The organism is Roseateles sp. P2_H4, from assembly GCF_056403315.1.
Map to the genome: position 1 here is coordinate 1 of NZ_JBFUFR010000030.1, position 85522 is coordinate 85522.

The window sequence follows — 85522 nt, forward strand, 5'->3', positions numbered from 1 at the left end:
GGTTCCTACCCAGCGAGGATCTGCAACACAGCATGCGGCCTTTCTGGCCACAACCCTTCGGGCAGGCCCATTGCCGTAGCGTTAACAGGCCCTACGGAAACACCGCCTTCAGCACGAAGGCCAGCCGGGCGCCGGCCTGCGTGAGCTGCTGGCGCTTGATCGCATCGGCCTTGGCTGCGTAGCCCTCGGGCAGGCTGACGTTCCAGTTCTCGCCCTGCCTGGGCGAGACGCCGAGGCCATCGAAGGCGACCTTCGTCAGTTCCATCGACTGGCTGCCCCAGCGTGCCGGCCAGCCCAGCGGATCGCCCGGGTCCCGCGGCACCCGGCGCGCCTCGGCCAGCCAGGCGGCATCGACGTGCTGGGGCCTGAACGCCTCGGGCACGCTGTCCCACAGGGCATGGAGATTCTTCGGCGCGAAGGGGCCTGTCGGCGCCAGCGCAAAGCTGTTGCCGCCGACGGTGAAGCTGGCGCGATCGAGGCCCCGTTGGTCGGGGTCGACACGCCGGCCCTGAGCGTCCAGGTAGAGGCTGCCGACGTGCAGGGGCTGATGGATGTCGCCCACCAGATGCACGAGCACCAGCAGGGCCTCGCGCCGGCTCTTGAAGTTGGGCTGGCCGCGCGAGGGCTCGCCCTGCAGCACGCGGATGGCCGCACGCAGGGCGCCGACCACGTCATCGGGGCGAGCCCCCGTCACGTCCGGCAGATAGTGGCCGCGTTGCACGGCGACGTCGGCGTAATGGGTCTGCTTGTGGCAGCTGTCCTCGTCGAGGCCGATCTTGCACTGGCGGTCATTGCGCTTCACATAGTCGGCCATCTCGGCGATGCGCACCGGCGTCTCGAGCTGGGCGCAGGCAGGGAACTTGCCGGGCGAGGGGTAGGTGTAGCCCTGGCTGGGCGAGATGCCCTTCACGCAGTCGGCCCAGATCGAGGCCTGGGCCAACGACATGTCGCCCAGCAGCTTGAGGACGCGGGCCTCGGCCGGGCTGCCCTTGATGAGGCCGGCGGCGAGGGTGGCGACGGTCTGGTGGCCCTCGGAGCCCCAGGCGTGGGCAGCCAGGGGCAGGGCGAGCAGGGCGGTGGCGAGCAGGCGGCGCATGCGGGATTCTTCTGTCGATCAAACCCGCAATCTTGCCCTGTTGGCGATGGGCACAGCCGCGCCGCCGGGTAGCATCAACCCGCCCACCTCCGTCGAGTCAGGAGATCCGCCATGAGACTTCAGCTTGCCCGCCTCTTCGGCCTGTTCCTCTTGTGCCTGAACTTCGCCTGGGCCCAGCCGGCCGACGTGGCGCGCAGCAAGGACCACCCGCTGCTGACGCGCTACCCGAATTCCCACATCGTCGAATACGCCAGGAACTTCAACGGCGCGGACTTCGCCGTGGCCCGCGGCGCCGATGGCAACCCGACACGCAAGCGCGTCGAGGGCGACATGACGGACATCCTCTACTTCCACAACGACGGCGACCGCCAGCCCAGCGCCTTGCAGCTGATCCGCAACTACCAGAACGCGATCAAGGGCATAGGCGGCGAAGTGGTCTATGAGCGCCTGCCCAAGGACGGCGATGGCGGCGAGACGACCTTGCGTGTGAACGCCGGTGGCAAGGAGGTGTGGGTGCTGGTGGAGCCCGGCATCTTCAGCGCGCCGACGCAGAGCTACAAGCTCACCGTCGTCGAGGTGGCGGCGATGCAGCAGGTGGTCACGGCCAACAAGATGCTCGACGAGATCAACAAGAACGGCTTCATCGCGCTGTACATCAACTTCGACACCGGCAAGGCAGAGCTCAAGCCCGACGGCCAGGCCACGGTGCGCGAGATCGTCGCCATGCTGAAGGCGGCGCCGGCGCTGAAGATCGCCGTCGAAGGCCACACCGACAACGTCGGCTCGGCCGCGGCCAACAAGAGCCTGTCGGAGCAGCGCGCCAGGAGCGTGATGAATGCCGTGGCGGCGGGCGGCATTGCGGCCGCCCGTCTCAGCGCCGCGGGCCTGGGCGCGGAGCGGCCGATTGCCGACAACCGCAGCGAGGAAGGCCGCGCCAAGAACCGGCGCGTGGAGCTCGTCAAGAAGCCTTAAGCGATCAGGCCTGCCAGCCTGCCCGGCTGGAAGTGCAGGTCGACGAAATCCGCCAGGCCGTCGAAGACGGCATCCAGCGACCGGCCCGGCTGACCGAACAGGGCCTTGAGCACGGCGGGCTGCTCGAAGAGGCCGTGGGCATAGACGCCCAGCACCTGGCCGGCCTGCCAGCCGACGGCCTCGCCGGCCGCGTTGCGCAGGGCCACGCGGGGCGGCGGCAGGCCGGCATGGGGCTGGGTGCGGCCGTGGCGGATCTCATAGCCGCCGGCCTGTACGCCGGACAGGGCCTGCCAGCCGCCATCCAGCGAAGTGGAGAAGCTGAACTCGGCACTGCGCAGCAGCTTTTCGGGCTCGAAGACGGTCACCAATGGCAGCAGGCCCAGGCCCGGTGCATTGCCGTCCAGGCCGTGTGGGTCGATCAGCGCCTCGCCCAGCATCTGCAGGCCGCCGCAGATGCCGAGCACCCGGCCGCGGTGGCTGTTGATGGCGGCGTCGAGCTTTTGCGCACGCAGCCAGGCCAGGTCGGCCGCAGTGGACTTGGAGCCGGGCAGGATGATCCAGTCCACGCCTTGCAGATCCTTGGGTTCGCGCGCCCAGCTCAGGCGCACGCCGGGCAGCTGGCGCAACGGCTGGAATTCGTCGAGGTTGGAGATGCGCGGGTAGGCGACGACGGCGATGCGCAGGCCGCTGCCGGTCGTCGAGTCGTCGAACACGCCGTCTTCTTCCGGCAGGCCGTGGCCGCGCCACATCGGCAGCGTGGCGATGGTGGGCACGCCGGTCAGGGCTTCGAGCTGCTCGGGCCCGGGCGACAGCAGGCCGGCGTCGCCGCGGAAACGGTTCAGCACGAAGCCGCGCACCAGCCTGCGCACGTCCTCGGGCATCAGCTGGTGGGTGCCGTAGAGATGGGCGAAGGCGCCGCCGCGGTCGATGTCGGTGACGAGCAGGCACGCGGCGTTGGCGTCGCGTGCGGTGCCGAGATTGACGTAGTCGCTGGGCGCCAGGTTGATCTCGGCCGGCGAGCCCGCGCCCTCGATGACGACCACATCGTTCTCGCGCATCAACTCGTGCAGGGCGGCGCGGGCGCGCGGCTTGAGCAAGGCGCTGCGTTCGCGCCAGGGGATGTTGGCCATGGCCGGGTCCACCTCGCCGAGCACGACGACCTGGCTCTGCGTGTCGGCCTCGGGCTTGAGCAGCACCGGGTTCATGCGCACCTCGGGCACGCGATTCGCGGCCAGGGCCTGGAAGTACTGGGCGCTGCCGATCTCGCCCATCAACCCATTCACGCCGGGCACGACACGCGCGTTGTTGCTCATGTTCTGCGCCTTGAAGGGCGCGACCTTGAGCCCCTGGCGGGCATACCAGCGGCACAGCGCCGTGGCCAGCCAGCTCTTGCCCGCGCCGCTCGTCGTGCCGAGCACCATCACCGCTTTGCTGCTCATGAGTCTTCGCTTTCGATTTCAAGCACGGCCTGCTGCAGGGCCTGCTGGGCGGCCGGAGGCTGGGCCGACACGCGCACCCAGCCGGGCAGGCCGAAGGAGGCCGCATCGCGCACGCGGATGCCGCGTTCGCGCAGGCGCAGCGCGTAGTCCGGCCGTGGTGGGCGGGCCAGCCAGAAGTGGGTGCAACTGGGCTTCTGGAGCCAGTCCAGGTCGGCCAGCATCGCGCGCTGCTGTGCCGTCCATTCACGCAGCTGATTGCGAGCTTGGGCCAGCCAGGCCTGCGTGTCGTCGCTGTGCCAGTGCATCAGCATGGCCACGCCTTCGGCGGACAGCACCCAGCTCGGCGCGAGCGACAGCGCATGGGCCCAGACGTCGTCGGCCATGGGCGCAACGAGATAGCCGGCCCGCACGCCGGTCAGGCCCAGGGCCTTGTTGGGGCAGATGAGCTGCCAGGCGCCGGGCGGCAGCGTGCTGGCTTCGCCGTGCAGGCGCAGCGGCTCGTAGGCACGGTCGACCACGACCAGGGCGTCGAGCGCGGGCCATGACGCGACGGTGGCGCCGGTCGGGTTGCAGGGTTCGCAGATCCAGACCAGGGCCGGCGCCGTGGGTTGGATGTCAGCGGGCGCGGCATAGGCCTTCACAGCCAGGCCCAGCGCTTGAGCGGCGAGGGCGTAGTCGCCAAAGCCGGGTCGCGGCACCCAGACCTCGCGGCGACCGGAGAGCATCGCCGCCAGCGTCAGCCGGCGTATGCCCTCGGCGCCACCGGCCGTGGGCAGGATCAACTCGGCATCACCGAGGTGGCGGCGCAGCGCGCGATAGTTCGGATCGGGGTAGGCCTGGCGGTTGGCGGCCTGCACGGCACTCATCAACGTCGGCGGTGGGCCCATGGGGCTGGCGTTGGTCGAGAAGTCATGTTCGGCCGGCGGGCCGTCGTCCGGCCCGCCATGCTCGGGCAGCAACAGGGAGTTCATGCCCGCAGAGCCCAGGCGAGCGCGGCGATCAGCACGGCGCCGACGATGACGGCCTGCTGAACCACGACGCGGGCGGCATGCAGGTCACCGGCCTGCACCGGCGCGCCTTCGGCATTCAGCGCATAGACATCGGGCTTGGACAGCCGCCGGCCCAGCCGCAGCGCCATCGCGGCCATCGGCCAGCCGCTGTTGGGCGAGGGCGTGCGCCGGGCTTCGCGCGGCAGCCGGCCAAACGACGGCGGCATCAGCACCAGCGCCGTCAGCCGCGCCGGCAGCCAGGACAGCAGATCGTCCGCCCGCGCCGCCCATTTGCCGCACCACTCGCGCTCGTCGCGGTAGCCCCACATCGCGTCCACCGTGTTCGCAAAGCGGTAGATCGCCGCGCCCGGCAGGCCGGCGATGGCGAACCAGAACAGCGGCGCGATGACCGAATCGTTGAGGTTCTCGGCCAGGGTCTCGACGGCGGCCTCGCGCACCTCGGTCTCGCTCAGCGCCGAGGTGTCGCGGCTGACGAGGTGCGACAGACGTGTGCGGCCGGCGTGTAGCGATTCGTTCAATGCGGTCTCCACGGCAATGGCCTCGTCGGCCAGCATGCGCCAGGCCAGCAGCGGTTTCAACAACAGGCCGATCAGCACCGCAGCGCCGACGAGGCGCAGCGGCGAGTTCCAGGGCTGCAGCAGGAGCAGCACCCAGCCCTCCAGCCACAGCGCGATGAAGGCGACCAGCGCAACGCCGACAAGCCAGGCCAATGCGCCAGCGATGAAGCCCAGGACCGGTGGCAGCCTGGTCAGCCTGAACAGGCCGAGGTAGCGCCCCATGCCGACGACAGGATGAGCCCAGGCCGGGGGCTCGCCCAGCCGGTCTACCAGCAGGGCGATACCCATGGCCAGCGGCAGCAGCAGGTTCATGAACCACCTAGCGGCGGCAGGCGAGCCACCAGGCCGCCCTTGAGCCGCTCGGGCCGGCGGTCCCAGGCCAGCAGGCCGTTGCCGGGCTCGGCATGTTGGGCCGCCACGGCCAGCAGCGCGTCAACGCTGGCCGCGTCGGGCGCGAGCTGCCCGAACAGATAGCTGTGCTTGCCGGCGCCCTGCAGGGCCGCCGTGCAGCTCTGCTTGCAGGCCGCCATGCAGGCCTGGCCGTGGATGGGCAGCGGCCAGTCGCGCGCCAGCGCCGCGTTCTCGACGGCCTCCAGCAGGGCCTGGCCCTGCCCGTCGGCGCAGGTGGTGCAGATGACGAGGGCGCTGCTCATCAGTCTTCGATGCCTCGCTGGGCCGGCACGCCGGCCTTGTAGTGGTGCTTGATCATCGTCATCTCGGTGACGGTGTCGGCCAGCTCGATGAGCTCGGCCGGCGCGCCGCGCCCCGTCAGCACGACGTGCACATGCGGCGGGCGCTCGCGCAGGCAGGCCAGCACCGCCTCCAGCGCCAGCCAGCCATAGCGCAGCGGGTACATGATCTCGTCCAGCACGACGAGGAAATGGTCGCCCGCTCGGATGACCGATTCGGCCCGGCCCCAGCCTTCGCGGGCCAGCTCGGCGGAATGCTCCAGGTCCTTGCTCTTCCACGAGAAACCGTCGCCCAGGCCCTCGATGGGCACGCCCAGCTGCTCGAAGACGCGGTGCTCGCCGAAGCGGGCGCTGGGCACCTTCATGAATTGGTAGATGCGCACCGGCTTGCAGCGGCCATGCGACCGCAGCGCGAGGCCGAAGGCGGCGGTGCTCTTGCCCTTGCCGTCGCCGGTGTGGACGATGACGAGGCCGCGGCGTTCGCCGCTGGGGATGACGCGCTCGCGATTCACCGGCGGTTGTTCGATTTCCATGTCAGCTATCCATGATGTTGTCGCGCGGGACCTTGCGGGCCGAGCGCCGGGCCGCTCCCTAGCCGGCCCGCGTAGGCGATGTGCTTGCCGGTCGAGCCGGCAAGCATCGCCGTCCCTTCGGGGGACCGGCCAAGGCAATCCTTGGACGAGGGGCCGAGGAAGAACGCGGCCACAGCTTCCGGGTTGGAGGGGAAGTAGTGGTGCACATAGCTCGCGCGCAGCGAGCCCTGCTGGTAGAGGGCCTCGGCGGTCTTGCCGCCGTTGGGGTTGCTCGCCTGCGCGATCGGCGCCAGCGGCGTCTGCAGCGTCGAGTAGTGATAGCTGTGGCCGCGCAGCGGGCCCTCGGGCCAGTCAATGGCCTGCAGACCGAGGGCCGCCAGGCGATGCTGCACATGGGCGCGGCCTGGCATCAGGCCGGCCATGCCATGGGCATCACCGGCCGCGTCGGTCAGTGAATCCAGCAGGGCCAGCATGCCACCGCATTCGGCAAGCAGCGGTTTGGCCGATGCGACATGGCCGTGCAGGTCGTCGAAGAGCGCCGCGTTGTTGCGCAGCGCCCTGGCATGCAGCTCGGGGTAGCCGCCAGGCAGCCAGAGTGCATCGCAGGCGGGCAGGCGTTCGCCCGCCAGCGGCGAGAAGAAGACGAGCTCGGCGCCGAGGGCCCGCAGCAGGTCGACGTTGGCCGGGTAGATGAAGCCGAAGGCGGCGTCGCGGGCGATGGCGATGCGCCGGCCCAGCAGCGGCTTCGGCGGCGGCGGTTCGGCCGTGTCCTCGAAGCTCAAGGGCTTGAAGGCCAGGCCTGGCCGCAGGCCGGCCTCCCAGGCATCGGCCCAGGCGTCGAGCTGGGCGTCCAGCTCGGGCTGTTCCAGCGCCTGCACGAGACCGAGATGGCGTTCGGGCAGGATGAGCCTGGGCTCGCGCGGCAGCGCGGCGATCAGCGGCAGGTCGTCGGGCAGGCCTTCGCTGAGCATGCGGCCATGCGCCGCGCTGCCGATGCGGTTGGCGATGACGCCACAGTGGTGCAGCTCGGGCCGGAAACGCGCCAGCCCCGTGGCCAGGGCCGCGAAGGTCTGGGCCATGGCCGAGGCGTCGATGACGCAGACGACCGGCAGGCCGAAGGCGGCGGCCAGGTCGGCGCTGCTGGGGCTGCCGTCGAACAGGCCCATGACGCCTTCGACGAGGATGAGGTCGGCCTCGCGCGCCGCCTCGGCCAGCAGGGCCTGGCAATGCTGGAAGCCGCCCATGAAGAGGTCGAGTTGGTAGACGGGCTGGCCGCTGGCGCGCTCGAGGATGCTGGGGTCGAGGAAGTCGGGCCCGGTCTTGAACACGCGCACGCGCTTGCCGCGACGGGCATGGCTGCGGGCGATGGCCGCCGTGATGCAGGTCTTGCCCGAGCCTGAGGACGGGGCACTGATGAAGAGAGCGGCGCAGGAGGTCATAGGGGCAGGGCGACCCAGCGCCCTTCGATCTGAGCGATGTGCAGGCGGGGGCCGAAGACCTGGCGCAGGGCTTCGTGTGTGGTGGCGTCACCGGGCGCACCGGTGTGCACGATGCGACCGTCGGCCATCAGCACGAGGTGGTCGGCCTGCAGCGCGAGATGCAGTTCGTGCAGCACGCTGACGACGCTGTGACCGGCCGCGACGCGGGCGCGCACCAGGGCCATCCACTCCGCCTGGTGGGGTGGGTCCAGATGGGCGAGGGGTTCGTCCATCAGCGTCAGCGGCGCGTCGACGGCCAGCGCACGGGCCAGCAGCACGCGCTGGCGCTCGCCGCCCGAGAGTGACCCCAGGCGGCGCTCGCGCCAGGCCCAGCTCTGTGTGGCCTCCATCGCCGCCTGCACGGCGGCATGGTCGGCCGCGGTCGGTGGCGCCAGCCACGGGCGATGCGGCAGGCGGCCGAGCATGACGACGTCATGTGCCATCAGGTCGTCGGCGCCGGTCTCCTGCTGGCCCATCCAGGCCAACTGGCGGGCGCGTTCGCGGGAGGGCCAATCGTGGAGCGGTTTGCCGGCGAGTTGAATCGCGCCGTCACAGCGCTGCAGGCCGGCGATGGCGCGCAGCAGCGTCGACTTGCCGGCACCGTTGGGGCCGACGATGGCCGTCCAGCGGCCAGCGACGATAGCCAGCTCGATGTCATGGATGAGGTCGCGGCCGTCGATGCGGACGCGGTTGATGCGGGCCTGCATCGCGTTCATCGCTTGGGCGCTCCGCGGCGGTGCATCAGCACCAAGAGATAGACGCCGCCGAGCAAGGCGGTAACCAGCCCGACCGGCAGCTCCTGTGGTCGCATCAGCCCGCGTGCCAGCACATCGGCCATCAGCAGCAGCGCGCCGCCGGCCGCGGCCGACATCAGGATGAGCTTGCCGTGCAGCATGGGGCAGAGCGTGCGCACGAGATGGGGCGCCACCAGTCCGACGAAGGCGACGATGCCGGTCTGCGCGACGGCGGCCCCGGTGGCCAGCGCAAACGCGAAGATCAGCAGCAGCCGCATCAGGCCCATGCGCATGCCCAGCGACGCGGCCGTGGCTTCGCCCAGGGTCAGCGCGTCCAGGGCCGGGCTGGCCAGCAGGCCGATGACGACGGCCGCGACGCCGCAGGCCGTCATCACCGTGACGCTGCTCCAGCCCAGCAGGCCGGTGTTGCCCAGCAGGAAGGCCTGCATGGCGCGCAGGATGTCGGGCGCCCACAGCGTGGCCAGGCCCGTCAGCGCATTCAGCACGACGCCGACGACGACGCCGGCGAGCAGCAGCCGCAGCGTCTGCTCGACGCCGCGCGCCAGGATCAGCGTCAGCCCCACGCCCACCAGCGTGCCGACGAAGGCGATGCCGGTCAGGCCGACATGGGCCAGCAGCGACGAGGTCTGCGGCGAGATGCCAGTCAGTGCCAGCGCGATGGCCACGGCCAGGCCGGCGCCCGAGGCGCTGCCCAGCAGATAGGGGTCGGCCAGCGGGTTGCGGAACAGGCCTTGCGACATCGCACCGGCCATGCCGAGCAGCGCACCGGCCAACCAGGCGCCCAGCGAACGCGGCAGGCGGATCTCCCACAGGATGATGCCCATGCTGTCGTTGCCCAGGTCGGCCCAGCCGGTGCTGCCGACAGCCACGCCGGCCAGCACGCCGAGACCGCCGATGACCAGCAGCAGCGTCAGCAGCAGCCCGGGGCGCATGCTCATCACGAGGAGGCCTTTTCTCGCAGGCACCTGGCCATGATCTGCGCCGCCTCGGCCATGCGCGGGCCCGGGCGGGAGAGGATGTCGCCGTCCTCAGGCTTGAAGACGCAGATGCGGCCGCGCTTGATGGCGTCGATGCGGTCCCAGCCGGGGCGCTGGGTCAGGCCCTCGGAGCCGCGCAGGCCGATCATGATCAGCGCGGGGTTGGCCTTGACGACGAACTCGGGGTTGATCTTGGGGAAGGGACCCAGGCTCGCCGGGATGATGTTGCCGGCGCCGAGCTTGGTCAGCGTCTCGCCCATGAAGGACGATTCGCCTGCCGCCCAGATGCCGCTGGCCACCTCGTAGTAGACGCGCACGCCACGCGCCGAGGCCGGCACGCTGCTGGCGGCTGCGGCCACGCCGGCTTCGATGTGGCGCCAGACGCGCTGGGCGTCGGTCACCCCCAGCACCTGGCCCATGATGCTCAGCACGCGCTGCACGTCCTTGTAGGAACGCGGCTCCAGCGCGATGACCTTCATGCCGAGGGCTTTCAGCCGTTCGGCGACGCGCGAGGACACGGCCACCAGCACGACGTCGGGTTTCAGCGACGCGATCAACTCGACATTGGTGTCTTCCATGCCACCGAGCTTGGGCAGGGTGTTCACGCTCGCGGGGAAGTTGGAATAGCGGTCGACGCCGACCAGCCTGGCGCAGGCGCCGAGCTCGCAGACGGTCTCGGTCAGCGAAGGCAGCAGGCTGACGATGCGCTGCGGCGGCGTGGTGATCTGCGTGACCTGGCCGAGGTCGTCCTTGATCTCGACGGCGGCGGCCGGCAGCGCCATGGCCAACAGCAGCAGCGCAAGCAATCTATGCATGGTTTGAATCCTCGACGGGGCGGGTCCAGGCCTGGCCCGCCACCATCAGTGTCAGCCGGCCGCACAGGCGCGCGACGTCCTGGTTGAGCCGGCCGAGTTCGTCGATGTAGTCGCGCACCTCGCGACCCAGTGGGCTAACGCCCCAGCCGACCTCGTTGGAGACGAAGACGACGCGGGACGTCAGCCGGGGCAGCAGGTCCAGCAGCGCGGTGCGCTCGGCCTGCCAGCCGGCCGTGTCGGGCAGGCCGCTCATCGGCATCAACCAATTCACCAGCCACAGCGTCAGGCAGTCGACGACAACCAGGGTGTTGGTGTCGTCGGCTTGTTGAAGGGCAGCGTTCAAGGCCAGCGGGGCTTCGACGGTCTCGAAACCCGCCGGCCGTGAGGCGCGGTGGTGGGAAATGCGCTCGCGCATCTCGTCGTCGGCCGCCAGCGCGGTGGCGACGACCACCACGCGGCCCGGCCAGGCCAGGGCCAGCTTCTCGGCCCGGCGCGACTTGCCGCTGCGTTGGCCGCCGACGATGAGTTCGTGTGCGCTCATGGCGCCATTAAAGCGTGGGGGTGAAGCGCAGAGAGATCAGCGCCGTGCGCGGTGCCGAGGCGTAGCCATAGGCCGTGGACGTCTCGCGGTCGAAGGCGTTGTCCAGGTTCAGCTGCAGCTTGAGATCCTTGCGGAGCTTGTACTGGGCGCTGAAGTTGACGAGGCCATAGCCGCCCAGCTTGCGCGTGTTGGCGGCGTTGTCCCAGCGCGCGCCCGAGGCCTGGACGCTGCTGCCCAGCAGCCAGTCGCCCAGCTCGGTGTCGGCACCCAGCGTGCCCAGGCGCTTGGCGCGGCGTGCCAGCAGCAGGCCGGTGTTCGCGTCGGTGGGCTTCTGGAAGTCCATGGTGGCGCGCAGGTTGACGAGGCCGGCCTTGGTGGCACCGGCCAGGGTCACGCCGCGCAGGCGGGCCGCCGACACGTTCTGGTAGCAGCCGAAGGCGCTCTGGCAGCTGCCCGCCGCGCCGAAGATGATGAGGTTGCTGACGCGGTTGCGATAGGCCGTGGCGGTGAATTCGGTGTCGCCGCTGCCGTACTTCAGACCCAGCTCGACATTGCGGCCGCGCTCGGCTTCCAGCGGCTTGACGCCGGGCTTGCTGAGGTCGGGGCCGTAGACGGTGCCTTGCTGGTACAGCGTCGGCGCGCGGAAGGCGTTGCCGATGGAGCCGACGACGCGCAGGCCGCTCACGACCTCAAAGCCGGCCAGCAGGGTGCCGGTGTCGACGCTGCCGAACTGGCTGTCGTCGTCGTGGCGGGCATGGGCCTGCAGGCTGAAGGCGCCGGCATTGAGCAGATAGCCCACGCCGACGGCATTGCGGTGGCGCTTGCCGACGCCGGCGGTGACGAGGCCGCTGTTCTGCAGCTCGTCCTCGATGCGCTCACCCTGGAAATTGACCTGCTGGCCCTTGCCGATGATGTAGGAGCCGGTCAGGGCCAGGTTCTTGACCTTGGTGACGGTCAGATAGGGCGAGGGGCTGGTCTCGTAGTGGTCGCGCGACTCGCCATAGCTGAGCTGGGTCTGCAGGGCGGGCGCCCATTGCGCCGTCCAGGCCAGGCGGGTGGCGTCGGTGTCCTGCAGGCTGCGGTCATCTGCCAGGGGCCTGGACTTGGAGGCGTCGTACTGGCCGTTGATGTGGCTGCGGATGGCGATGATCTCGGCGCGATGGCCTTCGGCCAGCTGGGCGCCGACGCGGGCCGTGCCCTGGTATTTGCGCCAGCCGTCGCGGTCGGGGACGTAGCTGAAGGAGCCGGGATAGTCGACGGTCGAGTTGAAGCCGTCGCTCTCCTCGATGGCGCCGGTGAAGGCGAAGTCGATGATGCCTTGGCTGCCGAACAGGCCGCCGTCGAACTTGTGCGTGGCCTGGGTGCCCAGTCCGATGCCGAGGTCGGCGCTGACCTTGCCGCCGCCCTTGCGGGTGAAGATCTGCACGACGCCGCCGACGGCGTCCGAGCCGTAGATGGCGCTGGCCGGGCCCTTCAGCACTTCGACGCGCTCGACCTGGGAGACCGGGATGCCCTGCCAGCTGGCGCCGCCGGTGGACTGCGAATCCATGCGCACGCCGTCGACGAGGACCAGGGTGTGGCGCGTATCGGCGCCACGCAGGAAGAGGGAGGTCGTCGAGGCTGCACCGCCGTTGCGGACCATCTCGGCACAGCCGTTGTTGCGCAGCAGGTCGGCCACGCTGGCGGCGGCCTGGCGTTCGATGTCGGCGCGGGTGATGACGGTCAGGTCGGCCAGCACCTCGGACAGGCGCTGGGGCGTGCGCGCGGCGGTGGTGACGACGGTGTCGAGCTTGTTCTGGGCGTGRGCGGACGAGGCCAGGGCCAGCACGGCCAGGGCGAGCAGCGACCGACGGGCCGCGAGGAGGGAGTGAGGCATGAAAGGAGACGCGAACGAACACCCAGCCGTGCTGACCCCCGCAGCAAGGCTGAAAAACGGCCGCCGCGCAATTGCGCGAGGCGGCCCCGTCGTTGGCCGGTATCCGGGCTGATGGCACTGCATTCGAGACCTTCCCAGCCCTGAGGCCAGTGGTCATGGATCGAACGCTGAGGCTTGTGTGAGCCTCGTCCACTTACCGTTGCGGGGACAGCTCAGGTTAGGCGTGCCGCGTGGCGGTCTGCCCTCCTGATTCCCGTTGAACTGCATCCGCCGTGAAGGCGGGCGCGAGCACCAACGGGGGGGATTCTATCGATGGCCGCTGGCCGGGGCCGAGGGCTTGTGGGGCTTGGCCGTCTTGGGCGGCTTGAGGACAACGACCTGCGGGCTGCTGGCGGCCTGGACCGGTGCCGGTGGTGCCTGCAGGCCGACAGCTTTGGCGCGCAGCTGGCGGGCCTCGGCCTCGCTGGCGCGGCGCGACTGGGCCAGGGCGGCCGCCTGCTTGGCGTCGGCCAGGTGGCGGTCCCGCGCGGCCTTGCTGTCGGCAGCGCTGGGTTGGTCGAAGCTGACGCTGCTGGGGCCTTCGCCCGCGGGGCAGGGGGAGTCGCGCAGGTCGCGGCCCTCGGGGCCGCAGCGGAAAACCTGGGCGCTGCGGGTCTGGGTCTGCGCCAGGGCGGGCAGGGATGCGAGGGCCAGAACCAGCAGCAGCGGCTTCATGGAGCCGGAGTTTCTACCGGCGGCTCGGGTTTGGGGGGCTTGGGGCGCGGCGGTTTGGCGTGAATTTTGGCCAAGGCCTTGTCCATCTGGCCGCTCAGCATCAGCTCGACGGCGCCGTAGCTCTTGTCTATGCAGTCCTCCACCGCCTGGCGCTCGGCCAGCGGCGGCTTGCGCAGCACATAGTTGGCGACCTCGGCCTTGTGGCCGGGGTGGCCGATGCCCAGCCGCAGCCGCCAGAAGTCGCCGCTGCCGAGCTGGGCCCGCATGTCCCTCAGCCCGTTGTGGCCGCCGTCGCCGCCGCCCTTCTTGAACTTCATCTCGCCGGGAGGCAGGTCCAACTCGTCGTGGATGGCCAGGATCTCTTCCGGCGCGATCTTGAAGAAGCGCGCCAGCGCCGCGACCGACTTGCCCGAGAGGTTCATATAGGTCATGGGCTCCAGCAGCCAGACGGGGCCGCTGGCACCCGGCGCATGGTTCACGCGGGCCACCAGCCCGTGATAGGCCTTGTCGGGTGCCAGGCTCACCTTGAGGCCACGGGCCAGGCCGTCTATCCACCAGAAACCGGYGTTGTGGCGTGTGTCTTCGTACTCGGCACCCGGATTGCCCAGGCCCACCATCAGCTTGATCATGAACGTGATCGTAGCTTTTGCCCTCAGCAATGCTCCAGCTACATTCGGCCGGGAAACTTGGCTGCAACCAGGAGTGGACCGAATGCAGAACAAGAAATCCAAGGGCGCAAACAAGACCTGGATCTGGGTGGCGGTGGCCGTCGTCGTCGTCGCAGCTGCGGCGTGGTGGTGGAAGGGCCGGGGTGGCGAAGGCGCCGCCGACGGCCCGGCCGGCGCGGCATCGGCGGCATCCGGCGCCGGCGCAGGGCGTCCGGCCGGTGGGCGCTTCGGCCGCAGCGGGCCGCAGCCGGTCACCGTCGCCGCCGTGCAAAAGCGCGACATGCCCGTCGTCGTCGACGCCATCGGCAGCATCGCCGCAGCCAATACCGCCGTCGTGCGCGCCAAGGTCAGCGGCGAGCTCAAGGCCATCTACTTCCATGAAGGCCAGCCGGTGAAGGCCGGCCAGCTGTTGGCGCTGATCGACCCCAGGCCCTATGAGATCGCCCGCGACCAGGCCCTGGCCACGCTGGCCCGCGACCAGGCCCAGCTGGAGAACGCCCGCGCCGACCTGGCCCGCTACAAGGACCTGGTGGCCAAGGACGCCGCGCCGCGCCAGCAGCTCGACACCCAGCAGGCCCTGGTGCGCCAGCTGGAAGCTACGCTGCTGTCCGACAAGGCCGCCGTGGACAACGCCAAGCTGCAGCTCTCCTACACCCGTGTCACGGCGCCCATCGCCGGCCAGGCCGGCTTGAAGCAGGCCGACCTGGGCAACAACATCACGCCGGGCGATACGAATGGCCTGCTGACCATCGCCCAGACCCAGCCGGCGGCCGTCGTCTTTGCCGTGCCCGACGCGCGCCTGCCGCGCATCCGCCAGCAGCTTGGCGACAAGCAGGCCTTGCCCGTGCAGGCCTGGGACCGCGAACGCCGCAGCAAGCTGGCCGAAGGGCGCGTGGCCAGCACCGACAACGCCATCGACGCCACCACCGGCACCATCAAGGTCAAGGCCTTGTTCGAGAACAAGGACGGCGGCCTCTTTCCCAACCAGTTCGTCAATGTGCGCCTGCAGCTGGACACGCTGAAGGATGTCCTGGTCGTGCCGACCGCGGCCGTGCAGCGCGGCTCGCAGGGCATCTTTGTCTACGTGGTGGCCGACGGCCAGGTGGCCCTTCGCAAGGTGCAGACCCTCGCGACCGACGGCGATGCCACCGCCGTGCAGGGTGAGCTGAAGGAGGGTGACCAGGTCGTGACCGACGGCGCCGACCGTCTGCGGGACGGCGGCAAGGCCGAGGTCATCAAGGTTCCGGCCGGCGGTGCCTCCGGTGCGGGTGGACGTGGCGGCCGTGGGCGTGGCGCTGGCGCTGCCAGTGCGCCGGGCGCGAGTGCCAGCGGCGCGAGCGCAGCGGCTGCCGCCGACGGCGAGCGCCCGCGCTGGGCGGACCGCGTGCCGCCCGAGATGGTCGAGAAGCTCAAGGCCATGAGTCCCGAGGACCGCCGCACCTGGATCCAGCAGCACCGCGCCTCGGCTCCCGCCCAATGAGGAAGCTGTGAACGCACCCCGCGCACCCGCTCATCCCGCCGCAACGCCGCCACTCGGCGTTGCAAATGCTCGCCGTAGTCCCTGCTACGGCTGTGCTTTGCGCCTTGATTGGCGACGCCGCGACGGTCTGCTCGGCCGCGCAGAGTCCATTCGCAGCTTCCCATGAACCCGTCACGTCTCTTCATCGCGCGGCCGGTCGCGACCTCGCTGCTGATGCTGGCCATCGTGCTGGCCGGCGCCCTGGCCTACCGGCTGCTGCCGGTGTCGGCCCTGCCCGAGGTCGACTACCCGACCATCCAGGTCACGACGCTGTACCCCGGTGCCAGCCCCGACGTGATGACCTCGTCCGTCACCGCGCCGCTGGAGCGCCAGTTCGGCCAGATGCCGGGCCTGGCGCAGATGTCGTCCACCAGTTCGGGCGGCGCTTCCGTCATCACGCTGCGTTTCGAGCTGAGCCTGGCCCTGGACGTGGCCGAGCAGGAGGTGCAGGCCGCCATCAATGCCGGCAGCAATCTGCTGCCCAGCGACCTGCCCATGCCGCCGGTCTACAGCAAGGTCAACCCGGCCGACGCGCCGGTGCTGACCATCGCCATCAGCTCGACGACGCTGCCCATCACGCGCGTGCATGACCTCGTCGAGAGCCGCCTGGCGCAGAAGATCTCGCAGGTGCCGGGCGTGGGCCTGGTGGGCATCGCTGGCGGCCGGCGGCCGGCCGTGCGCATCCAGGCCAACCCGGGTTCGCTGGCCACGCTCGGCCTGTCCATCGATGATGTGCGCACGGCCATCTCGGGCGCCAACGTCAACCAGTCCAAGGGCAGCTTCGACGGCCCGCTGCGCGCCTCGACGCTGGACGCCAACGACCAGCTGCGCAGCGCATCTGAATACGCCAATCTGGTGATTGCCTACAAAAACGGCAACGCGGTGCGCCTCAAGGACGTGGCCCAGCTGGTGGACGACGCCGAGAACCTGCGCCTGGCCGCCTGGGCCGGCCAGGCCAGCAAGTCCAGCGTGTCGGCCGTCATCCTGAACGTGCAGCGCCAGCCGGGCGCCAATGTCATCGAGACCGTGGACCGTGTGCGCGCCGTGCTGCCCCAGCTGCAGGCCAGCCTGCCGGCCTCGCTGGACGTGCAGCTGCTCAGCGACCGCACCACCACCATCCGCGCCTCGGTGACCGACGTGCAGCACGAGCTGCTGTTCGCCATCGTGCTGGTCATCGGCGTCATCTTCGTCTTCCTGCGCAGCCTGCCGGCCACCATCATTCCCGCGGTGGCCGTGCCCGTGTCGCTGGTGGGCACCTTCGGCGTCATGTACATGGCAGGGTTCTCGATCAACAACCTGACGCTGATGGCCCTGGTCATCTCCACCGGCTTCGTGGTGGATGACGCCATCGTCATGATCGAGAACATCGCCCGCCACATGGAGGAGGGCGGTGAGGCCGTCAGCGCCTATGACGCGGCGCTGACCGGCTCCAAGCAGATCGGCTTCACCATCATCTCGCTGACGGTGTCGCTGATCGCCGTGCTGATCCCGCTGCTCTTCATGGGCGACGTCGTCGGCCGTCTCTTCCACGAGTTCGCGATCACGCTGGCCGTGTCCATCCTGATCTCGGCCTTCGTGTCGCTGACGCTGACACCCATGATGTGCGCGCGCCTGCTCAAGCATGAGCACGACGAGGACCATGGCTGGCTGTGGCGTCGCGTGGGCAAGGCCTTCGACGACACCATCGCCGGCTATGGCCGCATGCTGAACTGGGTGCTGGACCGTTCGGCCGCGACGTTGATCGTCTTCATCGCGACGCTGGGCCTCACCGGTGTGCTGTATCTGCTGGTGCCCAAGGGCTTTTTCCCGGTGCAGGACACCGGCCAGCTGCAGGGCATCACCGAGGCGGCGCAGTCCACCTCCTTCAGCGCCATGGCCGAGCACCAGCAACGCCTGGCCGAACGCGTGCTGAAGGATCTGGCCGTGGAGACGGTCTCGTCCTTCATCGGCGTGGACGGCGGCAACACGACGCTGAACCAGGGCCGCCTGCAGATCTCGCTCAAGCCCAAGGAGGGGCGTGGCGCCAGCGCGGCCGAGGTGGCGCGGCGCATCGCCGACGCGGCCGCCGACGAGCCCGGCATCGCGCTGTACCTGCAGCCCGTGCAGGACCTGACCATCGAAGACCGCATCGCCAAGACGCAGTACCAGTTCACGCTGTCTTCGCCGGACTCCGCCGAGCTGAGCCGTTCGACGACGGCCGTGCTGGAGCGGCTGCGCGGCCTGAAGCAGATCGTCGACGTGGCCAGCGACCAGCAGGAGAAGGGCCTGCAGGCCTACGTCGACATCGACCGCGATGCGGCCGGGCGGCTGGGCGTCAGCGTGGCGGCCATCGACAGCGCGCTGTACAGCGCCTTCGGCCAGCGGTTGATCTCGACCATCTTCACGCAGAGCAACCAGTACCGCGTCGTCCTGGAAGTGGCACCCGAGTACCGCCAGGGCCTGGACGGCCTGAAGCGCCTCTATGTGCCCGGTGCGGGTGGCGTGCAGGTGCCGCTCAGCTCGGTGGCGCGCTTCAGCGAGAGGCTGGCGCCGCTGGCCGTCAACCACGTGGCGCAGTTCCCGTCGTCGACCCTGTCCTTCAACCTCGCGCCCGGCGCCTCGCTCGGCGAGGCGGTCAAGGCCGTCCGCACCGAGGTCGATGCGCTGCAGCTGCCACTCAGCGTCGAGACGCGATTCGAGGGTGCGGCCCTGGCCTTCCAGGCGTCGCTGACGAGCACGCTGCTGCTCATCCTCGCGGCCATCGTGACGATGTACATCGTGCTGGGCGTGCTCTACGAGAGCACCATCCACCCGCTGACCATCCTGTCCACGCTGCCCTCGGCCGGCCTCGGCGCGCTGCTGGCCCTGCTGGCCTTCCGCCTCGACCTGGACATCATCGCCATCATCGGCATCGTGCTGCTGATCGGCATCGTCAAGAAGAACGCGATCATGATGATCGACTTCGCCTTGGAGGCTGAACGCGACCACGGCAAGGCTCCGCGCGACGCCATCTTTGAGGCCTGCCTGCTGCGCTTCCGGCCCATCCTGATGACGACGATGGCAGCGCTGTTGGGCGCGCTGCCGCTGATGCTGGGCTCGGGCGTGGGCAGTGAGCTGCGCCATCCACTGGGTGTCGTCATGGTTGGCGGCCTCATCGTCAGCCAGTTGCTCACACTCTTCACGACGCCGGTCATCTATCTCGGCTTCGCGGCGCTGGCTGCGCGTTTGAAGCGCGGCCGTAAACCCGCAGAGGCCGCGGCGTGAACCCGTCACGCGTCTTCATCGAGCGGCCGATCGGTACGGCGCTGATCACTTGCGGCCTGGCCCTGGCGGGCGCCATCGCCTATCTGCTGCTGCCGATTGCGCCGCTGCCCCAGGTCGAGTTCCCGACCATCTCGGTCAGCGCCTCCCTGCCCGGTGCCAGCCCCGACACCATGGCCGCCACCGTGGCCACGCCGCTGGAGCGCACGCTCGGCAGCATCGCCGGCGTCACCGAGATCACCTCGTCCTCGTCGCTCGGCAGCAGCCGCGTCACGCTGCAGTTCGACCTCAGCCGCGACATCGACAGCGCCGCCCGCGACGTGCAGGCCGGCATCAACGCCTCGCGCGCGCTGCTGCCCACCGGCATGCCGAGCAACCCGAGCTACCGCAAGGTCAACCCGGCGGACGCGCCCATCATGATCGTCGCGCTGACGTCGGACACGCTGACGCGCGGCCAGATGTACGACGCCGCCTCCACCGTACTGGCGCAGCGGCTGTCGCAGGTCGACGGCGTCGGCCAGGTCAGCGTGGGCGGCGGCGCGCTGCCGGCGGTGCGCATCGAGCTGGACCCGAACAAGCTGTCGGCCCAGGGCATCTCGCTGGACCAGGTCAGGGCAGCCATCGTCGCGACCAATGCCAACCGGCCCAAAGGGCAGCTGGAGAGCGGCGACCGCACCTGGCAGATCATCGCCAACGACCAGGCCCGCCTGGCCAGCGATTACGCACCCCTGGTGCTGAGCTACAGGAACGGCGCCGCCGTGCAGCTGCGCGACGTGGCCTCCATCGAGGACAGCGTGCAGGACCTGCGCAACGACGGCCTGGCCAATGGCCGCTCGGCCGTGCTGCTGATCCTCAACAAGGCACCCAGCGCCAACATCATCAAGACCGTCGACACCGTGCGGGCCCTGCTGCCGCAGCTGCGCGCCTCCATCTCGCCGGCCATCAATGTCGACGTCGTCATGGACCGCACGTCCACCATCCGCGGCAGCATCAAGGAAGTGCAGCGCACGCTGGCCATCTCCTTCGGCCTGGTCATCGTCGTCGTCTTCATCTTCCTGCGGCGCTTCCGTGCGGCCCTGCTGCCGGCGGTGGCCGTGCCGGTGTCGCTGGCCGGCACCTGCGGCTTCATGTACCTGCTGGGCTACAGCATCGACAACCTGTCGCTGATGGCGATGACGGTGGCCACGGGCTTCGTCGTCGACGACGCCATCGTCGTGCTCGAGAACATCTCGCGCCACATCGAGCGCGGCGTGCCGCCGCGGGAGGCGGCGCTCAAGGGGGCCAAGGAGATCGGCTTCACGGTCGTCTCCATCTCGCTGAGCCTGATCGCCGTCTTCATCCCCATCCTGGCCATGGGTGGCATCGTCGGGCGGCTGTTCCGCGAGTTCGCCGTCGTGCTGTCGGTGGCCATCCTGGTGTCCATGGTGGTGTCGCTGACCACCACGCCCATGATGGCCGCGACGCTGCTCAAGCCGCATGCCCAGGCGAAGAAGCCGGGCCGCTTCGGCCGTTGGCTGGCCCGCCTGCAGCGAGGCTTGATGCGCGGTTACCGCCGCAGCCTGCGCTGGACCCTGCGCCATCAGCCCATCGCGCTGCTGGTACTGGCCGGCGTCGTCGCGCTGAACGTGCACCTCTACATGACCATCCCCAAGGGCTTCTTCCCGCAGCAGGACACGGGGCTGATGATCGGCGGCGTGCAGGCCGACCAGGCCTCCTCCTTCCAGTCCATGCAGCTCAAGCTGCGCACCTTCCACGACATCGTGCGCGCCGACCCGGCGGTGGCCAACGTCACCGGCTTTACCGGTGGCGGCCAGCGCAACAGCGCCAATATGTTCATCAGCCTGAAGCCGCAGGCCGAGCGCGAGGAGAGCATCGATGCCGTCATCAACCGGCTGCGCGGCAAGCTGGCCAAGGTGCCGGGCGCCAACCTCTTCATGGCGCCGGTGCAGGACATCCGCATCGGCGGCCGCCAGTCCAACGCCTCGCTGCAGTACACGCTGCAGGCCGACGACCTGAATGACCTGCGCACCTGGGAGCCGCGCATCCGCCGCGCGCTGACCGAGGTGCCGGAGATCACCGACGTCAACACCGACCAGCAGGACAAGGGCACTCAGACATCTCTCGTCGTCGACCGCGATGCGCTGGCGCGACTGGGCATCACGATGAGCGCCTTCGACGGCACGCTGAACAACGCCTTCGGCCAGCGCCAGGTGGGCGTCATCTACAACCCGCTGAACCAGTACCGCGTCGTCATGGAGCTGGCGCCCGTCTGGCTGCAGAGCCCGCAGACGCTGGACCGGATGATGCTGACGAGCAGCGCCGGCCAGCAGGTGCCGATGTCGGCGGTGGCACGCGTCGAGGTGACGAACACGCCGCTGTCGGTCAACCACCAGAGCGGCACGCCGGCCAGCACCATCAGCTTCAACCTCTCGGAAGGTGTGTCGCTGTCGGACGCCGTCGCCGCCATCAACGACGCCGTGGCCGGCAGCGGCGCACCGGTGTCGGTGCGCGGCAGCTTCCAGGGCACGGCTCAGGCCTTCCAGGCCTCGCTGAAGTCCCAGCCCCTGCTCATCCTCGCGGCCATCGTGACCATCTACCTGGTGCTGGGCATGCTCTACGAGAGCCTCATCCACCCGATCACGATTCTGTCGACGCTGCCGTCGGCCGGCGTCGGCGCGCTGCTGGCGCTGATGGCCTTCAAGACCGACTTCACCATCATTGCGCTGATCGGCGTCATCCTCTTGATCGGCATCGTGAAGAAGAACGCCATCATGATGCTGGACTTCGCCATCTCGGCCCAGCGCGCGGCCGAGGAGCGTGGCAGCCGGCTGAGGCCTGGTGCCGCCATCTACCGCGCGGCCCTGCTGCGGCTGCGGCCCATCCTGATGACGACGGTGGCTGCCGTCTTCGGAGCCGTGCCACTGGCCCTGGGCCATGGCGAAGGCGCCGAACTGCGCGTGCCGCTGGGCATCTCCATCGTCGGCGGCCTGCTGCTGAGCCAGCTGCTGACCCTCTACACCACGCCCGTCGTGTTCTGCTGCATGGACAGGCTGAGCCGCAAGAAGCGCCAGCCAGCCCCGGCCCCTGCCAATGTCCTCCAGACCGCGACCTGAAGCCATGCTGAAGACTGCTCTTCTTCCTCTCGTCCTGGCCCTCGCCGGATGCGCCATCACGGCCCCGCATCCGCCCGCCGAACCCGCACCGCCGGCCACCTTCACGGGCTCCACCGAATGGCGCCGCGTCGCGCCCGAGGTGACCGTCCCCGAGGCCTGGTGGACGATGTTCAAGGACCCGGTGCTGGACAGCCTGCAGGCCGACCTCGTCGTCGGCAACCAGAACCTCGCCGCCGCGCTGGCCCAGGTCACGTCGGCCCGCGCGGTGCTCGGCGCCAGCCGCTCGGCCATCTTCCCGACGCTGTCGGTCAACGGCAGCAGCACCCGCTCGGCGACGGCCGAGAACGGCAACGGCCAGCGTACGGTATCGACCAACAACGCGCTGACGGCCAACGCGGCCTGGGAGATCGACTTGTGGGGGCGCCTGGCCGAAGGCGTCAAGGCGGCTGGCGCGAACTACCGGGCCAGCGAGGCCGACCTCGCCGCGCTGCGCCTGTCGGCGCAGGCGACGCTGACGCAGAGCTATTTCGCGCTGCGCACGGCCGAGGCCCAGCAGGCCCTGCTGGAGCGCACGGTTGCTTCCAATCAGCGCGCGCTGGAGCTGACCGAGGTGCGCTACGCCAGCGGCGTCGTCGCGCAGACCGATGTGCTGCAGGCCCGCACCCAGTTGCGCAGCGCGCAATCCCAGCTCAGCGACATGCGCGCCGAGCGTGCCCAGCTGGAACATTCCATCGCCACCCAGGTCGGCAAGCTGGCGGGCCAGTTCCAGCTGTTGCCCAACGCGCGCCTGCCCGAGCTGCCGCCGGTACCCGACCTGGTACCGTCGGCGCTGCTGGCCCAGCGCCCCGACATCGCCGCCGCGCGCGCCCGCCAGGCAGCGGCCTATGCGCAGATCGGCATCGCCGACGCGGCCTTCTTCCCCTCCATCGACCTGTCGGCCAGCGCCGGCTACCGCGGCTCGTCCTGGTCCAACCTCGTGTCGGCACCGAATCTGCTGTGGAGCATTGGCGCGGCGGTGGCGCAGCCCATCTTCGACGGCGGCCAACGCAAGCTGGCCTCGGCCCAGGCCCGCGCCTCGGCGGACGTGGCGACGGCCAACTACCGCCAGGCGGTGCTGACGGCCTTCCAGGAGGTCGAGGACAACCTCGTGCAGTTCGCCGAATCCGGCGCCGCGCTGGCGCTGCAGCGCGATGCCTTCGAGGCGGCGGGTCGCAATCTCGAGATCGTGCTGGCCCAGTACCGCGCCGGCACGGTCAGCTTCCTCAACGTCAGTGCCGCCCAGGCCTCGGCGCTGTCGGCCGAGGGCAATCTGCTGTCTTCCCGCAACCGCCAGCTCGTGGCGGCCAATCTGCTGTTGAAGAACCTGGGCGGCCGGCTGCCGCCGCAATGAAAAAGGGCTCCTTGCGGAGCCCCTCGTCGTTGGCATGAAGCCGGGAAGAAATTACTTCTTCTTCTTCTTCTTGCCGTCGTCGGCGACCGGAGCGGCGACGACGATGACTTCTTCAGCAGCCGGAGCGATCGGCGTGGCGATGACCGGGTTCGGCTTGCCGTGCGTCACGACCTTGATGCCTTCCGGCAGCTTGATGTCGTTGACGTGCAGCGAGTGACCCTGGGTCAGGCCAGACAGATCCACCTCGATGAACTCGGGCAGTTGCTTGGCCAGGCAGGTGATCAGCAGCTCGGTCACGACGTGGTTGACCGTGCAGTGGTCGGTCTTGACGGCCACGGACGTTTCTTCGCCGATGAAGTGCAAAGGCACCTTCTTCGTGATCTTGGTCGTGCCGTCCACGCGCTGGAAGTCGCAGTGCAGGACTTGCGGCTTGTACGGGTGCATCTGGAAATCGCGCAGCAGCACTTGCGTGGTGGCGCCAGCCAGTTCCATGTCCAGCAGCGAGCTGTGGAAGGCTTCCTTCTTGAGGGCGTGGAACAGCGCGTTGTGATCGAGTTCGATCATGACGGGCTCACCGGCGCCAAAAACAATGCCCGGCACCTTGCCGGCCACTCGCAGGCGGCGGCTCGCTCCGGTCCCCTGCAACTTGCGCTCAAAAGCGACAAACTTCATGGTTTTCTCCAAAAGAGAACGGCACCCGCGACCAGGCGCCGTTTGAAAAAGCCGTCTTGCGACAGCCATGTATTCCGATCAGAAGTTGTTCTGCTCGGAGAAAAGGGAGGGCCCCGCTTGCGGGAGGGACCCTACTCGGACTGACTAGAAATTGTTGTTTTGTTCCGAGAAAAGGGAGGTGACCGACTCGCCATCAGAGATGCGGCGGATGGTCTCGGCAAACAGGAAGGCCACCGACAGCTGGCGGATCTTCTTGCAGGCCTTGGCCGCGTCGGTCAGCGGAATGGTGTTGGTGATGACGACTTCGTCCAGCTGCGAACCGGCGATGCGCTCGATGGCCGGGCCCGACAGGATCGGGTGGGTGCAATAGGCGAAGACGCTCTTGGCGCCGCGGGCCTTCAGCACCTCGGCCGCCTTCACCAGGGTGCCGGCGGTGTCGATCATGTCGTCCATGATCACGCAGTTGCGGCCGTCGATCTCGCCGATGACGTGCATCACTTCGGACACGTTGGCGGCCGGACGGCGCTTGTCGATGATGGCCAGGTCGCAGCCGAGCTGCTTGGCCAGCGCACGGGCGCGCACCACGCCGCCGACGTCGGGCGAAACGACGACGAGGTCTTGGTAGTTGCGGCTCTTCAGGTCCGACAGCAGCACCGGCGATGCGTAGATGTTGTCGACCGGGATGTCGAAGAAGCCCTGGATCTGGTCGGCGTGCAGGTCCATGGTCAGCACGCGCTCGACGCCGACGGTTTCCAGCAGGTTGGCGACGACCTTGGCCGAGATGGGCACGCGGGTGGAACGCGGGCGGCGGTCCTGGCGGGCATAGCCGAAGTAGGGGATGACGGCGGTGATGCGGCGGGCACTGGAGCGCTTCAAGGCATCAGCCATGATCAGCAGCTCCATCAGGTTCTCGTTCGTCGGCGCGCAGGTGGGCTGGATGACGAAGACGTCACGGGCGCGCACGTTCTGCTGGATCTCGACGGCGACTTCGCCATCGGAGAAACGCCCGACGACAGCCTTGCCCAGCTCGAGACCGAGATGGGTCGCCATTTCCTGGGAGAGGACCGGGTTCGCGTTGCCGGTGAAGAGAACCGTGTTGAGCAGCACTTGGAGCCTCTGGTGTCAGTGGCTCGCTGAAGCGCAAGCCGGTTCAGCGAATTACAGAAAAACTTTGGCAGGGGAGGAAGGACTCGAACCCTCGCATGTCGGAATCAAAATCCGATGCCTTGACCAACTTGGCGACTCCCCTACACAGGACACAGCAGAGCTGCTGCACCCCATAAACGTTTTCAGTCAGCCCAGCCCGCAAGCGGGTGTTGAGCCAAGCTGCGGCAGATTCGACCGGTCCATGCTGCGGGCTGGGCCTGCAGCAGTGTCGCCAGGGACTGGTCGTCATTGCCATTTTTTCCATCTCCGGCGAGCACTGAAAACACAGCGGCCCCGGAGCCCGTCATCCGGGCGTTGCCGAATCGCTTCGACATCAGAACCAACGCATCTCGCACTTCACTGCTGATACTTTCGGCTGCGGGCTGAAGATCGTTTCGACCAAAGCCTGTAACCAGGTTTTCTGCAGTTCCAGCCAGGGCGGGAAAGCCCGCGACTATAGCCAGGTTTTCGCTCCTTGCCAAGAGTTGGCTTGAAAAGATGTCCTTGGTGGCCAGTCCGGCCGGGCCTTTGATGACGGCGAAGCGCTGCTCGGGCAAGGCCAGCGGGTGCAGCATTTCGCCTATGCCTTCGACGAAGGCCGGCCCACCGCCGAGGAAGAAGGGCACGTCGGCGCCGAGCTTGAGCCCGAGAGCGAGCAAGCGCTTCAGCGGCAGGCGCAGATCCCACAGGCGGTTCAGCGCCAGCAGTGTCGTCGCGGCGTCGGACGAGCCGCCGCCCATGCCGGCACCGGCGGGCAGGCGCTTCTCGAGGTGGATGTCGGCGCCGAGCGTGCAGCCGGTTTCGGTTTGCAGCAGGCGCGCGGCGCGCAGGCAGAGATCGTCGGCCGGCAGGTCACCACCGAGCACGTCGTGACGCCGCAGCCGCGCGTCGGAGCGGGCCTCGACATGCAGCGTGTCCGCCCAGTCGACCAGCACGAAGAGCGACTGCAGCAGGTGATAGCCATCGGGCCGCTTGCCGACGACGTGCAAAAAGAGATTGAGCTTGGCGGGCGCGGCCAGGTCGTGCAGCGCCTTCATTCGCCGCTGTCCAGCCTGGCGCGCAGCGTGACGGTGGGCGCGGCCAGGCGCGTGGCGACGAGGGCGGGCAGCTTGGGCTCAATGCGCCAGCCGAGTTGCTCGAAGCCGCCCGGCGTCTTCTGATGCGGCGCGGCCGGCCAGGGGCGGGCCTGCAGCCAGTCGAACAGGGCGGCGATCGGCACGGGCTCGCCGAGCAATTCGCGGGTCAGCGCATCGAGGTCATCGAAGCGGCGCTCTTCGCTGGGTGTCTGCAGCGTGGCGCGGCCCGGCTGCCAGTTCGCGCGGGCCACCAGCGCACCCAGCGGCGAGGTCAGCTCCAGCCGGCCGGCCTGCGGGCCGCCAAAGAGCTCGAAGCTGGCCGCACCGCCGGTGCCGCGGTTGTGCACGTCGCCGGCCACGGTCACGCTGATGCGGCCACCGAGCCGGGCTTCGGCCGATGCGGCCGGCGGCGTCTGCGGCAGCTGGGCGCAGCCGGCCAAGGCGAGGGCGAGCAGGAGAGTGGCGACGCGTCTCATCGCGGCTTGACCTTCAGCCGGTCCAGCGTTTCGCGCAGGGCCTCGTTGCGCGGTTCGCGCTGGGCGGCGTCCTGCCAGACGCGGCGGGCCTCTTCTTCCGCGCCGCTGGCCCACAGCACCTCGCCGAAGTGGGCGGCGATCTCGGCGTCGGGCCGGCTGCCATGGGCCTGGCGCAGCAGCTTGGTGGCCTCGCCCAGGTTGCCCAGGCGGTACTCCACCCAGCCCAGGCTGTCGACGATGAAGGGCTCGCCAGGCGCCAGCTTGAGTGCCTGCTCGATGAGCTGCTTGGCCTCGGGCAGGCGCAGATTGCGCTCGGCCAGCGAATAGCCGAGGGCGTTGTAGGCATGGTGATAGTCGGGCTTGATCTCGATGACCTTGCGCAGCAGCGTCTCCATCTCGTCGAACTTGCCGACCTTCTCGGTCATCATGGCCTGCTCGTAGACCAGATCGGGGTCGGCGGGAAAGCGGGTCGTCGCCGCCTTGAGGACGGTGAGGGAGGCGGCGTAGTCGCGCTGCTCACGCATCAACTGGGCCTCGGCCAGCAGCGTGGCGCGGGCGTCGGCGTCGCTGGCGTCGGCGGCCGGCTGCAGCAGCTTGCGCGCATCGCCGAGCTTGCCCTGGCGGGCCAGCAGGCTGGCGCGGCGGTAGCGCAGCTCCAGGCTGTTGCCGTCGACCTTCTGCAGCGCCGCCTCGGCGGCCTTGAAGTCACCGCGCTGCTCGGCGGTCTGGGACAGCATCAGCCAGGCCTGCTGGCGGCCTTCGCCGCGGGCGCGGATCTCGGCGTCGGTGCCCGAGGCCGGCGTGTCCAGGCGCTTCAGCGCCTCGCGCAGGGCCGTCTCGGCGGCGGCGAAGTGCTTGAGCTCCAGTTCGATGGCGCCCAGGGCCAGCCAGGGCGCGGGGTTGTCGGGCGTGGCCTCCGTCAGCAGGCGGAACTCGCGAGCGGCTTCGGTCGGGCGCTGGGTCAGGATCAGCGAGCGGGCATAGGCTTGGCGCAGCCCGTGTTGCGCGGGGTTCTGCTGCAGCCGCGCGGTGATCAGTGCCTCGGCCTGCGGCTCGGTGGGCATGAGGTCAACGGCCAACTGCATCGCGTCGTCGTTCTCGGGCACGAGCTGGTTGAGCTCGCGGGTCAGCGCCAGCGCGCGGGTGCTCTGGCCCGCATTGATGGCCAGGCGCGCCTCCGTATAGAGGGCGGCGGGCTTGAGCGGGCCGGTCTGGGTCTGCAGCACCGGCGCCAGCGCCGTCAGCACGGACTTGGGGTCGGGCGAGCGCTGGAACAGGCGCGGCAGCGCGAGGATCAGGCTGGGGCGCTGCGGCGCGGGCGCGACGCGCAGCAGGCTGGCCAGCGGCGTCGGCACCTCGGCGGGCTTGTTCATGACGGCCAGCAGCTGCACACAGTTCTGCAGGGCCTCCGACGAGGTCGGCACGGTCTCGGCCCAGGCGCGGGCGGCCATCAGGGCCTGGTCGCCGGCGCGGGCCTGCACGGCGATGTTGACGACGCGCTTGAACAGCTCCTCGTCCCCGGTGCGGCGGGCGGCATCCAGCAGCACCTGGAAGGCGACGCCGGCTTGGCCGTTCTGCAATTCGAGCTCGCCGATCAGCAGCTGGTAGAACAGCGGCGCGTCCATGGCCGAGTTGGCAGTCGGTTCGGCAGGCGCGCTGGGGGCGACATCCTGGGCGTGGGCTTGCAGCACGGCCAGCAGGGCGGCGGCGGCGATCACGCGACGGTAAGGCAGGGGCATTCGAACTCCAGGGGGCAGGGGCTGATTATGATTTCCAGCCCATGCCCGAGTTACCTGAAGTCGAAGTCACGCGCCGCAGCTTTGCGGATGCCATCCAAGGCGCCCGGGTGACCGGTCTGCGCCTGGGGAAACCGCTGCGCTGGCCCCTCGGCGTGGACCCGGAAACCCTGCTCGGCGCTCGCGTCGGCAGCACGCAAAGGCGGGGTAAATATTTGTGGCTGCCGCTCGATGAGCGCGGCGGCCTGCTGATGCACCTGGGCATGTCGGGGTCGCTGGCCTTCCTGGACACGACACCGGCAGCGGGCGCGCATGACCATTTCGACCTGCATACCGACCACGGCCTGCTGCGCCTGACCGACCCGCGCCGCTTCGGTGCCGTCGTCTGGGGCGCGGCCCTGGATGCCGAGCCCGTCGCCACGCTGCTGGGCAGCCTGGGCCTGGAACCCTTCGACGAGCGCTTCGACGGCCTGCACCTGCATGCGGCCCTGAGCGGCCGGCGCGTCGCCATCAAGCAGGCGCTGCTGGCGGGCGACATCGTCGTCGGCGCCGGCAACATCTACGCCTGCGAGGCGTTGTTCATGGCCGGCATCGACCCCCGCCTGCCTGCCGGCAAGCTCAGCCGCCCGCGCGCCGACAAGCTCGCCGCCGCCGTGCGCACGGTGCTCGGCCAGGCGCTGGAAGCCGGCGGCACGACGCTGCGCGACTTCCGCGATGCCCACGGCGTGGCCGGCAGCTTCCAGATGCAGGCCCAGGTCTATGGCCGCGAGGGCGAGCCTTGCCGGCGCTGCGGCACCCTCATCAAGCGCATCGTGCAGGGCCAGCGTTCCACCTTTTTCTGCCCCCAATGCCAGAAGCGCTGATCAAGGACTTCGGCCGGACCGTCGTCGCCTGGCAGCGCCGCCATGGCCGCAACACCTTGCCCTGGCAGAACACGCGCGACCCCTACCGCGTCTGGCTGTCGGAAGTCATGCTGCAGCAGACCCAGGTGGCCACCGTGCTCGGCTACTACGAGCGCTTCCTGGCGCGCTGGCCCAAGGTCACCGACCTGGCCGCGGCGACGCTGGACGAGGTGCTGGCGCAGTGGGCGGGCTTGGGCTATTACAGCCGGGCGCGCAATCTGCATGCCTGCGCCCAGGCCGTGGCGACCTTGCACGGCGGCGCGTTCCCGGGCACGGCGGCCGGCTTGCAGACGCTGCCGGGCATCGGCCGCTCCACCGCCGCGGCGATCGCGGCCTTCTGCTTCGGCGAGCGCGTCGCCATCCTGGACGGCAATGTGAAGCGCGTGCTGTCACGCGTGCTGGCCTTCGACGGCGACCTCAGCAGCGGCGCGGCCGAGAAGAAGCTGTGGAGCTGCGCCACCGAGCTGCTGCCCGACCAGGACGTGGACCGTTACACCCAGGGCCTGATGGACCTGGGCGCCACCATCTGCAGCACGCGCGCGCCGGACTGTCTGCTCTGCCCGGTGCAGCCCATGTGTCGCGCCCAGCATGCCGGTGACCCGACCCGCTATCCGGTCAAGACCAGGAAGCTCAAGCGCGGCCGCCGCGAGAACTGGTGGCTGTGGGTGGCCGGCGCCGAGGGCCAGGTCTTGCTGCAGCAGCGGCCCGCGACGGGCGTCTGGGCGGGTCTGTGGACGCTGCCCATGTTCGACGACGAGGCCAGCGCCCGCGCCGCCCTGCCCGATGTCGCCTTGGAGACCTTGCCGCGCATCGAGCATGCGCTGACCCATTTCGACTGGGTGCTGCACACGATGCGGGTCGAGGCGCTTGGGGGAAACCTGCCCGAATTTGGCTCGGGCACCTGGGTCGCCCGGGAGAAACTCGCGAGTTACGCGCTGCCCGCGCCGCTGAAGAAACTGATCGAGGAAAGCTGAATGAAACCCGCAATCAAGAGCGGCATCGAGTACGCGGTGATCACCCTGCTCGTCGCCGGCCTGTGCCTGTGGCAGCTCATCAGCAGCACGCAGGACGATGAGCCACCGGCGTCCAAGCTCGCGCTTCTGGGGCTGGGGCTGATGATTGCCAGCAGCATGCACTGCGTCTTCATGATGCAGCTGGTGCGGCGCACCGGCCGGCGCTTTTGGCCCTGGTTCATTGCCATCGTCATCTTCGCGCCCATAGGCACGGCCGTGTTGCTGGCCCAACTGCTCGGCGAGTCGGACGCGGCGGAAAGCTGACACTGCGCACTCTTCACGCTCCAGCGCATTGCCTGCCCGCGCTGAAAGGAGCAAAGTCCCCCGAACAACAATGAGAGGGGACAGCCTTGGATGCCTTGAAGAACCTGCGCGTCGGTGCGCGCCTTGGCCTTGCATTCGCCATCCTGCTGGTGTTGATGCTCGCGATGGCCGGCGTGGGAACGCTGCTCGCGAAGTCGATCAACTACTACGCCGAGTACTACCCCGAGAACATCCTGCCGTCGCTGCGCATCATTCACCTGATCGACGGCACGGTCTCAGACTTGCGGCGGCTTGAGCAGCAGCACATCCTGACCGATGACGACAAGGAGAAGAAGGCGCTCGGCGCACAGATTGCCAAGGCCCGCGACGACATCAGGCAGCGCCTCAAGGACTATGAGCTGCTGGCGGCGGACGACGAGGATCGTGGGCTGCTGAAGACGGTGCGCGAGGGCGCCGAGGCCTATTTCACGGGGCAGGAAAAAGTCCTCAAGGCCTCCGAAGAAAGCGCTGCCGACCCGACCCAGGGCACCGCCGCCCGCGAGATGAGCGCCACCGCCGTCCGCAGCACGTTTCTGCCGCTGCGCCAGAACGTCAACAAGTGGTGGGACTACAACGAGAAGCTGGCCGCGCAGACGACGGCGTCCGCAGAGAGTGCCTACCGGCGCGTGTTGCTGATCTTCGGTATCGCATCCGTCGTTGCCCTGGTCATCGGCGTGTTCGCGGCCTTGTGGATCACCCGCTCCATCACCGGCCCGGTGCAACGCGCCTCCGAGGCCGTCAAGGCCGTGGCGGCCGGTGACCTGACGATGCGCCTGCAGAGCAGTTCGCGCGACGAGCTCGGCCAGCTGGTGAACATGCTGGACGAGATGACGCAGAACCTGGCGCGCATGGTGTCGGGCGTGCGCCAGGGCTGCGACCAGCTCAATGTCGCCGCGGCCGAGATCGCCCAGGGCAATGCCGACCTGTCGGCGCGCACCGAAAGCCAGGCTTCCAGCCTGGAAGAGACGGCTGCGTCGGTCGAGCAGATGGCCGCGCAGATCAAGGCCAATGCCGACAACGCCCGCCAGGCCGACCAGCTCGCCAACCATGCCTCCGAAGTGGCTGGCGCCGGCGGCACTGCGGTGGGTGAGGTCGTCACGACGATGGATGCCATCTCGACCTCCAGCCGCAAGATCTCCGACATCATCGGCACCATCGACGGCATCGCCTTCCAGACCAATATCCTCGCGCTGAACGCGGCCGTCGAGGCGGCGCGGGCGGGCGAGCAGGGGCGCGGCTTCGCCGTCGTGGCCGGCGAGGTGCGCCTGCTGGCACAGCGCAGCGCCGAGGCAGCCAAGGAGATCAAGAGCCTGATCGGCGACAGCGTCGGCAAGGTCGAGAGCGGCAGTGCCCAGGTGCTGGCCGCGCGCGAGACCATTGGCCAGATGGTCAACGAGGTGCGCAAGGTGACCGATCTCGTCGGCGAGATCACGGTGTCCAGCCGCGAGCAGAGCGAGGGTGTGGGCCAGATCAATGCCGCCGTCAGCCAGCTCGACCAGGCCACCCAGCAGAACGCGGCCCTGGTGGAGCAGACGGCGGCCGCGGCGGAGAGCATGCGCATGCAGACGGCCAAATTGTCCGAAGCGGTGGCGGCCTTCCGCGTGGAAGCGCACATGGCGGGCCACGCCAGCGCCGCGCCGCGCAGTTCGCCCAAGCCGGCGTCCAGGCCTGCCGCCGCGCCCAAGGCGGCAGCCAGGCCGGCCGCCAGGCCCGCGGCGCCCAGGCCCGCGCCTGCGACGGCTGCCGTCGTGGCGCCGACACCCAGGCCCGCGCCTGCACCGACACCCAGCACCAGCGAAGGCGACTGGGAAACCTTCTGAGCGCCGCGCGTCTCAGTCGGGCGCTTCGGTCAAGGCCTGCAGGATGGACCACGCCGCCTCGATGCGTGCCGGAATCGGGTAGTTCCGATTCKCCAGCAGCACGAGGCCCACGCGCCGCGAGGGGATGAAGGCGACATAGGCGCCGAAACCTCCCGTCGAACCCGTCTTGTTGAAGAGTCGAGGTTCGCCCGGCGTTGTGCGAGGCAGGCGCTCTGCAGGCCGTGCGTCGAAGATCATTTCCGCCGAGTTGCCGCCCAGCAGCCATTCGCGCGAGACGGGGAAGGGGTATTGCTCCCATCCCAGCCCCTGGACGAGCGGCCCCGAGCGGAAGTGCCCGACCTGCGTGGCCTCGACGGCGCGGCGCATCGCGGGCGCCAATGAGCTCGGATCGATGTTCGCCTGCACGAAGCGCAGCAGGTCCGAGGCGGTCGTCCTGATGCCGTAGGTGGGTTCGGCGAGCGGCCCGGGCTGCATCCTGACCTGCCTGTCTTCGCGATGGCCCCAGGCGTAGTCCTTCATGGCGTGCTCGGGCATGCGGACGTGGCTGTGGGCCATGCCGAACGCAGGGAACAGCCGCGTCTCGAGCGCCGTCGCGAAGTCTTCGCCGAGCGCCTTCGCCGTGACGAGACCCAGCAGGCCCAGGCTGGGGTTGGAGTAGCCGCGCACACTGCCCGGCCGCGCCGTCGGCTTCCAGTCGCGGAAGTAGCGCAAGGTCGCGGCGTCACCCACCACCGCATCCGGGAACTGCAACGGAAGGCCGCCGGCGGTATAGGTGGCCAGATGCAGCACCGTGGCCTTGTCGATGGCCGTGCCCGTCAGTTCATGAAGGTATTTGCCGGGATGGTCGTCCAGCGACAGCTTGCCGGTGCTCTGTGCGTAGGCCGCCAGGGTGGCCGTGAAGGTCTTGCTCACCGAGCCGATCTCGAACAGCGTGGCATCCGTGACGGGCGCCTGGGCCTGCTTCGAGGTGACGCCGAAGTTGAAGACGTAGGCGCGGCCGTCCACGGTCAAGGCTGCGGCCATGCCGGGGATGTCGTGGCGCGACATCATCGGCAGGAGGGCGGCTTCCACGGCGGCGCGGATGCGGCCTTCATCTACGGCGTGGGCCGCGGCAGGCCCCAGCAATGCGCAGAGGATGAGAGGCGTCCTCATGAAGCGGTGCATAGCTCCCACCCCGGCTAGAACAGCGCGGCCAGACGCCGCACGGCGTCTTCGGACTGGGCCCGGTCGGGCGTGAGGTCGGCGTTGCCGAAGTCGTGCTCGCCCATGGCGGCGACGAGCAGCCCGTCGCGGCGCGGCAGCACGACGAGGTTCTGGCCGCGGTAGATCAGTGCGTAGTCCACCTCGGGCTGTGGAATCAGCCGGGCCGTCTGGCCGCGTACCGGCGTCATGCCCGTGTCGCCGAGCAGCTTGCGCGCGCCGTCGCCGGTGCAGTTGACGATGACACGCTCGGGCAGGCGTGCGAAGTCGCGCGGCTGCTGGAACTCGCGCTGCACCAACTCGCCGCCGTCGCGGGCGAAGTCGTCCAGCAGCAGGCGTTGATAGGCCGGGATGTTGAAGATGAGCTGGGTGAAGCGGCGTGCGTGGGGCGTGCGAAAAGGATGCTCCGCGGGCGAGAGCGCCTTGCCCTGCGGGCGCAGATCGGCGATGCGCGACGCGAGCTCTGGGTAGTCGGGCTCGCCGATATGGCCGGGCAGGGGTTGGTTGAAATCCTCGTCGGCGACGACATAGCCGTCATGCCATTCAACGGGGCCCGATGGCAGGCCGAGATAGCCCTGGTGCACCTTGAACGAGGCGCGCGCCATCGCCTCCCAGTCGGCCGTCCAGGTCTCGCTGGCGTGCTCTTCGGTGACGATGCGCGAGTCTGGCGTCCACAGCCCGGTGGCGGCCGAGGAATGCACGCGGGGCGGGCGATCCTTGGCGTAGAGCCTGACCTTGTAGCCTGCCTGCTGGGCGGTGCGTGCCGTCGTCAGGCCGATGGCGCCGCAGCCGATGACGGCGATGCGCTCGCCCGGGCGCATGCCGCTGGCCTGGATCAGCGCCAGCGCGCGCTGCGCCGAGCCCCAGGACAGCGACCAGCCGCTGCCGCCATGGCCGTAGTGGTGGACCAGGGTCTTGCCAAAGCGCTTCTCGGCCTCGATGCGCGGCCCCTGGGCGCGGAAGGGGCGGATGCCGACGGCGATGTCGATGATGCGGTCGACGCTGGCGCGCATGGCGGCCGGCGCGCGCGGTGCGGCGAAGTCCAGACCCCAGGCTGGCAGGGTCAGCGTGGCGCTGCCCGCTGCGAGCAAATGGCGGCGGTGCACGCTTGCGGGCCGAGCGACGAGCCGCTCCCGAGCCGGCCCGCTCTGGTGATGTGCTTGCCGGTCGAGCCGGCAAGCATCGCCGTCCCCGCGGGGGGCCGGCCAAGGTACTCCTTGGACGAGGGGCTTCATGAAGCTTGTTTGGCCAGCGATTTTCGGATCAGCGCCGCATCGCGCAGGCGGTTGGCCGAGCCATCGGCGTCCAGCAGCACGACGGTGACCGGGCGCTTGCCGTTCAGGATGCGCATCGCCAGGCAGCGGCCGGCTTCCTCGGTGTAACCTGTCTTGGAGACGCGGATGTTCCAGCCCTTGGCGCCGACGAGACGGTTGGTGTTGCGCACTTCGCGCTGGCGGCCGTCCACGGGCACCTTGGTCTTCTTGACGCTGGTGATGCGCTCGATCTCGCCGTAGCGCGCCGCCGCGGCCGTGATGGCCGCCATCTCAGTGGCCGTCGAGGTGTTGGCCGGCGACAGGCCGGTCGGGTCGGTGATGGCGGTGTGCTTCAGGCCCAGAGCGCGGATCTTGGCCAGCATGGCCTTCTCGAAGCCTGCGTCACCACCCGGATAGGTGCGTGCCAGCGCCGCGGCCGCACGGTTCTCGGATTCCATCAGCGCCAGCTCCAGCGCTGCCTGGCGGCTCATCTGCGTGCCCACGCGCACCCGCGAGCGGCTGTGCTTGAGGGTGTCGACGTCGTCGCTCGTGATGCGCAGCTTCTCGTTCGGGTCCAGCTTGGCGTCCAGCACGACCATGGCCGTCAGCAGCTTGGTCAGCGAGGCGATGGGCACGACGGCATCGGCGTCGCGGGCCATCAGCACCTTGCCCGTGGCGTCGTCGATGACGACGACATGCTTGGCGTTGACGGGCAGGCGCAGTTGCTGGACCGGTGCGGCCTCGGCTTCGACGGCGGCCACCGGACCCGGCGGCGGCTCGACCGGGTCGCGGCCCTTGGCTTGCACGACGAAGCTGGTCGCGGCGATCAGCAGCGCCGGCAGGGCCAGCTTCCAGCCGGTGGCCTGGGGACGGGGTGCGAGCAGGCGTTCGATGCGCGCGAGCAGATCGCCGCCGCGAGCGGCGATTGCGGGAGAGGGGGTCATGTCGGAAGAGTCCAGTTCAGAAAGGGCGTGCAGGGCCAGGGCCAGGCGGCGTGAGTCGCCGACCAGTTCGGCCGAGATCTCGTCAGCCACCAGCTCGCGCTCGTGGCGCATGCGAGCCGAGAGCCACCAGACGACGGGGTGGAAGAAGAGCAGGGCCTCGACGGCGCTCTGCAGCAGGTTGGCGAGATAGTCCCAGCGCCGCACGTGGGCGAGCTCGTGGGCGAGCAGGGCTTCGAGCAGATCCACGGGCAGGCGGGCGAGCAGCGCAGCTGGCAGCAGCACGCAGGGCTTCAGCATGCCGATGGCGATGGGGCCGGCGAGCTCGGGCAGCAAGCGCAGCGGCACGGCACGCTTCAGCCCAAGGCGGCGGGCGAGGGCGTCCAGCCGCGCCTGCCATTCGGCCGGCGCCGGCGTGCTGCGCCGCCGCGCGCGGCCCACCCAGGCCAGGCCGAGGGCCAGGCGGGCCAGCATCAGCGCCGTGCCCAGGGCCCAGGCGCTGACCAGGGCCGGCATCTGCTCGGCCAGCGGCGGCAGTTCGCCGATGAACTCGGCTTCAGCCGGCCCGAGGTCCAGGCACTGGGCCAGCGGCAGGCCGAGGCACAGGCCCAGGCCGGCCGCGCAGACGGCATAGCGCCAGCGCGCCGAAGCGCCGCGCATCAGTGCCAGCAGCAAGGCCACCACGCCGCCGACGAGGACACCCTGCCAGACGAAGTTGACGAGGGCCCAGCCCCAGGCATTCATGACGATGTCCAGGCTCATTAGTGCACCCTTCGGCCTGCGGCCTGTCCCGCCGAGCGGGAGCGAGCTTGCTTGGGGCGGCCCGGCGCGGCGCTCATGCTTCATCTCTCTTGTTGGCCAGCAGCTGGCGGATTTCCGCTCGCTCCTTGGCGCTGACATGGCTCTTCAGGGCCGCCAGCACCAGGGCCTTGCCCGAGCCGGCAAAGGCCTTGCTGATGAAGTCCTTCATGAGGGACTGTTGCAGCTTGTCCTGTGCCTGCACGGGGGCATAGAGCTGCGGGCGCTGGCTCTCGTCGCGGCTCAGCAAGCCCTTGCCATGCATGACCTGCAACTGGCGCAGCACGGTGGCGTAGGTGGCGTCCGGGCGCTCGGGCAGCAAGGCCTCGTGCACGGCCTTGGCGTCGCCGGAGCCGAGGCGCCACAGCACCTGCAGCAGGTCCAGCTCGGCCGGCGTCGGCTTGGCGGGGGGTGTTTGACTCATGCGTTCAGAATAATCGTTCTAGAACTAGTTGTCTAGAACAAGAATTCTGAAACTACCGAGCATCCAGTTCGCGGTGGCGTTTGAGCACGTGACCGTGGTGGCCGAACTGCCGCGCCAGCATCTCGACGAGATAGACCGAACGGTGCTGGCCGCCGGTGCAGCCGATGGCGACGGTCAGGTAGCTGCGCTGGTCGGCCGCGAAGTTGGGCAGCCAGCGCGACAGGAAGCCGGCGATCTGGCCCATCATCAGGCCGACCTCCGGCTGAGCCGCCAGATAGGCGGCCACCGGCGCATCGCGGCCGTTCAGTGGGCGCAGTTCGCGGTCGTAGTAAGGGTTGGGCAGCACGCGCACGTCAAAGACGAAGTCCGCGTCGCTGGGCACACCGTGCTTGAACGCGAACGATTCGAACACCAGCGTCAGCTTGGTGCCGGCGTTGGGGCCGACGAGGTCGCCCAGCCAGGCGCGCAGCTGGGCCGGGCGCAGCTGGCTGGTGTCGATGACGGTGGACTCGGCCTTGAGGCCGCCCAGCAGCTCGCGCTCCAGCTTGATGGCATCCAGCAGCAGGCGGTGGCTCTCATCGGCAGCGCTTTCCAGGCCGCCGAAGCCGGTGTCGCGGTCCTCGCGCAGGGGGTGGGGGCGGCGCGTCTCGGAGAAGCGGCGCATCAGCGCGTCGTTGCTCGCATCCAGGAAGATGGAACGCACCGGCACACCGGTGGCGCGCAGGTCCTTCAGCAGCGGCAGCAGCATCGGCAGCGAGCTGGCCGAGCGCACGTCCACCGCGATGGCAACCCGCCGCTCACCGCGTTGCTGCTCCAGGCGCAGGAAGTCCAGCAGCAGTTCGGCGGGCAGGTTGTCGACGCAGAAATAGCCGGCGTCTTCCAGTGCGTGCATGGCCACCGACTTGCCACCGCCGGACATGCCGGTCAGCAGCACCACGTCGCCGTGCAGATCCGGGTCTGTGCTCATGACTTCGCCTTGCGCGGCTTCATGGCCGTGGACGCGTCCAGCATCTCCTGCGCATGCGCAAGGCTGGTGGAGGACAGGCGTTCGCCGCCCAGCATGCGGGCCACCTCGGCCACGCGGGCCTCGCCAACCACCGGGCTGACCGAGCTGACGGTGGTTGTGCCCTGCAAGGCCTTGGCGACGACGAGGTGACGATCAGCGCAGGCCGCGACCTGGGGCAGATGGGTGACGGCCAGCACCTGGCGCTGGCCGGTGGCCGAATGGCCCAGTTGCTTCATCAGCCGGCCCACGGTTTCGGCAACGGCGCCCCCGATGCCGACATCGATTTCGTCAAAGATCAGCGTGCCTGGGGCGTTGCCGGTGGCGGCCTGGCTGGCGGTCACGGCGATGGCCAGCGCGATGCGCGACAGCTCGCCGCCCGAGGCCACCTTGGCCAGCGGCCGCGGCGTGCTGCCGGCGTGGCCGGCGACGAGGAATTCGGCGGCTTCGACGCCAAAGCTCTGCGGGCCGTCCGTCGCATTCAGGGCGATATCGAACTGGCCACCCGCCATGCCCAGCTGCTGCATTGCGGCCGTGACGGCGCTCGCCAATTGAGGTGCGGCCTTCTTGCGGGCGCGGCTGGCCGCCTGCGCCTCGGCGTCGAAAGCCTGGCGCGTGGCGGCCAGCGCCGCTTCGAGCTGGGCCGGGTCGCTGGCGGCATCAAGTGCGGCGAGTTCCGTGCGCCATTGCGCGAGCAGCGTCGGCAACTCCTGAGGCTGGCGGCGGTAGCGGCGGGCCAGCGTCATCCAGGCCGACACGCGCTCGTCCAGCTCCGCGAGGCGGTTCGGGTCGAGGTCGGCCTTGTGCAGATAGGCGGACAGCGTGTGGCAGGCATCCTGCAACTGCGCCTGCACGTCGCGCAGGGCCTGCACGGCGGGCAGCAGGCGGGCGTCATGGTCGAGTACGCGTTCSAGCTGGTCCAGCGCGCCGCCGGCCAGCGACTGGGCGCTGGGTTCGGCCTCGTCCAGGGCGTCGAGCGCCGACTTGGCCGCGTCGATGAGGGACTGGCCGTGCGACAGGCGACCATGCTCGGCGTTCAGCTCCTCCCACTCGCCCTCGGCGGGCGCGAGGCCGTCCAGTTCGCCGATCTGCCAGGCCAGGCGCTCGCGTTCGCGCAGCGCGTCGGCCTGCTGGCCCTGGGCCTTTTGCAGCGCCTCGGCGGCCTGCTTCCAGGCGGCGTGGGCGCGGGCCAGCGGTGCGGTGTCCAGGCCGGCGAAACCGTCCAGCAGCTCGCGCACGGCGGCCGGGCGGGTCAGGCCTTGCCAGGCGTGCTGGCCGTGGATGTCGAGCAGGTGGTCGGCCAGCTCGCGCAACTGGGTCAGCGTGGCGGCACCGCCATTGATCCAGGCGCGGCTTTTTCCCGCGGCGTCGATGACGCGGCGCAGCAGCAGCGTGTCGTCGCAGTCGAAGCCGGCTTCGTCCAGCCAGGTGCGCAGATGCGGCGGCGTGTCGAACTCGGCGCAGATCTCGGCCTTGGCCGCACCCTCGCGCACGACACCGGCGTCACCGCGGCCGCCCAGGGCCAGCTGCAGCGCATCGATGAGGATGGACTTGCCCGCACCGGTCTCGCCGGTCAACACGGCGAAGCCGGGCTCGAAGTCGAGCTCCAGCGCGGGGACGATGACGAAATCCTTCAGGCTCAGGTGCCGCAGCATGGGTCAGGCTCTAAACATACCAACGCAGTTTGCGTCGCAGGGTCGCGTAATAGCTCCAGCCCTTGGGGTGCAGGAAGCGGACTTGGTGCTGGCTGCGCCGCACGGTGATGGTGTCGCCGTGCAGCAGGCTGGCCAGGCTTTGCATGTCGAAGTTCACCGAGGCATCGCGTCCGGCGACGATCTCCATGCGCACCTCGCCCAGATCGGGCAGCACGATGGGCCGGTTCGACAGGGTGTGAGGCGCGATCGGCACGATCAGCCAGCCCGCGATGCTGGGGTGCAGGATGGGCCCGCCGGCCGACAGCGCATAGGCCGTGGAACCGGTGGGCGATGCCACGATCAGGCCGTCGGCACGCATATTGGCGACGAACTGCTCGCCGACGTTGACCTTCAGCTCCACCATGCCGGACGTGCCGCCGCGGCTGACGACCACGTCGTTGAGCGCCAGTCCGGAGAAGATGGATTCGCCGTCGCGCCAGACCGCGCCTTCCAGCATGGACCGTGGCTCGACTTCGTAGTCACCCGCCAGCACCGGCGCCAATGACTCGCGCCAGCGCTCGATGGGGATGTCGGTGATGAAACCGAGGCGCCCCTGGTTGATGCCCACCAGCGGAATGCCGTGGCGGGCCATGTCGCGCGCGAAGCCCAGCATGGTGCCGTCGCCGCCGATGACCACCGCCAGGTCGCATTGCCGGCCGAGTTCGTCGTTGGACAGCGCGTCGTAGTCCGTCAGGCCGGTGTTCAGCGCCGTGTCCGCTTCCAGCGAGACGTCCAGGCCCTGACTGCACAAAAATTGGGCAATCTCCTCCAGCACCGGCCTGATGCCAGGCGCTTGATGCTTGCCCACGATGGCGACATGTCTGAAGCGCTCGGCCATGCGGCAAATTACACCACAGGGGGTTTGCACATCCCGGGCAGAACAGCGCTGTCCATAGAATGCGGCCATGCTGGACGAGCGATCCAAATCCCTGCTGAAAACCCTGGTCGAACGGTATATCGCCGACGGCCAGCCGGTGGGCTCGCGCACGCTCTCCAAAGCCTCGGGCCTGGAACTCAGCCCGGCGACCATCCGCAACGTGATGGCCGACCTCGAAGAGCTCGGCCTCATCGCCAGCCCGCACACCAGCGCCGGCCGCATCCCGACCGCCCGCGGCTACCGCCTSTTCGTCGACACSATGCTGACGGCCCAGCCCGGCCTCATCGGCGTGGAGACGGCGCAGCTGCAGCCCGACCAGCCGCAGCGCGTCATCGCCAGCGCGGCGCAGATGCTGTCCAACCTGTCGAGCTTCGTCGGCGTCGTCACGGCGCCCAAGAAGCCCAGCGTCTTCCACCACATCGAATTCCTGCGCCTGGGCGAGCGCCGCGTCCTCGTCATCCTCGTCGCACCCGACGGCGACGTGCAGAACCGCGTCGTCTTCACGGCCCAGGACCTGAGCCAGGGCGAGTTGCAGGAGGCCAGCAACCGCCTCAACGCCGGCTACGCGGGCCTGACGCTGGAGGCGGTGCGTGAACGCCTTCGCCACGAGGTCGACGCACTGCGCGGCGAGATCGCCGGCCTGATGAGCGCGGCCGTGCAGGTGGGCAGCGAGGCCATGCAGCAGCAGGAAGAACGCGTCGTCGTCTCCGGCGAGCGCAACCTGCTGACCGTGCAGGACTTCAGCCACGACATGGGCAGCCTGCGCCGCCTCTTCGACCTCTTCGAGGAGAAGACTCAGCTGATGCGCCTGCTCGACACCTCAAGCCGCGCCGAGGGCGTGCGCATCTACATCGGCGGCGAAAGCCAGGTGGTGCCCTACGAGGAACTGTCCATCGTCAGCGCGCCCTACGAGGTCGACGGTCAGGTCGTAGGCACGCTGGGCGTCATCGGCCCGACGCGCATGGCCTACGACCGCATGATCCAGATCGTCGACATCACGTCGCGGATGGTTGGCCAGGCGCTGAGCCAACGCTGACTAGAATCCGCGCCTCCTCCCCGGGGGCCGTTAGCTCAGTTGGTCAGAGCAGAGGACTCATAATCCTTTGGTCATTGGTTCAAGTCCAATACGGCCTACCACGTATTCATGCGGGTTTGCGGGCGATTTCACGAATCGCCGACCGTGCCGAAGATGGGCTTCGGTACAGTATCGGTACAGTGCTCAGCTTCAGAGAGGTAGAGCACCGACATGCCGACCATCGTCAAGACCGATTCCGGCACCTGGAAGGCGGTTATCCGCAAGACCGGTTTTCCCACCAACATCAAGACCTTTCGCCTCAAGCGTGACGCCGAGGACTGGGCCCGGCGCACCGAGGACGAAATGGTGCGTGGCCTGTACGTCCAGCGAGGGCCGGCAGAGCGGCTCACGTTTGAGAAGGCGATACAGCGTTACCTGACGGAGGTGACGCCGACAAAACGACCGTTCACACAGCAGAGCGAGAAGTACCGGGCTGTCGCGCTGACGGGGTTCTTCGGCAAGTACGCCATGGCTGGCATTACGCCGGAACTAATCGGCAACTATCGCGATAGGCGGTTGGCTGGCGAGGATCGTTTGAAAGACGGCAAGCCGCAGCCCCGTGCGGCCAACACTGTTCGCTTGGAGTTGGCACTGTTGGGGCACCTATTCACCATCGCGATCAAGGAGTGGGGGCTGGGGCTGCCGTCCAATCCCGTGTTGAACATCCGCAGGCCGGCGCCCGGAGCCGGTCGGAATCGCCGCATCTCCAAATCCGAAGAGGTGCGCCTGATGGCGCTGGTAGATGCGCATTCAAATCCAATGCTCCGATGGATCGTCCGTACGGCTATTGAAACGGGCATGCGGTCGTCCGAAATCGCAACGCTGCGCCTTTCACAGGTGGATCTCGTCAAGCGCGTTGTTCGCCTTGTAGAAACCAAGAACACGATGCCGCGCACGGTGCCGCTTAGCAAGGTGGCGACAGAGTTGCTCACAGCTGCCATTGCCAATCCCTTGCGGCCAAAACATTGCGATCTCGTCTTCTTCGGAGAGGCGGGCCGGGAAGGGAAGCGCAAGCCCTACGACTTCAACAAGATCTGGCTGGCGATCAAGGCGGAGGCCGGGCTCAAGGACTTGCACTTTCACGACTTAAGGCACGAGGCAGTCAGCCGCTTGGTCGAGGCCGGCCTCAGTGATCAAGAGGTGTCGGCAATCAGCGGGCACAAGTCGATGCAAATGCTGAAGCGATATACGCACTTGCGAGCCGAGGATCTGGTTGCCAAGCTTGACGCGATTTCCTAGCGCTCGGGAGGTCTCGATGCGGCGCCTGACGGATGCGCGCGTAATGCCTCAGCTACGGTGAGTTCTTGCCGGCGAGTCTTGCAAGTGTGGCCTCCTCCTCGGCGACCCACTTCGCGATGGAGGCCTTGTCCGTAGGATCGACCTGCAGCGGGTGCGGTACGAGACCAAACAGTACCCACTCAACAAACTGCGGTCGTTCCCGGCACGCAGCTGAGATCATCGCTGCCGTGGGCTCCGCGTTTTGCAGGTACAGATTGGCCCAATCTGCGGCTGAGGTTCCGTTCTTGTACCGTCGTTCCAAGTAGGTAAACAGGTCGGAGCCAATGGGGCCTGCCCATTGGCGTATCACCCACTTCAGACGGCTGCCAACGGTGAGCCTGTCCTCTGGTGAGGGAGGTGTGAATGATCCCAGCCGTCCACCAACCTGCGGCACTCTGATGCCGGTCGTCACATAGGTGTAAGCGTCGGAATCCGTTGCCTGCACGAATGCCAGCATTTCTGGGGTGGCGCCCTGCCGACCATAGTAGACATTCTTCCAACGCTGAGCGGGAATCGAACTCTGAGACTCCAGAGTCGCAAATCGACCTCGATCACCGTAGCTGTCTTCGAGCCACTCTACGAATCGGGCGGTGACCTGTTCATCCTGCTTCGGTCTAGCCATCTGCAGACCTCTCCAATGCACTATTCATTGCACTAAGTTTAAAATAGTGCATAATTGAGTGTAGTTAATTGTGCTGCCTTACGGCAAACACTTGAGGGTTGATTACACCATTGCTGCCCCCTCGCCGGGTAGCGACTCACATGCCGCGACCGGTGCGGCAGCCCCTTGGAGATAGATGATGACTACCGAAGAAGTCTTGCTTAAGCGATATGGCAGCCCTTTGCTGACCATCCAGCAGGTCGCCGAAGTTCTCGACCGTAGTCCCGAGGGACTGCGGATCAGCCTGGCAGGTGAGGGCGACGTCGCGCGCCGACTGAGGCCCAGCAAGGTGAAGATCGGCCGGCGGGTCTATTGGCGGACCAATGGGGTCGCACAGATGATCGACGAGGCCTGACGGTGAGCGTTCGGGCCTCGAATTGGGCCTGGCGAGTTGCGCTTCAACCGACTCAGAAAGTCGTGCTTCTAGCGCTGGCGGACATCTCGGACGATACCGGCTTGTGCTGGCCCTCATTGAAGACGCTTGCAGTGAAGTGCCACGTGTCTCCTCGGACGATCCAAAGGACGGTTAAGGAGTTCGAGGACTGCGGGTTACTTGAAGTCACCACGCGGTTCGCAGCGAATGGCAGGCAGACCTCGAACGGCTACGTGCTCAGGCTGGACGGCGAGACGTGGTCACCGTTTGCTCCTGCCAAAGGCAGGGAGGGTGACAGGCTGTCACCCTCCATTTCGGCAGGGCGGGGGGAGGGTGACAGCTTGTCACCCTCCCCCCAAGCGAGACGTAGGGAGGGTGACATCAGCGTCACCCCGGGGGTGACACCTGGTTGTCGTGGAGGGGGTGACACAGTTATGACGCCCCTTGAATCACCACAAGAACGTCAATGTGAATCACCACTACAACCACTCCCGTCGTTGCGCTGGCCGGGGTCGCTGGCTCACTCGCAACGCTTGCTGATCGCACCGATGCTTGCGGAACAGGCTCACGAGACAGCGCAGCAGCTGCTTGATGAGCTGGGAAGTGCGCTCGCCCTGCCAGGACGGATCCGAACGACTCCAGCACGTTGGATTGCTGGGTTACTACGACGACACGGACGGGGCGAATTCGTGCCGACGGTGGAAGCAGTACCTACCCACACGGTCAGTGTGAAGCGCGCACAGCACACCGAGATCAGTGTGCCTCCTGAAGGTGCCGCATCTGATCATGACCGTGAGCAAGTCAACCGTGCCCGGGAGAAGCTGAGAGCTGTCGCCGAGCGCCTCCGCGTACGGCCGTGAGCCGGAGAAGACCGATGCGAACGTTTGATATTCGGACTGTGGGCCGGCGGTGGACTGATGAAGAAGCGGCGGTGCTTCACGACGAGCTTCCTGGGCGCCTGGAGATGGTTAACGGCATGCTGTGTCTCGATGAAGAGCAGCGATTGCTGCTACTTGGCGCTCTGCTGGAACACGTTGGCACTGAACGGGCCGTGCGCTTAGGGCCCTTTCGATCCTGGAAACAGGCCATCGGCCAGCGTGAAGAGGACCTAGCTTGGGACAATATGCCGGCCGTCGGCGCCGAACAGTTCTGGCTGCCAGCCTATCAACGCATACCGTTCAAGAAGCGCTTGGCGCTCAAGCCGCTGGTCAAGAAGCGAAGGCGCTAGGCCGGATATTTCTCAAGCGCCCATGTCGGCGATATCCGCGCTGCGCCCGTTTTTCGCAAGACGGCGGCACGAGGTGTGGGACGCGTCTACCTAGGCACCCAGTCGGGTAAGTCCATCACGAGGAGAGAACAATGACAGACAGCAAACAGTCGCAGTGCAGCCCGTCGGTGAGCATGGCGGCCGCGTTCGCCCATGCGAACGCCTCCCTGGCTCTGGAAGGCCTGGTTGTGGACGCGGCGCAGGCTGCACGGCAGCAACAGGTCATCGATGGCGAGATCTCTATCGAAGCGGCGATCGCCGCTGCAGTTGATGCTGGCCTTGAATGAAGCACGTCGTTGCCTCGCCGCGGCCGCGTGGACTCGCTTGAGCGCGGCCGACGTGTCGGGCCGGGTGGGAAAATGGGGCATGGATGCCAAACCTGCGCCCTCCAAGGTCACCGCCAAGCCGGCCCGCAGGCCTGCGCTTGTGACGGCCGCGCAGTCGGCCAGCACGAGCTACAGGACCAACCTCCCGCCTGAGGTGCTGCGCGAAGCGCTGCGCACCGGCATCATGCCGGCCGACTTCAAGGCGCACATCGACACGCTGCTCGATGAGGTGCCTATGTCGATGTTGGCCAGGGTCGTCGAGCAGATCCACGCTGACGACGGTATGCCGCAGGATCAGGTGTGGTCCAACATGCGCAGCATGGCCAAGGCGTTGATGCTCACGCGCGAGCTGGGGCCGCCGAGTACCTGACGGTCAAGGAAAGAAAAAGCGCCGACTGTCGCAGCGAGCGATGAAGGGACCGGGCAGAAGATTTCAGGGAGGTTTGGCCCTGGCCAGCCATGCGGGCCGGCGAGTCGTTTTGCTACCGATGCATCGACCCATAACCCAGCCCTCCCACGCCCAGGCGCACCAAGCGCCATTGACGCGGCCCAGCGCTGCGGATGGCGTGTACGGTTTCACGCTGCTAGGCTGCTGCACCGCAGGTAATTGTGTAGCCGAGATGCTTGAAGAAATACGCCCAGGAGAAATCCTCCAAGAGGACTTCATGAAGCCCCTTGGCATCTCGGCAGCCCATCTGGCTTCCGGCATCGGGTTGTCCGCCGCGAGCATCCGCAGATTGATGCGGGGCAATCGAAGGCTCACCGCGGCGACTGCACTTCGTCTCGGGGTGTTCTTCAACATGGAGCCACGCTTCTGGATAAATCTGCAGGTCGACTACGACCTGCGGACTGGCGCCCGAGAATCGCTTAAGAACCTTCGATTACGGGTCAAGCCCCTTGCCCGAAAGCCACAGCCGGAACGTACCTGAGTTGGTCGGACGGTTACTCGGGATCGGCACGGCGGCAAGAAGGTCGCCGCGGGTCACGGACTTTTTCCGTTGGTCTTTTCCGGCTCGTTGTGTAGGCGCAGGTCCGACGCCGACCAGCGCCGCTTGCTGGCCTTGATGGGCTCCACGGGACCGAGGATGCGGAAGGCATGCAGACCCAGCTCGTCCAGCTTGTAGAGCACGAGCATGCGCGACCACGGGCAGTACAGCGACAGGGTGCGCAGGCCGCGCTCTTTGCGCGGTGGCGGCGGAGGGAAAAGGTCGAATTGGTGGCTCATCAGGTTGTTTCGCCAGTGCCGATTGCAGCCTATGCACGCCTCATGGCATTCGAGTCCGCAACCTTCAGGATGGCCGCACGGGCCTCCAGAATGACTGGCAGCAGCGCCTCATTCGGCGGGGCCAAGCCGCGCTCGACCATGGCCGCATGTAGGGCTCGAATCTCACGGGTGATCGAACTCAGGGCCAAGACTGCGTCCGTTATGTGATCGACGTCCGCCCTCCGACCAAGCATCGCCCTTCGAGCAAATTCGGCTACATCCATCTTGCGAGCATCTGCTGCCGCCTTGACCTTCGCCTCTTCGTCTGCAGTCACGCGCAGCACGATGCGTTTGGACCGTCGCTCGCTGTCCTGTTTCGCTACAAACAACGTCTTCATGCAGCCCTTCCGATTCAGGTATCCAACTTAGATCGCAAAGTCTTCGAGCTTGGCGCCGGCCGAAATTGCGGCCTTGAGCCATTTGGGCTGCAGGCCTCGACCGCTCCAGCTCTCGCCCGTGGCCTGGTTGCGGTATTTGGCCGCGACCGGGCCAGCAGCTCGGCGCCGGCCAACGGCCAGATCTGCGACGGTTAAGCCGTAGTCGGCCATGAGTTGCCGGACCTCGGCGATGGCCTGTGCCACCTCCTGCTCGCGCTTCGCCGCAATCTGCCGCTCCAGCTCGGCGCGCTGGGAGAGCAGGTCATTCAAAGTTGCCATGTGGTCGTTGTCCTTTCTCAGTCGTGGTGATGCGGATTGATGGAGACGCCGACGGTGGTCTGCTCCTTCTCCATGTGTCGGTTCGCTTCGCCCAGGCGATCACGCAGGCCTGGCTTTTTCGGCGCGCTGCCCTGTGCGACTTGCCCCGCCAGCTTGTCGATTGCCTTGCTCAGATCGGCCATGGCGGTCCCACCGGCGCCAGAGATGCTGGCGGTTTGGCCGGAGCCCTGCCCCTGACCGCCCCCCTCCCCGCTCAGGTCGGGTCCGATGCGGCCGGAGGCCACCTTTTCAGCCTGCTGCGGGGCCGCGGCTTCACGGCCGGCACTGGAACCGGCGTCAGGCGTCGCTTGACCAGCCTGCGACAGATGAGCCTCGCCGCCAGGCGATGCAGAGGCGCTGGAACTCGACCTGGCTTGCCCAGACGGCCCATCAGCGCCGCCAGCACTGCTACCGCTCTGGCCTCCCATGGAGAACGATGCCGACCCAGGCGACGGTAGCGGTAGCGGCTCCGCGCTACCCATGGCAGAGGCGTTGCTCACTGAGCCCCCACCGCTCATCATCGATCCAAGAAAGTCGCGCATGCTCTGCGGCGCCGATGACGATGCGCCAGCAACGGCCGCACCGCCCGAGGCCACTGCTGCACCCATGGCGGCGCCGGCGGCTGCGGCCGATGCCACGTCACCGGTCCCCATCGAGGTATTTCCGGCTGCCAAACTCGCGGCGATGGCATCAGATTTGAACGCCGCATAGACCAAGATCAAGTAGACGCAGGCAGCAGCCAAGACAGCTCCGACCACCTTGCCGAAGCCATCGACGAATGACACGGGGTCTACGTTGTCAATGGCCTGCTTCAACACGTTGCTGACTTCACCGAAGGCGGCGTAAATCACCGACAGCAGGATGACTCGATAAGCCAGTGACAAAAGGGCTTTGAACGGTGCAATGCCCTGATCGCGCAAGGTGTTAAGGCCTAGGAAAGAAAAGCTCAACGGCGACAGCATTGCGATCAATCCAAGCTCCAGTTGGAGCATGAAGATCTTGAATGCGAAATACATCCCGACGGCGGCCACGCCTAGGCAGGCATACAGCAGGAATTGACCAAGGACCCCACCAGCTAGAGGTATCGAACCAGCCACGACGGCGGCTGCGGCCAGCTTTGTTGCAGCGCCAAGCGTGAAACCGATGATCGACCCAGGGCTTGGAAGATCGAAGCCCAGCATGTTGAAGAAACTATCGCCTACAGCGCTGATGAACTGGGGGCCGTTGTTGATGATGTAGAGCACGATGCCAACCCAAGCGACAGCACCGAAGAACTTGGCGAAAACCGTCTGCAGGTCGGCGTCCGAGGTCAGCAGCTTGTAGTTCGTGATGAAGAACTGCAGCGTTGCAAAGACGCCGAGCCAAGTGATCGCGTTGGCGGTGAGCTTGTTGACGGCTGGCGCCATCGTGGCCTTCATCATGTCAAGGACGCTCGAAACGTCCATTGCCTGCGCAATCGAGACTTGCTGTTGAGCCGACGCGCTGGACATCGCAAAAATTGCGAGCGCGGCTACTGCGAGGTATTTGCACTTTGAATCCATAAAGCCTCGCGGGTTTTAATCGACCTTGACGTATCGAGCCGCGCGAGTCGCGCAATACATCGACCCGGGATCCTTGATCTCGCAGGATTGAGGAAGACCGCCTTGGAATTGGAATTTGACGATGGAGCCTTCGACCGTGAAGGACGTTTCAATGCTCTCGCCGAGAAGGATGGTTTTCACCTTGCCGTTGCTGAAGGTGAGGGTATTGGGACCATTCTCAGCTCGATAGTTGCCGGAGACAGAGGAGCTGGTGATAGTCGCACCCTCTTTACCGCAAGCGGTCAGCACGAGGGCGGCGGCGACGATAGCGAGATATTTCATGTTAGTTCCCTGGGATGACTAATTGGAGGCTTCTTAGCGGCGCTTCTTCCAGAAGAGGAAGCCTTGCGACAGCGCGAGCGTGAGCAGAGCGAGCCAGGGGCTGCTCTTGAAGACTGCCAAGTAGAAGGCAGGGCCGGCCACCACGATGGTGATGGCGCCAGCAAGGGCCATTTGGGCATGAGAGAGGGGCTTTTTCTGCATGATCTGGTTTTGCTGCAAAAGACTTGGTGTGTCGCCGATCGTTAACTTCAGAGCGTTTCACCAAACGCTGTGCCGTTGGCGAGGATAAAGGCTTGTCGCTCGCGCTCGATCTGCTCGCGGACCTTAGCAGCGGGAGACTCAGAAAGAATCTTTCTGCGAGCGCTTTTATCGAGTTGATATATCGCCTTGGCTTTCTGGTATTTGGGCGCATTCTTTGTAATCATGAACTGCTCGTTAAATGGTTTGAGATTTATCGGATGTGAATTCAATCGTTCCGAAGCGAGTGCTGTCTAGTGCTTCACGGTGATGCTGCACATTCCAGATTCGAAGAGCACACTTACTTGAGATCCGACGTTCGCTAATCCAGTCATGCTTTGAATGATTGCCTTGGGGATGATGTGGGCCACATTTGATTTGAAGCTAACCAAGAATGCCGTTTCGTTCTTGGCAAGCACTGCCCCAAAGTATCTGCCTCGATCGGTGTTTAGTTCCTCGATGGTCAGATCACGCCCGCTTGCGTTGGCGAGCAGATCTTGAATATTCTGTAGCTGCGCCGCAACAATTCCACTGTCAATTCGATTGATGAGCCCTTGAAACGAAATCTCCGCGTCTAGGCGGGCAAGGCTTTGAATGGCGGCAAACTTTTGAACTTCGAGTCGAATCTCATAAAGTTCGCGAACCAAATCATCCGCTGACATCATCACCCCCGGTTTTTTCGATTCTTGACAGTAGCCACAGAGTTACGCCAACGACAAGGCCACCAAATACGACCGAGATAAGCCCCACCGTGGCATACCGCGGGTCCACTTGCCGCATGAAGAGCAGAGGCCCAGTGACGAGGCCGGCTGCCCACGCCGCACTACCAACTCCAGTTGCAACCATCCAACGGGATATCGTTGGACTTTTCTTGCCATAGTCCTCTCGGGCGCTGGCGATGGTTTCGCTCGCAAGCTTGCGGTAATAGCGGCCGTAGGCGTCCGCCAGTTCAAAAATGGGATCCTGGGCATGAATGCGAATCCCATGCTCCGAGAGGAGCTGAATGACTACCTGGCGTTGCTCCAGTGCCGTCGGGGTCCGATCGCCCTGTCGTATCGCTTCAAGCAAGATCCACATAGGGTCCTTGCCATGGCCGCCTGCCTGTGGCGAGACGGTCGACACAGCGATGCCCCTGCTCATTGCCAAGCGACTTCGTTGAGTTCGCTGAAAACGCCTCCGACAACTTTGCGGAGTCGGTTCTTCACGACGAAATTGAAGTCTTCCGAGGCTTGGACCTCATCCAGCGTTAGGTGCGCTTGAGTCATTTGCTGGACGGCCTCTTCATAGGCGTCGTTATGACTCCAATCTACGATCTTGACGCACCCGGCGATCTTTCCTGACTTTTGGGCGTCACGGAAAACGGCGGTTCGCTGCACGGGGTGGCCTTCATAGTCGATCGGACCCCAGAATTCGTTTTCCCAGACGACAATTTTGGCGCCACCCCCGATGCGCGACACGAGTTCGCGGAAGCCATTGAACGTATCGGTTTTCGCTTGGCCGCTGGTCAAGATCGAATGCACAAAAATCCGTTTCCCTGCATCTGTGAAGATTTGGAAAATATCATTCTCTGCTAGGTATTTGGTCAGAGGCAGGAAAGTCGACGCGCCGTTGTCCATCACGACATCGCAATCTGATTCCATGATCACTTGCATGATCTGGTCGAATTTGCTTTGAACGACGGTACCGTTGCGAGCAATATCGATGTGTGCAACTTCGAGGCTCCTATATTGTGTGAAGGTTGCATTCACTGGATCCGTGTCGGCGCAAATCAAGCCTCGACCCAAGCTTTTCAGATACTGCGCAAGAAGGGCCGCAGCAAGCGATTTACCGCAGCCGCCTTTGCCTTGAAGAATGAAGTGAACGTTGCTCATTTAGTCCTTGGATATTTCTATTCTGTCCGGAATTGGGTTGTAGGCTTTTGCATCCTTGGATCCTTCCACTTTGGAAAGGAAAGGATTGCCGGGGTTGTCTGTGGCACGTTGTCGGCCAGTTGATTGAGAAGCTCCTCTTGGCTTCCGTCCTCCTTTTGCACCGAGGTCTCTTTCATTCTCAACAATCAAGAATTTCGAGAGCGCCTGAATCGTGACATGAACGTCATTTGCACTCAGCCAGTCGCAAATTTGCTGCAGGGTGTAGTTCTGGCTTCGTAGGGTCCGAATTTCGGGTAGGTATTCCAGCAATGGAGATACCCTGCCATTGGGTCTGTTCTTTCTCACGAATTCATCTATTGGCAACTTTCTTTCGCTTGGCATAAACCGAATTCAATCGAGTTCGCTGAGTTCTGTAAAGCTTTGCGCTCTTTGGCTGATTCTCAAATTAACGATAATCGAGCGTAATTGGACGAAATATGATTTGTGCGGGCGCTGCTAAGTGGTTGATTGGCATAGGATATTTATTTGTGTAATATTTTGTAACGTTTAATGTGAGCTGCCCCCGCTCGACCTTGCAAAGGGATTGGCTGGCGGGCTATCTCTCCCGCGGCACTGGCACGTCGCGGATGACTGCCATTCGCTACGTCGCTGGCTGGTCGGATTGCGGGGAGCGGGCGACGCTCGATCAGCGTCACTTCGGTGCGCTTATGGCGGGACGTGCTCGCAAGCCGCGGGACCGCGCGGCATCTGGGAAGCAGCGGAGTTCCTGAGCTTCCAGCCGATGGAGCCAGGCCGCTGAGGCTTCCCTTCTTGCCTAGCAAAACGCGCCAATTTGGCGAGACAAGACCAAAGGACTGGGTAGGCCGCTGGTCGCCTCAGTTCGCCCACATTCGGCCCTTCTCGCCATGGATTCGGCGCACTGAGCCCAGCTTCCGCTTAGGTCAACAGCGTTCTGCTCATTCGTAGGAACTCAACCGAATTTGCAGGCAGTGGGTGCAGCAATCGACAAGGGCAGGATGCCAGGTGTGTGCCTCACGGCGCACACCCATCCTGGTCCGCTAGATCGCTTCGCGCCCGTCGCAGACGCTCAGGGCTTCGCCCCGAGACCCGTGTCGAAAACCATTCAGCTCTGAACGCTCTGGATTGGGCGCTGTGAGGCGCGGTTGCCCCAATAGCTATGAGCGCACTCGCCAGCCGGCGAAGGGCATGGACTGCGGCGGCAGAATGCGTCGGCCTGGGTCTGGCCGGGAGGTCATTGGTAAGCCGGTCCAAGTGCAGAACACAAGGATTTGCCGCCGCTATGAGCGCCCCTTCTCCGTCACCGCAATCGCAGCCAGTAGTTCCGCTCGAACCACTTCCCAGAACGCCCCAACGCGAGGCGCTCGGCGCCATGGGAGGCTATGACTACCAGATTTGGCGTTCCATCGAGAGCTGGGTGATGCTCGGTAGCGATGAGGTGCTGTTTCTCGAAGGCGCGGAGGACATTGACCGCGTGAACTCGATCGAGACCACGACGGTGCAGGTCAAGCGGACCGAGGAGGGCGTTTCCCTCAACTCGCAGAATGCCCGCGACGCCATCCGAAATTTCTGGGCGACTGCGCAGCGCTCACCGAGCAGGCAGATCAAGTTCGTCTATTTGACGACATCGAACATCGCGAAGGAACGCGACGCTCGTTTTGGCGGACTGTCCGGCATCGAAGCGTGGGGGAAAGCCGCGTTTGACCCTCTGATGGCGGAGGCCGTCAGGCAGCAGTTGATCGACAGCCTTGAAGCCGGCCAGCCGATCCAAGCTTTCCTGACTTCAGCGTCCCTACAGGACATCCAGACGAAATTGCTTCAGAGGTTTACGTGGCTGACCGGGCAGCCGGACGTGGAGGTGGTCGAGCAAGCGGTTCTGGAGCGAATCGGTGACGTGCTGGTCAATGCGAAGCAGCCCAGGAGTGCTGCTCGTACGGTCAAGAACGCGCTGCTGGCGCACTGCTGGAAGCAGGTGCTGCAGCCGCTGCCGGAAGACCGCACGTTGGATAGGACCTCTCTCTGGCTTCAAATCGAGAAGGCCACGACCGTCACGCTGGAGATGCCATTGAACAGCGCAGGCGGCCTGCTGTTGGCGGCCGCGCAGCTCACGTCGCTTCAGGCGAATTTTGCGAATCTGGCCATTCTGCAGGGCGCGCCGCCGAGCCCTCCGCGAGCGCTGCTTCGCCGCCAGTCTTTGGTGGCTGAGGTCAGTCAGCGCGTGGTGCGGCGTGATGCGGTGCTTCTCGCTGGCTCGGTGTTCAAGGGCAAAACCACGATTGCGCAGATCGTCGCGCGCGACGCCGGCCTCGATGCGACATGGACTGAGCTTTCGGGGAGAACGCCGGCTGCCACGGCAGAAGCCCTGCGGCTGCTCGCACTCACCATCGACCGGCCGGGTGGCCCGTCGTTGTTGATTCTGGACGACCTGGATACGTCAGCGAACGCCAGACGTGCGTATGCCGCAAGCCTGCGACAACTGGTGCACCGCGCGCGCGTCGCAGGTATCGCGCTGCTTTTCACGGCGCAAGGACATACGGAGGCGCTTGAACAGGAGGTGGCTACCTCGTGGGGTGTGGATGTCGTCGTGGTTCCCGCGATGCCGCAGGCTGAAGTCGCGGAGCACTGCGTCGACTTCGGTTGCAGCAACCAAAACCTTGCAAACGCGTGGAGCCACCTTATTGCGGCTCAGTCAGGTGGCCACCCTGCGCTTGTGCACGTTCGGCTGGTCGAGCTCCGTGACCAGGGTTGGCCTCAGTTCGATCTGTCAACGTTCGTCACCCCTTCACCCGGTACGCAGTCGGCCAAGCAGATGGCGCGCGAGCTTTTGGACGCATCGGTCAGCGCTGCGGCCAGTCAGTTTGCACTTGAGGCTGGTGAGTTCATCGTGGCGCCGACTAGGGAGATGCTCCTCAATCTCGCGGGGCTGCCGCCCCAGCTTGTCGGCGCGCAAGCGGTGCTGAGCGCCCTGACCGGGCGCTGGCTTGAGGAACTCGGCAACGGGCGGTATCGCGTCACCCAGATTCTTCGCGGTGAAGTCAATGTCACGTGGACGGCGGAGCAACATCGCGCCCTGCATGCCAAGATTTTTGATTCGATCGCCGGCTGCGAGTTCATTTCACACGACTACGCCGGAGCATTGGTTTTCCATGCGTTTATCGCGCGCAATGCGACGCGCTTGATGGTCGGCGTCCAAAGCGTTGTGACGGCAGACGAGGATGTCCAGCGGCAAATCTTTGGGCACTGCGGCTGGCTGTTGCACATTGGCTTTGACAGCGGCCCGGTGCAGGCGGAGATGAAGCCCGCGATGCCTTCATTGCGGCAGCTTCAGTTCCTCGTCGCGGAAGTTGAAGACCCAACGCGGGTAGAGCATTTCGCGCTCGCCTGGCGAAACGAGATCGGTCCGCGTGTTTCCGGTGTACTTTGGACGCTCAATCGCGTCATGTACGACATGACGGTACTGAGCAAGCGTGTCAAGCTACCCATGGCAGTGCTGCTCGACGCCGTCTCCAGTGCGGTCCAAACAAAGGAACCCGCAGCGGCTGTACTGGCTCAGGGCATTTCCAGCTTGAAGGCGATTCCGGCCTTGCCGGGTTTTGCTCCTCCTCAGAGCGCCACGACGCTCCAGTTCTTCCTGTCCCTGCGCGCCAACGGCGTGGGGACGCTTCGCGACCTCAGCGACCTTCTTGCTTGGCTATCGGACCCAGCCAACCATGAGCTCGTCGCGCAGTTCGACGAAATGCTCGACTGGCCGCATGTCCGTGACATAGGTGCGTTTGTTCATTCCGGGTGGGTTGCGGAGGCAAATAAGGACAGTCCGGACTGGGCGCCTTGGCTCGCGGCGTTCGACCGTGCGCTTGATGTCTGCGCATCATGCAAGCTGCCGCTGTATGGAGCTCAAGTCGCACGGGCCAAGTCCATTGTGCTGAGCGAGTATGTCGGCGATGTGCCCGGCGGATTCGCTGTCCTCGACCATGCCACGGTCCTGTTCGGTTCGAGCGCTGTCATCGAGGAGCAGCGCATCAACTTGATGGGTCGGTCCAACAACCATGCATTGGCGTTGTCCGCATGGGACGCGGCCATTGCGCGCTTTGGCTCGCACGCGGTCACCGACCCCTTTGCGTACCGTCGAGCCGCCATGTCCGCTGCCGAGCTGGGCGACTTTAGTCGCGCCTCGCTGCTATTCGAGCAGGGTGCCAGGCAGAAGATGGATGGGTTCGAGTTGACACGGGTCGGCCTCCTCATTGATGCCTCGTACTGTGCGCTGCGAGCTGGGCAACGTCGGCGCTGTAGTGCATACCTGACCGAGGCGGTACTGCTGCTTCCGGTTGAGGCGCGGGCGGAGGGCGATAAGCGCTGGGAGGCGATCATCCAGGTCGCAAACGCGACGGGACAGCTATTCGAGAAGCCTGACCAGTTGCGCCCGGACGGCGCTCCTGTTGTGATCGCGTTCGGCCGCGCCAGCCAGCCCGCTCTGGCGGTCGACGAAATCACGCCCGGTCAGGCGCTGCGGGTTGGACTGTTGGAAACGCAGGTTGCGTTCCTGGAGGCGCATTGGACCAATCCATCAATTGCGACGTTTGATCGGGTTTCAGTGTTGATGGGAGGCGACGACCTACTCACACGGCTCAATGGGTCAAAGGCGCTGATGCTTCGCGAGCTGGTGCGCGGTTCGTCACCCAGCTTCTTCGGCTATGTCATGGCCATGTCCGGGATCTCTGGCGAGCTCAATGCGCGACGAGATGCGAAGGGCGCCGAGACCGTCACGGCCGAGGAATTGCTGGCTGGCATGCTGGCAGTCGGCATCCTGCTGGCTTCGACCGAGGCGAACACACTCCTTAGTCGCTGGATCGAGGACGCCCGAGATGCGAACTTGGCCGAGGTGCTGCCGATCTTGGAGCGTCTTCAAGCCGGACTCACCATGCCGACGAACGACGCGTCAGCTGAGGTCCTCCACTTCATCAGCCGTGACCAGGTTGTCAACTTCGGGGCAGCCGTGTGCGTGTGCCGATCTGACGAGGTGCAGGCCAGAACCCTTGCCGTAGCTTCGATGAGGATGGCTGGCGCTGTCCGATGGGGCATGACGCTCTTCTTCGGGCGCAGCATCGACGGCCCCGTCGCGCGCTTCCTCGCTGAGCGGCTCAATCGGCAGACTTTGCTGCGTGCACAGTTCTCGATGCCCTCCATAGCGGTCGCGGCTATTTCGGAAGTGGTCCGCCAAGTCCGAGTTGGAGACGCTGGCTTTAAGGAGCTGGTGTCAGCGGGGTGTAGGGTCACGGGCATCGATCCGGGTGACGCTCTCAAGTTGCTCTGATGCCCGCGCGGCCGCAAGGCCGGGCTCAATCAGAAGCGCAGCCGTTCGCCGTTCAAGGTGAGTTGGCCGGACGGATGCCAGGCGAGTTGTCCGCGGCCAGCCGGGCGCCCAGCGCCCGGCCTCTTCACTTGCAGGTCGACCTACACCGAGACACGCAACCGCTTGGCTCGTTCTCGGAACGCACGCCTACCCCCTTCAAGGATGGCGCATACGGACTCGCGGATGGAAGGCTCTTCTAGGCCTCCGGCCTCGTAGCTCATCTGAGGTAGCCGGCCAGGCTCGTGGCTGCCGCAACGCGCCACGATGACTTGGTCTGCGTCTGTGTTGACGACCAAGTTGGCGTTGTGGGTCACGATGATGACCTGACGCCGCTTCTTCGCGCGCTGGAATTCAACAACCAGCTCGTCATATATCGATTGCGGGTCCAGGTTCTCTTCAGGCTGATCAACGATTAGGGGGCGATCATCTTGTGAATCCACTGCCAAATAGAGCAGCAACAGCACGATGCCGCGAGTACCTGGCGACAGGCGCTCAATTGGAACGCCGTCGAACTCCAGGCCGTAGCCAACGGAGATGTGATCCGTGCTGAACAACCACGCTGAGATTCTTCGCGCCCATTCCCTGCGGTCCATGTGTGATGGGCGCTGCGCACGCAGATCTTCGGAATGTGCGCCGACGAACTGCAGCAGAGCCTCTCCAGCTTTGGCAGCATCACCCGTTTGCCACGCATCCAGCAGAGAGAGCTCCGCAACCAACTTCAGGCTGCCTTTTCCCTTGAAGGCGCTTCCTGCTCGCAAGTCCAGGAGTGACTCTCCAGCTTCACACCATGCCGCAATATCGACGTTTCGGCGCACGGAAAACGCAAGCTTTCCGAGGGAGCCCGAGGCTTCAGTAATTCGCGCCTTCAAAGGCTGGTAGAGCTCCGTCAGCGCGGCTTCCTCGTCTAACACGGCTTGGAATACACCGGTATACGCGACACGCCGCTGCAGTCGCAGTTCGCCGATGCGTTCGTCGGCTCCCTTGCTCTTCACAATCTCAGTATCTGTCTTCTCCAACGCAAGCTTGGCTTTGGAGACCTTGTCCGACGTGGCTTTGAAGCGGCGCGTGTTTTGGGCGTCCATGCCCACCAGCTTGCGAAGCCTCTCGAGTTCGCGCTCAAGCAAATTCAACGTGTGCTTGGACAGGTCATCGTTGACTCCGATCAGTGGCACGTTGGGGTCAGCGCGCGCAACAGCCGCTGGGTCTGGCGGCACGCCTTCAAGGCTGCGCAGCGCACGCTTTGCATCTTCAATTTTGGTTGTGAGGATGGTGTCGACGTCTCCTGCAAACTCTAGGTCGAATTGCGCCCATTCAGCGAGTGAAAGGCCTGCTTCACGCCGCTCCTCACGCATCCCTTGAATTAGCTCGCGCATCTCGTACTGGCGGAGGGATTCGACATCCTCGACCAGGTGCTGCAGGGCCTCCAATCTCACCTTGGCCTTCACCACGACCCCGCGCTTCGCGTCGACAGCACTGGAAATCTCATCGTGCCTCTTGGCGCGGGCGTCATCGCCCTTGGGCATAAGCCCTTTCAGATCGGCCTCATCCTTGAGGATGGCTTTGTGCTTCTCTTCGCGTTCCTTGGTCAACGCGGCAAGCCCGTCCTTCCTGGCCTGCTCCGAAGAGATCGATTCGGAAATCTTGGTAATCGAGGCTACGTGTCTCGACCTGCTCGTTCGCGCGCCTTCCAGCTTGATGTCCAGCAGCTCTTCGAACGTCGTCGCATCGAGGCGGTCTGCGTCCGGATGCGCGTCGAAGACCACGCGCTCGATCTCACGAACGAGCGGATCTTCCAAGCCTTCGGCTGAGCACAGTTGATCGACAAACTGCTGCGACAAATACTGCACGTGCGGAGCGTCGATCAGGTCTTCATCTTCGACGTCGGCAAATGCGTTGGAGGTTGTGTCGTCGGATTCCCACGTTAGTTTGGCTTCAGAGCCCTTGAGGTGTTCTGCCGCCCGCCTGARGAACGACTTTTCGCTCAGATGCTTGGAGGCGGCGCATCCGCCCATTGCAATGAAATCCGCGAGCGCCGTTTTGCCTGAGCCGCGGGCGCCGATGATCGCGATCAAACCGGGATTGAGTTCTATGGAGGCAGGCGACATCCATGACGCATGGCTTACCGAAACCGAGCGGATGACGTTGCTAGGCAGCGCTCCTCTTGGCGGCTCCTTGCCGATGAAGGCCCGTCCCTCGGGGTTCATGCACGCTTGGCGCAGTGTCTCGAAGGTCAGCGCGCCCTTCAACCAACAAAGCCGATCCAGAGCTGGCTTGCCGACAGTGGAATGGGTGTGCGCGTCCGAGCCGTGCAGACACGGTTTGACGCCACCCCACTTGGCGTTGAGATCGTCAACCGAAGCAGGACCTTGACCGAGATAGAAGGAGATCTGCTTGGGGCTAGCGCTAAAGATAATGTGCGCGAAGGCTTCGATGTTGGTCCGTATTGCAGCGAAGGATCCTGCATCGTCTCGCAGCCCTGAGGTGCCGTCGCGCTCGCCTACGGCGACAGCTACTAGGCAGTTGGCCCTGAACCAATCGTTCGTCTCCCACTTTTCGCGAAGATCCTCGAAATCGATCTTGAACTGATTGACCCCCGCAGTCAGCGCTTTATGGTCGTCGATGATGGATGGATCATGGGTTTTGCCCAGCCTGATCAGCTCGGACCGTTCGCATCGAAACTCGTCCTTGCTGTAGCGAAACTTGAAGCTCGCCATCAAGCGGCGAATCCGGTCTAGATGATCGCTGTCTTCAGGGGAAAACAAGAGGTGCGCGTTGATCGCCGAGCTACTCGATGTGCCTATCGAAAGCCGAATCTCGACGTTGGGAAAGAGCAGCTCTACGCCAGGCATGCGGCCCTGTGCCTTCGCTAAGCACGCCTCTTCGTAGGTGTCGACTAGGAAGTAGTCGGTGATACCAAGCGCCCGGATCGGTGGATCTTGCTGATCGACTTTTTCGAAGAATTCGGGCCATGGATCGCTTCCCGAAAACTGGTCGTTCATCGCCGTTCCGGGCGCATGAATGTGCGGGTCCCACCTGTGCCACAGTGACCCACGAGACATATCGGCGCCTGGCTTGACCATCTTTTCGCCTCCCTGCATCAAGTCTACAAGCGGGGCCAGCTCTAGTTGCTAGTGACCGGCCGTGGTTCGCCCGTGCGTTCAATTCCTGAATCCGTCTCCGGTTCGACGCTGAGGTAGGCGTACTGGCTCGGAAGCTAAATCGAGCCACCGAAGGTTGCGACGCGCAGCGGTCGGTGCCGGTCAGCGAAGTCTTTCAGTTGGGCTTTCGCCTCATCGAGTGCCATTGCGCTCTCTTTTCCGGCAAGAACCGCCAGCAGCTCGTCGTAGAGCAAGCAGACGGCCAGCTCCTCAAGCGCGTAGACCTCGGAGACTGGAAACCGCTTGGCTTTCATGGCTGCCTCGCACAAGATGACCGTGGACTCGGTCAACCTCAGATAGCTTAGAGCGCGATACGTCCCTGATGCGTCACGGCCGATGACGTATGAGGGAACCATGTCCTTGACCTTGTCGGCAAGGTACAGCTCTTGGATCTGATTGCGCGCCCCCGCTGAAACGTACAGCGGAAACTGCCGACTACTGCCTGGCATGCTGAGGACGCTGGTTGGGCCGAACAGGTCGTCATACGGTATTTCACCGCTGGCCTGCGCTTCGTCGAACCAACGCTTTGCAAACCAAGCCTGAACGAACCAGCAGAGCAAGGTTAACCCGCGGTATTCGCGGTCGAGGTACCTTCCATTGATTCGCAGCAACGCCAAGCCAAAGCGGTCGGCTAGGCCGTCCTTCTTGGCATCCCGCTCTTGTTGGGCCCGGTGTGCATGACCGGGGCCATCGAACTCGACGGCGAACAACGGCATGTGATCCGACCCAGCCACGACGAAGTCGAAGTGCGCCTGGAGAGCGAACCGGAACAGAACGTCGTCAAGGCCGCTGGCCTCGATCCTGAGCACATCCGCCATGCGCACCTTTGAAAACACCATCGCTCCATGCTGCTCGCAAGCGCGGGCAAGCTGGAGGTGGGTGATCTCCTCCGGGCGATTCAGCAGCGGTTTAAACATGCGCTCTGCACCTGCGGCTTGCCTTGGTTCGAGGGCTCCACGGCCGCGAGCCGGATTCAAGCATCCGGAGCGTCTGCTCAGCCAAGCCTTGCGCTACGGAGGCACCCGAGCCAGGTGATCGAGTTCTTGGTTCAGCTGAACAGCGATCCGGCATAGCTAACCTCCCCGCACTCGGCAAGCTTTCCATCCGTCACGACGATGTCCAGCACGCGTCGGCGTGCCGACAGCATCTCGGTGTCGAAGAACATCTTCATGCCCAAGAGGTAGCGGTCGCGGAACTCTTCGAACGTGTATCGCAGCAGGTGGATGTTCTCGACGTACGTGCCCTCGTGGATATTGAAGGACCCCACAAGAATTTCAACGCTGTCCGCGCTCATGCCGCAATAGAACTTCGCGTGGAAGTCCGTTTTGAAGAACGCCTTCTTCTCATCGAGCGCTGCCAACGTTGGGTTCAAGAGGCCCCAGCTTTTCAGGAACTCGATGTCATCCTCGCTGTCCTTCGCGACCTCCTTCATCAGCTTGAAGGTGGCCTTGCGGGTAATGAGGGAGGTTTTGCCTGGGTCGGTGTACTTCAGCACCCAGTTCCACAGCTCAGGAATCTTCTTGCGGGCCCCCGGGTAGTTGAAGCCGATGAAGGGGGCCGCGAGCAAGACCGCGCTGTGCATGGCTCGCCAGCGCAGCAGCAGCTTCTCAAGGATCGTGATGCAGTCGTCTCGCGAGTAAATGCCATCGACATCCAGTGTTGGGACTCGGCCTTCCACATCAACCAGCCAGAACTCGGAAGCAGCCTGTGCGAGATCCTCCGAGAACGGCCTGTAGAACCGTGCACGGTGTTCTGCCCCGCAGGCGCAAACTGCATCCAGCCGGACGCTGATGCCCTCCGGTGCGCCGCCCCGGGTGGCGAGAAACCAGTTCAGAGGCCCTGTGTGGCCCCGGTTTACCTCGGTCAGGTGTGTGGCGAGCGATGAGTACGCAACGTCTTCCAGGCTGCTCTTGCATGCGCCGCAACGATAGAGTGCCCGTGATCCAAGGTCGTAGAAATCGTCCGGCTCACCGTGTTGCATTAGGAGCAGCCGTTCGGGTTGCGCTGCTGCCTCCTTGATGCCATGCGCGGCCAACACCTCTGCCTGGTCTCCGATCTCGTTGTCCCAGCTGGCGAGGATCGTCGCCCCTGAGGCCACTCTTGAGGCATCGTCAGGATTCTTCACGTTGACGGGAAAGACATGACTGCAGCCGGTGCACTTGAGCACCCAGCCACCGGAATCGTTGGTACCGCCAGGCCACCGGCCGACCGAGATGTGGATGGGCTTTTCACAGCTCGGGCACTTGACGATTTCATCCCGATGGACGACGTCCATGATTGCTCCCTCATGGCCTTGGTGGCCACGTTCGTTCACTCGAATGATAGGTTTCATCGCTTGTTGAACACTGATTTTCAGTGAAAATCCATACGAATTTCACTGGATGTGGTATGTTCAACGTATGCTGAAGTCCCCAGATCCGGTGAAAGTCGAGCAACAGGCAGTCGAGACGCTGCGGCACGTCCTCGCAGAGGTGCCAGAAGTCGAGCTTGTTGACATCCTGACGGAGCCAGATCAACAGGACCGTTCAATCGACTTCATCGTTCGCCTGACCTTCAATGGTCAGCGAAGGATCATCGTGGCGGAGGTCAAGTCCAGCGGTCAGCCTCGACACGTCCAATCCGCTTTGTTCCAGCTGCAGCGGTATGTCGAGGGGCACCAGGAATCCGTCGTTCCCATCGTCGTCGCACCCTACCTGTCGGAAAGCGCTCGCGCCCTGTGCACCGAGAGCAACGTCGGCTTCCTGGACTTTGAAGGCAACGCGCGCATCCAGTTTCCCGGGTTCTTCTTGTCGCGCGAGGTGGCCGGGAAGCCGCCGGCGGAACGGCGCGAACTCCGCTCCCTTTTCAAGCCTAAGTCGGTCCAGGTGATGCGCACGATGCTTAGAGATCCGGCGCGGCAATGGCGTGTCGCCGATTTGGCCAAGGAATCGTTCGTCAGCATGGGCCACGTCAGCAATGTGCGCAACAGCCTGCTCGACCGGAAATGGGCTGAGGTGTCCGACGGGGGCCTGTTCTTGTCCGATCCGGACGGGCTCCTGGACACTTGGCGAGAAGAGTACGTGCCGCCGGTTGGCGTACGCCGTACGTTCTACACCACGCTGCATGGCAGCGCCTTTGAAGCAGCGCTTCGTCAGTATGGAACTGCACTAGCGCTAGATGGGCTGGCAATCCTTTCCTCGTTCTCGGCGGCAAACTGGCTAGCACCCTACGCACGCACGGGAACCCACCACTTCTACGCGGACCAAGAGGGCGTTGATCGGATGCGCACGTTTCTGCATCTGTCGACGGCAGCGCGTGGCGAGAACGTCGTCGTCATCGAACTCGACGACATCGGGCTCTTTCAAGATTCGGTGGAACCGACGGACGGCATCCATTGCACGAGCCCAGTGCAGACATATCTGGATCTATATGCATCCGGAGAACGAGGACGTGAGGCGGCCGAACACCTTCGGCAAGAGAAATTGCAGTGGCGGAAATGATCCCTAAGGAGCCCCAGAGCGCTAACGACTACGACGAGCGCACTACCGCTGCTGTCAAAGCTGTGCTGATCGAGATCGGGCAGATCCTTGGCAGCTACAAGGGCAAGTTCGCGGTCGTGGGCGGCGCAGTTCCTTGGTTGCTGCTCGAGAACGAAGAGATGCACCATGTAGGTACGCTGGACATCGATCTTGGGCTCGATGCGGAGGCACTGGACGATGGCGAGTACGCTGATCTCGTCGAGTCATTAATGGGCCACGGGTATCAGCAGCGGGAGAAGCTCCGGCGCTTCCAACTTGTGCGACAGATCGAGGGATCTGACGGCGGGCCGCCTATCGACGTCATCGTCGACTTTCTGATGCCGAAGGATGCGGTGATCGTCAAGAACAAGCCGCCGCTGATTGAGAAGTTCGCGGTCCAACGAGCCAGTGGTGCTGAGTTGGCGTTGCAGTTCAATGAGTTGGTCGCGATCTCGGGGACGATGCCCGGTGGTGGAACCAACACGGTCGAGATTGCCGTCTGCTCTATCCCTGCGCTTCTGGCGATGAAGGGGCATGCCATCGAGGGCCGCCTTAAGCAGAAGGATGCTTACGACATCTACTACTGCGTCCGCAACTACCCCGACGGAATAGCGGTCCTCGCCGAGGCCTGCCGACCGCTGCTCGACCACAAGGCCGGCCTTGCCGGATATCAGTACATCGCTGGCAAGTTCGACTCGCAGGATGGGTTCGGTCCTACCTGTGTCCGCAAGTTCGTCGAAGAGAGCCAGGTGCTCGATGATCGGTCGCCGGAGCAGTGGCAGCAGGATGCCTTTGGCCAAGTCGATGCTTGGTTGCGCGCACTGGGGTTGCGCGGTTAGCGACCAGCGCAAGATGAAATGATGAGCACTGGAAAAGCCTCAAAGCGAATTACTGGTGGCAGCGCCGCGGAGCGCGGATTGGATTTCCAGGCACGCGTAAGCGCAGTCGTGATGGCCCACCTGCTAGCAGAACGGCCACTAGGCTGGCTCGAAGGGGTGTTGGACGACACGCCGGTGGAGTTGCATGCTGAAACGGGCGGCCCAGGCGATGACGTCCGCTTCTCGGTCAAGGGCGGAAAGCACGTGGAGCTTCAGGCCAAGCGCGGGCTGCAACGGGGAGATGACCTCTGGGACGCCCTGATGGGCCTGTCCAAGGGCGTTTCCGACGGCACGATCGACGCGGGGGTCTTGGCTGTGTGTCCGAACAGCAGCGGCACGATCCGCGAAGCCTTGGCCGAGGACATCGTCCGGCTGGGCGCGGGACGAACCGACGGACTGCGCGAGATTGGTCAAGCGTGGGCGGCGAAGCTATTGGCATCGTCCTTAGACGCCACCCTGGTATGCAGGCACTTGCGCATCGTCGTGGTCAGCGCGGTTGACGGGAACCGGGAGGCTGAGGCTACGGCCGCTGAGCGGCTTGGCCGCATCGTCCAGAACCAGGAGGCAGCCTGGCCGGTGCTTGTGGAGTATGGRCGGCGCTTGATACGCAGGAGGGAACGGGCGACACCAGAAGACATCTACCGAATCTTGTCCCTCGCTAAGGTCGCACTAAAGACTACCGAGATCGACACGCGCGTTCAGTTGTCCGCAGCCACCCGCGAATGGCTGCATCGCACCCACGCCAGCATGATCGTTCTTGGCGTGCATAGCAAAGTCCCCTTCGAGGCGTGTTGGCTCGAACTGGATGCACAGGCGATGGACGATGCGTCGACTGAACAGGAGGACCTCGACAAGGCTCTTCGCCGCTACCATGAGTACGGCCATCGCCGCAGGAACGGCGGCCCGTCGTTCGATTCCCAGACCATCGCACGTTTCGTTAGGAAGTGCGTGGTCGTGGGCGGCCCTGGCATGGGCAAGTCAACATTGCTCAAGAAGCTGGCATTGGACTACTCGGCCGACGGGTTCCTGACCCTCCTCGTGCGCCTGCCGCAGGTGGTTGCCCTTCTCGCCCGCGAAGGTCGTCGCTTCGAGGAAAGCTTGATGGAGGTGGCGCTCAGCGGCTCGGGTCTTCGAACGCCACTTGTCTCTCTTGAAGGGGCAGTCATCCTGTGCGACGCGTTGGACGAGTGCGGAAGCCAGCAGCCACTGGTGACTGCGAGCCTGCACGCCTTCTCCGTGGCACATCCAACCACCCGTGTCGTGGTAACCAGCCGCCCCATCGGCTACCGCCCGGGCGAATTGGCAGGATGGCGGCACTACGAGCTGCAACCGCTGGATGACACCGCGGCCGAGAAGGCGGTCACCAAGGTGCTTGAGGCAATCCCATTTGCCGATACGGCGCTGCGTTCACGCGCGGTGGAGCAAGCCATTGCCCAATTGAGCGCCAAGACTATCAAGGGTGCCGCCGCGCGGAGTCCCCTAATGATCACGCTGGTGGCAGCCCTTTCGGTCAAGGGCATTGATCCTGGGCTTAGCAAGGGAGCCCTGTACCGCAAGCTTTTCCAGTTGCTGCAAGACCATCCGCCCGCCCGGCTTACTGAACGCCCCCCAAGCGAGCCGGAAAGGAACCGGTTCCTGGAGATGCTCGGGTGGTGTCTTTTGTCCCATGGCAACGAACCGGCCGAACAAACTCTTGCACGATGCGCCCGTTGGTGGAGCGATGAGACGAGGGAATCCTTCCTCGTCAGTGAGACGAAGATCAGTGAGTGCCTCGGCTACTGGGAGTGCCTGGGCGTCGTCGAACGGGTACGCACGCACACTCAGGAGGCGATTACCTTCGTCCACAAGACCTTCGGAGAGTTTGCGGCTGCGCGGTACATGTCTAGGTGCGCTCCTGAAGCGCAACGAGACATCATCGTGCGCGCGATTGGTACGCCAGACTGGAAAGAGGCCTTGTCGTTCGCCAGCCACCTCGGCCTCACATCACTAATTCTTCAAGTCTGGGCTGAACTGGCGGAGCGTGGCGACACCAAGGCTGGCAATAGGCTTGACGACGCGGTCGAGCTGGTGGTTCAGGCGGGAGTGCCGCTAGCGAGCGACGCCCTTGCGAGCTTTGCGGAATGTTGTTGGCGCGCTGTGGAGAACACCGCCTCGCGGGCGCGCTATGCCGCCGGAGAAGCTCTCTGCCTGGTGTCCCAAGAACATTGGAGTTTGATCAAGGAAGGGGTTCTGGTACGGGTGGAGTCGCCCGATGGATGGAACCGGCTTGTCGCTTGGGCCTGCCTATGCGTCAGTACCGACCAGGGGCTGGCGATTCCGACGCTCATTGAAGCGCTACCTAGGCTGGCCGATTCTCGGCCGACCGATTCCTACCTTGGGGGGTTCTCCCTCCGGCCGAATGGGAACGCCGTATGGCAGCACCTAGTGCTCGGCGCGGCGCGGCGCATTCTCGCCACTCCGCCAGAGCCAGAGGCGCTGCGGGTACTCCATGAGCTGATTGGCGGCGCCAAGGGGCTGAATGTAGGCACCATCGGCGAGTTGGGGGTGGTATTCAGGCAGGCCGGACTGGAGCTAAGCGGGCTGCTGGACGAAGCATGGTCAAAGAACATGGCTCGGCTGATGCCGGATCGCGAACGGTGGAACCGCGAGGCAGCCTACTTGCTCGCACTCATCGATGACCCGTTGGTGGCGAGTGACGAAGCCGACAGCGACGATTCAGGTCACAGCTTCGAACTTGGCGCGTGCCTCACGGCAATCTCCTATTGGGAGATGCCTGCCGGGAACACCCCCAGCGAAACAGCGTCAGCTTCGGTGGATAGTGCAAGGCGCCTCGTCATTCACGCGCTCGTCCGGGGCGCTGGCGTAGACCACTCCCAACTAGTGCGACAGGCACGTGCGATGAAGAGGAAAATCCTTCACGACGTGAAGAACGAAGCATTCGGTTTCCTCGACCTGCCGAAGGTCGACGCGAAGGCGGAGTTCGATCATCCGCTTGTCGGCAAGCAATTCATGCCTGTGCTCGAAGACCTGATTGTTGGCCCGTGCCACCTCTTTGCGTCGAACGCGGCTTATGTGCTCTATTCAATGAACGAGGACCCAGACTACTCTGGCGCCGTGAAGCGGGTTCTTACCCGGGGCCGCGGCGAATCCCTTCGTTTGTCCGCTGCGCTGGCCAACCAACTGCCTGATGAGACAGGGCAACAGCTCATGCTGGACCGCCTGTGCCAAGGAGAAAGCACTCCGGGGTGCCGATACCTGTATTTGAGTCTGACCGCTCCCTATGGCGCCCGTCACCTCGAAGCTGTTCGAAAAGGTTTGGGTGGAAGCTCGGCCGGCGCCGCCAAGGCATCTGCGGAATTGGTTAAAGAGTTCCCGTTGGATGGCGCGTTGGCCGGAGAGCTGCGCGCCTTCTTTGACGAATGGCGGACCAAGGAAGAGCCGTATCCGAAGGGGGACGGGGTTGTTCCGGAAAGTCCTCGCGGCGAGTTGGCTAAGGCCCTGGCGACGGCGTTCACGCAGGACCACGATTTCCTTCTGACACTACTTGCGGACGAGCGACCCGAGGTGCAAAGCGCTGCGCGTGACCATTTCCTAGCTGAAGCTGCCGGCTCAGTACCGTTGCGCTCAAAGCTCTTGGAAGGAGTCCTAACAGGCGGGCTGCAACCTGATCTCCTCCGAGCCGCTGTGTCCAAAGGGCTGTATTCGGATGATGAGGCAATCGCCGTGGCCCGCTTGCTTCACAGCGAAGACGCTCGACTGCGCTATGCCGCGTTGCCCATTCTCGACGTGAAGCACCTCCAGCCGGACCAAGTGCGCGATGAGAGCAACCGGCTGTTGTCGGACAAGGAGTTGGACATCAGGGAGGGCGCCAGCCGCGCTCTGCATGGTCTAGAGGCGTTGAGCTCCGAACAGCAAACGCCGCAGCCTGCTGAGTAGCTCGTTGCTTCAGTCTTTGAGCGGTACAGCAGCGGTACATCCGTCAGTTCGGAAGCGCTTCGCCAAACTTCGCTAAGTTCCTGTCGCTCAAATACTTTTGGCTTCCCTAGCCTACGCTCGGCTTCGGTACACTTCCTCAGGTACGCACTGTTCCGCGCAAACTCATAATCCTTTGGTCATTGGTTCAAGTCCAATACGGCCTACCAATATCCATCGGGGTTTTGGCGCGTTGCGCGATATTGCGGCTCGCTCGCACACGGTGAAGGTCACCTTTGAGTAGCGTTTGCCATTGGCATTCGGTGGATTGCCTGCAAGGAGCGCCGCCTAGACTGCTGAACAATGAGTCTGCACGCAACTTTTCTCAGCGCTGAGGACGCCGGCGCTTGACGCGACGCCAAACCGTTCACGTTGGGGAATCCTCCGCAGTCGCCGGAACGTGCAATTGGGAACGTTGGAATCAGCTTCGGCGTAGAGACACGTCGGAGCTCGGAGTCGATGGCGTCATCGTTCAGCGAATTCAAGACGGCGAGATCGCCGGTGACGCGGAGTGGGACCCTCCGGGCGGTTGGAAGCCCTTTCGCTTGCGCCTGGATTCAGGGGAATTGGCTACGAGCTGGGCATCGGGTAGATGACAGATGCGCGTCGTTTCATCAACCGTAGTAGCCCGTTCGGCGGAGGCGCTCTTTGCACTTTCCCAGGACTACACGCGCCGGCTCGAATGGGATACCTATCTCTCCCAGGCCTATTTGCTTGGCGATGCTCATTCGGCGTCGGTAGGCGTGGAGTCCTATTGCAAGAGCCGGTCAGGCCCGGCGATGGTCTCGAAATACATCTCGTACTCACCGCCCACGCATGCCGCGGTTGAAATGGTCAGGGGGCCGCTGATTCTTGGCCAGTTCGGCGGCACCTGGCGCTTCCGTCAATTGCAGCCCCAGGCGACGGAAGTCCAGTTCATCTACAACTTCAAGGCTCGGCCGCGCTTCCTCGCCTGGCTCATCGAGCCAGTGCTGGCCGCCTTCTATCGCCACGACATGGAGCGGCGCCTGCAGGCCTTCAAGCTTTGGGCCGAATGGGATTCGGGCGCTGAGGCCGCCGGCGCTGCCACCCCTCCACCACCGTGACCACCTTCTCCCACGCATTCCGGTCATACGTCACCGCCGCAAACAAGTTGTCCTTGCTCGGCTGCTGCCTGACGGCAGTGCTGGCCAGCCGCTCCAGCGGCTCGCGCGCCGCGGCGACGCAGCCGTTCAGGTCGGTAAATGTGGTTCCTAAGCGATGGAACAGCACGCCGCGATGGAGTTCGGTGGCTTTCAGGGAGGCAGCCTCCAAGGCGCGCAGAAAGACGCGGGCTTGGCCGTCGCCAAGCAATTCGACGCAGAACTCGCGTCGCCAGCCGGTCAGGGTTTGCTCAGTGGTCAGCGTGGTCTGGGCGTCATCAATGTGCAGTGTCATCGGGGCAGTCTGCATCACGCCTTGTGACACACAGCCGACGGATGTATCGCGATGCTTCGAATCCGCCCCGCACGAGCTCGCCCGCTAACGCCAGCCTGCTGGAAGTTGCGCGCTGTTTCCTGCGCTCAGCGAACGAAGCTGATCCTCAGCTTGCCGTTGACCACCTTCACATCCCGCACTGCCATCTTGGCCATCGCCCCCTTGGCCGTGCTGGTGTCGATGGTGTAGACGGGATGGGACTGCAGCTGTGACTTGATCACCTGGGGCCCGCGCCACTTGACGATCTCGGCGTATTCAGCGGGCAGGCCATCGAACTCCAGCGTCGTGATCTTCAGGTCATCGAGGAAAAGCTGGCCTTCGGCCGGCACATAGCGCGGCTGGCCGGAGAAGCCGACGCGGCCGGTGCGCTGTTGGGTGCCGGCCTTCACCTGGGCGTCCACGGTGAGACCGATGCGGTCCTCGCCCTCGGTCAGCACGACGACGGGGTTGGACAGGTCCAGGCAGGCAATGACGATCCTGCAGTGATGCGTCGGGAAGCGCGGTGCGATGCGCGCCTGCAGTTCGGCCTGCTCGATGTCGAGATGGCCGTCGGAGATGCGGCTGACGATGGCGCAGGTGGCCAGGGCGACGGCGGCGAGCAGGGCGGCGGTGATGGCGACGAGGCGGCGGGTCATGGCGCCAAGTTTGCCTGCGACCATCGGGGATGCCGCAGGTCACCGCCGAGAGGCTTTACCTCAGCGCCAGCCCGTCGAAGGTGGTGGAGGTGACCCAGTCCAGGATCTGCTCGTGGGTGTACTGCCCGGAGTCCTTCAGCAAGGCCACCACCGGGTCGCAGGCGCGTGCGAACAGCGTGTAGAGCACGACCTCCGGCGGCAGATCGGCACTCAGCTGGCCGCCGGTCTGGGCTTCGGTGATCCAGATGCTGAGCCGGTTGCTCAGCGCGAGCAGGCGGTCCATGTAGGCGTCGTTGGACTGCAGCGACGCGCTCAGGTTGGAGTTGTGCGCCGGCAGGGAGGGCATCTCGCCCTCCAGCTGGGTCTGCATGGCCCAGCGTGCGACGGCCTTGAGTTGGGCGATGGCCGACACCGGTTGGCCGGCTTCGGCACCGCGCTCGGCGAGGCCGCGCCGTTCGTCCACGAAGGCCAACGCCCGGTCCAGGGCGCCCACCATGGCAGCACCGGCCAGTTCCTCCTTGGAGGTGAAGAACTTGTACAGGCTGGCCTTGGCCAGCCCCGCCTCGGCGGCCACTTCGTCCACCGTCATGCCGTCGTAGCCCTTGGTGGCGAGCAGTCGATTGACGGCGCCCACGATGGCGTCCTGGCGCACGCGCTGCAGCTGATCTCGGATCGAAGGACGTGCACCCATGTCCCGGATTCTAGACCGCGCCGACCGTCGAAAAAACTAATTGGTGCAATTTCCGTACTGATGAGTTATTGTTTGAACTGTCCAGTTCAATGTTTGCTCTGGTCAGTTCAAGCAAAGGACATCATGCAGCGCATCGCCGTCATCGGATCGGGCATTTCAGGGCTGGCGGCGGCCTGGCGTCTCACGGCCGCGCCGGGTGAACGCCGCGTCAGCCTGTTCGAGGCGGGCAGCCATTTCGGTGGCCACGCCAACACGGTGGACCTGAGCCTGGACGGCATCACGCATGGCGTGGATACCGGCTTCCTGGTCTTCAACCGCCGCACCTATCCGCTGCTGATCCAGCTGTTCGCCGACCTCGGCGTCGCCACGGCGGAGTCGGAGATGTCCTTCTCCGTCCAGGTGCCCAAGGCCGATGGCCGCGCTGGCCTGGAGTGGAGCGGCAGCTCGCTGTCCACCGTGTTCGCCCAGCGCCGCAACCTGCTGCGCCCGCGCTTCTGGCATCTGCTGAAGGAGATCCTGCGCTTCAACCGCCTGGCCACGCGGCTGGCCGAGAGCCATGCCGATCTGACGCTGCAGGGCTCGGTCGAGGAGTTCCTGGACCAGCATCGCTTCGGTGCAGGCTTTCGCGAGCACTACCTGCTGCCGATGATCGGCTGCATCTGGTCCTGCCCCGTCGACCAGATGCTGAAGTTCCCCATCGGCACCCTGCTGCGCTTCTGCCACAACCATGGCCTCATCCAGGTCACCGACCGGCCGCAGTGGATGACGGTGCGCGGCGGCTCGCGCAACTATGTGCAACGCATCGTGTCGCAACTGCAGGACGCCCGGCTCAACGCGCCGGTGCTCGGCCTGCAGCGCTCGGGCCGGCAGGTGCGGCTGCAGACCGCCCAGGGCTGGGAGACCTTCGACGCCGTCGTGATGGCCTGCCACAGCGACCAGGCCCTGGCCCTGCTGGCCGGCGGCGCGAGCGCGGATGAGCGCGCGGTGCTCGGCGCCATCCGCTACCAGCCCAATGTGGCGGTGCTGCACAGTGACGCGAGCGTGCTGCCCCAACGCAAGCTGGCCTGGGCCGCATGGAACTACGAGCGGGCCGGCAGCACGGCCACGGAGCAGTCCCAGGTCTGCCTGCACTACCTGCTCAACCGGCTGCAGCCCTTGCCTTGGCAGCAGCCGGTCATCGTGTCGCTGAACCCGGCGCGGCCCATCCAGGACGAGCTCGTGCACCAGCGCTTCGAGTACAGCCACCCGGTCTTCGACCTGGCCGCCCTGCAGGCCCAGCGTCGCGTGGGCGAATTGCAGGGGCGGCAGCAGACGTGGTTCTGCGGCGCCTGGTGCGGCTATGGCTTCCACGAGGACGGACTGCGCGCCGGCTTCGCAGCGGCCGACGGTGTGCTGCAGGCCCTGGGCACCGCGGTGCCCGAGCCCGAGAGGAGCGCGGCATGAATGGCCCGTGGATGGGCTTCGGCACCATCTGGCACCGCCGCCTGCGGCCGGTGGCGCACGAGTTCAGCTACCGCAGCTATTTCCTGCTGCTGCCGCTGCGCAGCCTGCGCGAGCAGCCAAGCGCGGCGCTGAAGCGCAACCGCCGCGGCTGGTTGAGCTTCCATGACCGCGACCATGGCGCCGGCGACAGTGACGCGCTGGCCTGGTTTGAGCAGTTGCTGGCGAGCGAGGGCATTGCCGATGCCGACGGCGAGGTCTGGCTGCAGACCTTCCCGCGCGTGCTCGGCTATGTCTTCAAGCCCGTCAGCTTCTGGTACGCCCACCGTGCCGATGGCTCGCTGGCGGCCGTGGTCGCCGAGGTCAACAACACCTTCGGCGAGCGCCACGCCTATCTGCTGGCCGGGCCCGAGCTGGCCTGGGGGGCGGAGAGCGTGGCGCGCAAGGTCTTCCACGTCTCGCCCTTCTGCGGCGTAGAGGGGGAGTACCGCTTCCGCTTCGAGCGCCTGAATACACCGGCAGGCCTGCCCGCCCACGCGCTGGCGCGGGTGGACCTGCATGACGGCGAAGGGCCGCTGCTGCAGACCAGCCTCGGCGGCGCCCTCGTCAGCTTGACCGCCGCCAGCGTGCGGCGCGCCCTCTTCGGCATGCCCTTCATGACGCTGGGCGTCGTGCTGCGCATCCACTGGCAGGCCCTGCGGCTATGGATCAAGCGTGTGCCTTTCTTTGCCAAACCCCAGGCGCCTCAGCGCTTCGTGAGCCGATGAGCATGAACCCCCATCCCGTCTTCGCCAACCCGGCCCTTGCGGCGCAGCCGCCGGCCGCCGCGCGCCGCCTGCTGCGCCTGCTGGAGCGCCTGCCCGTCGGGCAGCTGGAGCTGCGCCTGCCCGATGGCAGGTCGCTGCGCTTTCCCGAGCGCGCGCCGATCGCCGGTGAGTCGCGCGGCGTGCTGCAACTGCATGACTGGGCGATGTTCGAGCGCACGTTGAAGTCAGGCGACATCGGCTTCGCCGAAAGCTTCATCGCCGGCGACTGGGACAGCCCCGACCTGAGCCAGCTGCTGCGCCTGTGCCTGGCCAACCGCGAGCACATCGAAGGCCTGATCTACGGCAGCTGGTGGGGTCGGCTGGGCTACCGGCTGCGCCACTTGCTGAGGCGCAATTCCAGGGCCGGCAGCGCCAAGAACATCCATGCCCATTACGACCTGGGCAATGACTTCTACCGGCTCTGGCTGGACCCGGGCATGAGCTACAGCGCCGCCTGGTTCGAGGGCCGCGACGCGCGCGGCGCCGACCTGCAGCTGGCGCAGGACGCCAAGTTCCGCCGTGCACTGCGCGAGGCGCGCGTCGAGCCTGGCGCGCGCGTGCTGGAGATCGGCTGCGGCTGGGGCGGCCTGGCCGAGCTGGCCGCGCGCGAGTTCGGCGCGCGGGTGACGGGCGTCACGCTGTCCGCCGAACAACTGACCTGGGCCGAGCAGCGCATGCAGGCCGCTGGCCTCGACCAGCAGGTGAGCCTGCTCTACCAGGACTACCGCGACCTGCCGGCCCAGCATGCCGCCGAGCCCTTCGACGCCGTCGTCTCCATCGAGATGTTCGAGGCCGTCGGCCATGAATACTGGTCGGGCTATTTCCGCACGTTGAACGCCTGCCTCAAGCCCGGCGGCCACGCCTGCATCCAGACCATCACCATCCGCGATGACCTGTTCGAGCGCTATCTGCGCTCGACGGACTTCATCCAGCAATACATCTTCCCCGGCGGCCTGCTGCCCAGCCCGTCGGCCTTCGAGGCGGAGGCCCAGCGCGCCGGCTTCGTCGTCGAGAACCGGCTCGCCTTCGGCCGCGACTACGCCGAGACGCTGAGGCGCTGGCGCGATGCCTTCGTGGCGGGGCTGGATGCCGTGCAGCGCCAGGGTTTCGATCGGCGTTTCCAGCGCATCTGGAGCTTCTATCTGGCCTACTGCGAAGCTGCCTTCGACACCGGCAACACCGACGTCATGCAGTTCACGCTCCGCAAGCCCGCGCCATGAGCCCGCGGCAGCCGACACGACGCCTGGCGCTGGCCCAGCTCGCGGCCGCGGCCGCCTCCAACCCCATCGCCATGTCACAAGCCATCGCCGACACCCCGCCCTCCGCCGAGTTGCTCTCTCTGCTGCCGCAGGCCCGCCTGCAGGGCAGCGGCGTGCTGCGCTTCTTCGGCCTGCGCGTCTACGAAGCCAGGTTGTGGACCCAGCCGGGCTTCGAGGGCGACGACTACGCCCGCCAGCCCTTCGTGCTCGAGCTGGCCTACGACCGCCGCCTGGAAGGGCAGGCGATTGCCGAACGCTCCGTGGCCGAGATGCGGCGTGGCGGCAGCTTCGACGAGGCCAAGGCCAAACGCTGGCTGGCCTTGATGACCAAGGCCTTTCCCGATGTCGCCAGCGGTGACCGCCTGCTCGGCTTCAACGACGGCAAGGGCGAGGTGCGCTTCTTCCACAACGGCCGCTTGACGGCCGAAACGCTGGACGCCGAATACGCCCGCCTGTTCTTCGGCATCTGGCTGGCCAAGCAGACCTCGGCGCCCGCGCTGCGCGAGTCCCTGCTCGGCCTGGCGCGCTGACCGCTCGCCCGCCATGTCGGTATCCGCCATCGCCGCTGCCCCGCCCGCCCTCGGCTGGCGCCGCGGCATGGCCTATGCAACCTTGAGCGTGCCTCTGGCCTTCGTCTCCCTGCCGCTCTACGTCAACCTGCCCTACCACTACGCGTCGGCCTTTGGCATGCCGCTCGCCACGCTGGGCCTGGTCATGCTGGGCGTGCGCATGCTCGACGCCTTTGTCGACCCGGCGCTGGGGCGTGTGGCCGACGCGCTGTTCCGGCGCGGCAACGCGTGGGCTGCGGCGGCGCTGGGCAGCGTGGTGCTGGCCGCAGCCTTTGCGGCGCTGTGGTTGCCGCCGTCGATGGCGCCGACCCTGCTGCTGGCCTGGCTGGTGCCGGCGCTGCTGCTGTGTACGCTGGCCTACAGCGGCGTCAGCATCGTGCACCAGTGCTGGGGCACGCGCTGGGGCGGCGGGCCGGAGCTGCGCGCGCGGGTGACGGGCTGGCGCGAGGCCGGCACGCTGACCGGGGTGCTGCTCGCCAGTGCGCTGCCGGCCTTGCTGGGCTGGACGATGACGAGCCTCGCACTGGCCCTGCTGCTGGCCGCGGGCCTGCTGGGTTTGAGCCGGCTTGGCATGGCGGCCGCGCCGCGCCCCGAGCCGGGGGCGGCTGCGCCCGCGGCCTCGCCATGGCGGCACGCCGCCTTCCGCCAACTGCTGACCGTCTTCATGCTGAACGGCATTGCCGGCGCCGTGCCTGCCACGCTGCTGCCCTTCTTCATCGCCGACCGGCTGCAACTGCCGCACTGGCAGGCGCCGCTGCTGCTGACCTACTTCGGGGCCGCGGTGCTCGGCCTGCCGCTGTGGGTGCGCGCCGCCGGCCGCTGGGGGCTGTCGCCGGTGTGGCGAGCCGGCATGCTGGCCAATGTGCTGGCCTTCGCCGCCGCGCCGCTGCTGGGCGCCGGCGACGGTGCGGCCTTCGCCGTCATCTGCCTGTGCAGCGGCCTGGCCCTGGGCGCCGACCTGGCGCTGCCGGGCGCATTGCTGACGGGCGTCATCCACCGCGGCGGCGCCGGCCAGCGCGAGGAGGGGGTCTACATCGGCTGGTGGACCTGTGCCACCAAGCTCAACCTGGCGCTGGCCGCCGGCCTGGCCCTGCCGCTGCTCGCGGCGCTGGGCTACCGCAGCGGGGGTGCCGACCCGGCGGGCCTGCAGGCCCTGGCCTGGGCCTATGGCGGCCTGCCCTGCCTGCTGAAGCTCGCCGCCGCTGCAGCGCTGTGGCGCGCCGAGCGCCTCAACCCGACCTGGAAGGAACGCGGATGAATGCCATCCCACGCCGCAGCCTGTTGGCTGCAACCCTTGCCGTGAGCCTGGCCGGCTGCGCGGGCCCGCAGGTGCAGGACTACGCCAGCGAACGGCCTGCCATCGAGCTGCGCGAATTCCTCAACGGCGAGCTGACCGCCAAGGGCATCTTCACCGACCGCGCCGGCCGTGTCGTCAAGCGCTTCACGGTGACGATGAGCGGGCGCTGGGAGGGCGACAGCGGCGTCCTCGACGAGCGCTTCCAGTACAGCGACGGCAGCACGCAGCGGCGCGTCTGGCGGCTCAAGGCCCTCGGCCAGGGGCGCTACAGCGGCAGCGCGGACGACGTCGTCGGCGAGGCCGCCGGCGAGAGTGCCGGCAATGCCTTCCGCTGGGCCTACACGCTGGCCCTGCCGGTGGATGGCCGCGTCTGGAACGTGACGCTGGACGACTGGATGTTCCTCATCGACGCGCGCACGGTGCTCAACCGCTCGGCCATGAGCAAGTTCGGCCTGCACCTGGGCGACGTGACCCTGGTCATCACCAAGACGTGAACGCCATGCCGCTGTTCGGGTCACTCAACCCACCGCTTTCCGACTGGCAAGGTCGCTGGGTCTGGGTCATCGGCGCGTCGTCGGGCATAGGCCGGGCCACGGCGGCGGCGCTGTCACGGCAAGGCGCGCGCGTCGTCGTCTCGGCCCGTCAGCGTGACGCGCTCGACGCCTTCGTGCGCGAGCATGCGGGCAGCATCGCGCTGCCGCTGGACGTCACGCGACCGGACGAGATGCGCGCCGCAGCCGAGCGTGTGCAACTCCTGGCCCAGGGCGCGCCGGCGCTGGTGATGTACTGCGCCGGCCATTACCAGCCGATGCGTGCCACCGCCCTTGATCGCGCCGAGATGCAGCGGCATCTCGAGGTCAACTACCTCGGCGTCCTGAGCCTGCTCGACGCCCTGCTGCCACCGCTCATCACCGCAGGCCGCGGCCATCTCTGCCTGGTGGGCAGCGTGGCCGCCTACCGCGGCTTGCCGATGTCGCTGGCCTATGGGCCGACCAAGGCGGCTCTCAACAACCTGGCCGAGACCCTCTATCTGGACCTGCATCCTCTCGGCCTGGGCGTGTCCATCGTCAACCCGGGCTTTGTCGACACGCCACTGACGGCCGGCAACGAGTTTGCGATGCCCGGCCTGATCTCGCCCGAGGAGGCCGCAGGCCACATCCTGCGCGGCTGGGCCAAGGGGCGCTTCGAGATGAATTTCCCGCGCCGCTTCACGGCCTGGATGCGGCTGCTGCGCTGCCTGCCCGATGCCTGGTACTTCGCCGCCGTGCGGCGCATGACCGGCGTCTGAACTGAGAAGCTAGGGGGGGCGCCCCCCGCGCTGAGCGCATATCCATCTGCGCAAAGCGGCGTTCCCTCTTTGGGAGGCGCTGCCTAGAGTGCCGGGCAATGACACGCCTGCTCACCTTCCCCGACTCCCAGCACCAGGTGCTGTCGATCCGCGCCAAGGCGCTGGTCTTCGACGACCCGGCCTCGCGCGCGCTGCTGGCCCAGGCCGAGCGCGTGGCGGCGAGCGACGCCACCGTCCTCATCATTGGCGAGACCGGCACCGGCAAGGAGTTGATCGCCCGCCATATCCACAACAGCAGCGGCCGCCGCGGCCCCTTCCTGGCCGTGAACTGCGGTGCCTTCACCGAGCAACTGGTCGAGGCCGAGCTGTTCGGCCACGAGGCCGGGGCCTACACCGGCGCCACCAGCGCGCGCGCCGGCTGGTTCGAGGCCGCGGCCGATGGCACGCTGTTCCTGGACGAAGTGGGTGACCTGCCGCTGTCCGTGCAGGTCAAGCTGCTGCGCGTGCTGCAGGAGCGCCAGGTCGTGCGCATCGGGTCGCGCAAGCCCATCGACGTGCGCGTGCGCCTCGTGGCCGCCACCAATGTGCGGCTGGAGCAGGCCGTGGCCGCGGGCCACTTCCGCGCCGACCTCTATTACCGACTCAGCGTCGCGACGTTGCAGCTCAGCCCGCTGGCGCAGCGCCCGGGCGACATCCTGGCCCTGGCCGAGCATTTCATCGGCGTCTACAGCCGCCGCCTCGGCTTGAACGATGTGCGCCTGGCCCCCGAGGCGCGCGACGCGCTGCTGGCCTATGCCTGGCCCGGCAACATCCGCGAGCTGGAAAACGTCATCCACTACGCCCTCATCATCTGCCGCGACGAGCGCATTGCTCGCGAGGACCTGCAGCTGCACGCCATCGGGCGCGCGCATCCCGCGCCGGTGGCCTTGCCTGCCGCGGCGGGCGATGACGAAGAGGTGCTGGAGCGTGTCTTCGAGCGGCTGTTCGACGAGGCGCCCCAGGCCCTGCATGTCCGCGTCGAGTCCGCGTTGATCCGCGCCGCCTATCGCCATTGCCACCACAACCAGGTGCATACCGCGGCCCTGCTCGGCATCACGCGCAATGTGCTGCGCACCCATCTGAAACGGCTGGACCTGCTGCCGCCCGCACGCCCGGCCGCCGTGCAGCAGATCGCGCACGAACCCGAGCGCCAGGACGCGCGCCTTCACGCCGCTGCATGAGCACCGCACGGCCGCCCGAAGGTGCTCATTCCCGCCCGGCGGGATCGCGCGTAAGCGCGCAGGGTGCCCTAAATAAGCTAACGCGAAAAGCTTAGTTCGCGCGCCGCCGCGCGCTGCGCACACTGACCCGGCCCCTCTGATCCCTAGCCCCCCCACACGCCGATGAACGCCTCCACCTTTGCCCGTCGCGCCCTGGCGCCGCTCGCCCTGCTCCTCGCCGCCGGTGCCGCCCAGGCCCAGGGCGACAACCCCTATGGCCTCGCCTCCGTCTGGACGAACAGCGACGCCGTCACCAAGGCCGTGCTCTTCACCCTCGTGGCGATGAGCGCGGGCAGCTGGTACGTCATCATCACCAAGCTGTTGCAGCAGGCCCGCCTGGGCGCACAGGCGCGCGCCGCGCAGAAGGACTTCTGGAGCGCCGGCACCGTCAAGGCGGGCGCCGAGAAGCTGTCCGAGAAGAGCCCCTACCGCTACATCGCCGAAGCCAGCCTGGAAGCCACGCAGCGCCACCACGGCCTGCGCGCCAAGGTCGACTTTGCCGACTGGGTGGACCTGTCTCTGCACCGCGCCACCGAGCGGGTGCAGCGCCAGCTCTCCACGGGCCTGAGCCTGCTGGCCACCGTCGGCTCCACCTCGCCCTTCGTCGGCCTGCTGGGCACGGTCTGGGGCATCTATCACGCGCTGACGGCCATCGGCGTGGCCGGCCAGGCTTCCATCGACAAGGTGGCCGGCCCGGTGGGCGAGGCTCTCATCATGACGGCCATCGGCCTGTTCGTCGCCGTGCCCGCCGTGCTGGGCTACAACGCGCTGCTGCGCCGCAATGCGCTGGTGCTGGACGATGTGCGCGACTTCTCCGGCGAGCTGCATTCGGTGCTGCTGGGCTCGGGCCATGAAGAGCCCGCCGCCGCCAGCGCGCCGCAAGCCGCTGGCCTGACGCCGGCCCTGGCCTAAGCAGCGCGTCATGGCCATCCAGATCGCGCAGGGCGCCGACGAGGCTGTCTCGTCCATCAACACGACGCCCCTCGTCGACGTCATGCTGGTGCTGCTCATCATCTTCCTCATCACCATCCCGGTCGTGAACTTCTCGGTGCCGGTGGAGCTGCCCAAGCAGCGCAACGAGGTGCGCGAGAGCGAGCCCAAGGACGTCGTCATCACGGTCTCGCGCGACGGCAAGCTCTACTGGTTCGACGCGCCGGTGGCCAGCAAGGACGCCCTCTTCGAGCGGCTCAAGGGCATCGCCCAGCAGCAGCCCCAGCCCGAGGTGCATGTGCGTGGTGACGCCGGCAGCGACTACGCCCCCGTGGGCCGCGTGCTGCTGGCCGCCCAGCGCGCCGGCATCGCCAAGGTGGGCTTCATCACCGAACCGCCGGCGAGGTCGCTGTGAGCGCGGGACCCCTGCGCAAGGCGGCCCGCGCGCGCCGCCAGCTCACGTCGGCCCTGCCCGTGCCCGACATCAACACCACGCCGCTGATCGACGTGATGCTGGTGCTGCTGGTGATGCTCATCATCACCATCCCGGTGCAGCTGCACAGCGTCAAGCTCAACCTGCCCATCGCGCCGCCTTCGGCGCCGCCGCCTGTGCCGCCCGAAGTCGTGCGGCTGGACATCACGCCCGACGCCGTGCTGTGGAACGGCGAGGCCATCGCCGACCAGGTCGTGCTGCGCGAGCGCCTCGACGCTGCCGGCAAGCAGGCCACCCAGCCCGAGGTGCATGTGCGCCCGCAGCCGGGCGCCAAGTACGACGAATTCGCGGCCGTCATGACGGCAGCCCACCAGGCCGGGCTGACCAAGCTCGGCGTGACGGGCAGCGAACAGTTTCTGGACGACTCGAAGTAGGAGATTGAATCCATGAGCGCAGTTCTCTTGCCCGGCGGTTTGACGCTGGACGACACCCGCCCCGCGCCACGCCGTCTCGTTGCACCGGCGCCTCTCGCCGCGGCCGCGCCCTTGCGCTCGCAGCTCAAGCCGCCGGCCAATGCCAACCGCGGCACCGGCATCGCCCTCGTCGTCGGCCTGCACATCGTGCTGGGCTGGGGCCTGACCACGGGCCTCGCGTCCAAGGCCATCGAGGCGATCAGGAAGCCCATCGACATGGCCTTGCTGCCCGAGGTGCTGCCGCCGCCTCCACCACCGCCGCCGCCCAAGGTCGTCAAGATCGAGCCGGTGCAGAAGGTGGTGCCGCCGCCGGCCTATGTGCCGCCGCCCGAGGTGGTGCCCGTCGTCACGCCGCCGCCTGCGCCCATCCAGGTCGTGCAGGCCGCACCGCCCAAGGAGCCGGTCGTCATCGCCGCGGCGCCGGCGCCCGTCGTCGCGCCACCCGCACCGCCGCCGGCGCCCGCCATCGTCAAGCGCGAGATCAGCCTGGCCTGCCCCGGCTACGAAGCCGTGCTGGCCGGCGCGCTGGAGGAAGCCATCGACCGCGTCGGCCTCAAGGGCACGGTGCAGACGCTGATCAAGATCCGGGGCAACCAGGTGGTCGACGTGCTGCCGCAGTCGGGCCCGAAGGAATATCACAAATACGTCCAGGCGGCGGTCAAGCGCATGCGCTGCACGGCCGGCGGCGCCGACGAAATCCAGGTCTCTCTCCCCGTCATCTTTTCCTGACGTCAAGTGGCCCCTCGCTCGGTCTTGCTGCGCTGGACGCGCGCAAGCCCGATCGGTCCCCCGAGGGGACGGCGATGCGTGCCGGATCGACCGGCACGCACATCGCCAGACGGGCCGGCTACGGAGCGGCCTGGCGCTCGGCCCGAAGAACAGCGCCGCAAACAACTGAATATGAAATCTCATTCCCGACGCGGCCTGCTGCAGGGCCTGGGTGCACTCGCCCTGCTGCCGGGCGCAGCCCGTGCGGCTGACGCACCGCCCAACATCCTCTTCATCCTGGCCGACGACATGGGCTACGCCGACCTCGGCATCTACGGCCAGCGCGACTACGCCACGCCCCACCTCGACAAGCTCGCGGCCCAGGGCATCCGCTTCACCCATGGCTATGCCAACTCGGCAGTCTGCTCGGCCACGCGCTTCGGCCTCATCACCGGCCGCTACCAGTACCGGCTGCGCGGCGGCCTGGAGGAACCCGTTGGCGGCGACCAGCTCGGCCTGCCGCCCGACCACCCCACGCTGCCGTCGTTGCTGAAGGCGCGCGGCTACCGCACCGCGCTGTTCGGCAAATGGCATCTCGGCGCCTTGCCCAAGTACGGCCCGCTGAAGAGCGGCTATGACGAGTTCTTCGGCAACACCGGTGGCGCGGTGGACTACTTCACCCACAAGGCCGGCGTCGGCGCCAACCTGCCGCCCGATCTCTTCGAAGGCGAGGTGCGCGTCGACAAGGCCGGCTACTACACCGACCTGATCGCCGAGCACGGCCAGGCCTTCCTGCGCAAGCAGACGGCGAAGGAGCCCTTTCTGCTGTCATTGCACTTCACCGCACCACACTGGCCTTGGGAGGGGCCAGGCGACGAGCCCGTGTCGCGCCAGCTGAAGAACCTCAACCACACGGACGGCGGCAGCCTGAAGAAGTACGGTGAGATCGTCGGCGCGCTGGACGCGGCGGTGGGCCGCGTGCTGGCCACGCTGGAGGCGCAAGGGCTGGCGCAGAACACTCTCGTTGTCTTCACCAGCGACAACGGCGGCGAGCGCTTCTCCAACACCTGGCCCTTCAGCGGCCAGAAGTCCGAACTGCTGGAAGGCGGCATCCGCGTGCCCACGCTGCTGCGCTGGCCGGCGCGTGTGAAGGCCGGGCAGGTGAGTGACCAGGTCGTCATCAGCATGGACTGGCTGCCCACCTTGCTTGCCGCGGCCGGCACGGCGCCGCGGGCGGACTATCCGAGCGACGGCACCAACGTGCTGCCGCAGGTTCTCGGCCAGGCCGCCACGGTCGAGCGCAAGCTGTTCTGGCGCTACAAGTCCAACGCCCAGCGCGCGCTGCGCGACGGCGACTGGAAGTATCTGCAGATCAATGGCAACGAGTTCTTGTTCAACCTCGCCCAGGACCCGCGCGAACGCGCCAACCTGGCGGAGCGGGAGCCGGAGCGGCTGAAGCAGTTGCGGGCCGACTGGGTGGCCTGGGACGCAACCATGCTGCCGATCACGGAGGACGTGAGGAGCTACAAGATCAGCCCGAAGGTGCAGGCGGACAGGCCGGGAGGCTGAGCGGGGGCGCCGCGCTGGGCATCGTTCGCATCGGCCAAGCGGGGTAGAGTTGGCGCGGTGGCGGGTTCGCGTAACTTGACAGTTACACAGGCGCCCACCGATGTCCGGTGCTCCGGGAAGCGAACACTCAGCCCATGCAATATCTGTCTTCCAGCTATGCCCCGTGGGTGGTTGCCGCATCGCTGCTGATTGCCAGCTTTGCGTCCTATGTCGCGCTTGACCTGGCCAAGCGCGTCCGCACCCGCGACCGCGGTGTCGCCGTCAGCTGGTGGGCTGGCGGCTCGTTGGCGATGGGCACCGGCATCTGGTGCATGCACTTCGTCGGCATGCTGGCCTTCTCCCTGCCGATTGCGCTGGGCTATACCGTGGTGCTCACGGTGGCATCGTGGGTCGCCGGGGTCGCCGTGTCGGCCATCGCGCTGTATGTTGCGAGTCATGGCGAGCTCACCTGGCCCCGCCTGACCGGTGGCGCCATCGCGATGGGGCTGGGCATCTGTGCGATGCACTACACCGGCATGGCCGCGCTCGACATGTCGCCCGGCATCGTCTGGAATCCGCTGCTGGTCGCGGCATCGGCGCTGATCGCGGTCGCCGCGTCAGCGGCGGCGTTGTTGATCTTCTTCTGGCTGCGCAAGATGGGCGACCGGCGCGGCATGATCTTCCAGCCGTTGGCCGCGCTGGTGATGGGCATCGCCATCTGCGGCATGCACTACACGGGCATGGCGGCGGCGAGTTTCCCGGTCGGCACGGTCTGCCTGAGCGCGGACGCGCTGGCCGGCCCGCAACTCGGCATGGTGGTGTCGGTGTCGTCCGTTGCGCTGCTGGCGATGACCTTGTTCACGTCGACCCTGGATGCCCGCATGCGCAGCTCGCTGAAGGTTGCGAACGTGAAGCTGGAAACGGCCAATGAGGAGTTGCGGCGGCGGGCGTTCCAGGATCCGCTCACCGGCCTGCCCAACCGCATGCTGTTCGAGGACCGCCTGGCCCATGCGCTGCAGCGCCACGCGCGCACCGGGGAGCAGATCTCGGAGCGCAATGCCGGCAAGGTGGCCGTGCTGTTTGTCGACCTCGATGGCTTCAAGCCGATCAATGATTCGCTCGGCCATGCCGCAGGTGATACGGTGCTGAAGGAGGTCGCAGCGCGCCTGAGCACCGTGGCGCGCGATGCCGACACGGTGGCTCGCATCGGCGGCGACGAATTCGTGCTGCTGATGGAGGATGTCAGCAGTCTGGTGGACTGCGTCAGCCTCGCCCGCCGCCTGATCGCGGCCTTGTCAGCACCGCTTGAGATCGGTGGGCGGCGGGTCGCTTTGTCGGGATCGGTCGGCATCGCCGCCTACCCCGATCACGGCGACGGCGACAAACTGGTCATGCACGCGGACGCCGCGATGTACACGGCCAAACGCGCCGGCGGCAGCACCTATGCGCTGTACGAGACGCATATGGACGAAGGCGCGCAGGAGCAGCTCAATCTGTTGAACGACCTGCGTCATGCCATCGAACACGGGCAACTGCAGCTCCACTACCAACCCAAGATCGACGGCCAGCATGGGCAGATCCGTGGCGTCGAAGCCCTGCTGCGCTGGAATCATCCAGAGCGCGGCCTGCTGAACCCGGGTCTGTTCATTCCGATCGCGGAGCGCTTCGGCCTCATCAACAGCCTGGGCAACTGGGTCATCGACGAGGCCTGCCGGCAGATGCACGCCTGGGCGGAGATCGGCCTGAACATGCGCGTGGCGATCAACCTGTCGGTGCATCAGCTGCGTGAGGATGACCTGGCGGCACGGATCGAAGCGGCACTTTCCAGGAGCCTGGTCGAGCCCTCGCAACTGCTCTGTGAGATCACCGAGTCCGTCGCGATGGAGGACATCAAGAGCACCCAACGCGCCTTCGAGCAGTTGGCCCGCATCGGCGTGTTCCTCTCCATCGACGATTTCGGGACCGGCTACTCAAGCCTCAGCTATTTGCGCCAGCTGCCCGCTCGCCAGCTCAAGATCGATCGCAGTTTCGTCTCCGACGTCGAGACCAGCGCCGACGCCAGGGCCATCGTCAGCGCCGTCATCCAACTGGCCCACGAGCTCGGCCTGCGAGTCGTCGCCGAAGGCGTGGAGACCAAGGGCCAGCGCGACATCCTGCTGGCGCTGCACTGCGACGAACTGCAGGGTTATTTCCTGGCGCGACCGATGGCAGCCGAGACGCTGCAGGCCTGGAC

80 protein-coding genes, 2 tRNA genes and 1 riboswitch are annotated in these 85522 nt (G+C 66.3%); of the genes, 37 read left to right on the plus strand and 45 right to left on the minus strand.

Annotation, left to right across the window (positions count from 1 at the left end; translation table 11 throughout):
• Positions 1-91: 91 nt before the first annotated feature.
• Entirely contained in the window at positions 92-1096 is a 1005-nt protein-coding gene (locus AC1DW3_RS21070) for a S1/P1 nuclease (protein WP_477934521.1), read from the minus strand.
• Positions 1097-1207: 111 nt separating this feature from the next.
• On the opposite strand from AC1DW3_RS21070, the gene AC1DW3_RS21075 reads away from it, so the two are divergent.
• Positions 1208-2068: an OmpA family protein gene (locus AC1DW3_RS21075; RefSeq protein WP_477934523.1), complete on the plus strand. Its 861-nt coding sequence runs from the start codon at positions 1208-1210 to the stop codon at positions 2066-2068.
• Here the strand turns inward: AC1DW3_RS21075 and AC1DW3_RS21080 are convergent.
• The 13 genes from AC1DW3_RS21080 to pth all read right to left on the minus strand — a co-directional run bounded on the left by AC1DW3_RS21080 (position 2065) and on the right by pth (position 14081).
• Positions 2065-3507, minus strand: coding sequence for a cobyric acid synthase (locus AC1DW3_RS21080; protein ID WP_477934525.1), 1443 nt, complete (start codon positions 3505-3507; stop codon positions 2065-2067). The two genes, AC1DW3_RS21075 and AC1DW3_RS21080, sit on opposite strands and share 4 nt — an antisense overlap.
• Positions 3504-4478, minus strand: coding sequence for an aminotransferase class I/II-fold pyridoxal phosphate-dependent enzyme (locus tag AC1DW3_RS21085; protein WP_477934527.1), 975 nt, complete (start codon positions 4476-4478; stop codon positions 3504-3506). The genes AC1DW3_RS21080 and AC1DW3_RS21085 overlap by 4 nt, the downstream gene beginning before the upstream one ends.
• The gene (cbiB, locus tag AC1DW3_RS21090) at positions 4475-5386 is read right to left on the minus strand and encodes an adenosylcobinamide-phosphate synthase CbiB (protein ID WP_477934529.1); all 912 of its coding nucleotides are present in this window, start codon (positions 5384-5386) and stop codon (positions 4475-4477) included. The genes AC1DW3_RS21085 and cbiB overlap by 4 nt, the downstream gene beginning before the upstream one ends.
• The gene (locus AC1DW3_RS21095; protein ID WP_477934531.1) at positions 5383-5727 is read right to left on the minus strand and encodes a DUF1636 family protein; all 345 of its coding nucleotides are present in this window, start codon (positions 5725-5727) and stop codon (positions 5383-5385) included. The genes cbiB and AC1DW3_RS21095 overlap by 4 nt, the downstream gene beginning before the upstream one ends.
• Positions 5727-6296 carry a cob(I)yrinic acid a,c-diamide adenosyltransferase gene (cobO, locus tag AC1DW3_RS21100; protein ID WP_477934533.1) on the minus strand — a complete coding sequence of 190 codons (570 nt, stop codon included), beginning with the start codon at positions 6294-6296 and terminating at the stop codon, positions 5727-5729. Before cobO ends, AC1DW3_RS21095 begins: the two co-directional genes overlap by 1 nt.
• Positions 6297-6301: 5 nt before the next feature.
• Positions 6302-7735, minus strand: coding sequence for a cobyrinate a,c-diamide synthase (locus tag AC1DW3_RS21105; RefSeq protein WP_477934535.1), 1434 nt, complete (start codon positions 7733-7735; stop codon positions 6302-6304).
• Positions 7732-8490, minus strand: coding sequence for an ABC transporter ATP-binding protein (locus AC1DW3_RS21110; protein WP_477934537.1), 759 nt, complete (start codon positions 8488-8490; stop codon positions 7732-7734). Before AC1DW3_RS21110 ends, AC1DW3_RS21105 begins: the two co-directional genes overlap by 4 nt.
• Positions 8487-9467 (minus strand): FecCD family ABC transporter permease, encoded by a 981-nt coding sequence (locus AC1DW3_RS21115; RefSeq protein ID WP_477934539.1) that lies wholly within the window; start codon positions 9465-9467, stop codon positions 8487-8489. Before AC1DW3_RS21115 ends, AC1DW3_RS21110 begins: the two co-directional genes overlap by 4 nt.
• Entirely contained in the window at positions 9467-10321 is an 855-nt protein-coding gene (locus AC1DW3_RS21120) for an ABC transporter substrate-binding protein (protein WP_477934541.1), read from the minus strand. Before AC1DW3_RS21120 ends, AC1DW3_RS21115 begins: the two co-directional genes overlap by 1 nt.
• Complete coding sequence (gene cobU, locus AC1DW3_RS21125; protein ID WP_477934543.1) at positions 10314-10862, minus strand: bifunctional adenosylcobinamide kinase/adenosylcobinamide-phosphate guanylyltransferase; 549 nt, start codon at positions 10860-10862, stop codon at positions 10314-10316. The genes AC1DW3_RS21120 and cobU overlap by 8 nt, the downstream gene beginning before the upstream one ends.
• Positions 10863-10869: 7 nt before the next feature.
• The gene (locus AC1DW3_RS21130; RefSeq protein ID WP_477934545.1) at positions 10870-12738 is read right to left on the minus strand and encodes a TonB-dependent receptor domain-containing protein; all 1869 of its coding nucleotides are present in this window, start codon (positions 12736-12738) and stop codon (positions 10870-10872) included.
• Between the two features lie 77 nt (positions 12739-12815).
• A riboswitch (cobalamin riboswitch) is annotated at positions 12816-13049 on the minus strand.
• Positions 13045-13452, minus strand: coding sequence for a hypothetical protein (locus AC1DW3_RS21135; protein WP_477934547.1), 408 nt, complete (start codon positions 13450-13452; stop codon positions 13045-13047). It overlaps the preceding riboswitch by 5 nt.
• The gene (pth, locus tag AC1DW3_RS21140) at positions 13449-14081 is read right to left on the minus strand and encodes an aminoacyl-tRNA hydrolase (protein ID WP_477934549.1); all 633 of its coding nucleotides are present in this window, start codon (positions 14079-14081) and stop codon (positions 13449-13451) included. Before pth ends, AC1DW3_RS21135 begins: the two co-directional genes overlap by 4 nt.
• Before the next feature lie 82 nt (positions 14082-14163).
• Between pth and AC1DW3_RS21145 the strand changes: the two genes are divergently transcribed.
• The 4 genes from AC1DW3_RS21145 (at position 14164) to AC1DW3_RS21160 (ending at position 23382) form a co-directional block, all read left to right on the plus strand.
• Complete coding sequence (locus AC1DW3_RS21145; RefSeq protein ID WP_477934551.1) at positions 14164-15600, plus strand: MdtA/MuxA family multidrug efflux RND transporter periplasmic adaptor subunit; 1437 nt, start codon at positions 14164-14166, stop codon at positions 15598-15600.
• A 162-nt stretch (positions 15601-15762) separates the two neighbouring features.
• Positions 15763-18882 carry a multidrug efflux RND transporter permease subunit gene (locus AC1DW3_RS21150; RefSeq protein WP_477934553.1) on the plus strand — a complete coding sequence of 1040 codons (3120 nt, stop codon included), beginning with the start codon at positions 15763-15765 and terminating at the stop codon, positions 18880-18882.
• A complete protein-coding gene (locus tag AC1DW3_RS21155; protein ID WP_477934555.1) occupies positions 18879-21992 on the plus strand; it encodes a multidrug efflux RND transporter permease subunit in 3114 nt (1037 codons plus the stop codon). Before AC1DW3_RS21150 ends, AC1DW3_RS21155 begins: the two co-directional genes overlap by 4 nt.
• A 4-nt stretch (positions 21993-21996) precedes the next feature.
• On the plus strand, positions 21997-23382 hold the full coding sequence (locus tag AC1DW3_RS21160) for an efflux transporter outer membrane subunit (protein WP_477934557.1): 1386 nt from the start codon (positions 21997-21999) through the stop codon (positions 23380-23382).
• Positions 23383-23433: 51 nt separating this feature from the next.
• Here AC1DW3_RS21160 and AC1DW3_RS21165 read toward each other — a convergent pair whose 3' ends face one another.
• From AC1DW3_RS21165 to AC1DW3_RS21190, 6 genes are all read right to left on the minus strand, one after another.
• Positions 23434-24054 (minus strand): 50S ribosomal protein L25/general stress protein Ctc, encoded by a 621-nt coding sequence (locus tag AC1DW3_RS21165; protein WP_477934559.1) that lies wholly within the window; start codon positions 24052-24054, stop codon positions 23434-23436.
• Between the two features lie 144 nt (positions 24055-24198).
• The gene (locus AC1DW3_RS21170; RefSeq protein WP_477934561.1) at positions 24199-25161 is read right to left on the minus strand and encodes a ribose-phosphate pyrophosphokinase; all 963 of its coding nucleotides are present in this window, start codon (positions 25159-25161) and stop codon (positions 24199-24201) included.
• 65 nt (positions 25162-25226) lie between these two features.
• Positions 25227-25303, minus strand: a tRNA-Gln gene (locus tag AC1DW3_RS21175).
• Positions 25304-25343: 40 nt separating this feature from the next.
• The gene (locus AC1DW3_RS21180) at positions 25344-26237 is read right to left on the minus strand and encodes a 4-(cytidine 5'-diphospho)-2-C-methyl-D-erythritol kinase (RefSeq protein WP_477934563.1); all 894 of its coding nucleotides are present in this window, start codon (positions 26235-26237) and stop codon (positions 25344-25346) included.
• Complete coding sequence (locus AC1DW3_RS21185; RefSeq protein ID WP_477934565.1) at positions 26234-26752, minus strand: outer membrane lipoprotein LolB; 519 nt, start codon at positions 26750-26752, stop codon at positions 26234-26236. Before AC1DW3_RS21185 ends, AC1DW3_RS21180 begins: the two co-directional genes overlap by 4 nt.
• Positions 26749-28491, minus strand: a complete 1743-nt coding sequence (locus AC1DW3_RS21190) for a tetratricopeptide repeat protein (RefSeq protein ID WP_477934567.1) — start codon at positions 28489-28491, stop codon at positions 26749-26751. The genes AC1DW3_RS21185 and AC1DW3_RS21190 overlap by 4 nt, the downstream gene beginning before the upstream one ends.
• Positions 28492-28532: 41 nt before the next feature.
• On the opposite strand from AC1DW3_RS21190, the gene mutM reads away from it, so the two are divergent.
• The 4 genes from mutM to AC1DW3_RS21210 all read left to right on the plus strand — a co-directional run bounded on the left by mutM (position 28533) and on the right by AC1DW3_RS21210 (position 32526).
• On the plus strand, positions 28533-29351 hold the full coding sequence (mutM, locus tag AC1DW3_RS21195; protein ID WP_477934568.1) for a bifunctional DNA-formamidopyrimidine glycosylase/DNA-(apurinic or apyrimidinic site) lyase: 819 nt from the start codon (positions 28533-28535) through the stop codon (positions 29349-29351).
• Complete coding sequence (gene mutY, locus AC1DW3_RS21200; RefSeq protein ID WP_477934570.1) at positions 29336-30364, plus strand: A/G-specific adenine glycosylase; 1029 nt, start codon at positions 29336-29338, stop codon at positions 30362-30364. The genes mutM and mutY overlap by 16 nt, the downstream gene beginning before the upstream one ends.
• Positions 30365-30667 carry a hypothetical protein gene (locus AC1DW3_RS21205; RefSeq protein ID WP_477934572.1) on the plus strand — a complete coding sequence of 101 codons (303 nt, stop codon included), beginning with the start codon at positions 30365-30367 and terminating at the stop codon, positions 30665-30667. It abuts the gene before it with no gap.
• 86 nt (positions 30668-30753) lie between these two features.
• Complete coding sequence (locus tag AC1DW3_RS21210; protein ID WP_477934574.1) at positions 30754-32526, plus strand: methyl-accepting chemotaxis protein; 1773 nt, start codon at positions 30754-30756, stop codon at positions 32524-32526.
• A gap of 12 nt (positions 32527-32538) precedes the next feature.
• Here the strand turns inward: AC1DW3_RS21210 and ampC are convergent, their stop codons facing one another.
• The 7 genes from ampC to AC1DW3_RS21245 form a co-directional block, all read right to left on the minus strand.
• Positions 32539-33690, minus strand: a complete 1152-nt coding sequence (ampC, locus tag AC1DW3_RS21215) for a class C beta-lactamase (RefSeq protein WP_477934576.1) — start codon at positions 33688-33690, stop codon at positions 32539-32541.
• A 14-nt stretch (positions 33691-33704) separates the two neighbouring features.
• Positions 33705-34832, minus strand: coding sequence for an FAD-dependent oxidoreductase (locus tag AC1DW3_RS21220; RefSeq protein ID WP_477934578.1), 1128 nt, complete (start codon positions 34830-34832; stop codon positions 33705-33707).
• A gap of 125 nt (positions 34833-34957) precedes the next feature.
• Positions 34958-36682, minus strand: coding sequence for a M56 family metallopeptidase (locus AC1DW3_RS21225; RefSeq protein WP_477934580.1), 1725 nt, complete (start codon positions 36680-36682; stop codon positions 34958-34960).
• Between the two features lie 73 nt (positions 36683-36755).
• The gene (locus tag AC1DW3_RS21230; RefSeq protein ID WP_477934582.1) at positions 36756-37142 is read right to left on the minus strand and encodes a BlaI/MecI/CopY family transcriptional regulator; all 387 of its coding nucleotides are present in this window, start codon (positions 37140-37142) and stop codon (positions 36756-36758) included.
• Positions 37143-37194: 52 nt separating this feature from the next.
• Positions 37195-38109 carry an RNase adapter RapZ gene (gene rapZ / locus AC1DW3_RS21235; RefSeq protein WP_477934584.1) on the minus strand — a complete coding sequence of 305 codons (915 nt, stop codon included), beginning with the start codon at positions 38107-38109 and terminating at the stop codon, positions 37195-37197.
• The gene (gene recN, locus AC1DW3_RS21240; RefSeq protein ID WP_477934586.1) at positions 38106-39800 is read right to left on the minus strand and encodes a DNA repair protein RecN; all 1695 of its coding nucleotides are present in this window, start codon (positions 39798-39800) and stop codon (positions 38106-38108) included. The genes rapZ and recN overlap by 4 nt, the downstream gene beginning before the upstream one ends.
• A gap of 10 nt (positions 39801-39810) precedes the next feature.
• The gene (locus AC1DW3_RS21245) at positions 39811-40677 is read right to left on the minus strand and encodes an NAD kinase (RefSeq protein WP_477934588.1); all 867 of its coding nucleotides are present in this window, start codon (positions 40675-40677) and stop codon (positions 39811-39813) included.
• A gap of 67 nt (positions 40678-40744) precedes the next feature.
• On the opposite strand from AC1DW3_RS21245, the gene hrcA reads away from it, so the two are divergent.
• The 3 genes from hrcA to AC1DW3_RS21260 all read left to right on the plus strand — a co-directional run bounded on the left by hrcA (position 40745) and on the right by AC1DW3_RS21260 (position 43030).
• Positions 40745-41752 carry a heat-inducible transcriptional repressor HrcA gene (gene hrcA / locus AC1DW3_RS21250; RefSeq protein WP_477934590.1) on the plus strand — a complete coding sequence of 336 codons (1008 nt, stop codon included), beginning with the start codon at positions 40745-40747 and terminating at the stop codon, positions 41750-41752.
• 24 nt (positions 41753-41776) lie between these two features.
• Positions 41777-41853, plus strand: a tRNA-Ile gene (locus tag AC1DW3_RS21255).
• A 109-nt stretch (positions 41854-41962) separates the two neighbouring features.
• Positions 41963-43030 carry a site-specific integrase gene (locus tag AC1DW3_RS21260; protein ID WP_477934592.1) on the plus strand — a complete coding sequence of 356 codons (1068 nt, stop codon included), beginning with the start codon at positions 41963-41965 and terminating at the stop codon, positions 43028-43030.
• 52 nt (positions 43031-43082) lie between these two features.
• Here AC1DW3_RS21260 and AC1DW3_RS21265 read toward each other — a convergent pair whose 3' ends face one another.
• Positions 43083-43691: a hypothetical protein gene (locus AC1DW3_RS21265; protein WP_477934594.1), complete on the minus strand. Its 609-nt coding sequence runs from the start codon at positions 43689-43691 to the stop codon at positions 43083-43085.
• A 178-nt stretch (positions 43692-43869) separates the two neighbouring features.
• On the opposite strand from AC1DW3_RS21265, the gene AC1DW3_RS21270 reads away from it, so the two are divergent.
• From AC1DW3_RS21270 to AC1DW3_RS21295, 6 genes are all read left to right on the plus strand, one after another.
• Entirely contained in the window at positions 43870-44085 is a 216-nt protein-coding gene (locus AC1DW3_RS21270; protein ID WP_477934596.1) for a DNA-binding protein, read from the plus strand.
• A gap of 2 nt (positions 44086-44087) precedes the next feature.
• On the plus strand, positions 44088-44963 hold the full coding sequence (locus AC1DW3_RS21275) for a helix-turn-helix domain-containing protein (RefSeq protein WP_477934598.1): 876 nt from the start codon (positions 44088-44090) through the stop codon (positions 44961-44963).
• 14 nt (positions 44964-44977) lie between these two features.
• Positions 44978-45331 (plus strand): hypothetical protein, encoded by a 354-nt coding sequence (locus tag AC1DW3_RS21280; protein WP_477934600.1) that lies wholly within the window; start codon positions 44978-44980, stop codon positions 45329-45331.
• Positions 45332-45462: 131 nt separating this feature from the next.
• Positions 45463-45657 (plus strand): antitoxin VbhA family protein, encoded by a 195-nt coding sequence (locus AC1DW3_RS21285; protein ID WP_477934602.1) that lies wholly within the window; start codon positions 45463-45465, stop codon positions 45655-45657.
• A complete protein-coding gene (locus tag AC1DW3_RS21290) occupies positions 45650-46066 on the plus strand; it encodes a hypothetical protein (protein WP_477934604.1) in 417 nt (138 codons plus the stop codon). Before AC1DW3_RS21285 ends, AC1DW3_RS21290 begins: the two co-directional genes overlap by 8 nt.
• Before the next feature lie 250 nt (positions 46067-46316).
• Positions 46317-46625, plus strand: coding sequence for a HigA family addiction module antitoxin (locus AC1DW3_RS21295; RefSeq protein ID WP_477934606.1), 309 nt, complete (start codon positions 46317-46319; stop codon positions 46623-46625).
• Positions 46626-46678: 53 nt separating this feature from the next.
• Here AC1DW3_RS21295 and AC1DW3_RS21300 read toward each other — a convergent pair whose 3' ends face one another.
• The 11 genes from AC1DW3_RS21300 to AC1DW3_RS21350 form a co-directional block, all read right to left on the minus strand.
• Positions 46679-46921: a hypothetical protein gene (locus AC1DW3_RS21300; protein WP_477934608.1), complete on the minus strand. Its 243-nt coding sequence runs from the start codon at positions 46919-46921 to the stop codon at positions 46679-46681.
• A 29-nt stretch (positions 46922-46950) separates the two neighbouring features.
• Positions 46951-47298, minus strand: a complete 348-nt coding sequence (locus AC1DW3_RS21305; RefSeq protein ID WP_477934610.1) for a plasmid mobilization protein — start codon at positions 47296-47298, stop codon at positions 46951-46953.
• Positions 47299-47325: 27 nt separating this feature from the next.
• Positions 47326-47616 carry an H-NS histone family protein gene (locus AC1DW3_RS21310; protein ID WP_477934612.1) on the minus strand — a complete coding sequence of 97 codons (291 nt, stop codon included), beginning with the start codon at positions 47614-47616 and terminating at the stop codon, positions 47326-47328.
• A 17-nt stretch (positions 47617-47633) separates the two neighbouring features.
• On the minus strand, positions 47634-49196 hold the full coding sequence (locus AC1DW3_RS21315) for a type IV secretion system protein (protein WP_477934614.1): 1563 nt from the start codon (positions 49194-49196) through the stop codon (positions 47634-47636).
• 15 nt (positions 49197-49211) lie between these two features.
• Complete coding sequence (locus AC1DW3_RS21320) at positions 49212-49517, minus strand: hypothetical protein (RefSeq protein ID WP_477934616.1); 306 nt, start codon at positions 49515-49517, stop codon at positions 49212-49214.
• A gap of 33 nt (positions 49518-49550) precedes the next feature.
• The gene (locus AC1DW3_RS21325) at positions 49551-49688 is read right to left on the minus strand and encodes a hypothetical protein (RefSeq protein WP_477934618.1); all 138 of its coding nucleotides are present in this window, start codon (positions 49686-49688) and stop codon (positions 49551-49553) included.
• Between the two features lie 77 nt (positions 49689-49765).
• Positions 49766-49942: a hypothetical protein gene (locus AC1DW3_RS21330; protein WP_477934620.1), complete on the minus strand. Its 177-nt coding sequence runs from the start codon at positions 49940-49942 to the stop codon at positions 49766-49768.
• 66 nt (positions 49943-50008) lie between these two features.
• Positions 50009-50419, minus strand: coding sequence for a hypothetical protein (locus AC1DW3_RS21335; protein WP_477934622.1), 411 nt, complete (start codon positions 50417-50419; stop codon positions 50009-50011).
• The gene (locus AC1DW3_RS21340) at positions 50403-50831 is read right to left on the minus strand and encodes a hypothetical protein (RefSeq protein WP_477934624.1); all 429 of its coding nucleotides are present in this window, start codon (positions 50829-50831) and stop codon (positions 50403-50405) included. Before AC1DW3_RS21340 ends, AC1DW3_RS21335 begins: the two co-directional genes overlap by 17 nt.
• A gap of 59 nt (positions 50832-50890) precedes the next feature.
• Positions 50891-51625 carry a nucleotide-binding protein gene (locus tag AC1DW3_RS21345; RefSeq protein ID WP_477934626.1) on the minus strand — a complete coding sequence of 245 codons (735 nt, stop codon included), beginning with the start codon at positions 51623-51625 and terminating at the stop codon, positions 50891-50893.
• On the minus strand, positions 51626-51970 hold the full coding sequence (locus AC1DW3_RS21350; protein WP_477934628.1) for a hypothetical protein: 345 nt from the start codon (positions 51968-51970) through the stop codon (positions 51626-51628).
• Positions 51971-53015: 1045 nt separating this feature from the next.
• On the opposite strand from AC1DW3_RS21350, the gene AC1DW3_RS21355 reads away from it, so the two are divergent.
• Positions 53016-56954, plus strand: a complete 3939-nt coding sequence (locus AC1DW3_RS21355; RefSeq protein ID WP_477934630.1) for a hypothetical protein — start codon at positions 53016-53018, stop codon at positions 56952-56954.
• Positions 56955-57094: 140 nt separating this feature from the next.
• On the opposite strand, the gene AC1DW3_RS21360 is transcribed toward AC1DW3_RS21355, so the two are convergent.
• The 3 genes from AC1DW3_RS21360 to AC1DW3_RS21370 all read right to left on the minus strand — a co-directional run bounded on the left by AC1DW3_RS21360 (position 57095) and on the right by AC1DW3_RS21370 (position 62426).
• Positions 57095-60091, minus strand: a complete 2997-nt coding sequence (locus AC1DW3_RS21360) for a TrlF family AAA-like ATPase (protein ID WP_477934674.1) — start codon at positions 60089-60091, stop codon at positions 57095-57097.
• Positions 60092-60207: 116 nt separating this feature from the next.
• Positions 60208-61068, minus strand: coding sequence for a DUF2726 domain-containing protein (locus AC1DW3_RS21365; RefSeq protein WP_477934632.1), 861 nt, complete (start codon positions 61066-61068; stop codon positions 60208-60210).
• Positions 61069-61199: 131 nt separating this feature from the next.
• Positions 61200-62426 (minus strand): hypothetical protein, encoded by a 1227-nt coding sequence (locus AC1DW3_RS21370; protein ID WP_477934634.1) that lies wholly within the window; start codon positions 62424-62426, stop codon positions 61200-61202.
• A gap of 124 nt (positions 62427-62550) precedes the next feature.
• Between AC1DW3_RS21370 and AC1DW3_RS21375 the strand changes: the two genes are divergently transcribed.
• From AC1DW3_RS21375 to AC1DW3_RS21390, 4 genes are all read left to right on the plus strand, one after another.
• On the plus strand, positions 62551-63630 hold the full coding sequence (locus tag AC1DW3_RS21375; RefSeq protein ID WP_477934636.1) for a type IV toxin-antitoxin system AbiEi family antitoxin: 1080 nt from the start codon (positions 62551-62553) through the stop codon (positions 63628-63630).
• Positions 63627-64487: a nucleotidyl transferase AbiEii/AbiGii toxin family protein gene (locus tag AC1DW3_RS21380; RefSeq protein WP_477934638.1), complete on the plus strand. Its 861-nt coding sequence runs from the start codon at positions 63627-63629 to the stop codon at positions 64485-64487. The genes AC1DW3_RS21375 and AC1DW3_RS21380 overlap by 4 nt, the downstream gene beginning before the upstream one ends.
• 21 nt (positions 64488-64508) lie before the next feature.
• Entirely contained in the window at positions 64509-68462 is a 3954-nt protein-coding gene (locus tag AC1DW3_RS21385; RefSeq protein WP_477934639.1) for an NACHT domain-containing protein, read from the plus strand.
• A gap of 635 nt (positions 68463-69097) precedes the next feature.
• The gene (locus AC1DW3_RS21390; protein ID WP_477934641.1) at positions 69098-69583 is read left to right on the plus strand and encodes a type II toxin-antitoxin system RatA family toxin; all 486 of its coding nucleotides are present in this window, start codon (positions 69098-69100) and stop codon (positions 69581-69583) included.
• On the opposite strand, the gene AC1DW3_RS21395 is transcribed toward AC1DW3_RS21390, so the two are convergent.
• The 3 genes from AC1DW3_RS21395 to AC1DW3_RS21405 all read right to left on the minus strand — a co-directional run bounded on the left by AC1DW3_RS21395 (position 69516) and on the right by AC1DW3_RS21405 (position 71279).
• Positions 69516-69914, minus strand: a complete 399-nt coding sequence (locus AC1DW3_RS21395; protein WP_477934643.1) for a hypothetical protein — start codon at positions 69912-69914, stop codon at positions 69516-69518. The two genes, AC1DW3_RS21390 and AC1DW3_RS21395, sit on opposite strands and share 68 nt — an antisense overlap.
• A gap of 125 nt (positions 69915-70039) precedes the next feature.
• Complete coding sequence (locus AC1DW3_RS21400; protein ID WP_477934645.1) at positions 70040-70588, minus strand: DUF1439 domain-containing protein; 549 nt, start codon at positions 70586-70588, stop codon at positions 70040-70042.
• 55 nt (positions 70589-70643) lie between these two features.
• On the minus strand, positions 70644-71279 hold the full coding sequence (locus tag AC1DW3_RS21405; protein ID WP_477934647.1) for a TetR/AcrR family transcriptional regulator: 636 nt from the start codon (positions 71277-71279) through the stop codon (positions 70644-70646).
• 123 nt (positions 71280-71402) lie between these two features.
• On the opposite strand from AC1DW3_RS21405, the gene AC1DW3_RS21410 reads away from it, so the two are divergent.
• The 14 genes from AC1DW3_RS21410 to AC1DW3_RS21475 form a co-directional block, all read left to right on the plus strand.
• The gene (locus AC1DW3_RS21410; RefSeq protein WP_477934649.1) at positions 71403-72722 is read left to right on the plus strand and encodes an NAD(P)/FAD-dependent oxidoreductase; all 1320 of its coding nucleotides are present in this window, start codon (positions 71403-71405) and stop codon (positions 72720-72722) included.
• Positions 72719-73486, plus strand: a complete 768-nt coding sequence (locus tag AC1DW3_RS21415) for a DUF1365 domain-containing protein (protein ID WP_477934650.1) — start codon at positions 72719-72721, stop codon at positions 73484-73486. The genes AC1DW3_RS21410 and AC1DW3_RS21415 overlap by 4 nt, the downstream gene beginning before the upstream one ends.
• A 2-nt stretch (positions 73487-73488) precedes the next feature.
• Complete coding sequence (locus tag AC1DW3_RS21420; protein ID WP_477934652.1) at positions 73489-74745, plus strand: class I SAM-dependent methyltransferase; 1257 nt, start codon at positions 73489-73491, stop codon at positions 74743-74745.
• On the plus strand, positions 74742-75314 hold the full coding sequence (locus AC1DW3_RS21425) for a chalcone isomerase family protein (RefSeq protein WP_477934654.1): 573 nt from the start codon (positions 74742-74744) through the stop codon (positions 75312-75314). Before AC1DW3_RS21420 ends, AC1DW3_RS21425 begins: the two co-directional genes overlap by 4 nt.
• A 13-nt stretch (positions 75315-75327) precedes the next feature.
• Positions 75328-76611, plus strand: a complete 1284-nt coding sequence (locus tag AC1DW3_RS21430; RefSeq protein WP_477934656.1) for an MFS transporter — start codon at positions 75328-75330, stop codon at positions 76609-76611.
• Complete coding sequence (locus AC1DW3_RS21435; protein WP_477934658.1) at positions 76608-77144, plus strand: DUF3833 domain-containing protein; 537 nt, start codon at positions 76608-76610, stop codon at positions 77142-77144. The genes AC1DW3_RS21430 and AC1DW3_RS21435 overlap by 4 nt, the downstream gene beginning before the upstream one ends.
• Before the next feature lie 5 nt (positions 77145-77149).
• Complete coding sequence (locus AC1DW3_RS21440) at positions 77150-77938, plus strand: SDR family NAD(P)-dependent oxidoreductase (protein WP_477934660.1); 789 nt, start codon at positions 77150-77152, stop codon at positions 77936-77938.
• A 98-nt stretch (positions 77939-78036) separates the two neighbouring features.
• On the plus strand, positions 78037-79158 hold the full coding sequence (locus AC1DW3_RS21445) for a sigma-54 interaction domain-containing protein (protein WP_477934662.1): 1122 nt from the start codon (positions 78037-78039) through the stop codon (positions 79156-79158).
• A gap of 162 nt (positions 79159-79320) precedes the next feature.
• Positions 79321-80109, plus strand: coding sequence for a MotA/TolQ/ExbB proton channel family protein (locus AC1DW3_RS21450; RefSeq protein ID WP_477934664.1), 789 nt, complete (start codon positions 79321-79323; stop codon positions 80107-80109).
• Between the two features lie 10 nt (positions 80110-80119).
• The gene (locus tag AC1DW3_RS21455; protein ID WP_477934666.1) at positions 80120-80542 is read left to right on the plus strand and encodes an ExbD/TolR family protein; all 423 of its coding nucleotides are present in this window, start codon (positions 80120-80122) and stop codon (positions 80540-80542) included.
• An 11-nt stretch (positions 80543-80553) separates the two neighbouring features.
• Complete coding sequence (locus AC1DW3_RS21460; RefSeq protein WP_477934676.1) at positions 80554-80994, plus strand: ExbD/TolR family protein; 441 nt, start codon at positions 80554-80556, stop codon at positions 80992-80994.
• Positions 80995-81006: 12 nt separating this feature from the next.
• Positions 81007-81762, plus strand: a complete 756-nt coding sequence (locus AC1DW3_RS21465) for a hypothetical protein (RefSeq protein WP_477934668.1) — start codon at positions 81007-81009, stop codon at positions 81760-81762.
• Between the two features lie 171 nt (positions 81763-81933).
• Positions 81934-83310, plus strand: coding sequence for a sulfatase family protein (locus tag AC1DW3_RS21470; RefSeq protein ID WP_477934670.1), 1377 nt, complete (start codon positions 81934-81936; stop codon positions 83308-83310).
• A 134-nt stretch (positions 83311-83444) separates the two neighbouring features.
• A partial coding sequence (locus AC1DW3_RS21475; RefSeq protein WP_477934672.1) for a putative bifunctional diguanylate cyclase/phosphodiesterase occupies positions 83445-85522 on the plus strand: 2078 nt, incomplete at its 3' end.

Coding starts and splice junctions, on each gene's coding strand:
- AC1DW3_RS21070 (WP_477934521.1), bottom strand. CDS start 1,096: ATGCGCCGCCTGCTCGCCACCGCCCTGCTCGCCCTGCCCCTGGCTGCC.
- AC1DW3_RS21075 (WP_477934523.1), top strand. CDS start 1,208: ATGAGACTTCAGCTTGCCCGCCTCTTCGGCCTGTTCCTCTTGTGCCTG.
- AC1DW3_RS21080 (WP_477934525.1), bottom strand. CDS start 3,507: ATGAGCAGCAAAGCGGTGATGGTGCTCGGCACGACGAGCGGCGCGGGC.
- AC1DW3_RS21085 (WP_477934527.1), bottom strand. CDS start 4,478: ATGAACTCCCTGTTGCTGCCCGAGCATGGCGGGCCGGACGACGGCCCG.
- cbiB (WP_477934529.1), bottom strand. CDS start 5,386: ATGAACCTGCTGCTGCCGCTGGCCATGGGTATCGCCCTGCTGGTAGAC.
- AC1DW3_RS21095 (WP_477934531.1), bottom strand. CDS start 5,727: ATGAGCAGCGCCCTCGTCATCTGCACCACCTGCGCCGACGGGCAGGGC.
- cobO (WP_477934533.1), bottom strand. CDS start 6,296: ATGGAAATCGAACAACCGCCGGTGAATCGCGAGCGCGTCATCCCCAGC.
- AC1DW3_RS21105 (WP_477934535.1), bottom strand. CDS start 7,735: ATGACCTCCTGCGCCGCTCTCTTCATCAGTGCCCCGTCCTCAGGCTCG.
- AC1DW3_RS21110 (WP_477934537.1), bottom strand. CDS start 8,490: ATGAACGCGATGCAGGCCCGCATCAACCGCGTCCGCATCGACGGCCGC.
- AC1DW3_RS21115 (WP_477934539.1), bottom strand. CDS start 9,467: ATGAGCATGCGCCCCGGGCTGCTGCTGACGCTGCTGCTGGTCATCGGC.
- AC1DW3_RS21120 (WP_477934541.1), bottom strand. CDS start 10,321: ATGCATAGATTGCTTGCGCTGCTGCTGTTGGCCATGGCGCTGCCGGCC.
- cobU (WP_477934543.1), bottom strand. CDS start 10,862: ATGAGCGCACACGAACTCATCGTCGGCGGCCAACGCAGCGGCAAGTCG.
- AC1DW3_RS21135 (WP_477934547.1), bottom strand. CDS start 13,452: ATGAAGCCGCTGCTGCTGGTTCTGGCCCTCGCATCCCTGCCCGCCCTG.
- AC1DW3_RS21145 (WP_477934551.1), top strand. CDS start 14,164: ATGCAGAACAAGAAATCCAAGGGCGCAAACAAGACCTGGATCTGGGTG.
- AC1DW3_RS21150 (WP_477934553.1), top strand. CDS start 15,763: ATGAACCCGTCACGTCTCTTCATCGCGCGGCCGGTCGCGACCTCGCTG.
- AC1DW3_RS21160 (WP_477934557.1), top strand. CDS start 21,997: ATGCTGAAGACTGCTCTTCTTCCTCTCGTCCTGGCCCTCGCCGGATGC.
- AC1DW3_RS21165 (WP_477934559.1), bottom strand. CDS start 24,054: ATGAAGTTTGTCGCTTTTGAGCGCAAGTTGCAGGGGACCGGAGCGAGC.
- AC1DW3_RS21180 (WP_477934563.1), bottom strand. CDS start 26,237: ATGAAGGCGCTGCACGACCTGGCCGCGCCCGCCAAGCTCAATCTCTTT.
- AC1DW3_RS21185 (WP_477934565.1), bottom strand. CDS start 26,752: ATGAGACGCGTCGCCACTCTCCTGCTCGCCCTCGCCTTGGCCGGCTGC.
- AC1DW3_RS21190 (WP_477934567.1), bottom strand. CDS start 28,491: ATGCCCCTGCCTTACCGTCGCGTGATCGCCGCCGCCGCCCTGCTGGCC.
- mutM (WP_477934568.1), top strand. CDS start 28,533: ATGCCCGAGTTACCTGAAGTCGAAGTCACGCGCCGCAGCTTTGCGGAT.
- mutY (WP_477934570.1), top strand. CDS start 29,336: ATGCCAGAAGCGCTGATCAAGGACTTCGGCCGGACCGTCGTCGCCTGG.
- AC1DW3_RS21205 (WP_477934572.1), top strand. CDS start 30,365: ATGAAACCCGCAATCAAGAGCGGCATCGAGTACGCGGTGATCACCCTG.
- AC1DW3_RS21225 (WP_477934580.1), bottom strand. CDS start 36,682: ATGAGCCTGGACATCGTCATGAATGCCTGGGGCTGGGCCCTCGTCAAC.
- AC1DW3_RS21230 (WP_477934582.1), bottom strand. CDS start 37,142: ATGAGTCAAACACCCCCCGCCAAGCCGACGCCGGCCGAGCTGGACCTG.
- rapZ (WP_477934584.1), bottom strand. CDS start 38,109: ATGAGCACAGACCCGGATCTGCACGGCGACGTGGTGCTGCTGACCGGC.
- AC1DW3_RS21245 (WP_477934588.1), bottom strand. CDS start 40,677: ATGGCCGAGCGCTTCAGACATGTCGCCATCGTGGGCAAGCATCAAGCG.
- AC1DW3_RS21260 (WP_477934592.1), top strand. CDS start 41,963: ATGCCGACCATCGTCAAGACCGATTCCGGCACCTGGAAGGCGGTTATC.
- AC1DW3_RS21265 (WP_477934594.1), bottom strand. CDS start 43,691: ATGGCTAGACCGAAGCAGGATGAACAGGTCACCGCCCGATTCGTAGAG.
- AC1DW3_RS21270 (WP_477934596.1), top strand. CDS start 43,870: ATGACTACCGAAGAAGTCTTGCTTAAGCGATATGGCAGCCCTTTGCTG.
- AC1DW3_RS21280 (WP_477934600.1), top strand. CDS start 44,978: ATGCGAACGTTTGATATTCGGACTGTGGGCCGGCGGTGGACTGATGAA.
- AC1DW3_RS21285 (WP_477934602.1), top strand. CDS start 45,463: ATGACAGACAGCAAACAGTCGCAGTGCAGCCCGTCGGTGAGCATGGCG.
- AC1DW3_RS21295 (WP_477934606.1), top strand. CDS start 46,317: ATGCTTGAAGAAATACGCCCAGGAGAAATCCTCCAAGAGGACTTCATG.
- AC1DW3_RS21300 (WP_477934608.1), bottom strand. CDS start 46,921: ATGAGCCACCAATTCGACCTTTTCCCTCCGCCGCCACCGCGCAAAGAG.
- AC1DW3_RS21305 (WP_477934610.1), bottom strand. CDS start 47,298: ATGAAGACGTTGTTTGTAGCGAAACAGGACAGCGAGCGACGGTCCAAA.
- AC1DW3_RS21310 (WP_477934612.1), bottom strand. CDS start 47,616: ATGGCAACTTTGAATGACCTGCTCTCCCAGCGCGCCGAGCTGGAGCGG.
- AC1DW3_RS21315 (WP_477934614.1), bottom strand. CDS start 49,196: ATGGATTCAAAGTGCAAATACCTCGCAGTAGCCGCGCTCGCAATTTTT.
- AC1DW3_RS21320 (WP_477934616.1), bottom strand. CDS start 49,517: ATGAAATATCTCGCTATCGTCGCCGCCGCCCTCGTGCTGACCGCTTGC.
- AC1DW3_RS21325 (WP_477934618.1), bottom strand. CDS start 49,688: ATGGCCCTTGCTGGCGCCATCACCATCGTGGTGGCCGGCCCTGCCTTC.
- AC1DW3_RS21330 (WP_477934620.1), bottom strand. CDS start 49,942: ATGATTACAAAGAATGCGCCCAAATACCAGAAAGCCAAGGCGATATAT.
- AC1DW3_RS21335 (WP_477934622.1), bottom strand. CDS start 50,419: ATGATGTCAGCGGATGATTTGGTTCGCGAACTTTATGAGATTCGACTC.
- AC1DW3_RS21340 (WP_477934624.1), bottom strand. CDS start 50,831: ATGTGGATCTTGCTTGAAGCGATACGACAGGGCGATCGGACCCCGACG.
- AC1DW3_RS21345 (WP_477934626.1), bottom strand. CDS start 51,625: ATGAGCAACGTTCACTTCATTCTTCAAGGCAAAGGCGGCTGCGGTAAA.
- AC1DW3_RS21355 (WP_477934630.1), top strand. CDS start 53,016: ATGGGAGGCTATGACTACCAGATTTGGCGTTCCATCGAGAGCTGGGTG.
- AC1DW3_RS21365 (WP_477934632.1), bottom strand. CDS start 61,068: ATGTTTAAACCGCTGCTGAATCGCCCGGAGGAGATCACCCACCTCCAG.
- AC1DW3_RS21370 (WP_477934634.1), bottom strand. CDS start 62,426: ATGGACGTCGTCCATCGGGATGAAATCGTCAAGTGCCCGAGCTGTGAA.
- AC1DW3_RS21375 (WP_477934636.1), top strand. CDS start 62,551: ATGCTGAAGTCCCCAGATCCGGTGAAAGTCGAGCAACAGGCAGTCGAG.
- AC1DW3_RS21380 (WP_477934638.1), top strand. CDS start 63,627: ATGATCCCTAAGGAGCCCCAGAGCGCTAACGACTACGACGAGCGCACT.
- AC1DW3_RS21390 (WP_477934641.1), top strand. CDS start 69,098: ATGCGCGTCGTTTCATCAACCGTAGTAGCCCGTTCGGCGGAGGCGCTC.
- AC1DW3_RS21395 (WP_477934643.1), bottom strand. CDS start 69,914: ATGACACTGCACATTGATGACGCCCAGACCACGCTGACCACTGAGCAA.
- AC1DW3_RS21400 (WP_477934645.1), bottom strand. CDS start 70,588: ATGACCCGCCGCCTCGTCGCCATCACCGCCGCCCTGCTCGCCGCCGTC.
- AC1DW3_RS21405 (WP_477934647.1), bottom strand. CDS start 71,279: ATGGGTGCACGTCCTTCGATCCGAGATCAGCTGCAGCGCGTGCGCCAG.
- AC1DW3_RS21410 (WP_477934649.1), top strand. CDS start 71,403: ATGCAGCGCATCGCCGTCATCGGATCGGGCATTTCAGGGCTGGCGGCG.
- AC1DW3_RS21415 (WP_477934650.1), top strand. CDS start 72,719: ATGAATGGCCCGTGGATGGGCTTCGGCACCATCTGGCACCGCCGCCTG.
- AC1DW3_RS21420 (WP_477934652.1), top strand. CDS start 73,489: ATGAACCCCCATCCCGTCTTCGCCAACCCGGCCCTTGCGGCGCAGCCG.
- AC1DW3_RS21425 (WP_477934654.1), top strand. CDS start 74,742: ATGAGCCCGCGGCAGCCGACACGACGCCTGGCGCTGGCCCAGCTCGCG.
- AC1DW3_RS21430 (WP_477934656.1), top strand. CDS start 75,328: ATGTCGGTATCCGCCATCGCCGCTGCCCCGCCCGCCCTCGGCTGGCGC.
- AC1DW3_RS21435 (WP_477934658.1), top strand. CDS start 76,608: ATGAATGCCATCCCACGCCGCAGCCTGTTGGCTGCAACCCTTGCCGTG.
- AC1DW3_RS21440 (WP_477934660.1), top strand. CDS start 77,150: ATGCCGCTGTTCGGGTCACTCAACCCACCGCTTTCCGACTGGCAAGGT.
- AC1DW3_RS21445 (WP_477934662.1), top strand. CDS start 78,037: ATGACACGCCTGCTCACCTTCCCCGACTCCCAGCACCAGGTGCTGTCG.
- AC1DW3_RS21450 (WP_477934664.1), top strand. CDS start 79,321: ATGAACGCCTCCACCTTTGCCCGTCGCGCCCTGGCGCCGCTCGCCCTG.
- AC1DW3_RS21455 (WP_477934666.1), top strand. CDS start 80,120: ATGGCCATCCAGATCGCGCAGGGCGCCGACGAGGCTGTCTCGTCCATC.
- AC1DW3_RS21465 (WP_477934668.1), top strand. CDS start 81,007: ATGAGCGCAGTTCTCTTGCCCGGCGGTTTGACGCTGGACGACACCCGC.
- AC1DW3_RS21470 (WP_477934670.1), top strand. CDS start 81,934: ATGAAATCTCATTCCCGACGCGGCCTGCTGCAGGGCCTGGGTGCACTC.